Source organism: Streptomyces sp. NBC_01431, from assembly GCF_036231355.1.
Taxonomy (GTDB): Bacteria; Actinomycetota; Actinomycetes; order Streptomycetales; family Streptomycetaceae; genus Streptomyces.
The window spans coordinates 1603185-1718527 of record NZ_CP109496.1; the positions used below are offsets into that span (position 1 = coordinate 1603185).

Annotated in this window: 98 protein-coding genes, 1 tRNA gene and 11 pseudogenes (2 of these 110 cut by a window edge); 45 read left to right on the top strand and 65 right to left on the bottom strand. The window is 69.1% G+C overall.

Translation table 11 applies throughout. From position 1 onward, the window contains the following. Positions 1 to 201: the 3' end of a VOC family protein gene (locus OG522_RS07505; RefSeq protein WP_329462160.1), read on the top strand. Its footprint begins 624 nt before the window's first position; 201 of the gene's 825 nt are visible here — the last part of the coding sequence; its start codon lies off the left edge, out of view; the stop codon is at positions 199 to 201. A gap of 42 nt (positions 202 to 243) precedes the next feature. On the opposite strand, the gene OG522_RS07510 is transcribed toward OG522_RS07505, so the two are convergent. From OG522_RS07510 to OG522_RS07525, 4 genes are all read right to left on the bottom strand, one after another. Further along, positions 244 to 978: a class I SAM-dependent methyltransferase gene (locus tag OG522_RS07510; protein WP_329462161.1), complete on the bottom strand. Its 735-nt coding sequence runs from the start codon at positions 976 to 978 to the stop codon at positions 244 to 246. A gap of 141 nt (positions 979 to 1119) precedes the next feature. Further along, positions 1120 to 3546 carry a SpoIIE family protein phosphatase gene (locus OG522_RS07515; protein ID WP_329462162.1) on the bottom strand — a complete coding sequence of 809 codons (2427 nt, stop codon included), beginning with the start codon at positions 3544 to 3546 and terminating at the stop codon, positions 1120 to 1122. A gap of 134 nt (positions 3547 to 3680) precedes the next feature. Continuing rightward, entirely contained in the window at positions 3681 to 6065 is a 2385-nt protein-coding gene (locus OG522_RS07520) for an MFS transporter (protein ID WP_443074670.1), read from the bottom strand. Between the two features lie 186 nt (positions 6066 to 6251). Continuing rightward, positions 6252 to 6695, bottom strand: a complete 444-nt coding sequence (locus tag OG522_RS07525; RefSeq protein WP_329462163.1) for an SRPBCC family protein — start codon at positions 6693 to 6695, stop codon at positions 6252 to 6254. A 162-nt stretch (positions 6696 to 6857) separates the two neighbouring features. On the opposite strand from OG522_RS07525, the pseudogene OG522_RS07530 reads away from it, so the two are divergent. The 3 genes and pseudogenes from OG522_RS07530 to OG522_RS07540 all read left to right on the top strand — a co-directional run. Continuing rightward, a pseudogene (locus tag OG522_RS07530) lies at positions 6858 to 7091 on the top strand (Rv2578c family radical SAM protein); the annotation flags it as partial. 317 nt (positions 7092 to 7408) lie between these two features. Beyond that, positions 7409 to 7987 (top strand): annotated as a pseudogene (locus OG522_RS07535) (transposase family protein); the annotation flags it as partial. Positions 7988 to 8221: 234 nt separating this feature from the next. Further along, positions 8222 to 8548: a hypothetical protein gene (locus tag OG522_RS07540; RefSeq protein WP_329462164.1), complete on the top strand. Its 327-nt coding sequence runs from the start codon at positions 8222 to 8224 to the stop codon at positions 8546 to 8548. A 51-nt stretch (positions 8549 to 8599) separates the two neighbouring features. Here OG522_RS07540 and OG522_RS07545 read toward each other — a convergent pair whose 3' ends face one another. From OG522_RS07545 to kdpF (OG522_RS07590), 10 genes are all read right to left on the bottom strand, one after another. Continuing rightward, positions 8600 to 9547 carry a sporulation-delaying protein SdpB family protein gene (locus OG522_RS07545; RefSeq protein WP_329462165.1) on the bottom strand — a complete coding sequence of 316 codons (948 nt, stop codon included), beginning with the start codon at positions 9545 to 9547 and terminating at the stop codon, positions 8600 to 8602. A gap of 29 nt (positions 9548 to 9576) precedes the next feature. Continuing rightward, positions 9577 to 10122, bottom strand: a complete 546-nt coding sequence (locus tag OG522_RS07550) for an SdpA family antimicrobial peptide system protein (protein ID WP_329462166.1) — start codon at positions 10120 to 10122, stop codon at positions 9577 to 9579. 159 nt (positions 10123 to 10281) lie between these two features. Then, the gene (locus OG522_RS07555) at positions 10282 to 10941 is read right to left on the bottom strand and encodes a sporulation delaying protein family toxin (RefSeq protein ID WP_329462167.1); all 660 of its coding nucleotides are present in this window, start codon (positions 10939 to 10941) and stop codon (positions 10282 to 10284) included. A 207-nt stretch (positions 10942 to 11148) separates the two neighbouring features. Further along, positions 11149 to 11529 (bottom strand): SdpI family protein, encoded by a 381-nt coding sequence (locus tag OG522_RS07560; RefSeq protein ID WP_329462168.1) that lies wholly within the window; start codon positions 11527 to 11529, stop codon positions 11149 to 11151. Between the two features lie 322 nt (positions 11530 to 11851). Next, positions 11852 to 14395 (bottom strand): sensor histidine kinase KdpD, encoded by a 2544-nt coding sequence (locus tag OG522_RS07565; protein ID WP_329462169.1) that lies wholly within the window; start codon positions 14393 to 14395, stop codon positions 11852 to 11854. 70 nt (positions 14396 to 14465) lie between these two features. Continuing rightward, the gene (locus tag OG522_RS07570) at positions 14466 to 15149 is read right to left on the bottom strand and encodes a response regulator transcription factor (protein ID WP_329462170.1); all 684 of its coding nucleotides are present in this window, start codon (positions 15147 to 15149) and stop codon (positions 14466 to 14468) included. Between the two features lie 130 nt (positions 15150 to 15279). After that, a complete protein-coding gene (locus OG522_RS07575) occupies positions 15280 to 15963 on the bottom strand; it encodes a potassium-transporting ATPase subunit C (RefSeq protein WP_329462171.1) in 684 nt (227 codons plus the stop codon). A 6-nt stretch (positions 15964 to 15969) separates the two neighbouring features. Beyond that, positions 15970 to 18102, bottom strand: a complete 2133-nt coding sequence (kdpB, locus tag OG522_RS07580; RefSeq protein ID WP_329462172.1) for a potassium-transporting ATPase subunit KdpB — start codon at positions 18100 to 18102, stop codon at positions 15970 to 15972. Beyond that, complete coding sequence (gene kdpA / locus OG522_RS07585) at positions 18099 to 19763, bottom strand: potassium-transporting ATPase subunit KdpA (RefSeq protein WP_329462173.1); 1665 nt, start codon at positions 19761 to 19763, stop codon at positions 18099 to 18101. The genes kdpB (OG522_RS07580) and kdpA overlap by 4 nt, the downstream gene beginning before the upstream one ends. A gap of 8 nt (positions 19764 to 19771) precedes the next feature. Further along, positions 19772 to 19861: a K(+)-transporting ATPase subunit F gene (gene kdpF, locus OG522_RS07590; protein WP_242330691.1), complete on the bottom strand. Its 90-nt coding sequence runs from the start codon at positions 19859 to 19861 to the stop codon at positions 19772 to 19774. A gap of 731 nt (positions 19862 to 20592) precedes the next feature. On the opposite strand from kdpF (OG522_RS07590), the gene kdpB (OG522_RS07595) reads away from it, so the two are divergent. The 4 genes from kdpB (OG522_RS07595) (at position 20593) to OG522_RS07610 (ending at position 24867) form a co-directional block, all read left to right on the top strand. Further along, positions 20593 to 22758: a potassium-transporting ATPase subunit KdpB gene (gene kdpB / locus OG522_RS07595; protein ID WP_329462174.1), complete on the top strand. Its 2166-nt coding sequence runs from the start codon at positions 20593 to 20595 to the stop codon at positions 22756 to 22758. A 304-nt stretch (positions 22759 to 23062) separates the two neighbouring features. After that, positions 23063 to 23875, top strand: a complete 813-nt coding sequence (locus tag OG522_RS07600; RefSeq protein WP_329462175.1) for an SDR family NAD(P)-dependent oxidoreductase — start codon at positions 23063 to 23065, stop codon at positions 23873 to 23875. Between the two features lie 40 nt (positions 23876 to 23915). Beyond that, the gene (locus OG522_RS41210) at positions 23916 to 23990 is read left to right on the top strand and encodes a 50S ribosomal protein bL37 (RefSeq protein WP_382802556.1); all 75 of its coding nucleotides are present in this window, start codon (positions 23916 to 23918) and stop codon (positions 23988 to 23990) included. A gap of 85 nt (positions 23991 to 24075) precedes the next feature. Beyond that, complete coding sequence (locus OG522_RS07610; RefSeq protein WP_329462177.1) at positions 24076 to 24867, top strand: GNAT family N-acetyltransferase; 792 nt, start codon at positions 24076 to 24078, stop codon at positions 24865 to 24867. 668 nt (positions 24868 to 25535) lie between these two features. Here OG522_RS07610 and OG522_RS07615 read toward each other — a convergent pair. Both OG522_RS07615 and OG522_RS07620 read right to left on the bottom strand, forming a co-directional pair. Beyond that, positions 25536 to 26885: a hypothetical protein gene (locus tag OG522_RS07615; RefSeq protein WP_329462178.1), complete on the bottom strand. Its 1350-nt coding sequence runs from the start codon at positions 26883 to 26885 to the stop codon at positions 25536 to 25538. A gap of 400 nt (positions 26886 to 27285) precedes the next feature. After that, positions 27286 to 27441: a hypothetical protein gene (locus tag OG522_RS07620; RefSeq protein ID WP_329467887.1), complete on the bottom strand. Its 156-nt coding sequence runs from the start codon at positions 27439 to 27441 to the stop codon at positions 27286 to 27288. A gap of 18 nt (positions 27442 to 27459) precedes the next feature. On the opposite strand from OG522_RS07620, the pseudogene OG522_RS07625 reads away from it, so the two are divergent. Then, positions 27460 to 27818: pseudogene (locus OG522_RS07625) on the top strand (transposase); the annotation flags it as partial. A gap of 110 nt (positions 27819 to 27928) precedes the next feature. Further along, positions 27929 to 28201, top strand: a complete 273-nt coding sequence (locus OG522_RS07630; protein ID WP_329462179.1) for a hypothetical protein — start codon at positions 27929 to 27931, stop codon at positions 28199 to 28201. Positions 28202 to 28350: 149 nt separating this feature from the next. Here OG522_RS07630 and OG522_RS07635 read toward each other — a convergent pair whose 3' ends face one another. Then, positions 28351 to 28638, bottom strand: a complete 288-nt coding sequence (locus OG522_RS07635; protein WP_329462180.1) for a hypothetical protein — start codon at positions 28636 to 28638, stop codon at positions 28351 to 28353. Between the two features lie 54 nt (positions 28639 to 28692). Between OG522_RS07635 and OG522_RS07640 the strand changes: the two genes are divergently transcribed. Continuing rightward, entirely contained in the window at positions 28693 to 29424 is a 732-nt protein-coding gene (locus tag OG522_RS07640) for a MerR family transcriptional regulator (protein ID WP_329462181.1), read from the top strand. A gap of 78 nt (positions 29425 to 29502) precedes the next feature. On the opposite strand, the gene OG522_RS07645 is transcribed toward OG522_RS07640, so the two are convergent. Together OG522_RS07645 and kdpF (OG522_RS07650) are read right to left on the bottom strand one after the other, a co-directional pair. After that, positions 29503 to 32004: an ATP-binding protein gene (locus tag OG522_RS07645; protein WP_443074818.1), complete on the bottom strand. Its 2502-nt coding sequence runs from the start codon at positions 32002 to 32004 to the stop codon at positions 29503 to 29505. Between the two features lie 235 nt (positions 32005 to 32239). Further along, positions 32240 to 32329, bottom strand: a complete 90-nt coding sequence (gene kdpF, locus OG522_RS07650) for a K(+)-transporting ATPase subunit F (protein WP_329462184.1) — start codon at positions 32327 to 32329, stop codon at positions 32240 to 32242. Between the two features lie 274 nt (positions 32330 to 32603). Here kdpF (OG522_RS07650) and OG522_RS07655 point away from each other — a divergent pair, with 274 nt between their 5' ends. The 4 genes and pseudogenes from OG522_RS07655 to OG522_RS07670 form a co-directional block, all read left to right on the top strand. After that, on the top strand, positions 32604 to 34169 hold the full coding sequence (locus OG522_RS07655) for a Na+/H+ antiporter (RefSeq protein WP_329462185.1): 1566 nt from the start codon (positions 32604 to 32606) through the stop codon (positions 34167 to 34169). Positions 34170 to 34257: 88 nt separating this feature from the next. After that, positions 34258 to 34809 carry a hypothetical protein gene (locus OG522_RS07660; RefSeq protein ID WP_329462186.1) on the top strand — a complete coding sequence of 184 codons (552 nt, stop codon included), beginning with the start codon at positions 34258 to 34260 and terminating at the stop codon, positions 34807 to 34809. A gap of 135 nt (positions 34810 to 34944) precedes the next feature. After that, positions 34945 to 36933 carry an APC family permease gene (locus OG522_RS07665; protein WP_443074819.1) on the top strand — a complete coding sequence of 663 codons (1989 nt, stop codon included), beginning with the start codon at positions 34945 to 34947 and terminating at the stop codon, positions 36931 to 36933. 22 nt (positions 36934 to 36955) lie between these two features. Beyond that, positions 36956 to 37549, top strand: a pseudogene (locus OG522_RS07670) (Rv2578c family radical SAM protein); the annotation flags it as partial. A gap of 28 nt (positions 37550 to 37577) precedes the next feature. On the opposite strand, the gene OG522_RS07675 reads toward OG522_RS07670, so the two are convergent. Then, entirely contained in the window at positions 37578 to 38162 is a 585-nt protein-coding gene (locus OG522_RS07675; RefSeq protein WP_329462188.1) for an adenylosuccinate lyase, read from the bottom strand. A 490-nt stretch (positions 38163 to 38652) separates the two neighbouring features. On the opposite strand from OG522_RS07675, the gene OG522_RS07680 reads away from it, so the two are divergent. From OG522_RS07680 to pssA, 9 genes are all read left to right on the top strand, one after another. Next, positions 38653 to 40434 (top strand): 3-hydroxyacyl-CoA dehydrogenase family protein, encoded by a 1782-nt coding sequence (locus OG522_RS07680; RefSeq protein WP_329462189.1) that lies wholly within the window; start codon positions 38653 to 38655, stop codon positions 40432 to 40434. A 91-nt stretch (positions 40435 to 40525) separates the two neighbouring features. Next, on the top strand, positions 40526 to 41332 hold the full coding sequence (locus OG522_RS07685) for a TetR family transcriptional regulator (RefSeq protein WP_329462190.1): 807 nt from the start codon (positions 40526 to 40528) through the stop codon (positions 41330 to 41332). A gap of 390 nt (positions 41333 to 41722) precedes the next feature. Then, positions 41723 to 43060 (top strand): crotonyl-CoA carboxylase/reductase, encoded by a 1338-nt coding sequence (gene ccrA, locus OG522_RS07690; RefSeq protein WP_329462191.1) that lies wholly within the window; start codon positions 41723 to 41725, stop codon positions 43058 to 43060. Positions 43061 to 43074: 14 nt separating this feature from the next. Continuing rightward, complete coding sequence (locus OG522_RS07695) at positions 43075 to 45102, top strand: protein meaA (RefSeq protein WP_329462192.1); 2028 nt, start codon at positions 43075 to 43077, stop codon at positions 45100 to 45102. Then, a complete protein-coding gene (locus tag OG522_RS07700) occupies positions 45099 to 46073 on the top strand; it encodes an HpcH/HpaI aldolase/citrate lyase family protein (protein ID WP_329462193.1) in 975 nt (324 codons plus the stop codon). Before OG522_RS07695 ends, OG522_RS07700 begins: the two co-directional genes overlap by 4 nt. Positions 46074 to 46078: 5 nt before the next feature. Beyond that, complete coding sequence (locus tag OG522_RS07705) at positions 46079 to 46603, top strand: MaoC family dehydratase (RefSeq protein WP_329467514.1); 525 nt, start codon at positions 46079 to 46081, stop codon at positions 46601 to 46603. Between the two features lie 2 nt (positions 46604 to 46605). Then, a complete protein-coding gene (locus OG522_RS07710) occupies positions 46606 to 47811 on the top strand; it encodes an acyl-CoA dehydrogenase family protein (protein WP_329462194.1) in 1206 nt (401 codons plus the stop codon). A 173-nt stretch (positions 47812 to 47984) separates the two neighbouring features. Further along, positions 47985 to 48641 (top strand): phosphatidylserine decarboxylase, encoded by a 657-nt coding sequence (locus OG522_RS07715; RefSeq protein ID WP_329462195.1) that lies wholly within the window; start codon positions 47985 to 47987, stop codon positions 48639 to 48641. After that, a complete protein-coding gene (gene pssA / locus OG522_RS07720) occupies positions 48628 to 49482 on the top strand; it encodes a CDP-diacylglycerol--serine O-phosphatidyltransferase (protein WP_329462196.1) in 855 nt (284 codons plus the stop codon). The genes OG522_RS07715 and pssA overlap by 14 nt, the downstream gene beginning before the upstream one ends. Positions 49483 to 49600: 118 nt before the next feature. On the opposite strand, the gene OG522_RS07725 is transcribed toward pssA, so the two are convergent. Continuing rightward, positions 49601 to 51121 (bottom strand): MFS transporter, encoded by a 1521-nt coding sequence (locus tag OG522_RS07725; RefSeq protein ID WP_329462197.1) that lies wholly within the window; start codon positions 51119 to 51121, stop codon positions 49601 to 49603. 192 nt (positions 51122 to 51313) lie between these two features. After that, positions 51314 to 52468 (bottom strand): glycerate kinase, encoded by a 1155-nt coding sequence (locus OG522_RS07730; protein ID WP_329462198.1) that lies wholly within the window; start codon positions 52466 to 52468, stop codon positions 51314 to 51316. Positions 52469 to 53038: 570 nt separating this feature from the next. On the opposite strand from OG522_RS07730, the gene OG522_RS07735 reads away from it, so the two are divergent. Then, positions 53039 to 53533, top strand: a complete 495-nt coding sequence (locus tag OG522_RS07735; RefSeq protein WP_329462199.1) for an NUDIX hydrolase — start codon at positions 53039 to 53041, stop codon at positions 53531 to 53533. Positions 53534 to 53611: 78 nt separating this feature from the next. Continuing rightward, a complete protein-coding gene (locus tag OG522_RS07740; RefSeq protein WP_329462200.1) occupies positions 53612 to 54334 on the top strand; it encodes an SIR2 family NAD-dependent protein deacylase in 723 nt (240 codons plus the stop codon). Between the two features lie 92 nt (positions 54335 to 54426). On the opposite strand, the gene OG522_RS07745 is transcribed toward OG522_RS07740, so the two are convergent. The 5 genes from OG522_RS07745 to OG522_RS07765 all read right to left on the bottom strand — a co-directional run bounded on the left by OG522_RS07745 (position 54427) and on the right by OG522_RS07765 (position 59444). Beyond that, complete coding sequence (locus OG522_RS07745) at positions 54427 to 54927, bottom strand: methylated-DNA--[protein]-cysteine S-methyltransferase (protein ID WP_329462201.1); 501 nt, start codon at positions 54925 to 54927, stop codon at positions 54427 to 54429. Positions 54928 to 54939: 12 nt separating this feature from the next. Beyond that, positions 54940 to 56409 (bottom strand): AlkA N-terminal domain-containing protein, encoded by a 1470-nt coding sequence (locus OG522_RS07750; RefSeq protein WP_329467515.1) that lies wholly within the window; start codon positions 56407 to 56409, stop codon positions 54940 to 54942. A 138-nt stretch (positions 56410 to 56547) separates the two neighbouring features. Beyond that, a complete protein-coding gene (locus OG522_RS07755; RefSeq protein WP_329462202.1) occupies positions 56548 to 57075 on the bottom strand; it encodes an O-acetyl-ADP-ribose deacetylase in 528 nt (175 codons plus the stop codon). Further along, positions 57072 to 58496 (bottom strand): phytoene desaturase family protein, encoded by a 1425-nt coding sequence (locus tag OG522_RS07760; protein WP_329462203.1) that lies wholly within the window; start codon positions 58494 to 58496, stop codon positions 57072 to 57074. The genes OG522_RS07755 and OG522_RS07760 overlap by 4 nt, the downstream gene beginning before the upstream one ends. A gap of 120 nt (positions 58497 to 58616) precedes the next feature. Then, positions 58617 to 59444 (bottom strand): inositol monophosphatase family protein, encoded by an 828-nt coding sequence (locus OG522_RS07765; protein ID WP_329462204.1) that lies wholly within the window; start codon positions 59442 to 59444, stop codon positions 58617 to 58619. Positions 59445 to 59635: 191 nt separating this feature from the next. On the opposite strand from OG522_RS07765, the gene OG522_RS07770 reads away from it, so the two are divergent. After that, positions 59636 to 60691 carry a lipoate--protein ligase family protein gene (locus tag OG522_RS07770; RefSeq protein ID WP_329462205.1) on the top strand — a complete coding sequence of 352 codons (1056 nt, stop codon included), beginning with the start codon at positions 59636 to 59638 and terminating at the stop codon, positions 60689 to 60691. A gap of 40 nt (positions 60692 to 60731) precedes the next feature. On the opposite strand, the gene OG522_RS07775 is transcribed toward OG522_RS07770, so the two are convergent. The 8 genes from OG522_RS07775 to OG522_RS07810 form a co-directional block, all read right to left on the bottom strand. After that, positions 60732 to 62258, bottom strand: a complete 1527-nt coding sequence (locus tag OG522_RS07775) for an NCS1 family nucleobase:cation symporter-1 (protein WP_329462206.1) — start codon at positions 62256 to 62258, stop codon at positions 60732 to 60734. A 71-nt stretch (positions 62259 to 62329) separates the two neighbouring features. Beyond that, positions 62330 to 63328, bottom strand: coding sequence for a TIGR03842 family LLM class F420-dependent oxidoreductase (locus OG522_RS07780; RefSeq protein ID WP_329462207.1), 999 nt, complete (start codon positions 63326 to 63328; stop codon positions 62330 to 62332). 12 nt (positions 63329 to 63340) lie between these two features. Next, on the bottom strand, positions 63341 to 64744 hold the full coding sequence (gene hydA, locus OG522_RS07785) for a dihydropyrimidinase (protein ID WP_329462208.1): 1404 nt from the start codon (positions 64742 to 64744) through the stop codon (positions 63341 to 63343). 65 nt (positions 64745 to 64809) lie between these two features. Then, complete coding sequence (locus OG522_RS07790; protein ID WP_329462209.1) at positions 64810 to 66093, bottom strand: aspartate aminotransferase family protein; 1284 nt, start codon at positions 66091 to 66093, stop codon at positions 64810 to 64812. Continuing rightward, positions 66090 to 66932, bottom strand: coding sequence for a nitrilase-related carbon-nitrogen hydrolase (locus OG522_RS07795; RefSeq protein WP_329462210.1), 843 nt, complete (start codon positions 66930 to 66932; stop codon positions 66090 to 66092). Before OG522_RS07795 ends, OG522_RS07790 begins: the two co-directional genes overlap by 4 nt. A 222-nt stretch (positions 66933 to 67154) precedes the next feature. Then, a complete protein-coding gene (locus tag OG522_RS07800; protein ID WP_329462211.1) occupies positions 67155 to 67652 on the bottom strand; it encodes an HAD family hydrolase in 498 nt (165 codons plus the stop codon). Between the two features lie 181 nt (positions 67653 to 67833). Beyond that, entirely contained in the window at positions 67834 to 68094 is a 261-nt protein-coding gene (locus tag OG522_RS07805) for a helix-turn-helix domain-containing protein (RefSeq protein WP_329462212.1), read from the bottom strand. A gap of 148 nt (positions 68095 to 68242) precedes the next feature. Then, on the bottom strand, positions 68243 to 68734 hold the full coding sequence (locus OG522_RS07810) for a winged helix-turn-helix transcriptional regulator (RefSeq protein ID WP_329462213.1): 492 nt from the start codon (positions 68732 to 68734) through the stop codon (positions 68243 to 68245). Between OG522_RS07810 and OG522_RS07815 the strand changes: the two are divergent. Beyond that, positions 68703 to 69140 (top strand): annotated as a pseudogene (locus OG522_RS07815) (steroid 3-ketoacyl-CoA thiolase); the annotation flags it as partial. The gene OG522_RS07810 and the pseudogene OG522_RS07815 sit on opposite strands and share 32 nt — an antisense overlap. Before the next feature lie 66 nt (positions 69141 to 69206). Here OG522_RS07815 and OG522_RS07820 read toward each other — a convergent pair. Both OG522_RS07820 and ggt read right to left on the bottom strand, forming a co-directional pair. Further along, positions 69207 to 69911 (bottom strand): glycoside hydrolase family 75 protein, encoded by a 705-nt coding sequence (locus OG522_RS07820; RefSeq protein ID WP_329462214.1) that lies wholly within the window; start codon positions 69909 to 69911, stop codon positions 69207 to 69209. 153 nt (positions 69912 to 70064) lie between these two features. Continuing rightward, positions 70065 to 71879, bottom strand: coding sequence for a gamma-glutamyltransferase (gene ggt, locus OG522_RS07825; RefSeq protein ID WP_329462215.1), 1815 nt, complete (start codon positions 71877 to 71879; stop codon positions 70065 to 70067). Positions 71880 to 71984: 105 nt separating this feature from the next. Here ggt and OG522_RS07830 point away from each other — a divergent pair, with 105 nt between their 5' ends. Continuing rightward, positions 71985 to 72728, top strand: a complete 744-nt coding sequence (locus OG522_RS07830; RefSeq protein WP_329462216.1) for a hypothetical protein — start codon at positions 71985 to 71987, stop codon at positions 72726 to 72728. Here OG522_RS07830 and OG522_RS07835 read toward each other — a convergent pair. The 8 genes from OG522_RS07835 to OG522_RS07870 form a co-directional block, all read right to left on the bottom strand. Next, complete coding sequence (locus tag OG522_RS07835; protein WP_329462217.1) at positions 72725 to 74011, bottom strand: cytochrome P450; 1287 nt, start codon at positions 74009 to 74011, stop codon at positions 72725 to 72727. The genes OG522_RS07830 and OG522_RS07835 overlap by 4 nt on opposite strands. Positions 74012 to 74049: 38 nt before the next feature. After that, positions 74050 to 74823, bottom strand: coding sequence for an alpha/beta fold hydrolase (locus OG522_RS07840; protein WP_329462218.1), 774 nt, complete (start codon positions 74821 to 74823; stop codon positions 74050 to 74052). A gap of 121 nt (positions 74824 to 74944) precedes the next feature. Then, a complete protein-coding gene (locus OG522_RS07845; RefSeq protein ID WP_329462219.1) occupies positions 74945 to 75547 on the bottom strand; it encodes a hypothetical protein in 603 nt (200 codons plus the stop codon). Positions 75548 to 75779: 232 nt separating this feature from the next. Further along, a complete protein-coding gene (locus OG522_RS07850; protein WP_329462220.1) occupies positions 75780 to 76271 on the bottom strand; it encodes a hypothetical protein in 492 nt (163 codons plus the stop codon). Next, complete coding sequence (locus tag OG522_RS07855) at positions 76268 to 77734, bottom strand: HAMP domain-containing sensor histidine kinase (protein ID WP_329462221.1); 1467 nt, start codon at positions 77732 to 77734, stop codon at positions 76268 to 76270. Before OG522_RS07855 ends, OG522_RS07850 begins: the two co-directional genes overlap by 4 nt. Further along, entirely contained in the window at positions 77731 to 78420 is a 690-nt protein-coding gene (locus OG522_RS07860) for a response regulator transcription factor (protein WP_329462222.1), read from the bottom strand. The genes OG522_RS07855 and OG522_RS07860 overlap by 4 nt, the downstream gene beginning before the upstream one ends. 22 nt (positions 78421 to 78442) lie before the next feature. Continuing rightward, the gene (murJ, locus tag OG522_RS07865) at positions 78443 to 80107 is read right to left on the bottom strand and encodes a murein biosynthesis integral membrane protein MurJ (protein ID WP_329462223.1); all 1665 of its coding nucleotides are present in this window, start codon (positions 80105 to 80107) and stop codon (positions 78443 to 78445) included. Then, the gene (locus OG522_RS07870; protein ID WP_329462224.1) at positions 80104 to 81261 is read right to left on the bottom strand and encodes a lipid II:glycine glycyltransferase FemX; all 1158 of its coding nucleotides are present in this window, start codon (positions 81259 to 81261) and stop codon (positions 80104 to 80106) included. The genes murJ and OG522_RS07870 overlap by 4 nt, the downstream gene beginning before the upstream one ends. Before the next feature lie 224 nt (positions 81262 to 81485). Here OG522_RS07870 and OG522_RS07875 point away from each other — a divergent pair, with 224 nt between their 5' ends. After that, positions 81486 to 82709: a L,D-transpeptidase gene (locus OG522_RS07875; RefSeq protein WP_329462225.1), complete on the top strand. Its 1224-nt coding sequence runs from the start codon at positions 81486 to 81488 to the stop codon at positions 82707 to 82709. 14 nt (positions 82710 to 82723) lie between these two features. After that, entirely contained in the window at positions 82724 to 82909 is a 186-nt protein-coding gene (locus OG522_RS07880; RefSeq protein WP_329467888.1) for a hypothetical protein, read from the top strand. A 57-nt stretch (positions 82910 to 82966) separates the two neighbouring features. Here the strand turns inward: OG522_RS07880 and OG522_RS07885 are convergent, their stop codons facing one another. From OG522_RS07885 to OG522_RS07925, 9 genes are all read right to left on the bottom strand, one after another. Continuing rightward, entirely contained in the window at positions 82967 to 83851 is an 885-nt protein-coding gene (locus tag OG522_RS07885; RefSeq protein ID WP_329462226.1) for an amino acid ABC transporter permease, read from the bottom strand. Continuing rightward, positions 83848 to 84492 carry an amino acid ABC transporter permease gene (locus tag OG522_RS07890; protein WP_329462227.1) on the bottom strand — a complete coding sequence of 215 codons (645 nt, stop codon included), beginning with the start codon at positions 84490 to 84492 and terminating at the stop codon, positions 83848 to 83850. Before OG522_RS07890 ends, OG522_RS07885 begins: the two co-directional genes overlap by 4 nt. An 11-nt stretch (positions 84493 to 84503) precedes the next feature. Continuing rightward, positions 84504 to 85409: a glutamate ABC transporter substrate-binding protein gene (locus tag OG522_RS07895; protein ID WP_329462228.1), complete on the bottom strand. Its 906-nt coding sequence runs from the start codon at positions 85407 to 85409 to the stop codon at positions 84504 to 84506. A gap of 19 nt (positions 85410 to 85428) precedes the next feature. Next, positions 85429 to 86172, bottom strand: a complete 744-nt coding sequence (locus OG522_RS07900; protein ID WP_329462229.1) for an amino acid ABC transporter ATP-binding protein — start codon at positions 86170 to 86172, stop codon at positions 85429 to 85431. Positions 86173 to 86309: 137 nt separating this feature from the next. Next, on the bottom strand, positions 86310 to 86744 hold the full coding sequence (locus tag OG522_RS07905; RefSeq protein WP_329462230.1) for a DUF6278 family protein: 435 nt from the start codon (positions 86742 to 86744) through the stop codon (positions 86310 to 86312). A 78-nt stretch (positions 86745 to 86822) separates the two neighbouring features. Beyond that, positions 86823 to 87602 (bottom strand): exodeoxyribonuclease III, encoded by a 780-nt coding sequence (locus OG522_RS07910; RefSeq protein ID WP_329462231.1) that lies wholly within the window; start codon positions 87600 to 87602, stop codon positions 86823 to 86825. Positions 87603 to 87632: 30 nt separating this feature from the next. Continuing rightward, positions 87633 to 88280 carry an MBL fold metallo-hydrolase gene (locus OG522_RS07915; RefSeq protein WP_329462232.1) on the bottom strand — a complete coding sequence of 216 codons (648 nt, stop codon included), beginning with the start codon at positions 88278 to 88280 and terminating at the stop codon, positions 87633 to 87635. 36 nt (positions 88281 to 88316) lie between these two features. Then, positions 88317 to 89609 (bottom strand): bifunctional 3-oxoadipate enol-lactonase/4-carboxymuconolactone decarboxylase PcaDC, encoded by a 1293-nt coding sequence (pcaDC, locus tag OG522_RS07920; protein ID WP_329462233.1) that lies wholly within the window; start codon positions 89607 to 89609, stop codon positions 88317 to 88319. Between the two features lie 219 nt (positions 89610 to 89828). Beyond that, positions 89829 to 90521, bottom strand: a complete 693-nt coding sequence (locus OG522_RS07925) for a site-specific integrase (protein WP_329462234.1) — start codon at positions 90519 to 90521, stop codon at positions 89829 to 89831. A 147-nt stretch (positions 90522 to 90668) separates the two neighbouring features. On the opposite strand from OG522_RS07925, the gene OG522_RS41215 reads away from it, so the two are divergent. Both OG522_RS41215 and OG522_RS07930 read left to right on the top strand, forming a co-directional pair. After that, positions 90669 to 90869, top strand: a complete 201-nt coding sequence (locus OG522_RS41215; RefSeq protein ID WP_443074820.1) for a helix-turn-helix domain-containing protein — start codon at positions 90669 to 90671, stop codon at positions 90867 to 90869. After that, positions 90787 to 91626 carry an IS630 family transposase gene (locus tag OG522_RS07930; RefSeq protein WP_443074671.1) on the top strand — a complete coding sequence of 280 codons (840 nt, stop codon included), beginning with the start codon at positions 90787 to 90789 and terminating at the stop codon, positions 91624 to 91626. Before OG522_RS41215 ends, OG522_RS07930 begins: the two co-directional genes overlap by 83 nt. Here the strand turns inward: OG522_RS07930 and OG522_RS07935 are convergent. Together OG522_RS07935 and OG522_RS07940 are read right to left on the bottom strand one after the other, a co-directional pair. Continuing rightward, complete coding sequence (locus OG522_RS07935; RefSeq protein WP_329467889.1) at positions 91611 to 92006, bottom strand: hypothetical protein; 396 nt, start codon at positions 92004 to 92006, stop codon at positions 91611 to 91613. The two genes, OG522_RS07930 and OG522_RS07935, sit on opposite strands and share 16 nt — an antisense overlap. Positions 92007 to 92474: 468 nt before the next feature. Beyond that, positions 92475 to 92738: a MarR family transcriptional regulator gene (locus OG522_RS07940; protein WP_329462235.1), complete on the bottom strand. Its 264-nt coding sequence runs from the start codon at positions 92736 to 92738 to the stop codon at positions 92475 to 92477. A gap of 676 nt (positions 92739 to 93414) precedes the next feature. Here OG522_RS07940 and OG522_RS07945 point away from each other — a divergent pair. Beyond that, complete coding sequence (locus tag OG522_RS07945) at positions 93415 to 95985, top strand: GIY-YIG nuclease family protein (RefSeq protein WP_329462236.1); 2571 nt, start codon at positions 93415 to 93417, stop codon at positions 95983 to 95985. Between the two features lie 158 nt (positions 95986 to 96143). Here OG522_RS07945 and OG522_RS07950 read toward each other — a convergent pair. Beyond that, positions 96144 to 97308: pseudogene (locus OG522_RS07950) on the bottom strand (IS3 family transposase). A 310-nt stretch (positions 97309 to 97618) separates the two neighbouring features. Here OG522_RS07950 and OG522_RS07955 point away from each other — a divergent pair. The 3 genes from OG522_RS07955 to OG522_RS07965 all read left to right on the top strand — a co-directional run bounded on the left by OG522_RS07955 (position 97619) and on the right by OG522_RS07965 (position 101255). Next, positions 97619 to 98227, top strand: coding sequence for a serine/threonine protein kinase (locus OG522_RS07955; RefSeq protein WP_329462237.1), 609 nt, complete (start codon positions 97619 to 97621; stop codon positions 98225 to 98227). A 615-nt stretch (positions 98228 to 98842) separates the two neighbouring features. After that, positions 98843 to 100051 (top strand): outer membrane protein assembly factor BamB family protein, encoded by a 1209-nt coding sequence (locus OG522_RS07960; protein WP_329462238.1) that lies wholly within the window; start codon positions 98843 to 98845, stop codon positions 100049 to 100051. A gap of 202 nt (positions 100052 to 100253) precedes the next feature. Then, on the top strand, positions 100254 to 101255 hold the full coding sequence (locus OG522_RS07965) for a hypothetical protein (RefSeq protein WP_329462239.1): 1002 nt from the start codon (positions 100254 to 100256) through the stop codon (positions 101253 to 101255). A gap of 85 nt (positions 101256 to 101340) precedes the next feature. On the opposite strand, the pseudogene OG522_RS07970 reads toward OG522_RS07965, so the two are convergent. Both OG522_RS07970 and OG522_RS07975 read right to left on the bottom strand, forming a co-directional pair. Beyond that, a pseudogene (locus OG522_RS07970) lies at positions 101341 to 102511 on the bottom strand (serine hydrolase domain-containing protein). 71 nt (positions 102512 to 102582) lie between these two features. Further along, a pseudogene (locus OG522_RS07975) lies at positions 102583 to 103926 on the bottom strand (transcriptional regulator). Between the two features lie 245 nt (positions 103927 to 104171). Between OG522_RS07975 and OG522_RS07980 the strand changes: the two are divergent. The 7 genes and pseudogenes from OG522_RS07980 to OG522_RS08010 all read left to right on the top strand — a co-directional run bounded on the left by OG522_RS07980 (position 104172) and on the right by OG522_RS08010 (position 108577). After that, a complete protein-coding gene (locus OG522_RS07980) occupies positions 104172 to 104663 on the top strand; it encodes an ATP-binding protein (protein ID WP_329462240.1) in 492 nt (163 codons plus the stop codon). 206 nt (positions 104664 to 104869) lie between these two features. Then, the gene (locus OG522_RS07985; protein ID WP_329462241.1) at positions 104870 to 105037 is read left to right on the top strand and encodes a hypothetical protein; all 168 of its coding nucleotides are present in this window, start codon (positions 104870 to 104872) and stop codon (positions 105035 to 105037) included. Positions 105038 to 105123: 86 nt separating this feature from the next. Further along, positions 105124 to 105408 (top strand): annotated as a pseudogene (locus OG522_RS07990) (JmjC domain-containing protein); the annotation flags it as partial. Between the two features lie 7 nt (positions 105409 to 105415). Beyond that, positions 105416 to 105736, top strand: a complete 321-nt coding sequence (locus OG522_RS07995) for a DUF2399 domain-containing protein (protein ID WP_329462242.1) — start codon at positions 105416 to 105418, stop codon at positions 105734 to 105736. Between the two features lie 18 nt (positions 105737 to 105754). Further along, positions 105755 to 106594, top strand: a pseudogene (locus tag OG522_RS08000) (hypothetical protein); the annotation flags it as partial. Between the two features lie 302 nt (positions 106595 to 106896). Then, positions 106897 to 108240, top strand: coding sequence for an endonuclease domain-containing protein (locus tag OG522_RS08005; protein WP_329462243.1), 1344 nt, complete (start codon positions 106897 to 106899; stop codon positions 108238 to 108240). Between the two features lie 260 nt (positions 108241 to 108500). Then, positions 108501 to 108577 (top strand) — tRNA-Pro (locus OG522_RS08010). A 189-nt stretch (positions 108578 to 108766) separates the two neighbouring features. Here OG522_RS08010 and OG522_RS08015 read toward each other — a convergent pair. The 4 genes and pseudogenes from OG522_RS08015 to OG522_RS41220 all read right to left on the bottom strand — a co-directional run bounded on the left by OG522_RS08015 (position 108767) and on the right by OG522_RS41220 (position 111645). Further along, positions 108767 to 109060: a transposase gene (locus OG522_RS08015; protein ID WP_329462244.1), complete on the bottom strand. Its 294-nt coding sequence runs from the start codon at positions 109058 to 109060 to the stop codon at positions 108767 to 108769. 26 nt (positions 109061 to 109086) lie between these two features. Then, positions 109087 to 109818, bottom strand: coding sequence for an IS110 family transposase (locus OG522_RS08020; RefSeq protein WP_329462245.1), 732 nt, complete (start codon positions 109816 to 109818; stop codon positions 109087 to 109089). Positions 109819 to 110620: 802 nt separating this feature from the next. Beyond that, positions 110621 to 111322 (bottom strand): annotated as a pseudogene (locus OG522_RS08025) (IS3 family transposase); the annotation flags it as partial. Continuing rightward, positions 111307 to 111645 (bottom strand): transposase, encoded by a 339-nt coding sequence (locus OG522_RS41220; protein ID WP_443074821.1) that lies wholly within the window; start codon positions 111643 to 111645, stop codon positions 111307 to 111309. The gene OG522_RS41220 and the pseudogene OG522_RS08025, both read right to left, overlap by 16 nt. A gap of 410 nt (positions 111646 to 112055) precedes the next feature. Here OG522_RS41220 and OG522_RS08030 point away from each other — a divergent pair, with 410 nt between their 5' ends. Continuing rightward, positions 112056 to 112721, top strand: a complete 666-nt coding sequence (locus OG522_RS08030; protein WP_329462246.1) for a DUF2306 domain-containing protein — start codon at positions 112056 to 112058, stop codon at positions 112719 to 112721. An 802-nt stretch (positions 112722 to 113523) separates the two neighbouring features. Here the strand turns inward: OG522_RS08030 and OG522_RS08035 are convergent. Together OG522_RS08035 and OG522_RS08040 are read right to left on the bottom strand one after the other, a co-directional pair. Further along, the gene (locus OG522_RS08035) at positions 113524 to 114861 is read right to left on the bottom strand and encodes a carotenoid oxygenase family protein (RefSeq protein ID WP_329462247.1); all 1338 of its coding nucleotides are present in this window, start codon (positions 114859 to 114861) and stop codon (positions 113524 to 113526) included. Between the two features lies 1 nt (position 114862). Next, on the bottom strand, positions 114863 to 115343 hold the 3' portion of the coding sequence (locus tag OG522_RS08040; protein ID WP_329462248.1) for a hypothetical protein. The gene runs 86 nt beyond the window's last position; only the last 481 of its 567 coding nucleotides appear in the window; the start codon falls outside the window, past its right edge; it ends in the stop codon at positions 114863 to 114865.

Genomic DNA, 115343 nt, shown 5'->3' on the forward strand with positions numbered 1-115343 from the left:
GCGGTCGAGGCCGCCCCCGATCCGTCCCTGCGACCGCACTGGCACACCCACTTCGCCGTCAAGGACCCCGAGGACCAGGCCGACCGGGCCCAGGCGTACGGCGCGACGATCCTGGCCTCCGGCGCCTCCCCCACGGGTTCCTGGGTCCGCCTGAGCGACCCCGACGGCGCGACGTTCACCCTGAACGACCACGCGGCCTGACTCAACGGGCCGTCTGTTGAGGGTAGTTGGGCCGCAGTCGGCTCAGCCGGATTGCGCCCGGCCCACCACCAGCCATCGGGACGGCAGCTCGATACGCCGGCCGGTGCCGGTGAACTCCGTTGTGATCAACGGGAGTTCACCTTCGGCGAAGATGGCGAGCCCGGCGCTTTTGAACATGGCCACCACTGCGTCGTCTGTGACCTCGCCGGGCACGATGCCGTGCGCGAAGACCGGGCGGAGTTTCGGCGGCGGGCCCGCCGGGCCCGCGGCGAGCCCCATGAGGACCGGCTTCGCGGCTTCGGCGAGCTCCACCACGAACGCCCGGCCCTCGGCGCCGGTCAACACCGCGATGGCGTCCGCCACGGACCGGCGGTCGGCGGCTTCGCACTGGTGCAGGACACCGCGTACGTACACGTTGGCGTCGCCGAGCCGGGTGTGCAGTTCCTCGACGGCCCGGAGATCGGTGGCGTCGAGCTCGGCGAACTCGGCCTGACACTCGGGGTCCTGGTGGCGGGCGTAGGCGACGGCGGTGGGCGACAGGTCGAGGCCGGTGGTCATCTTCGGATAGCGCTCGGCGAGGTAACGGGTCTGGGTGCCGTTGCCGCAGCCGAGGTCGACCATGGGCAGCTCGGGACGGTCGATTCGGGGCGCGAAATGGGCCAGGTGGCGGGCGGCGGTCAGGGCCGGTTCCGAGTCCCAGAAGACCGCGCCCGGCTCGTTCGGCGCCTCGCGCCAGAAGCCCTCCCAGGCCTCCCTGTACCTATTCGTCACGCTCATGACCGACTCCCCGGAACAGCCTGCACAGTGTCAAGATCGGTCTACCGCGCCGGGGCGCACACGGACAAGCACCGGGCGCATTCCTTCACCACCCGTTCGAGGAGGGGGAGTTGAGGAGCGCTCCGCGAGGGGCGACGCAGGTCAGCGGGGCCTGCGCGTCGTACGGGGAAGCGCCACGTCGAACCACACGGTCTTGCCGTCGCCGGTGCGGCTGGCACCCCACTCCCCGGCCAGCGCGCTGACCACCCGCAGCCCGCGGCCCGCCTCGTCGCGCGGGCCCGCGCTCAGCAGTGTCGGCAGCGTGTGGCCCTCGTCGGCCACTTCGCACAAGAGCGCCTCGGCGCGGACCAGACGGAGCTCCACCCGGCGGCCGTTGGCATGCCGGATGCCATTGGTGACGACCTCGCTGACCAGCAGCTCGACCGTCTCGGTGAGTTCCGACAGGCCCCACAGGGCGAGCTGTCGGCGGACCAGGCGGCGGGCCCGGCCCACCTCTCGCGGATCGGTGGCGAGCCGCCACTCGGCGACGTCGTCGCGGCTGATGCCGTTGAGCCGGGCCATGAGCAGCGCCACGTCGTCCTTGCGGCCGCCGCGGGTGTTGAGGGCGCGGATGATCGCGTCGCAGGCGTCGTCCATGGAGGCGGCGGGGTGCGCCGCGTACTCGCAGAGCGTGGCGAGGCCCACGCCTATGTCCTCGCCGCGCACTTCGACCAGACCGTCCGTGCACATGACGAGCCGGTCGCCGGGCGCGACCTGGATGCGGGCCGTCTCGAAGGGCACCCCGCCGACGCCGATCGGGGCGCCGGTGGGCAGTTCGAGGAGCTCGCTGCGGCCGTCGGCGGACCGCACGATCACCGGCGGCACGTGGCCGGCGTTGGCCATGAGCAGCTCGCCCCTGATGGGGTCGTACACGGCGTACAGGCAGGTCGCGAGGTAGTGCTCGCCCAGGCGCTGCGCCAAGTCGTCAAGGTTGCGCAGGAGTTGGTCGGGCGGCAGGTCGAGCGCAGCCATGGTCTGCACGGCGGTACGCAACTGGCCCATCATCGCGGCCGAGTTGAGGCCGTGGCCCATGACGTCGCCGACCACCAGGGCGGTGCGCGAGCCGGGCAGCTTGATGGAGTCGAACCAGTCGCCGCCGACCCGGCCGAGCAGGGTGCCCGGCAGATAGCGGGTCGCGGTGTCGCAGCCCGTCATGCGCGGGGTGACCTGCGGCAGCATCGAGTCCTGGAGCGTCTCCGCGACGCTCTCCTGGTAGGTGTACATGCGGGCGTTGTCGAGGACGAGCCCGGCGCGCGCGGCGAGTTCGGCGCCGGTCACCCGGTCCATGTCGTTGAACTCGGCCCGTTCGGCATGCCGCAGCAGGATCATGAAGCCGAGGACGACGTTGCGCGCCTTGAGCGGGACGACCAGCATCGAACGGCCGTTGATGAGCGGGCGGATGTCGCGCTTTTCGAACTGCGAGGCGATGGCGGTGCCCATCTGCTCGCTGATCCGGGGCACCAGGACGGGCTCGCCGGAGGTCATGCACTGGAAGAACGGAGTGTGGGCGGGGAACGGCATGGACTCGCCGACCGGTACCACGTCGTCCCAGCGGCCCGGCTCCTCGACGTGTTCGAGCGCGACGCGATGCCACAGGGTCCGCTCGTCGGGCGGTCCGTCGGGGAAGCCCTCGCCCGCGATGACCTGCTCGCGCAGATACGTGCCGGCGACATCGGTGAAGCGCGGCACGACGGCGGCGCTGACTTCCTGGATCGTGCGGGACAGGTCGAGCGAGGAGCCGATGCGTCCGCTGACCTCGTTGAGGAATTCAAGGCGCTCGCGCACCGCCGCGTATTCGAGGTCCGCGGCGAATTCCGGCGACGGCGGCAGCGCTCGCGACACCGGTTGCAGGGGGTGCAGCCGCCGCGACTGGCGCTGTTCGGCGCGCCGGGGCACTCCCCAGTCCGGCGTCACGGGCACCCGGTCGTGCTGGCTGAACTCCAGGACGGGATAGCCCAGTTCGAGGACCTGGGCGACGATGCGGGAGCCCTCGCCGACGCTCATGCTGGGCAGGATCTCCGGCAGCCGCCGGGCCAGTTCGTCGGCTCCTGGGAAGTCGGTGTGCAGGGCGAAGCCGGGCGCTATGCGCTCCACGGGGCCGCCGTCGAGTCCGGTCTCGTCGTGGAGTTGCGCGGCGTCTGCGGCGAGCACCAGGAGGCGCTCGGGCCCGGGGCCGATCAGCGGGTACGCCCACCACAGCACGTCGGCGCGGTCTCGACCGGGCTCGGACAGCGCCGCGCGGCCCGCACTCGGGTAGGCGGTGCGGCCGGTGAGGGGACCGTCGAGGCCGGGGCCGAACTCCTCGAACACCTCGTAGTCGTCGAACCTCTGCTCCAGCGCCCCGGAGACCGGGAGCAGATCGATGGCGGGCCTGCCGACAGCCTCTTCTTTGGCGGGGCCGAACAGCTTGCGCGCACCGGATGACCAGTGCGACACCAGGCCGTCGCCGTCCACGACGATCACGGCAAGCGGAATCCGCCCGGACACGGCGAACGGCTGCGGCGGTGTCGGCGGAGTGCCACTGTCCATGGGTGGAAGGCTCCTTCCCCGCCGCAGGAATGCACGGCGGCAGGACCACCGTAGAGCCATCGGGCCCGCGCGCGCGGGGTAACCCGACAATAGGCGCACGCCCGCGCGGACCGGCGGCCGCGATTGGCGAAAGGTCAGTCCTCGTGGCTCAGTTGGAGGTCCCGCTCGGTGCGTCCGCCGCCCGCGACCTGGAGGACGGTGGCCACCGGCGGATAGCCCGCCGCGATCACCGTGTACTCGCCGGAGGACAGGTCGACGAACCGGAAGGTGCCGTCGGGGCCCGTGGTGAGGGTGTCCACGACATTGCCCGCGGCATCGAGCAGGGTCACCCGAGCGTCCTGAACGGGCCGCCCGCCGCCGGCCCGCACGGTGCCGCGCAGCACGGCGCCGCCGGCCAGTTCGATGTCCTGCCGGGTCTCGCGCGACGCCTGCACGCTCACCGGCAGCGCCGCGGGCCGAAAGGCGGGCGCGCCGGCGGCCAGGGTGTACTCCCCCGCCACCAACTCCGAGATCACATAGCCGCCTTCGCGCCCGCTGCGGGTGGAGGCGACCACTTCTCCGCGTACGTCGGTGAGGGTGACGGCGGCGTCCCGCACGGGGCTGCCGTCGGCGGTGACGACGGTGCCGGCGAGCCGCCCCGCGCCGCCAAGCACCACGTCGAGCTCGACCGGCCGTTCGCCGACGGTCACGGCGACGGCCTGCGGCTGGTGTCCGCCGGCCGCGGCGATCAGGACGTACGAACCGGCGCCGGGCACGCTCAGCGCGTACCGCCCGTCCGCGCCGCTGGCCCCGCGCCCGACCTGCTGACCCCGTACGTCGACGAGGGTGAGGGCGGCGCGCGGCACGATGGAGCCGTCGTGGTGCTGGACGCTGCCGCACACCGGAACGCCGCTGCGGTAGCCGGAGTTGGCGGTGCGTGCGTGGGGCAGGGGTGCGGTCTCGGCCACGGGGGCGTTCTGGGACACCAGCGGTTTCTCCTTGAGGAAGAAGGCGAGGACGAAGCCGAGCACGAGCACCGGCACGAGGTAGAGGAAGATGCGCGGCATGGCCTCGGCGTACGCCCGGATGTAGCCGTCGCGCAGGGCGGGCGGCATGGCGTGGACCAGTTGCGGGGTGATCGACTCCGGGTCGGGCAGCCGGGCCCCGTAGGGGAGTTGCTGCGTGAGGGCGTGGCTGAGTCGGTTGGTGAAGAGGGTGCCGAAGACGGCGGCGCCGACGCTGCCGCCGATCTGCCGGAAGTAGTTGTTGGCGCTGGTGGCGGTGCCGAGGTCGGCGGGGTCGACGGCGTTCTGCACGGCCAGGACGAGCACCGGCATGACGAGGCCGATACCGGCGCCGAGCACGGCCATCCAGATGCTGTAGTGCAGCCGCGGGGTGTCCGTGCCGAGCCGGGAGAGCAGCCACATGCCCACGGCCGAGACCGCGCCGCCGAGGATCGGGTAGGCCTTGTAGTGGCCGGTGCGGCTGATGAGTTGACCGGAGATGATCGAGGCGCCGACGATGCCGCCCATCATGGGCAGCACGAGGAGGCCGGATTCGGTGGCGCTGGCGCCGTCGACCATCTGCAAGAACGTCGGCAGATAGCTGGCGGCGCCGAAGAGAGCGACACCGATGACCGCCCCGACGAGTCCCGAGACGTTGAAGATCGAGTCGCGGAACAGCCTTGGCGGGATGACCGGTTCGGCCGCGTAGTTCTCGACGACCAGGAAGAGCAGGGTCGTTCCGGCCGCCCCGGCGGCGAGGCCGAGGATCGTGCGCGATCCCCAGGCGTACTCGGTGCCGCCCCAACTGGTGAGCAGCACCAGGCAGGTTGACGCGGTGGCGAGCAGCAGCATGCCGAGCACGTCGAGGCGGGGGCGCGCGTCGGGCTTCGGCAGTTTCAGTACGACGGTGATGACGGCCAGGGTGACCAGGCCGAACGGGACGTTGATGTAGAAACACCAGCGCCAGGAGGCGTGGTCGGTGAAGAAGCCGCCGAGCAGCGGCCCCGCCACCGAGGCGAGCCCGAAGACGGCGCCGATCAGGCCCATGAACCGGCCGCGCCGCCGGGGCGGCACGATGTCCGCGATGATCGCCTGCACGCCGATCATGAGTCCGCCGCCGCCGACGCCCTGGACGGCCCGGAAGGCGATGAGCTGGTCCATCGTGCGCGACCAGCCGGCCAGCGCGGAGCCGGCGACAAACACCAGGATCGCGAACTGGAAGACGGGTTTGCGGCCGAAGAGGTCGCCGAGTTTGCCGTAGATCGGCAGGCCGATGGTGGAGGCGAGGAGATAGGCGGTGACGGCCCAGGACACCTTGTCGAGGCCGCGCAGATCACCGACGATCTTCGGCAGCGCAGTCGCGACGATCATCTGGTCGAGCGCGGCGAGCAGCAGGGTGAGCATCAGGCCGAAGAAGATCGTGCGCACCCTGCGCGGGGTCAACGGCTGCTGTGGCGGCGGGAGTTGACACACCACCGGCTGATCCGCCGGGGCCGCGGCGGCCCGCTCGTCCTTCACCAGAGTGATCCCGCCCACGTAACTCTCCCCTCGTCGCGCTTGCGCCGACCATTTCTCGCATTGGGCGACAACCGGGGCAAGCGAGACGGGTGGGGCGGGAGGCGTGCGCCGGGGGCTTAAGCCCTGGCGGGAACCCCTACGGCGCACAACGGGCCGGTACGGAAAACCACCCGAACCGGTGACCGGGCGGGTGGCTCCCGCAGGCTACTTCGCCACCTCGGCGGCCAGCTTGTCGAGCATGGCGTCGTAGATGCGGCCAAGTCCCTTGGGGGCAAAGGCCCTTTCGAAGAATCCGCCGATGCCGCCGGCGCCGTTCCACACGGAGGAGACGACGACCTTGGAGCGGCCCTCGCCCGCCGGCGTGACCGTCCAGGTGGTGACCATGGAGGAATTGCGGTCCTTTTCGACCAGCTGCCCGTCGGTCGGCTCGGTGACCTCCAGGAGGCAGTCGCGCACGCGCTTGCTGGTGGCCTGGAGCTTCCAGTGGACCAGGGTGCCCTCGCCGTCGCCGCCCTCGCGCACCTGGTACTCGCTGAAGTGCTCCGGCAGGAGCTTCGGGCGGCCGTCCTTGTAGTCGGCGAGCGTGTCGAACACGGTCTCCGGATCCGCCGCGATGATCCGCTCCGTCGTGGCCTCGACCTGCGCCATGGCACTTCCTCCAGCACTTGTGTTTCCGGGGTTTTCGGGGTGCGCCAAGCCAACCACCTCGGGGTCTGCCGTCACAATCCGGGTTGCGATCAAGAAGGGAACGTGTGTTCTATTTAGAGGTGGGAGTGACCGAATGGCCCCGAGGAACCGGAGGAGGCGTTCATGCGCTGGGAGAATCTCGCCGATGACGACACCCCGGCCGACCGGGCCGGCGCGGCCGCCCTGTTCGCTGCGGACGCGGTGACCACCCGCACGTTCGACACCCCCGAGTTCCGCGGGATCACCTTCCACGAGATCCGGGCGCGTTCGATCGTCAACCGGGTGCCGGGCGCCTCCCGCATGCCGTTCGAGTGGACCGTCAACCCGTACCGTGGGTGCTCGCACGCATGCGTGTACTTCGCGTGACCCTCTTGAGCCCGGGAGGGCCGATGCTCAGCACTCCGAACGCGGACAAGGCCTGGAAAGGCATGACGAGGTCATTCCCGACCCCGGAAGCGCCAGACCGGTATGCCGCCCCGAGCAAGGCGGAGAGGACGGCTTACGCCGTGCTGCTGCGTGGACCGGCTGCGCGCTCAGGCGGCGCCGACGCGAGTCAGTGAGGTCTTTCAGCGGGGCCACTGAACGGGTGACGGAGTCGATGCCCGCAACGCACGAGGCTCCCGTGCCGTTGGGGGAGGTGTTCGAAGTCTCAACCCACAGGCACAGCAGCCACGTTGGTTCCGTACTCTGCCGCACTCGATCTGCCTCACGGCCTGGTCGAGTGGGTAACCATGCTCATCGTCACCCGCGAGGGTGACCGCCGCTGCAAGCTCCCGCCGCATCAGCGTGCGCTGGTCGGTCTGGTGCACCTGCGGCAGCACGACATCTCGCCCAGCGTGCTGCCGGGTTCGGCATCTCCGTGGGCACCGCTCATGCCTGCACGACAGCCATCATCGCCCTGCTCACGGACCGCGCACCCGGGCTCCTGCGGACGCTCGTGAAGCCGACCCCGACTACGTCCTGGTGGACGGCACCCTCGCGGAGTGCGACCGAGTCGGCGACAGCTGGGCTGACTTTCCCCACAAACACCGCCGACACGGGGTAAACGTTCAGGTGGTGACCAACCCGGCCGGACAGTTGCTGTGGATGTCGCCTGCCGTGCCTGGCCGCGCGCACGACCTCACCGCGGCCCGCACCGGATCATCCGGAGCTGCGAGCGCCAAGGCGTTCCCGGCCTCGCCCACCGCGCGTACATGGGGGCCGGCCCCTGGGTGACTTTGCAACAGTCCTGCCCTACTGGACGGCCGCTTTCTTCGGAAGGGGCCCTCTGGCGTATGTCCGTGTGTCATGGCTGACTAAAACTGGTGTGTGCAGTCACGGAGGAGGAACTGGCCGCGGTCCGGCGGGATATCTGCGACCGGGCCTTACTACGGGCCGTGGCACCGGGCAGACGGCTTCCTCTTGAAGGTGGCTCTTGCCGAGGAAATATACGGAACTCCTATCCCTGCCCACGCATGAGTTGCTCGGCTGATTGCTAGGATCAACTCATGCATGATCAAGGGGTAGTTGTCTCGGTCAATGTCACACCGTCGCTCGTCGCCGCATGGTTCCACCGGCTGTTCACTCATCCCGTAATCGAGATCGACGGGCAGGAACAAGCCACGCGATGGGGCACTACGGAAGTAACGGTCGCGCCGGGTGAGCACCTGATAAGCGTGTTCTTCCGATATCGCTGGCAGCAACATACGCGCCTCGCCGAGAGCACCCAGGAATTCTCCACGGAGACGGGCGTACGGCGCGTGGACATCACCGCGAGGCTCGGCCCTCGCAATGGAAGCAGGTTCCGCATCGGTACACCGTCGGTGCACCGGTAAAGGCGAAAACGCCCGTCCCAACCGACGGGCGTTTTCACGTACCTACCGCCATCACGGGACGGCGGCGACCGTGGGCAGGGCACCGCATTCCGCGCAGTGCCGCACCTTCGGCTCGGCCGGTGGTGCGTCCGACGCCCGCTCCGGCCGACCCCGTTCCGGCGTCGCGCAGACGATCGCGGAGCCGATCATCACCACCGCGAAGCTCCACAGGCCCATCGTGAGGATGATCGAACCGTGCAAGACGATGTCCATCACCATCCCGGCCTTGCGCCAGCGGTCGGATGCCAGCACACACACGCCGATGGCGATCTCGATGACCAGCGCACCCCAGGTCAGGGCGGTAACGGCCGTAGCGCTCCTGGACATCCACAGAAACAGCGAGTCCCACGGCTGTCCCACGCCGAACATGTTGTCGCGCAGGAAGTAGTACTCGGCGGTGCCGTTGGCCCAGTCAGCCACGCCGAACTTGCTGACGGCGCTGTCGAGATACAGGTAGGCGATCTGCACCCGTATCGCCAGAAACGCAACGAAGGACACCGTCCGCCATGAAGGCGTCTGCTTCCGGACCGGCCGCTGCCAGTGCCACGTACGGCCGTCGGCCAGCGCGATGGGAATCATCAGCAGGCTCATGATCATGCCTATCGACTCGCCGCCGTCGGGCACCGCGATGCTGACCGCGACCGAGTACGAGGCCCACGCATGGGGAACGGCCGTCCAGCGAGGGCGGTAGCCACTGGCGACCACCACCAAGATGGCGATCAACAGCCACCGTCTCGGCTCCATGCCCAGCGCGTCACCGCCGAGGCACAGTGCCGACGCACCGCGGACGGAATCGCAGCGCGGGTATTCCCCCATGGCGACGACCGGCACGAGCAGTGCCTTGACCGGAGTCAGCAACAGCACGCTCAACTGGGCCAGCGCGATGACGGTGCGCCCCACACCGAACCAGCGGGACCGCAGATCGTGCCGCGCGGTGCGCCTGGCCAACCGGTCGGCCATTTCCTGTACGGAATTCCTTACGACGGGCATCACTTGCATCGGACGTCCAGGTGCACGATCCGCAGCACGCGTTTTTCGTAGGAAACCTGGTTGCGGAAGCTCCACGGCACCGTCTTCTCCTGGGTGAGGTACGAATCACCGCACACGGTCGGCACCGGACTGGTGTTGTCCACCTTCACCGCCGGTTTCCTGGACGCCTCCTTCATGCAGTCGTCCAGATAGCCCCCGCAGTCGGACCAGTGCCCGGTCGCCGCCGCGTTGAAGAAACCCAGCTCGGGCCCTTGTGCGCGCTGCGTACGCGACAGCCCGAACATGTTCGAGGGATTGCCCTGCGGCGTGTGCAACAGGTTCCGGGGAGAGCCGTCGGCGCCCAGCGCGTAGGCGCCGGTCTGCTCGGACTGGGGATTCCGGGTGAAGAACGCCCAGTTCTCCGGAGTCAGGATGTTCAGGGCCGACCGGGCGCCCTTGGAGTGCCGGCTGCTCAGCGCATTGCTCGGCAGTGTGTAGAAGAGCGCGGCGGCCAGGTAGCCGAAGACCACCAGGCAGGCGACGGAGAACAGGGCAAGTTGGCGCATCGATCCGGTCCGGGGCTCCCCCGGTCTCGAATGCGTGTCGGTGGACGTGCTGGCCATATGGGCGCGATCCCTATGCGGTGCGGAAAGGTGTCGGATGCGTCACCGGAGGCTCTGCCGCGCCGCTCCGGTAGCGAATACGGCGCGGCAGAGCGGTCGTTGTCAGAGGGCCGCCGCCACGGCGGAGACCATGTTGTCGGCGTCCAGGCTGTTGGGCTGGCTCATGTCGAAGCCGTAGCTCACGGCGGCCGGGACCACCACGAGCGTGACGACGGCCTCGGTCGCCCCGGCCACGTTCGCGTAACCGATGGCGTTGATGGCGCCCACGGCGTTGATCTCGATCGCGATGTAGGCGTCGTGCCAGAACCAGCCGTTGGCGCGGTTCGGGCTCTTCATGGCCGGCGACTTGTGCTGGGTCATGAAGGTCTTGAGGTCATCGTTGAGCCGCTCCATGCCGGCCTTGGCCTGGAACGGGTCGTTGATCTGGACCGCGACTGTCACCTTGTCGTGGAAGTCCTTGTCGACCGCCTTGAGGTCCTTGGTGAACACCGCGATCTGCTCAAGCGTCACCTGGCTGGTCTGGGGGGACCGGCGCGACCGGATCTGCTTGGCCAGGTCCGGGTGCTCGTCCGCCGCCTTGCCCTTGGCGAAGACGAGGAGACCGACGATGTCCTCGTCGGAGTACTTGACGTGGTGCGCGGCCGGCTTGACCGCGGTGCGGATGGCCACCGGGGCGGCGGACGCGGACGCGGAACCGTAGGCGACGCCGACGGTCAGCACCGCTGCCACGCAGGCGAGCGCACCGGTCTTCTTCAGATTCATGTGGGGTACCTTCGAATAGTCGTTGTGTGCGTGCTCTGCCGTTTCCGGGCAGGCGACATCCACGCTCCGGTCACGGGCAGTGCGAGGGAGCGACGATCGGCTTCGGTGAATGGCGCCGGGCCACGGGCACCGAACGGGCCACCCGATCAACGGTGTTGGAGCCCGGTGGCGGAGATCCCCTCCGCCACCGGAGCGGGTGGGGCGGGCTCAGACCGGCCGGTGACGCTCGCGGCGGGCCGCGGAATTGGCCGCGGCGGCGGACGAGGTGGCGATCGCCAAGTCAAGGGCGCCACTCACCGCCACAATCACCGCGAACCCCCAGAACGGGCCTTCGGCAAGGGCATTGATCAGCGAAGCGATCGCGGCCCCGGCCAGCACCGGTACGAGGCGCACATAGCGCCGTCGGGCCTCGCGCTGACCGGCTTTCCAGGCGGCGTCGTCGCCGAGCGTTTCCCTCGTCCGTACACCCACGAGCGGATTCCTGGCGAGCGTGCCGTTGCGGCTCTTGCGGGCGATGGTCAATACGCCCACGGATACCGCCACATAGATGACGGCGAGAACGGTCCCCACCACGAGATGGGTATTCATAGCGTTGAACTCATTTCCCCCGGCTGAGCCCACTGATGCTGTTACTTGAGCATCCTTGCACCCCAGTTCGAGACGGACAACGCCGAGTTGATCGATTTAACGGCTCCCTAACCGCACCCCTTTCCGCCCTGAACGGCGCGGCCAGCAATCGCCGACAAGGTTGTCGGCGAGCTGGTTCCCCTTGGTCGCGCCGACAACCAGGACGATTTCGCTGACCCGGTGCGGGCGGCCGGTTCTCGTGAAACAAAGCCACCCCCTGGACAAGCTCGTCGCGGTCACCGGCGCCATGGTTGAGCGGCCGCGTCGGCTCTGGGGTACGCAGTTACGAGGTCGCCGTCTCCGACGGATCGGCCGGCACCGGCGGGCGGTCGTTCGCCTTCTGGAGGGTGAGGACCATCGTCATGCCGCCGCCGGGGGTGTCCTCGGCTGCCAGCGTGCCGCCCATCGCTTCGGCGAAGCCGCGGGCGACGGCGAGGCCGAGTCCGACTCCGGCGCCGCGCGGGGCGTCCCCGTAGCGCTGGAACGGGGCGAAGATGCGGGACTTTGCCTCGTCGGGGACGCCGGGGCCTTGGTCGGCGACCCGTACTTCCACCCGGTCGGCGATCGCGCTGGCCGCCACCAGGACCCGTTCACCCTCGGGGCTGTATTTCACGGCGTTCTCGACGACGTTGGCCACGGCCCGCTCCAGCAGGCCCGGGTCCACCGCGACCATCGGAAGGTCCTCGGGGATGTCGAGTACGACGCTGTCCTCGGGGACGCCGCCCAGTGCCATCGGGATGACCTCGTCGAGGTCTATCTCTCTGATGATCGGGGTGACTGTGCCGGTCTGGAGGCGGGACATGTCCAGGAGGTTGCCGACCAGGTGGTCGAGGCGGTCCGCCCCCAGCTCGATGCCCTCCAGGAGCTCCGCCTCGTCTGCCTCGGACCACTCCACGTCGTCCGAGCGCAGTGAGGTGACCGATGCCTTGATGGAGGCGAGTGGGGTGCGCAGGTCGTGGCTGACGGCGGCGAGCAGGGCGGTGCGGATGCGGTCGCCCTCCGCGTAAAGCCTCGCCTGGTCGGCCTCTTCCTGGAGCCTGCGGCGGTCGAGCACGACGGCGGCCTGGGCGGCGAAGGCGCCGAGTACGCGTCGGTCCTCGGCGGGCAGCACCCGGCCGGTGAGTGCGAGAGCCATGTGGTCGCCGACCGGCATGTCCACGTCGGCGTCCTCGGGGCGGGGCACGGGTGAGGGGCCGACGCTGCCCGCGCAGCTCCACGGTTCGGTGTCGGCTGCTCGCTCCAGGAGGGCGACGGACTCCATGGCGAAGGTCTCGCGGACGCGTTCCAGCAGGGCGTCGAGGCTGGTTTCGCCACGCAGCACGCTGCCCGCGAGGAAGGAGAGGATCTCCGATTCGGCGCGCAGCCGGGCGGCCTGCTGGGTGCGGCGGGCCGCGAGGTCGACCACGGAGGCCACCGACACCGCAACCAGCACGAAGATGACGATGGCGACGATGTTCTTGGGGTCGTAGATCGTCAGCTCGTGGACGGGCGGGCTGAAGTACCAGTTGATGAGCAGCGACCCGACCAGGGCCGAGGCCACGGCGGGCAGGAATCCGCCGAGCAGCGCGGCCGCCACGGTCAACGACAGGTAGAGCAGCATGTCGTTGGCGATGCCGAGGTCGGTGGTGAGGTTGGTCAGCAGCAGGGTCAGCAGGAGTGGACCGACGACACCGGCCAGCCAGCCCCACACGGTTCTGGTGCGGCCGAGCCGGGCGCCGCGTCCCGTCGGGAGGCCCCGGCCCTTGGCTGCCTCTTCGTGGGTGACGATGTGGACGTCGAGGTCGGGCCCGGAGTCGCGGGCCACGGTGGCGCCGACGCCGGGGCCGAACATGTACTGCCATGTCTTGCGGCGGCTGGTGCCCAGGACGATCTGGGTGGCGTTGACGCCGCGCGAGAAGTCGAGCAGGGACTGCGGGACGTCGTCGCCCACGACGTGGTGGAAGCTTCCGCCGACGTCCTCGACCAGGGTGCGCTGGACGGCCAGTTCCTTCGGCGAGGCGGATGTCAGGCCGTCGCTCCGCGACACGTACACGGCCAACACCTCGCCGCCGGCGCCCTTTTCGGCGAGCCGGGCGGCGCGGCGGATGAGCGTACGTCCTTCCCGGCCCCCGGTGAGGCCGACGACGATGCGTTCGCGCGAGCCCCAGATCGTGGAGACGCTGTGCTCGCTACGGTATTCCTGGAGGTATTCGTCGACCCGGTCGGCGACCCAGAGCAGTGCCAACTCGCGCAGGGCGGTGAGGTTTCCGGGCCGGAAGTAGTTGGCGAGGGCGGCGTCCAGCTTGTCGGGCTTGTAGATGTTGCCGTGTGCCATGCGGCGGCGCAGCGCCTGGGGTGACATGTCGACGAGCTCGACCTGGTCGGCCCGGCGCACCACTTCGTCGGGCACCGTCTCCTGCTGCCGGATGCCCGTTATCGACTCGACGACGTCACCGAGGGATTCCAGGTGCTGGATGTTCACGGCCGAGACGACACTGATGCCCGCGGCGAGGAGTTCCTCGACGTCCTGCCAGCGCTTGGTGTTGCGCGAGCCGGGGATATTGGTGTGGGCCAGTTCGTCGACCAGGACCACCGACGGACGGCGCTCCAGGACGGCGTCCACGTCCATCTCCTGGAAGACGGTGCCGCGGTATTCGACCTCACGGCGCTCGACCTGTTCCAGGCCGTGCAGCATCACTTCCGTGCGCGGTCTGCTGTGGTGTTCGACGAAGCCGATCACGCAGTCGGTGCCGCGTTCGACGCGCCGGTGTGCCTCGGAGAGCATCGAGTAGGTCTTGCCGACGCCGGGCGCCGCGCCGAGATAGATGCGGAGCTTGCCGCGTGCCATGGCCACGATTCTCTGTGTCGGGGAAGGGGAGGTCGAGGGTCGAGGGGCTTCCTGATGGGGATGCCGCGGCTCAGTTCTCGAACCGGTATCCCATGCCGGGAGCGGTGATCAGATGCTTGGGGTGGGACGGGTCCGCTTCGAGTTTGCGCCTCAACTGGGCCATGTAGACGCGGAGATAGTTGCTCTGCGTACGGTAGCCGGGTCCCCAGACCTCCTCAAGGAGTTGCCTTTGGGTGACGAGACGGCCCCGGTTACGGATCAGGACTTCGACCAGATGCCATTCGGTCGGAGTGAGCCGGATGTCCTTGCCGGCCCGCTTCGCCTTCTTCGCGGGCAGGTCGATCGTGAAGCCCTTGGTCGTGACGATGCCCGTTTCCCCGGACTCTGCCACGGGTTCGATCCTGCGGGTCGCGACCCGCAGGCGGGCCAGGAGTTCGTCCATGCTGAACGGCTTGGTGATGTAGTCGTCCGCCCCCGAGTCGAGGGCCTCGACCTTCTCGTCGGAGGTGTTGCGTGCGGAGACCACCAGGATCGGCGCCCGGCACCAGCTCCGCAGCCGGCGCATCACCTCGATGCCGTCGATGTCGGGCAGCCCGAGGTCGAGCAGCACCGCGTCCGGCGGGTTCGCGGAGGCGAGCTTCAGGGCGGTCTCACCGTCGGGTGCGGAGTCCACTTCGTATTTCCGTGCCCTGAGGTTGATTTCAAGAGCCCGTACGAGCTGTGGTTCGTCCTCGACCACCAGCACCCGGGTCATCGGCGTGCCGCCTTTCTTTCGTGCTGTGCGTCGTGCCGGAGCCGGCAAGGGAGTGCGGTCTCACAAGGGGGCGGGAGCCGGTGGCGGGAAGAACCCCGTCCACTGGCTCCCGCCCGCCGTCGTAAGTGGCTCACTTCGAAGTGATTTCCTTGAGTGCGATGTTCAGCTTGAGGACGTTGACGCCGGGCTCGCCCATGAAGCCGAGGATCCGGCCGCTGGTGTTGTCGGTGACGAGCTTCTCGACCTGCTTGACGTCGAGGTGGTTCTGCTCGGCCACCCGGTGGACCTGGAGCTTGGCGTACTCGGGGGAGATCTGCGGGTCGAGGCCCGAGCCGGAGGAGGTGACCGCGTCGGCGGGCACATCGGCCGGGTTCACCTTGTAGTCGGCCGTGGAGTTGTCCTTGACGACCGCGTCCTTGGCGTCCTTGACCTGCTTGATCAGCTTGTCGTTGTCGCCGGACAGGTTGGTCGCGCCGGACACCAGCAGGTTGTACTGCGTGTTGATGCCGTTGGTGACGTTGGAGCCGAGTCCGTTGGAGGGGCGGGGCTGGAACCACTTCAGGTCCGGCTGCGCGGCCTCGTCGGCGTTGTTCGGATCCTTCTTCGGGAGGTTGTAGGTCTGCCCGATGAGCTCGGAGCCGACCACCTTGCCGCCGGACTTGATCTCGGAACCGTTGGCCTTGTTACTGAAGGCCACCTGGGCGATGCCGGTCACCACGAGCGGGTAGATCACGCCGCAGATCACGGTGAGAACCAGGAGTGCGCGCAGGCCCGCACCGATCAACCGGGCTGTGTTTCCAAGGGAGTTGTTCATGGCAGGTCAGCCGATTCCGGGGATGAGGGAGATGAGCAGGTCGATGATCTTGATGCCGATGAACGGGGCGATCAGACCGCCCAGGCCGTAGATGCCGAGGTTGCGGCGCAGCATCTTGTCCGCGCTGGTCGGCTTGTACTGCACGCCCTTCAGGGCCAGCGGTACGAGGGCGATGATGATGAGCGCGTTGAAGATGACCGCGGACAGGATCGCCGACTCGGGGCTGTGCAGGCTCATGATGTTGAGCTTGTCCAGGCCGGGGTAGACGACCGCGAACATCGCCGGGATGATCGCGAAGTACTTCGCGACGTCGTTGGCGATCGAGAAGGTGGTCAACGCGCCCCGGGTGATGAGGAGTTGCTTGCCAATCTCGACGATCTCGATGAGCTTGGTCGGGTTCGAGTCGAGGTCGACCATGTTGCCGGCCTCCTTCGCGGCCGACGTACCCGTGTTCATCGCCACGCCTACGTCCGCCTGCGCCAGGGCCGGGGCGTCGTTGGTGCCGTCACCGGTCATCGCGACCAGCTTGCCGCCCGCCTGCTCCCGCTTGATCAGCGCCATCTTGTCCTCGGGAGTGGCCTCCGCGAGGAAGTCGTCCACGCCCGCCTCTTCGGCGATCGCCTTGGCGGTCAGCGGGTTGTCACCCGTGATCATGACCGTCTTGATGCCCATCCGGCGCAGCTCGTCGAACCGCTCCCTCATGCCCTCCTTGACGACATCCTTCAGGTGGATGACACCCAGAATCCGGGGGCCCTGCTCGTCCTCGACTGCGACCAGGAGCGGTGTACCGCCCGCTTCGGAGATCTTGTTGGCCAGCGTGTCGGCGTCGGGCGCGACCTGCCCGCCCTGCTCCTTGACCCAGTTGATGACCGAACCGGCCGCGCCCTTGCGGACCTTGCGTCCGTCCACGTCCACGCCCGACATACGGGTCTGGGCGGTGAACGCGATCCACTCGGCCCCCACGAGCTCACCCTGGTGACGCTCGCGCAGGCCGTACTTCTCCTTCGCGAGGACCACGATCGAGCGGCCCTCGGGCGTCTCGTCCGACAGCGAGGAGAGCTGCGCGGCGTCCGCGACCTCGGCCTCCGTGGTACCGCCGACCGGCACGAACTCGGACGCCTGACGGTTGCCGAGGGTGATGGTGCCGGTCTTGTCGAGGAGCAGCGTGGAGACGTCACCGGCGGCCTCGACCGCGCGGCCCGACATGGCCAGGACGTTGCGTTGCACCAGGCGGTCCATGCCCGCGATACCGATCGCCGAGAGCAGCGCCCCGATCGTGGTCGGGATCAGGCAGACCAGGAGCGCGGCCAGCACGATCATGGACTGCTCGGCCTTCGCGTACATCGCGAAGGGCTGGAGGGTGACGACGGCCAGCAGGAAGACGATCGTGAGGGACGCCAGCAAGATGTTGAGGGCGATCTCGTTCGGGGTCTTCTGCCTCGCCGCGCCCTCGACCAGGTTGATCATCCGGTCGATGAACGTCTCGCCCGGCTTCGTCGTGATCTTGATGACCACCCGGTCGGACAGCACCTTCGTACCGCCGGTCACCGCGCTGCGGTCGCCGCCGGACTCCCGGATGACCGGGGCGGACTCACCGGTGATCGCCGACTCGTCGACGGATGCGACACCCTCGACCACGTCACCGTCGCCGGGAATGATGTCGCCCGCCTCGCAGACGACCAGGTCGCCGATCCTCAGCTCGGTGCCGGGAACCTGCTCCTCGGACTTCCCGTCGGCCGTCAGGCGGCGGGCGACGGTGTCGGTCTTGGCCTTGCGCAGAGTGTCCGCCTGGGCCTTGCCTCGGCCCTCGGCGACGGCCTCCGCCAGGTTGGCGAAAATGGTGGTCAGCCACAACCACGCCGTGATCGCCCAGCCGAACCAGTCCCCCGGGCTCTTGATCGCCAGGACCGTGGTCAGGACCGACCCGATCTCCACCACGAACATCACCGGAGACTTGATCATCGTCTTCGGGTTGAGCTTCCTGACCGCGTCCGGGAAGGACTTGACCAGCGCCTTGGGGTCGAACATGCCGCCCCCGACCTTGCCCTGGTCCTTGTGCCCGCTGGGCACATCGCTGTGCGGCGCCCGGGTGGGAGTGGCAGTGGACATCTCGTCCTCGTGCTTCAGATTGGTGGTCATGACGCCAGCCCTTCCGCCAGCGGGCCGAGAGCCAGGGCCGGGAAGTAGGTCAGACCCGCGACGATCATCACGGTGCCGACCAGCAGGCCGGTGAACAGCGGCTTGTTGGTGCGCAGGGTGCCCGCCGTCTCCGGGATCGGCTTCTGCTCGGCGAGCGAACCAGCCAGGGCCAGGACGAACACCATCGGGACGAACCGGCCCAGCAGCATGGCGAGCCCGATGCTCGTGTTGAACCACGGCGTATTCGCGTTCAGACCCGCGAACGCGGAGCCGTTGTTGTTCGCGCCGGAGGAGTACGCGTACAGGACCTCGGAGAAGCCGTGCGCGCCCGAGTTCGTCATCGAGGTCAGCGTCGACGGCATCGCCATCGCGATGGCCGTGAAGATCAGGACGAGCGCCGGGGTGACCAGGATGTAGCAGGCCGCGAACTTGATCTCGCGGGTGCCGATCTTCTTGCCCAGGTACTCGGGCGTGCGCCCCACCATCAGGCCCGCGATGAACACCGCGATGATCGCCATGATCAGCATGCCGTACAGGCCGGATCCGGTACCGCCCGGCGCGATCTCGCCGAGCTGCATGCCCAGGAGCTGGATGCCGCCGCCGAAGCCTGTGAAGGAGGAGTGGAAGGAGTTGACCGCGCCGGTCGAGGTGAGCGTGGTCGCCACCGAGAAGATCGAGGACGCGCCAATACCGAAGCGGGTCTCCTTGCCCTCCATCGCGCCGCCCGCGATGTCGAACGCCGGTCCGTGGTGGGCGAACTCGGTCCACATCATCAGGGCGGTGAACCCGACCCAGATGGTGACCATGGTGGCGAGGATCGCGTAACCCTGCTTGACCGATCCCACCATCTTGCCGAAGGTGCGGGTCAGCGCGAACGGGATCACCAGGATCAGGAAGATCTCGAACAGGCTGGAGAAGCCGTTGGGGTTCTCGAAGGGGTGGGCCGAGTTGGCGTTGAAGTAACCGCCGCCGTTCGTGCCCAGCTCCTTGATCGCCTCCTGCGAGGCCACCGCACCGCCGTTCCACTGCTGCGAGCCGCCCATGAACTGGCCGACCTCGTGGATACCGGAGAAGTTCTGGATCGCACCGCACGCCACCAGCACGACCGCGCCGAGCGCGGCGATCGGCAGCAGGATGCGGACCACGCCGCGCACCAGGTCGGCCCAGAAGTTGCCCAGCTCACCGGTGCGCGAGCGGGCGAAGCCCCGTACCAGCGCGACGGCGACGGCGATACCGACGGCGGCGGAGACGAAGTTCTGCACCGCCAGGCCACCGGTCTGCACGACGTGGCCCATGGACTGCTCGCCCGAGTACGACTGCCAGTTCGTGTTGGACACGAAGGAGGCGGCCGTATTGAACGCCTGGTCGGCCGGGATCGAGACGAACCCGAGCGAGCCGGGCAACGAACCCTGCAGGCGCTGCATCAGGTAGAGGAAGAGCACGCTCACCGCAGAGAAGACCAGGACACCGCGCAGATAGGCGGGCCAGCGCATCTCGGTGGACGGATTGGCGCCGATGGCCTTGTAGATCCACTTCTCGACGCGCAAGTGCTTGTCGGAGGAGTAGACCCGGGCCATGTAGTCACCGAGGGGGCGATAGGCCAGCCCCAGCGCCACGAAGAGGGCCAGGAACTGGAGTACGCCGGCGAAGACAGGAGACATGTCGGTGCTCAGAACCTCTCCGGCTTGACGAGCGCGAGGACGAGGTAACCCAGCAGAGCGACGGCCACGATCAGACCGACAATGTTCTCGGCAGTCACAGCTTCGCCACCCCCCTGGCGATGAGCGCCACCAGCGCGAAGACCGCGACCGTGGTGACGACGAAGGCCACGTCGGCCATCGTGAACTCCTGAAAGAGGTTCGAAAGAAACGGACACCACGAGGAAACCCCCTCCGGAACCGTTCACGCGCCCCGTTGACGGGTCCCTTACGGCCATTGGCGCGACTTTGACGAGACCCATACGCAGGCGGCGTCATATGCCCGCCGAGCAGTGGAAATGCCGGTTCCCACTACTCCGTCCGGGGCGCCGGAGCACAGCCGTTGCCGCTCTTATCAGCCAGGTTCGGCCAGAGCTCGCCAAGCCCGGTGCCACGGCGGTTCACCGTGCCCACTTCCTCCATCCGTGCCGCGCCGGTGAACCGCCGCATCGCCTTGCCGAGAATTCATGACGTGCCTCCTGCTACGCCCGTTCTCAAGCACCATCAGAGAGGCGTAAATACTCCGTGTAACGGCCCCAACACGGGTCAATCGTGACCTAGATTCCTGTGCTACCGCTCAAACCGTCGCGAACGCCCCTGGCCGGCGGTCCCCGACCAGGGTGCGTAGGCATGCGGCGCCATCACTTCGCGTCGCGCCCGCCCGACTACTGTCGGTGACGGGCCCCGGGACCGAAACGGGGCCCGCTCCCCAGTCTCATCGAGCCCAAGCCGGGTCGGTCGTCTTGTCCGCATAGAGGCGGGGCCGGCACCCCCACCAGAAGGTCATTCCACGATGTCTCCCGCCGCTCAGCAGCAGACCCACACCATCCCCGCCCCCGCCGGTCCACCGCCGAGGAATCCCCAGCCGCCCCGGGCCCGTCACAACCGCCGGACGGCCGGCTTTTTCGAGCCCGTCCAGCTGGTGAAGTCGTTCCCGGACGCCGTACGCAAGTTGCACCCTCGCGCCCTGATCCGTACGCCCGTCCTGTTCGTGGTGTCGGCGGGCGCGGTGCTCACCACGCTCTCGGCGCTGATCCATCCGTCCGTCTTCACGTGGGTGATCAGTGTCTGGCTGTGGCTGACGGTGATCTTCGCCAATCTCGCCGAGGCGGTGGCCGAGGGCCGGGGCAAGGCACAGGCCGAGTCTTTGCGCAGGGCCCGTACGGACACGGTGGCGCTCAGGCTGCGCGACAACTGGCGGGTGGGCACCGATGTGCGGCACTCCCGGACCGAGGCGGTCGCGGCCACCGATCTCAAGCCGTTCGACTTCGTGCTGGTGGAGGCCGGAGAGCTGATCCCGGCGGACGGTGATGTGGTGGACGGGGTCGCGGCCGTGGACGAGTCAGCGGTGACCGGCGAGTCCGCGCCGGTCATCCGGGAGTCGGGCGGTGACCGTTCGGGGGTGACCGGCGGCACGACAGTGCTGTCAGACCGGATCGTGATGCGGGTGACCTCACGGCCGGGGCATTCCTTCCTGGACCGGATGATCGCGCTGGTGGAGGGCGCGGCCCGGCAGAAGACGCCGAACGAGATCGCCCTGAACATCCTGCTGTCGGCGCTCACCATCGTGTTCGTCCTGGTGGTGGTCACGCTTCAGCCGATGGCCGAGTACGCGACCGCCGCCCAGTCCACCACCGTGCTCGTGGCGCTGCTGGTGACGCTGATCCCTACCACTATCGGCGCGCTGCTCTCGGCGATCGGGATCGCGGGCATGGACCGGCTGGTGCAGCGCAATGTGCTGGCGATGTCGGGACGGGCGGTGGAGGCGGCCGGGGACGTTAACACGCTGCTGCTCGACAAGACCGGCACCATCACCCTCGGCAATCGTGAAGCGACCGCGTTCATCGCCATGCCCGGGATCCGCGAGCCGCATCTCGCGGACGCGGCGCAGCTGGCCTCGCTGGCCGACGAGACCCCCGAGGGCCGCTCGGTCGTGGTCCTCGCCAAGGAACGGTACGGGCTGCGCGAGCCGAACGAGGGCGATCTGCACGGTTCACGGTTCGTGGAGTTCAGCGCGCAGACCCGGATGAGCGGCGTGGACCTGCGCTGGGAGAACGGCGCCGTCTCCCACATCCGCAAGGGCGCGGCCGCCCAGGTCATCGAGTGGGTCCAGATGTACGGCGGCCAAGTGCAGCCCGAGGCAGCGCAGTTCACGGATGCTGTCTCGGCATCCGGCGGCACGCCGCTCCTGGTTGCCGTGCACGACTGGAACGGGCCTCGGATCCTCGGCGTCATCCACCTCAAGGATGTGGTCAAGGACGGCATCGCCGAGCGGTTCGCCGAGCTGCGCCGGATGGGCATCCGCACCGTCATGATCACGGGGGACAATCCGCTGACCGCTCGGGCCATCGCCCAGGAGGCGGGCGTGGACGACTATTTGGCGGAGGCGACCCCCGAGGACAAGCTCGCCCTCATCAAGCAGGAACAGGCGGGCGGCAAGCTTGTCGCGATGACTGGTGACGGCACCAACGACGCTCCCGCCCTCGCGCAGGCCGACGTCGGGGTGGCGATGAACACCGGTACCTCGGCCGCCAAGGAGGCCGGGAACATGGTCGACCTCGACTCGAACCCGACCAAGCTCATCGACATCGTCGAGATCGGCAAACAACTCCTCATCACCCGGGGCGCGTTGACCACCTTCTCCATCACCAACGACGTCGCCAAGTATTTCGCGATCATCCCCGCCATGTTCGCCGGCACCTACCCCGGCCTCGAAGCGCTCAACGTCATGGGCCTGCACAGTCCGACGTCCGCCATCACATCGGCCATCATCTTCAACGCCCTGATCATCGTGGCGCTGATCCCGCTCGCGTTGCGGGGCGTCCGCTATACCCCGGCCTCCGCCCACGACCTGCTCCGCCGCAACCTCGGCGTCTACGGTCTCGGTGGGCTCGTCCTGCCCTTCGTCGGCATCAAGCTCATCGACCTCTTCGTCTCGACGATCCCCGGCCTGGGCTGACGAACGCGACGGAATCGGTCGGTATCAGAGGGCCGTCAAGGACCGGCCGATTCCCTTGAGGCCCTGAGCGTGCGGGCGTTGTATGGATGCTGTGAACAGCAGTCCGCGCTATGAAGACCGGCCACCGAATCCGGTGGCTCCGGCTACGCGTGCTGTTCCCGCGCCGACTCCCTGAGTCGCGCCCTTCCACGCCGTACGCCGCCCTCGCCCCCATGCCGGGCGGCGTACGCGCGCCTTCGTTCCCGCATGTCCTACCGCCCCGATCAGGGACGGCCTCGGCATGCCCGCATCCAGGAAAGCCACCATGACATCCGCATCGCTTGCCAGCAGCACCGTATTGATTACCGGAGCGACCGCCGGTATCGGCTTCGAAGCCGCGCGCCGACTCGCCCAGCACGGCGCCACCATCCTCGTCCACGGCCGCACCATCGAGGAGGCGCGGGCCGCGGCCGACGCGCTGGTCGCCACGACCGCCGGCGTCGAAGGGACCCAGCTCTGCCCGATCGCCGCGGACTTCACCCGTCTCGACGAGGTCGAAGCCATGGCCCGCCGGGTCATCGAGACGCACCCCCATCTGGACGTCCTCGTCAACAACGCGGGCATCGCCGCGCCCGAGCGGCACACCATCACGGCCGACGGCAACGAGATCGCGTTCCAGGTCAACTTCCTCGCCCACTACCTGCTGACCTGCCTCCTGGAACCGGCACTCACCAGCGACCCGGGCGGCCGCGTCGTCAACGTGTCCTCCTCGCTGCACCGCACGGGCAACATCCAGTGGAGCGACCCCAACCGCACCAAGCGCTACTCCCAGCTCGCCGCATACGCACAGTCCCAGCTCGCCCTGACCGTCTTCGCCGCCGACCCGCGTGTGACCGCCGTCTCCGTCCACCCCGGCGTCTGCGACACCGCCCTCCTCCCGCTGTACGCACACGAAGGTGTGAGCGCCGCCGAGGGTGCCGCCCACGTCGCACGCCTCTGTGACCCGGCCGTCGAGATCGTCAACGGCGCCTACTACGACCGCGACCGGCGCGTCGACCCGGCGCCCGCCGCCACCGAGGACCGCAGCGTCAAGCGCCTCAACAAACTCGCCGCCCTGCTCGTCGGCCATGACGCCTGAAGAAATCCCCCGCCAGCAGCCCTTGAAGGAGGACGGAACCATGTCCAAGCGAGCGCGCAAGAAGAAGGACCGCCGCAAGAAGAAGGCCAACCACGGCAGCAAGGCCGCGACCTAGCCCTACTCCCGGTGAGGGGCGGACCGGCCCCGCGGGCAGTCCGCCCCTCACCCATTGCCCCGCTCCCCGAATCAGGTGAACTACCGTGATCGAGCTACCACTAGACCAACTGGCCACCCACATCGACTGGTTCCCCCGCGCCACATCGGGTCCGACCTCACTCGCCGAACATGTCCTGGCCACCCGGGCCGGCCGCTTGTGGGCCGACCGTGCCGTCCGGCCCCGTACCGTGGCCGTCGCCGGCGCGGGACACGTGCTGCTGTGCGGCGATCCCGGTGCCCTCGACCCGGCCGCCCTCGCTCCGCTCGCCAACCGCTACGTCCTCGCCCCCGCGCGTTTCCTGCCGGTGCTCGGTGCCGCCTTCGACCGGGTCGTGCCGTGGGAGCGGATGGTGTACGTACACCGTGAAGCGCCCGCCGAACCACGCGCGCCGCGCGGGGTGACCGTGCGCCGGATCACCACCGCGGACGCTCCCGCGCTGGCCACCATCGAGCCGGAATCCCGCTGGATCCACACCAGTTGGGGCGGCCCCGCCGGGCTCGCGAAGTCCGGGCACGCCTGGGGCGCCTTCCACCGGGGGCGCCTGCTCGTGGTCGCCTGCACGTACTTCCTGGGCAGCCGCTACGAGGACATCGCGGTGGTCACCGTGCCCGACCAGCGCCGCCGACAGCTCGCGCTGAGCTGCGTAGTGGCGCTGTGCGCCGATGTCGAGGACCGGGGCCGGAGCGCCACCTGGACCTGCTCCCGCTACAACCGTCCCAGTCGCCTGCTCGCGTGGACGGCGGGCTTCCGCCTGGAACGCGAATACGTCCATTACGCGACCGGCACCGCTCGCTCGCAAGCGATCAGCGGCAGGCAGCTGTCCGCGCACCGCTGACCCTGTCAGGGCGGACATGGGCGATCGGCATGGGAGGGACTGCGGTGCGAGTGCGGGCCGAGGCACTGGCCGTGCGCGCGGCCGACTGTTATGTGATCGGGGGCCTGGTCATCGGAGCCTCCTTCATGCCCGGACAGGGAACCAGCCGAGGGGTGGGGTCTTGCCTACTCACTCGGCACGCCCGTTGCCGTCGACCTGTTTGGCTCCTGCGACATCCGCAGCGTCCGCACGAGCAGCAAGGTGGGCAAAGCCGTCGCCAAGTGCCAAGGCGCCCGGTGGACTCTGGACGGCGCGCCCCGTTCGGGACCCTCTACAGCTACGGCAGCGACATCAGCGGGAACCTCGGGGCGGCACCCGTCTTCACGGTGAGGCGCGGGCATTCCGGGGCCGGGCGTATGGCAGGCCCGGAGACCTGGACTTCGTCATGGGCTTCGCCGTTGCCGTTGTCGCCGTGGCCCTGCCTGATTGGATGCGTCGCCTTCGCGGTGGCCGCGCATCGGGCGCGGCAGGCTTGACCCGGCCGCCCTGGCCCGTACCTCGGACGGGACGCCCGCGCGATGCCGCGCAAGGGCCTCGAAGCCGCCGAGCGCCCTGCGCCCGAAGCACCCGGCGATGCGCTGCCCAAGGTGCGGGGGCTGGCTCCTCGGCCCCCGCACCCTCACCGCGACTCAGACGAATTCGGCAAGCCTCGCACGCAGTCCCAGCACGAGAAGCAGGCCCGCCAGGAGCAGGGCGCCACCGGCGATCGGCGTCTTGATGCCGATGGCGTCCCGGCCGGTGGCGATGGCCTGGTCGTGGTGGGCACTGTTGATGGCGGTCACCTGATCCAGAGCCTTCATCCACTGTCCGAAGTGGGCGTTGGAGGTGTCGGAGGCCCAGCCGATGCAGAAGACCGTGGCCTCCTGCACCTTCCCCTCGGCGATCAGCTGCCGGAAGGTGCGGTCGTCCTTCTGGTAGACGGCGTACGCCGCGACCGTCTTCTCTGCCGCCTCCCGCTCGCCGGGGAAGGTGATGTTGTCGAGCTCGCGCCGGTATTCGCCGGTGAACTGCCGGTCGGTGTGGTCGCGTTGATAGGCGTCCCAGGTCGTGGCGAGCCTGTCGTCGTATGTGGCGAGGGTGGCGTCCTTCAGCCCGTACAGCTGCTGCGACTTGTCGAGGAAGGACTTCTCCAAGGCGTCCCGGCGCGTCGCATCCAGCAGGAACCGGCTCTCGTCGGCGTTGGCGTCGTAGCCGATGGCCTTGGAGCGGGACAGAGCCACCACCGAGTCGAACGAATCATGGCGGGCAATCGTCAATTGGTCGGCGGAGGTGGACAGGAGCTGTCCGCCGCACACGAGGGCGACCAGCGCGCACAGCGTCGCCGCGAACAGCGCCGGGTTGAAGATCCGCCGGAAGCTGCGGGCGAGGTGAACCTGCAGCACGACGAGCGCGGCGAGCAACAGCGTCCCGAGCACGGCCTCCGCGGTGATCTGGATGATCAGGTCGGAGTGCGCCGCGTCGTACTCGCCCTCGTACACCGCGTCGTTGGCGTCGACCAGTTGCCGCGCCTGCGGCAGCAGCCGTTGCGCGAGCAGGTCGGTGGCGCGGCGGTAGTCGGCGCGGGCCGGGTCCTTGCCGCCGGGGTGCTCGTCGTTCTCCAACGCGCGGCCGACCAGCTCCTGGTACTGCGCGAAGTCGTCGGTGAGCGCGACGACGGTGTCCTCGGTGACCTTGTCCCCTTCGGAGGCGGCACCCAGGGTGCGCAGGGAGCTGCTGATGGTCTCCTGCGCCTGCTTGTAGATGCGGTTGGCGTTGGTGTGCGACTCGCCGAGCCGCCCCTTGCCCGTGCCCGAATCCCCGCTGGAGAGAAGGATGTTGGCGGCCTGCGCGTCCATGTCGTTCAGCGCCAGGTTCAGCTGGGTGGCGGCTACCGTGCGGGGCGCGTCGCGATGCTGGATCGCATCCCATGTTCCGGAGAGTCCGGTGGCGGTGACCGTCAGCAGGGCCAGGAGTCCGGCACCGAGCAGCAGACACGCCATGCGGGCAAGACGCAGCCGACCCGGGGTGGTCTCCCGATAGCGATGTCGCAGGGTGCGGACGAGCCGGGCGACGGCGATGGGAGACCGTCGCCTCGGCCGTCCTTGCCCCGGGCCCCCTCTGGCCCGCGGCGACGGGATCCCCCCGTGACGAACGGCCGGCGCGGGGTCTGGTTCAGCAGTCGTTGTCGGGGCCCCCGCTCCCTGACGCTGCCCGGCACCGGCGGTGATCGCCACTCGCCCTCCAACCTCGCGCCACGAGCCGCTCGTACGAACCCGTGCGGAGATCAGCATGGCGGCCAGGAGTTCGACTGATCGATCACGTTGACGCTCCCCTGACGGTCAAGGCCCCCGGATTGACGCGGCCTTGACGCCGGTGCCTTTCAGCCACGACGCAATGGCTTCAGCTCTCCGGGTCCGGGCCCGCCCTCGCATCGGCCAACGCCGCGCCCACCTGGTCGGCGAGGGTTACAGCCACCAGACGGGTCTGCAGCGGTACGACGTCGGCACGCCCCGGCCGCAGCATGAACCGGCCGTAGTAGTGCCCGTTGCCGAACACTCGCAGCTCTGTCTCCCCCGGCGGTTCCTGGAGTTCTCCGAGAAGTGGGACACGAAGTATCCGGCCGTGATCAAACTGGGGCCCGACGCCCGGGCCGAGATGGTGCCCTCCTCTCCTTCGACGTCGAGATCCGCAAGGTGATCTGTTCGACGTACGCGATTGAGAGCGTGAACGCCCGCATCCGCAAGGCCGTTCGCGACTGCGCCCACTTCCCCTCGGAGGCCGCCGCGTTGAAGTGCGTCTGCATGGCACTGATGAGTCTGGGCCCGACCGGCAAGGGACGGCGCTGGTGGACGATGCGTTGGAAAGCCCCGCTGAACGCCTTCCAGATCGCCTTCGAAGGCCGCCTCACTCCCTCCATTGAGATGCCCAGGTGAGTGGTCCTTGGACTGGCCACTGTCATGCGAGCGGGGGCTGCCTGCAGGGCGGCGTACGAGTGTCGGGGCCACTGAGTAGGCTCGCGGAATCGGCGGTGGCAGGGGGATGCATGACAGTGGCACGGGCGGGGGCCCGGCGCCTGATGGCGCGGTACTGGGGAGAGTTCTGCCGGCAGTTGGAGGGCTCACGCACGCTGTTGTTCTTCTGCATGCTCACCGGCGGCGGCCTCGGCATCGGGGGCAGCGGCTTGCTGCACTGGTGGCGGATCACGATGAGCCTGGTCGCGCTCGCTGTCGGGATCTTCGGACTCCTGGGCGTCGTCGGCTGGTTCGTACGGCTCGGGGAAATCGAACGGGAGCGCGCGGCACAGCGGCGTCGCTAAACCGGCTGCCGGGAGCGGGCAGCCGTTGGCCCCAACAACGCGAAGGACGCCGTGCCACTGGTGCATGTCACAGCAGCGATCACTGTCGCCGCCGTGCCCTCGGCGGGCAGCACCACCTGAGCCCGCCGCCGGACGACCGCCCGATCTCCTCAGTCCTGACGCCCCTCTACGGGTGCCTTCAACAGTCGCTCCAGCTCGTTCCTGGCCTCGTCGTACCCGGCGTCGGCGATCCGTTGCAGCTCGCGCAGATCGCCGGTCGCGGCCGCGCGTCGAGTGAGCAGGAACCCCGCGTGCAGGGACCCTTCGTCCAGCAGCTCACTCAGTTCCCCGAGGTCCCCGGCCGCGTCGGCCAGATCGGCCAGCCGGTCCAGGGCGGTCTCGTTGCCCTCGTCGGCCAGCTCGCGCAGGGTGTCCCGATCGATGTTCGTGTTCGTCATGACGCCATGCTGCAACCCTGCCCCTGGGGAAGGGTCAAGTGGCACGATGGCCGGGTGATCACCATCGGGCAGCTGGCCGGATACATCGGTGTATCGATCAAGACCATCCGGGTCTACCACGACAAAGGGCTGCTCCCCGAGCCCGACCGTGATGCGTCCGGCTACCGGCGGTACGGCGCGAACGACGCCATCGCCCTGGTCAAGATCCGCACTCTCGCCGAAGCAGGCGTTCCCCTGGCCCGTATCCGGGACCTGCGATCGGCGACCGCCGAGGAGTTCCAGCAGGCCCTGCGCGAGATCGACGACGAACTAACCGACCGCATTCGGAGGCTGCGGGCAACGCAGGGGCGCCTGCGCCAACTCGCCACCGGGCAGTTGGCAGCACTGCCCACCGAGGTCGGCGCCCATCTGAAGCACCTGGCCCGCTGGGGATTCACCCCTCGCTGGTTGGACCTGCAACGCGACCTGTGGATCCTCGTGTTCGCCACCCACCCGGACCACGCGATCGCCCTGTTCCACGACCAGGCCGAGACCCTGGCCGACCCTGCACTGCGCCAGCTCTTCCTCGACTACGACCACGCGCACGACCTCGCTGCCGACGATCCCCGCATCGACGACCTCGCCCGCCGGATCGTCAAGGCGACCCGACAACGCTACGGCCCCGCCGCACCACCTGAGCTGGAAGCAACCTCCGAGATCCCAGCCCTCATCCAGGGCACGGTCAACGCATCCTCCCCAGCATGGCGGCGCCTCGATACCCTCATCCGCGCACAACTGGACGCGTGACCCGACGCATCCGGGCACGGGCCCGGTTGCCTGCCGAAATCAGTCCGCCTGCGCCACAAGATCCTCCCCGGGGTACGCCTAGTCCCCCAGGCCGGCCGCAGGCAGGGACAGCACCATCGTCAGGCCGCCGCCCGGGGTGTCCTCGGGGGTGAGCGTGCCGGACATCGCTTCCGTGAGTCCGCGAGCGAGCGCGAGGCCGAGGCCCACGCCCGTGGTGTTGTCCAAGTCACCGAGCCGCTGGAACGGCACGAACGCGCGCTCGCGGTCTTCGGCGGGCAGCCCTGGGCCGCGGTCGATGACCCGTACCTCGACCCGGTCGTCAAGGCTGCTCGCGGTGAGCAGGACGGTCTCGCCCCGCGGGGTGTGGCGGGCCGCGTTGCTCAGGAGGTTGGCGACGACCCGTTCGAGGAGGGGTGGGTCGGCCAGTACGGCAGGGACGGTGTCCAGGCACTGGATGTCTGTCGCGGGTGACTCGGGCGGGAGTGAGTCCAGGGCCAGCGGCAGCACCTCCTCCAGGGCGGTGGCTCGCAGGCTCAGGTTCAGCGCCCCGGCTTGCAGGCGGCTCATGTCGAGGAGGTTGTCGATGAGTCGGGCCAGGCGAGCCATCGACTCGTCGGCGGTGGCGAGGAGTTCGTCCCGGTCCTCGTCGCTGAAGTCGACGTCGCGGCTGCGCAGGGAGGCGATGGCGGCCCATCCGGCGGCGAGCGGGGTGCGCAGGTCGTGGCCGACGGCGGCGAGCAAGGCGGTACGCATGCGGTCGGCGGCCCTGACCGGTTCGATCTCGGCGGCGGCCTCGGCCAGTTGGGCCCGCTCGACGGCGACGGTGACGTGCGCGGCGAACGCGGTCAGGACCTTGCGTTCGGAGGAGGGCAGGGGGCGGCCGCGCAGCACGAGGTGCGCCCGCTCGCCGACCGGGACCTGGACGACCGAGCCGTCGTCCGGCACGGGTTCGTCGCAGAGTTCGGCGGCGTCCATGCCGAAGGTCTCCCTGGTCCGCTCCAGCAGGGCCGGGATCGCCTGGTCGCCCCGGACGATCGACCCGGCGAGCGAGGAGAGGGTCTCGGCCTCGGCGGTGGCGCGGGCCGAGCGGCGCGAGAGCCGCAGCGAGCGGTCCACGACGGCCGCGACCGTTCCCGCGACCACCGCGAACACCACCGTGGCGAGCACGCTGTTGAGGCTGGTCAGGGTGAACTGGCCGACCGGCGGGATGAACCAGTAGTTCAGGAGCAGCGAGGCGGTGACGGAGGCGACTACGGCGGACACCACGCCACCCACGCAGGCCACCGCGACGACGGCGAGCAGGAAGAGCAGGGCTTCGCTGGTGAGGTTGAGGGCGCCTCGGGTGTGGTCGAGCAGGAAGGTGAGGGCCACCGGCAGGATCAGGCCGACGACCGGCCCCGCGATGAGCCGGCGCGTCGACAGGGTGCGTCTGCGGGAGGGCAACAGCCTTCCCCTGCCCGCCCGTTCGTGGGTGACCATGTGCACGTCGATGTCCCCGGACAGCGCGACGATCGTCTCTCCTATACCGCGCCCGGTCACGAACCGTTCCAGGCGGCCGCGGCTGCTGGTGCCCAGGACGAGCTGGGTGGCGTTCTCGGCGCGGGCGAATTCGAGGAGCGCGGTGGGGATGTCGTCGCCGACAACGGAGTGGTAGCTGCCGCCCAGGTTCTCGACCAGGGTCCGCTGCCGGGCGAGGGCAGCCGGTGAGGCCCCGCCGGCCAGGCCGTCGCTGCGCACTATGTGCACGGCGAGCAGGTCGCCGCCCACCGACCGGTCGGCGATCCGGGCCGCCCGCCGGATCAGGGTCTCACCCTCCGGGCCGCCGGTCAGGGCGACGACCACCCGCTCCCGGGTCTCCCACACCCGGTCGATGCCATGCTCGAAGCGGTACTTCTGCAACGCATCGTCCACACTGTCCGCCACCCACAGCAACGCCAGCTCCCGCAGTGCGGTGAGGTTTCCGACCCGGAAGTAGTTGGCGAGGGCGGCGTCCACCTTCTCGGGGGAGTAGATGTTGCCGTGAGCCATGCGGCGGCGCAGCGCCGGGGCGGGCATGTCCACCAGCTCGATCTCGTGGGCGCGCCGCACCACCTCGTCGGGGACGTTCTCCTGCTGCGGCACCCTGGTGATCTTCTCGACCACGTCCTTCAGGGACTCCAGGTGCTGGATGTTCACGGCGGTCACGACGTCGATCCCGGCAGCGAGCAACTCTTCGATGTCCTGCCACCGCTTGGCGTTGCGCCCGCCCGGCACATTCGAGTGCGCGAACTCGTCGACGAGCGCCACCTGGGGCCGGCGCTCCAGCACCGCGTCGAGGTCCATTTCCTCGAACTCACCGCCCCGGTAGGTGCGTTGGGTGCGGGGCAGCACCTCCAGACCAGCGAGTTTGGCCAGGGTGTGCGGGCGCTTGTGGCACTCGACGTACGCCACCACAACATCGGTGCCGCGGTCCGTGCGCCGCCGGGCCTCGTCCAGCATCCGGTAGGTCTTGCCCACCCCGGGGGCGGCCCCGAGAAAGACTTTCAGCCGACCCGGCCTGCCGGATTCCTGCCCTCCGGGAGGAATCTCGGGCTCCACCACCACAGCACACGCCTCCTCACGCCATACGCGCGCCCCGGCCTCCCGGGGAGACCGGGGGCGCCGGGGCGCGATGTGTGCTTCCGATCATCGCCGGAAATGGTTCGGCAAGGGCGGCGGACCTGCGGACATTGATGCATCTCTGACCCAAGTGCCGTCACATGAACGGGTGTTGGCCGACCGTGCGCGCCGGACGGACACGACCCGGACCCCATCGAGACGACCGCCCCCGGGCCCCTCAGAACCGATCCGGAAAGATCAACGCCGCGATCAGATAGCCCAGCAGACACACGGCGATGCACAGTCCGACGACATTCTCGACGCTCACAAGCGTTCAGCTCCCTGGCCAGGCGGTGCATGCGGTCCGTGAAGTCACATGGGGCGACTGCGACGGAAGCCGCCGGACCCGCCCCACTCAACGAAACTCCCCCTCTCCCCCTTCGGGACATGAGCCTTGACGCTTCTCTGTCGAGGAAGGGCATTTCGTTGACGAGGTCTTGATGACTCACCTGTCGGTAGGGTGAAGGCGGTGTGCCGGGAAGTCTGGTCGGCGTTCGGGCCCGACGGGCCCGAGTCATTGGGTACGGGTTCCCGGGGGCGGCATGCGCAGCGTCGGTACGGTCTTGTTTCTCGTGGTGCTCGCCAGCCTGGTGGCCACCGGCGCCCGGCGCTGGCGCATTCCCGCGCCGTCGCTCCTGGTCGTCGCGGGCCTCACGGTGGCCCTGCTGCCGGGCGCCCCGGAAATCCACGTCACACCCGAGATCATCGGCCTCGTGGTGCTCCCGCCGCTCCTGTACGCGAGCGCCGAGGAGATCTCCTGGCGTGAACTGCGCGTGGTGTGGAAGCCGGTCGGCATCCTCGCCATCGGCCTCGTCCTGGCCTCGGCGGCGATCGTCGGCTTCGTCGCCTCGGTCGTCACCCCGCTGTCCTGGCAGATGGCCCTGGTGCTCGGCGCGGTCCTGGCCAGCACCGACCCGGTGGCAGTGACCGCGCTCGGCCGACGCCTCGCGCTGCCGCCCAAGGTCCAGGTCCTCGTCCAGGCCGAGAGCCTGTTCAACGACGCCACCTCGCTCGTCCTGTTCAAGGTCGCGGTCGGCGTCGCCGTGGCCGCCTCCGCCGTCTCCTGGGGTGGTGCGGGCGGCGAGTTCGCGCTCCTCGCCGGCGGCGGCACTCTGATCGGCGCGGCCGTCGCCGGGGTGGTGGCGCTGATCCGCCGCAGAACCGAGGATCCGGTCCTGGAGACGGTCATCGCCCTGGTCACACCGTACGCGGCGTACGTGCTCGCCGAAGGCGCCCACACCTCCGGCGTGACCTCGGTCGTCGTGGCGGGCGTACTCCTCGGCGGCCGCTCCGACCGCCTGACCAGCGCCCGCATCCGCCTCCAGCTCGACGCCGTGTACGGCACGGTCGTCTTCCTGCTCGAAAGCGTGGTCTTCAGCCTCATCGGCCTCTCACTGCCCGGCCTCATACGCGAACTCGGCGACGGCGCCCGGCTGTGGCCGCTGTACGCCCTCGCCCTGGCCGCAACGCTGATCGCGGTCCGCATGCTGTGGGTCTTTCCCATGTCCGCGCTGCTCCAGCGACAGGCAGGCCGCCGCAGGACCAACTGGCGGATCCCGGCGGTCCTCTCCTGGGCCGGCACCCGGGGTGTCATGCCCCTGGCCGCCGCACTGTCCATCCCCGTCGCCACGGCGAGCGGCGCCGCGCTCCCCGGCCGCCCCCTAGTCCTCGTCCTCACCAGCTCCGTGGTGGTCGTGACCCTGGTCGTCCAGGGCTTCACACTGGCCACGGTCGTACGCCGCTCCGGCATCGCCCTCGAACCCGACCACACCGAACGCGAAGAAGCCCACGCACGTCTCAGCCTCGCCGACGCCGGAATGCGCCGCCTGGAGGAGATATCCGAACTCGAAGCCGTCCCCGACGTCGTCACCGACCGACTGCGCCGCGCCCTGCACGCCCGCCAGGAACACGCCCGCGAACGCCTCGATGACAGCGACGGCCGAACCGAGTCCGCCGATCACGTCTACCGCCAGCTGCGCCGCGACCTCATCCTCGTGGAATCCGCCGAGCTCCAGCGGCTCTACGACGACCATCGCATAAGCGACACCACCCGGCGCCGCCTCCAGCGCTCCCTCGACCTGGAAGAGGCCCGGCTCGCAGATGCCTGACCCGATCCGCGTCAGAGAGTCGTCAGGCCCGCATCAAGACTGGCCGCGGCGTGATGCGGCTCCGTCCCCGCGGGCTTACGGTCCGGCCATGGGACGAAGGACGACCAGTGACACGGCGAGGAACCGGGCGATGCCGCCCCAGCCGGTCGCGTACGACATCACCTGGGCGGGCGAGGCCCGCTCGGCCGTGGGCTACGGCACGCTGCTCTTCGCCCTGCTGGCAGCTGTCGACGAGGTGGCGGGCACGCTCACCGATGTGCGCGTCGCACTGTGGCTGGTCCTGGGCGCCCTGCTGTTCGCGGTGCTCTGGCCGGCCCGGGTATCGGCCGCCCCCGGCCTCCTCGTCTCGCGGGGCCTGTGGCGCCAGTCGGGGGTCCGCACCGACCGGCTGGTCTCGGTGCGCTGGTCCAACGGTGTCGCGCAGCGCTTGGTGCTGCGGGACGCCGACGGCAACCGGGCCGAGATCGACCCACGGGTACTGATCGCCAATCCCCCGCTGTGGGCCGTGGTCGACACCGACGCCCGCACCAGCATCGAGCGCGGCACCCTGCGCTGCGGCGAGACCGCCCTGCGGCAGATGGCGGCCCGGGTGGACCGGGAATCCGCCCGCATTGTGTTCAAGCTCTCCGGCTTGAAGTAGGCATTTCATGCTGTTTTGTGATAATTTCCTGAAACCTTGACGGGCTCTTAACGGCCAACCCGCTGTCCCGTTTCCTACGCTCACGCCGTGTTCAACGTGACCGGCGTCCTCAAGCGCCTCGTGATCGGCCGTGCCATGCGCAGCGAGGAGCTGGGTGAGACGCTGCTCTCCAAGCGGCTCGCGCTGCCGATCTTCGCCTCCGACCCGCTGTCCTCCGTGGCCTACGCGACGCAGGAGATCCTGCTCGTCCTGACCCTCGGCGGGCTGGCCTACCTCCATTTCACGCCGTGGATCGCGGCCGGGGTGGTCGCGCTGATGGCGGTGGTGGTGCTCTCCTACCGGCAGGTCGTGCACGCCTATCCGAGCGGTGGCGGCTCCTACGAGGTGGTGTCCACCAACCTCGGCCCCTCAGCTGGACTGGTGGTTGCGGCATCGCTGCTGGTCGACTACGTCATGACGGTCGCAGTGTCGGTCGCCTCCGGGGTCGACAACATCATCTCGGCCATCCCCTCGCTGGCCGAGCACCGCGTGCTCCTGGCGCTCGCTTTCGTCGCAATCCTCACGGCGATGAACCTGCGCGGCGTCCGCGAGTCGGGCCGCACCTTCGCCGCCCCGACCTACCTCTTCATCGGCGGCGTGATCATCATGGTCGCCACCGGCCTCATCCGGTACGTGCTCGGGGACGCGCCGGTCGCAGAGTCGGCCGCGTACGGCATCCAACCGGAGGCGTCCAGCGCCCATCTGACCGGGCTCGCCCTGCTGATGCTGGTGCTGCGCGCCTTCTCCAGCGGCTGTACGGCACTGACGGGCGTGGAAGCGATCTCCAACGGAGTGCCCGCCTTCCGCAAACCGAAGTCGAAGAACGCGGCGTCCACCATGGCGGCGATGGGCATCATCGCTGTGGTGATGTTCGTAGGTGTCACCACCCTCGCCATCGTCGCCAAGGTCCACATCACCCAAAACTCCTGCCAGTTGACCGGCATCGGCGGCAACTGCGAGACCTTCACGCAGAAGACAGTGATCGCCCAGCTCGCCTCTGCGGTCTTCGGCGGCGACAACTCCATCGGCTTCTTCTTCATCCAGGCCGCCACCGCCCTGGTCCTGATCCTGGCCGCGAACACCGCCTTCAACGGCTTCCCGCTGCTCTCCTCGATCCTGGCCCAGCACCGCTACCTGCCCCGCCAGCTGCACAACCGGGGCGACCGGCTCGCCTTCTCCAACGGCATCCTGGCCCTCGCCGTCGTCGCGGGCGCCCTGCTGTGGGCGTACAAGGCGGACGTCACCAGCCTCATCCACCTCTACATCCTCGGCGTGTTCACCTCCTTCACGCTCTCGCAGCTCGGCATGGTGCGGCACTGGAACCGCGCCCTGCGCACCGAACCCGACCCGGCCGCACGGCGCCGCCACCAGTCGGCGCGGGTGATCAACTCGCTGGGTGCCGTGGTCACCGCCCTGGTGCTGGTGATCGTGCTGATCACGAAGTTCACCCAGGGCGCCTGGCTCGCCGTGGTCGCCGCAGTGATCCTGTGGGTGATGATGCGGGGCATCCGGCGCCACTACGACCGCACCGCCACCGAGCTGGCCGTGGCCGACCCCCGTGACGAACTCGTCCCCCCGTCAAGGGTGTTGGGGGTCGTCCTCGTCTCGACCATCCACAAGCCGACCCTGCGAGCCCTCGCCTACGCCCGCGCCTTCAAGCCGTACCGGCTCGAAGCGCTGACGGTCGCCGTGGACAGGACCGAGACCGGCGACCTGCAGCAGCGCTGGGCCGAACTCGACATCGACATCCCCCTGAAGGTCCTGGCTTCCCCCTACCGGGAAATCACCAAGCCGGTCGTCGAATACGTCCGCACCATGCGCCGCGAGAGCCCCCGCGACGTGGTCGCCGTCTTCATCCCCGAATACGTCGTCGGCCACTGGTGGGAGAACCTCCTGCACAACCAGTCCGCCCTCTGGCTCAAGAGCCGCCTGCTCTTCACCCCGGGCGTCATGGTCACCAGCGTCCCCTGGCAGCTCACCTCCGCCGCCCACGCCGACCACCCCGCCGCCCGCGCCCCCGGCTCCGTCCGCCGCGGCGAACCAACCGCCCCCCACCACGGGAACCCGCCCGCCCGCCGCAACTGATCCCGCCCAACTGCCGTGCCTGCTGTGCGATCACGCGAACCCGTTCCCCATCCTGACCAAGGGCACGCTGGTCCTGCGCGATCTGGAGCTGTTCAAGGAAGCGGCCGCGGTGACCGATGTCGGCATCTCGGTCTCGGTCGGCTTCGTCGACCGGGAGCTGTGGCGCACGGTCGAGCCGGGCACGCCCGCCCCCGAGCGCCGTCTGGACGTCGTGCGCACCCTCACCGAGCACGGCCTGGGCTGCGGGGTCCTGATGGCCCCCGTGATCCCGTTCCTCGGCGATCATCCGGACCAGCTGCGCGCCACCGTCCGCGCGATCGCCGCCGCGGGCGCGAGCTCCGTGACCCCGCTCGTCCTCCACCTGCGGCCCAGCGCCCCCGAGTGGTTCATGGCCTGGCTCGGCCGGCACCATCCGCATCTGGTGCGCAGGTACGAACGGCTGTACGCGCAGGGCGCCTACGCACCGAAGTGGTACCAGCGCCGGATCACCGGGCAAGTCCACGAACTGGCCACGGAGTTCGGCATCGGACCGGCCCGGCGCGGCGCCTCCCGCCGCATCCCGCCTCCCCCGGCCGAGGCCGCCCTGCCGGAGCCGACGCAGCTCACGCTGCTCTGACCCGGGCGGGGGCGTCGGCCGGGCGGAGCTAGGAGCGGCCCCGGCTCGCCTCGATGCGACGCAGCGCCCAGGCCGCCGACCGGGCGAGGCGAGGCTGGGCCAGGGCCTCGGTCAGGACGTCCACCGCCCTCTTGTCACCGAGTTCGCCGAGCCCCTCGATGCAGGCGAGGGCCACCCGCCCGTAGGGAGTGTGCGGCGAGAGCAGCGGCCGCAGGGTCTTGACGAGGGCCGGTACGGACTCGGGGGCGCGCAGTGCGGTGAGCAGACGGACCGGGTGCAGGGCGTAGGCGGTGCGCAGTTCATTGGTCGCCAGGGCCGCCGCCGCGCGCGCCGTGCGCGGGTCGCCGAGCCGGGCGAGCGCGTGCGCGGCGCTCACGCACCGTTCCGGATCGCGGTGGTTGAGCAGCAGTACCAGCGATTCGAAGGCCCTGCGGTCGCCCGCGACGCCGAGCCGGAACGCGGCTATCTCCCGTGCCCAGAGCGGGCGTTGGGGCTCGGTGAGCACCGCCGCGAGCTCGCCGTGGTCGACGGTGGCGATCAGCCGCTCGAACGCCGTGGACCCGCCGCTCTCGCTCCGCACCCGGTCCACGAGCGACCGAAACTCCTCATCCATGTCCAAAACCCTATTGACCTCCGCCTCCCCGCACTGGGGCACAGGGGATTCTCTGTCCGCCGGTGAACCTGTCGCGTTGCGGCCACCCGCTCCGGGTGGCTCTCCTGTTTTCCTCCCCACCGGGGTGGGGGTCGTACGCGCGCTGCCCGGCACGGGTCCTGCCGGACGGGAACGGCACCCGCTAGCCGCACGGCTGGGGCGAGCCAGATCACATCGACTCCGGGCGTCGGGGGGCTGGCGCGCTCGTTACTCGCCAGTTAACCTCAAGTGAGCGGGTAACCCCCGCAGACTCCGGTGGCCTGGTGACGCAGCCACCGCGAGTGTTCGTCGGTTCGGCAGTTCTGTACGACGCGCCCCGGGACAGGGTCGTCGGCCCCTTGCACCACGACACAACTCCCGCACGCCGTGCGCCCGTTGGCGTATTCGAGCGCCCCCTGATGCCGGTCGCGTGCGCCCTCTCTCAGTCGTCACTCATCCCTGGAGTCCCGTGATGGACATCCCCCTGAACACTGTCGCCGTCGTCGGCCTCGGCACCATGGGCACCGGCATCGCCGAGGTCCTGGCCCGTGCGGGCCGCGAGGTCATCGGCATCGACATCAGCGAGCGCGCCGCCCGCCAGGCCGTCGTCTCGCTGGAGGCTTCCACGGCCCGTGCGGTGGCCCGCGAGCGGATCACCGAGCGGGAGCGCGGCGACATCCTCGCCCGGTTCCGCACCTTCACCGACCTCCAGGCCGCCGCCGAGGCCGAACTCGTCATCGAGGTCGTGCCCGAGTCGTACGAACTGAAGCAGCAGGTCTTCCACGCGCTCGACACCATCATCGCGCCCACCGCGATCCTGGCGACCGGCACCAACGCGCTCTCGGTTACCCGGCTCGCCGCCGACTCCGCACACCCCGAGCGCGTCCTCGGCCTGCACTTCTTCAACCCGGCACCCGCGATGAAGCTCGTCGAGATCGTCTCGTCCGTGCTCACCGCTCCCCCGGCCGTCGACGCGGTCACCGCGCTCGCCCTCGACCTCGGCAAGGAGCCCGTCGCGGTCGGCGACCGCCCCGGCTTCGTCGCCGACGGGCTGCTCTTCGGCTACCTCAACCAGGCCGCCGCGATGTACGAGTCCAAGTACGCCTCGCGCGAGGACATCGACGCCGCGATGAAGCTGGGCTGCGGGCTGCCGATGGGCCCGCTCGAACTGCTCGACCTGATCGGCATCGACACCGCCCGCACCGTCCTGGAGGCGATGTACTCCGCCTCGCACGACCGGCTGCACGCGCCCGCGCCGATCCTCGGCCAGCTCACCGAGGCCGGGCTCACCGGCCGCAAGAGGGGCCGCGGCTTCTACACGTACGAGGCCGAGGGCAGCTCGGTCGTGGTGGCGGACGCCCAGACTCCCGCGGGCATCGCGGGCGCGGGCGGCGGCCGCACCATCCGCTCGGTCGGCGTGGCCGGCTCGGGGACGATGGCGTCCGGTATCGCGGAGGTCTTCGCCAAGGCCGGGTACGACGTGGTGCTCGCCGCGCGCAGCCTGGAGAAGGCGGAGACCGCCAAGTCCCGTATCGCCAAGTCGCTTTCGCGCTCCGTCGAGAAGGGCCGGCTCACCGAGGAAGCCCGTGAGGAGACCCTGAACCGGATCTCGGCCGCCGGCGCCCTGGAGTCGTTCGCCGAGGTCGACCTCGCGGTCGAGGCGGTGGCCGAGGACCTGGAGGTCAAGCAGCAGCTCTTCGCCACCCTCGACAAGATCTGCAAGCCGGGCGCGGTGCTCGCCACCACCACCTCCTCGCTGCCCGTCGTCGCCTGCGCCCGCGCCACCTCGCGCCCGCAGGACGTCATAGGGATGCACTTCTTCAACCCGGCACCCGCGATGAAGCTGGTCGAGGTGGTCCGTACGGTGCTCACCTCCGACGAGGTCCACGCCACCGTCCGCGAGGTCACCGCGAAGATCAAGAAGCACCCGGTGGACTGCGGCGACCGCGCCGGGTTCATCGTCAACGCGCTGCTCTTCCCGTACCTCAACAACGCGATCAAGATGGTGCAGGAGCACTACGCGACGCTGGACGACATCGACGCCGCGATGAGGCTGGGCGGCGGTTACCCGATGGGCCCGTTCGAGCTTCTGGACGTGGTCGGTCTCGATGTCTCGCTGGCCATCGAGAAGGTGCTGCACGCCGAGTTCCGCGACCCGGGCCTGGCGCCCGCGCCGCTGCTCGAACACCTCGTCGCGGCGGGCTGCCTGGGCCGCAAGACGGGCCGCGGATTCCGCGAGTATGCCCGGCGCTGATCCCGACGCGGGCTGGGGCGGGCTGCTGCAACCTCCGGGCAGCCCGCCCCCTGGGACGCGACTTCCTGCACATATGCAGTACGTTCGGTCCATGCCCCAGCCAGCCAGGTCCTCCCGTACACATGCTGTGCCCGACGCCCCGGAAAGTGCCGCGGGCAGCCGGGCGGCCGCCCAGCGCCTCAAAATGCGCCGGGAGCTGGCGGCCGCGGCGATGGAGCTGTTCTCCGCGAAGGGCTACGAAGCCACCACCGTCGACGAGATCGCGGCCCGCGCCGGGGTGGCCCGGCGCACCTTCTTCCGCCACTTCCGCTCCAAGGAAGAGGCGATCTTCCCGGACCACGACGACACCCTGGTGCGGGCCGAGGCGGTGCTCAACGCCGCGCCGCCGCACGAGCATCCGCTGGACACCGTGTGCCGGGGCATCAAGGAAGTCATGCGGATGTACGCGGCCTCCCCCGCGGTCTCGGTGGCGCGCTACAAGCTGACCCGCGAGGTGCCGACCCTGCGCGAGGCCGAGATCGCCTCGGTCGCCCGCTACGAGCGCCTCTTCACCCGCTATCTGCTCGGCCACTTCGACGAGCACGACCACCAGCCGGGGAACGACGACCCGCTGCTCGCCGAGGTCGCCGCGTCCGCCGTCGTCACCGCGCACAACCACGTACTGCGCCGCTGGCTGCGGGCCGGCGGCCAGGGCGATGTGGAGACCCAGCTCGACCACGCCTTCGCCATCGTCCGCGACACCTTCGGGTCGGGGATAGGAGCGGGCCGCACGGCCGAGCCGAAGCCCGCCGCGGCCACCGTGTCGACCAGTGACGAGGTGCTGGTCGCGGTGGCCCGCACGGACGCTCCGCTGGAGGAGATCATGCAGAGCATCAAGCAGGCCCTGAAAAACCGGTAGCCGGCGTTCCGCCCCGATGGCCGCATCCCTCACCGAGGGATGCGGCCATCGGCGTATCCGCTGACCTGCAACGATCGATCATCGCTCATCTGCGCAGGTCATTACGCAACTGAGAGAAATTGTTGGCACGCAGTGCCTTGTCAGTTGGCACGGGGTGTCATACGTTGATGTTGTCCGGGCGGCCGGCGTGCAGAGATCTCTCGTACGTCGGCTGTCCCCACAAGCCATCACAGGCGCGTGCGCCCGGACGCCTGCGTCACAGGCAACCCTCCCGCGCCCACCCGGCGCTGCCGTACTTGCACCACACCGCCGAACCGACGGCACACCTCCACAGCACCACCCCCGAAGACCCTCAACGCCCCCTACGGGCGCTTCGACGGAGGCAACACCGTGAAGGAAATCCTGGACGCGATCCAGTCGCCGGAGTCCACCTCCGCCGACTTCGCCGCTCTGCCGCTCCCCGAGTCGTACCGCGCGATCACCGTGCACAAGGACGAGACGGAGATGTTCGCCGGGCTCAGCACCCGCGACAAGGACCCCCGCAAGTCCCTGCACCTGGACGAGGTGCCGATCCCCGAACTCGGGCCGGGCGAGGCCCTGGTGGCCGTCATGGCCTCCTCGGTCAACTACAACTCGGTCTGGACGTCGATCTTCGAGCCGGTGTCCACCTTCAGTTTCCTGGAGCGCTACGGCAAGCTCAGCGAGCTCACCAAGCGCCATGACCTGCCGCACCACATCATCGGCTCCGACCTCGCGGGCGTCGTGCTGCGCACCGGCCCCGGCGTCAACGCCTGGCAGCCGGGCGACGAGGTCGTGGCGCACTGCCTGTCGGTCGAGCTGGAGTCCTCCGACGGCCACAACGACACGATGCTCGACCCCGAGCAGCGCATCTGGGGCTTCGAGACCAACTTCGGCGGCCTCGCCGAGATCGCCCTCGTCAAGTCCAACCAGCTCATGCCCAAGCCGCGGCACTTGAGCTGGGAGGAGGCGGCGGCTCCCGGTCTGGTCAACTCGACCGCGTACCGCCAACTGGTCTCCCGCAACGGCGCCGGCATGAAGCAGGGCGACAACGTCCTGATCTGGGGCGCCAGCGGCGGACTCGGCTCCTACGCCACGCAGTTCGCGCTCGCGGGCGGCGCCAACCCGATCTGTGTGGTGTCCTCGCCGCAGAAGGCGGACATCTGCCGCTCCATGGGCGCCGAGGCGATCATCGACCGCAACGCCGAGGGCTATAAGTTCTGGAAGGACGAGCGGACCCAGGACCCGAAGGAGTGGAAGCGCTTCGGTAAGCGCATCCGCGAATTCACCGGCGGCGAGGACATCGACATCGTCTTCGAGCACCCCGGCCGCGAGACCTTCGGCGCGAGCGTCTACGTCACGCGCAAGGGCGGCACCATCACCACCTGCGCCTCCACCTCGGGCTACATGCACGAGTACGACAACCGCTACCTGTGGATGTCCCTGAAGCGCATCATCGGCTCGCACTTCGCCAACTACCGCGAGGCCTGGGAGGCCAACCGCCTGGTGGCCAAGGGCAAGATCCACCCGACCCTCTCCAAGGTGTACTCCCTGGAGGACACCGGGCAGGCCGCCTACGACGTGCACCGCAACCTGCACCAGGGCAAGGTCGGCGTGCTCGCGCTCGCCCCCCGCGAGGGCCTCGGCGTCAGCGACCCCGAACTGCGCGCGCAGCACATCGACGCCATCAACCGCTTCCGCAACATCTGAGGCGGGGAAGTCTCATGACAGAGCGTCAGAAGGATCGGCCGTGGCTCATGCGGACGTACGCGGGTCACTCGACCGCCGAGGCGTCCAACGAGCTCTACCGCCGCAACCTCGCCAAGGGTCAGACGGGTCTGTCGGTCGCGTTCGACCTTCCGACGCAGACCGGATACGACCCCGACCACATCCTCGCCCGCGGCGAGGTCGGCCGGGTCGGGGTCCCGGTGTCCCATCTCGGTGACATGCGGCGGCTGTTCCAGGACATCCCGCTGGAGCAGATGAACACCTCCATGACGATCAACGCCACCGCGATGTGGCTGCTCGCCATGTACCAGGTGGTCGCCGAGGAGCAGGGCGCGGACATCACCAAGCTCCAGGGCACCACCCAGAACGACATCGTGAAGGAGTACCTCTCGCGCGGGACGCACGTCTTCCCGCCGGGGCCTTCGCTGCGCCTGACGACGGACATGATCTGCTACACCGTCAACAACATCCCCAAGTGGAACCCCATCAACATCTGCAGCTACCACCTGCAGGAGGCGGGAGCCACCCCGGTCCAGGAGATCGCGTACGCGATGTCCACCGCGATCGCCGTGCTCGACTCGGTGTTCGCCTCCGGGCAGATCCCCGAGGACCGCAAGGGCGATGTGGTCGCCCGCATCTCCTTCTTCGTGAACGCGGGCGTCCGCTTCGTCGAGGAGATGTGCAAGATGCGCGCCTTCGGCCGCATCTGGGACAAGATCACGCGGGAGCGGTACGGCATCGAGGACGCCAAGCAGCGCCGCTTCCGCTATGGCGTGCAGGTCAACTCGCTCGGCCTGACCGAGGCGCAGCCGGAGAACAACGTCCAGCGGATCGTGCTCGAAATGCTGGCCGTGACCCTCTCGAAGGACGCCCGCGCCCGCGCCGTCCAACTCCCCGCCTGGAACGAGGCGTTGGGCCTGCCGCGCCCCTGGGACCAGCAGTGGTCGCTGCGCATCCAGCAGGTCCTGGCCCACGAGAGCGACCTGCTGGAGTACGAGGACATCTTCGAGGGCTCGCACGTCATCGAGGCCAAGGTGAGCGCCCTGGTCGAGGAGTGCCTCGCCGAGATCGGCCGGATCCAGGAGATGGGCGGGGCGCTCGCCGCCGTCGAGTCGGGCTACCTCAAGTCGCAGCTCGTCTCCTCGCACGCCGAACGCCGGGCCCGCATCGAGTCGGGCGAGGAGAAGATCGTCGGCGTCAACTGCTACGAGTCGACCGAACCCAACCCGCTCACCGCCGACCTGGACGCCGCGATCATGACGGTCGACCCGGCGGTCGAGGCCCGTGTCGTCGCCGCGCTCCAGGACTGGCGCGAGACCCGCTACCAGCCGCCCTTCAACCACCCGCGCCCCTGCAAGGCGCTGGAGAAGCTGAAGGAGGCGGCCCAGGGCACCGGCAACCTCATGGAGGCGACCTTGGAGTGCGTGCGCTCGGGGGTCACCACCGGCGAGTGGTCCGAGGCGCTGCGGGAGGTGTTCGGCGAGTTCCGGGCGCCGACCGGCGTCTCCTCCGCCCCGGTGGCGGTCACCGCCGAGGCAGGCACGCCGCTCGCCGTGGTCCGCGAGAAGGTGGCGCGGACCGCCTCGGAGCTCGGCTCGGGGCGGCTGCGCCTGCTGGTCGGCAAGCCGGGCCTGGACGGGCACTCCAACGGCGCCGAGCAGATCGCGGTGCGCGCGCGGGACGCCGGCTTCGAGGTGGTCTACCAGGGCATCCGGCTGACCCCCGAGCAGATCGTGAGCGCCGCCCTCGCCGAGGACGTGCACTGCGTCGGTCTGTCCATCCTGTCCGGCTCGCACGCCGCGCTGGTCCCGGACGTCCTGGTACGTCTGCGGGACGCGGGCGCGGCCGACATCCCGGTGATCGCGGGCGGGATCATTCCGCCGGCGGACGCGGAAGACCTGCGCGCGGCGGGCGTCGCCGCCGTCTTCACCCCCAAGGACTTCGGAATCACGGAGATCATCGGCCGTATCGTCGACGAGATCCGGAAAGCGAACAAGCTCGACCCGTTGGAGGTCCCCGCATGAGCACCCCTGTCACCCCCGTCAACCGGCTCCGCCCTCGCCGCTCCTGCCTCGCGGTCCCCGGGTCGAACCCGCGCTTCCTGGAGAAGGCCCAGGGTCTGCCGGCCGACCAGGTCTTCCTCGACCTGGAGGACGCGTGCGCCCCGCTCGCCAAGCCGGAGGCGCGGCACACCATCGTCAAGTTCCTCAACGAGGGCGACTGGACGGGCAAGACTCGTGTGGTGCGCGTCAACGACTGGACGACCGAGTGGACGTACCGCGATGTCGTCACGGTGGTGGAGGGCGCCGGGCAGAACCTGGACTGCATCATGCTGCCGAAGGTCCAGGACGCCCAGCAGGTCGTGGCCCTGGACCTGTTGCTGACCCAGATCGAGAAGACGATGGGCTTCGAGGTCGGCAAGATCGGCATCGAGGCGCAGATCGAGAACGCCAAGGGCCTGAACAACGTCAACGCGATCGCCGAGGCCTCGCCGCGTACCGAGACGATCATCTTCGGGCCGGCCGACTTCATGGCGTCCATCAACATGAAGACGCTGGTCGTGGGCGAGCAGCCGCCCGGGTACGGCGCGGACGCCTACCACTACATCCTGATGAAGATCCTGATGGCCGCGCGCGCCAACGACCTCCAGGCGATCGACGGCCCCTACCTCCAGATCCGCAACGTGGACGGCTACCGCGAGGTCGCCAAGCGTGCCGCGGCGCTCGGCTTCGACGGCAAGTGGGTGCTGCACCCGGGCCAGGTCGAGGCGTCGAACGAGATCTTCTCGCCCTCGCAGGAGGACTTCGACCACGCCGAGCTCATCCTGGACGCGTACGAGTACTGCACGTCCGAGGCGGGCGGCAAGAAGGGCTCGGCGATGCTGGGCGACGAGATGATCGACGAGGCCAGCCGCAAGATGGCCCTGGTCATCTCCGGCAAGGGGCGGGCTGCGGGCATGCGGCGCACGTCGAAGTTCGAGATCCCGGAGGCGTGAGCACCATGCAGTTTGGCCGCACCTATGAAGAGTTCGAAGTCGGCGCCGTCTACAAGCACTGGCCCGGAAAGACGGTCACCGAGTACGACGACCACCTCTTCTGTCTGCTCACCATGAACCACCACCCGCTCCACATGGACTCCAACTATGCGGAGAAGACGACCGACTTCAAGAAGAACGTCGTCGTGGGCAACTACATCTACTCGCTGCTGCTCGGCATGAGCGTGCCGGACGTGTCCGGCAAGGCGATCGCCAACCTGGAGGTCGAGTCGCTCAAGCACGTGGCGCCCACCTTCCACGGCGACACGATCTACGGCGAGACGACGGTGCTCGACAAAACCCCGTCCAAGTCCAAGAGCGACCGCGGGATCGTCTATGTCGAGACCAAGGGCTACAAGCAGGACGGCACTTTGGTCTGCGTCTTCCGGCGCAAGGTGATGGTGCCGACCGAGACGTACATCAAGGAGCGCGGCGGCGAGCAGCCCGGCCGCCCCGAGCTCATTGAGCCCGCCAAGAAGACGGAGAAGTAGCCATGGCCCGTCTCGCGCAGACCGCCGGTCTGACCGACGTCCAGCAGGAAATCCTGGCCACCGTACGGGACTTCGTCGACAAGGAGATCATTCCGGTCGCGACCCAGCTGGAGCACAAGGACGAGTACCCGACGCAGATCGTCGAGGGGCTCAAGGAGTTGGGCCTGTTCGGCCTGATGATCCCCGAGGAGTACGGGGGCCTGGGTGAGTCGCTGCTCACCTACGCACTGTGCGTCGAGGAGATCGCGCGTGGCTGGATGTCGGTGTCCGGCATCATCAACACGCACTTCATCGTGGCGTACATGCTCAAGCAGCACGGCACCCAGGAGCAGAAGGACACCTTCCTGCCGCGGATGGCGCTCGGCGAGGTGCGCGGCGCGTTCTCGATGTCCGAGCCGGCGCTCGGCTCGGACGTGTCGGCGATCACGTCCAAGGGTGTCAAGGACGGCGAGGAGTACGTCCTCAACGGCCAGAAGATGTGGCTGACCAACGGCGGAACGTCGTCCTTGGTGGCCGTTCTGTGCCGGAGTGACGAAGGACACCCCGAGGGGACCGCGCCCCACAAGTCGATGACGACCTTCCTCGTGGAGAAGGAGCCGGGTTTCGGAGAGGTCCGCCCCGGTCTGACCATTCCCGGCAAGATCGACAAAATGGGATACAAGGGCGTCGACACCACCGAGCTGATCATGGACGGCCTGCGGGTTCCGGCCAATCGCGTGCTCGGCGGGGTCACCGGCCGAGGGTTTTACCAAATGATGGACGGCGTCGAAGTCGGCCGCGTCAACGTCGCGGCACGTGGTTGCGGAGTCGCTCAGCGTGCATTTGAGCTCGGTGTCTCCTATGCCCAGCAACGTCACACTTTCGGCAAGCCGATCGCCCAGCACCAGGCCATTCAGTTCAAGCTCGCCGAGATGGCTACCAAGGTCGAAGCCGCCCATGCAATGATGGTCAACGCAGCACGCAAAAAGGACTCCGGGGAGCGAAACGACCTCGAAGCAGGGATGGCGAAGTACCTCGCCTCCGAGTACTGCAAGGAGGTGGTGGAAGACGCCTTCCGTATCCACGGCGGCTACGGCTTCTCCAAGGAGTACGAGATCGAGCGCCTGTACCGCGAGGCGCCGATGTTGCTCATCGGTGAGGGTACCGCCGAGATCCAGAAAATGATCATCGGTCGCCGGCTTCTCGAGGAGTACCGGTTCCAGGGTTGATTGCCGCTTTTAGGTCGGTTTGGCCGCGAAGAAGATCACACCCTGTCATCGCCTTCCGGCCGCCGACTCGGCTTCTGGCTTGCCCAGTTGCGGCTCGCAACCGATACCATCGCCGGTAAACCAGCCGCCGTCCCCCGTTGCCAGCGCGGCATCATCCGCTACGAAGGTCATCCATGCCCCACAGCCAAACCTCTGCACCACGCGACGGCTTCCTCAAGGGACGCCTTGCTCGCGGAGCCTCGCCGTGGCTTCTGCCGACCGTCGCCACCGCTGCCATCAGCCTGGCCCGATCCCGCCGCTCCAAGGGCGCCGCGATCGTCGCCGTGCCCACCACCGTCCTCGCGGCGGGCATGCTGTGGTTCTTCCGCGACCCCGAGCGTGAGATCACGCAGGGGCGGGTCATCTCTCCCGCCGACGGTGTGGTGCAGAGCATCATGCCGTGGAAGGACGGACGCACCCGCGTCGCGATCTTCATGAGCCCGCTGAACGTCCACGTCAACCGCGCGCCCCTCGCGGGCACGGTGACGTCCGTGGAGCACATCCCCGGTGGCTTCGTTCCGGCGTTCAACAAGGAGAGCGAGAACAACGAGCGCGTTGTCTGGCACTTCGACACCGAGCTCGGCGACATCGAGATGGTGCAGATCGCCGGTGCGGTCGCGCGCCGCATCGTGCCGTACATCCCCCAGGGCACCAAGGTGGAGCAGGGCGAGCGCATCGGCCTCATCCGCTTCGGCTCGCGGGTCGACATCTACCTCCCCGAGGGTGTCGAGGTCGCGGTCGAGGTCGGTCAGGCGACCACGGCGGGGGTGACTCGAATTGACCGTGATTGATCCCGAGACACAGGCCGGCTGGGTCCCCGAGGCGGAGTCCGAGGACGACGTCGAGGAGATGCCCCTGTCGCTGCGGCTGTCGATAGCGGACACCCTCACACTGGGCAACGCCACGTGCGGATTCATGGCGGTGTACTTCACCACCACGGGCATCCTCATCCCGCACCTGTCCGGCAGCCAGGAGACGGGCATGGCGCGGCACTCCGCCGCGACCGCCGTGATCCTGATGCTGCTCGCGGCGATCTTCGATCTCTGCGACGGTCTCGTCGCCCGCAAGCTGCGCAGCTCCCCGATGGGTGCCGAGCTGGACAACCTCTCCGACCTGATCAGCTTCGGGCTCGCCCCGGCCTACTTCGTGCTCGTTTACGGAATGGTCGCGGACGACGCCCACCAGCGGGTCGCCGCGGTCGCCGCGATCACGGTGCTGCTCGCCGTGGTGCTCAGACTCGCGCGCTTCTCGTGCGTGACGATGAAGGACGGCATGTTCCAGGGCATGCCGAGCCCGTTCGGCGCGCTCACGGTCGTCTCGATCGTCCTGCTTGAGCTGCCGTTCGTCCCGACGCTGCTCGCCGTGATCGGCGTCGCCTGGCTGATGGTGAGCCGGGTCGAGTACCCCAAGCCGCGGGGCGTCCTCGCGGTGGCGATGCTCAGCTGGATCATCGGTGCGATGGGGCTGCTCGCGGCGTGGGCGTTCGACGCCCCCGGCGGTCAGATGCTGCTCCAGACCGGCTGTGCGCTCCAGATCGTCCTGGCCGCCACCATCCCCCTCTTCGCGACGGCCCGGCGGGTGAACAGCTTCCGCGACAACCGCCGTGAGGCGCGGGCGGCGCAGCTGCCGTAGGCGCTCACACTGCTCGGCAAAGGGGCCCAGGGTTCTTCGACCCGGGGCCCCTTTCGTGTGCCCGCTTCGGTGGGCACAGCCGTGTTCGGCCCTCGAACGCCGGGCGGGCTTGATCCGGTCAGTGGGCGTGTTCCGTGGGGCGGAGGTCCCTCGGGATCTTCGCCCAGGCCAGTACGGCGGCGGCCAGCGGAAGCACCGCGGCGAGCAGGAACGTCGGCGTCATGCCCGCTGTGAAGGCCTCGGCGACCTTGCCGAGGAGCGCCGAACCCGCGGGGCCGCCGATCCCGGAGGCCACGTGCGCGGCCTCCCCGACGGAGTCGCGCACGGCCTGGTCGGCCGGGCCGTCGATGCCCAGGTCGGGCAGGTGCGCCCGGTACAGGGCCGTCGCCACGCTGCCGAGTACGGCCACGCCCATGGCCGCGCCCAGCTCGTAGCAGGTCTCCTCGACGGCGGCCGCGCCGCTGACGTCCTTCGCGGGCGCGGAGGCCATCAGCGTGACCGAGGCGGCCGTGGTGGCGATACCGACGCCGCAGCCGATCACGGCGAGGGCGAGGGCCATCGCCGGGTATCCGAGGGCTCCGGACCGGCCCAGGAACCAGGGCAGCGCGAGCCCGGCGGTCATGAGCAGCAAGCCGCCGCCGAGCACGTACCGGATGGAGAACCGGTGCATCAGCGCCGGGGTCGTCATCGAGGTGGCCATCAGACCGAGCGGCGCCGGCAGCAGCCGCACGCCCGCTTCCAGCGGGGTGTACCCCTGCCCGTACTGGAACCACTGCGTGACCAGGAACAGCGCGGAGCCCAGCGCGATCATGCCGAGGAAGATCGAGACCGCGGCGATGGTGAACGAGCGGTTGGCGAACAGCCTTACCTGGAGCAGCGGTTGGGGCAGTTTCAGCTGACGTCGGACGAATATCGTCAGCGTCACAGCGGCCAGCACCAGCAGCGCCCAGGCGAGCGGGTCGGCCGGGCCGCCCTTGCCGAGCTGTTTGATGCCGCCCGCCAGCGCGAGCATGCCGACGACCGACTGGGCCACACCCCACCAGTCCCAGCGCCCGGCACGGGGCTGGCGGGACTCGGGGATCAGCCGCGCGCCCAGCGCGATGACGACCAGGGCCACCGGGATGTTGATCAGGAACGCGGAGTGCCAGCCCTGCTGCTCGACGAGCAGTCCCCCGACGACCGGGCCCAGTGCCATGCCGCCGCCCAACACCGCGGCCCACACCGCGTAGGCGAAGGCCCGCTCACGGGCGTCGGTGAAGACATGGCGCAGGATCGACAGGGTGGCGGGCATGATCGCGGCACCGCCGACGCCGAGCAGCGCCCGCGCGGCGATGACGTGCCAGGCGTCCGTGGCGAAGACGGCCATCAGCGAGGCGGCCGCGAAGATGCCGAACCCCATGAGCAGCAGGCGCTTGCGGCCCCAGCGATCGCCGAGCGCACCGGCCGTGACCAGCAGGCCGGAGAGCGCGAGGGCGTAGATGTCGATGATCCAAAGCTGCTGTACGGAGCTGGGACGCAGGTCGCCGACCAGGGAGGGGAAGGCGACGTTGAGGATCGTGGTGTCCATGGCGATGAGCAGCAGGCTGCCCGACAGAATTGCGAGGACGGCCCAGCGCCGGGGGTCGAGGTGCGCAGTCATGGAACACTCCCGTATCGAATGAGACATTAGTGTCTCATAGCTTGGCAGAGGGGTGCTCCTGCTATGTCCGGTGCGGGCGCGGAGGCGGCGGGGTGTGCGGGCAGGGAGACGAACGGCCCCCTACGCGATCGCTCGCGTAGGGGGCCGTTTCTCGTGCCGAGGTACCAGCGGTACGGGCAGTCCCGGTGGGGACTACCGCAGGAAGTCCTCCGCGATGGTCTGAGCGACGCGCTCCAGGAGCGGGCCCGCGTTGGCCATGCACTTCGCGGGGTCCGGCTCAAGGGCGGTCAGTGCGTAGGCGCGACGGATGCCCGCGTCGCCGAGCTGCTTGGGCTGGAGAGCGAGGCGGCCGCAGACCGCGACGACCTCGATTCCGGCGGCGCGCGCAGCGGCGGCCACACCGGCCGGCGCCTTGCCGTGCAGGGTCTGCTCGTCGAGGGAGCCCTCGCCGGTGATCACCAGGGTGGCGCCGGCCAGCGCCGGCGCGAAGCCGAGCACATCCAGCATGACCTCGATGCCGGGCCGGAACGTGGCGTCGAGCGCAACCAGTGCGCCGTAGCCGATGCCGCCGGCCGCACCGGCGCCCGGGGCGAGCGCCGCCTCGGCGGCCTTCGCACCGAGGGTGGCTTCGAGGACCTTGGCGTAGTGGGCCAGGGCCGCGTCCAGGATCGCCACGTCCTCGGGCGAGGCGCCCTTCTGCGGACCGTAGACCGCGGGGGCTCCCTTCGGACCGGTCAGCGGATTGTCGACATCGCTGGCGAGGACGAGTTCCACGCCCTCGAAGCGGGCGTCCAGGCCCGAGAAGTCCGCCGACGCGAGCTGCGCGAGGGCGCCACCGCCGGGACCGACCGGCTCACCCGAGGCGTCCAGGAAAACAGCGCCGAGCGCGGCCAGCATGCCCGCGCCGCCGTCGGTCGTCGCACTGCCGCCCACGCCGAACACGATGGTCCGCGCGCCCGCGTCGAGCGCTGCGAGCAGCAGCTCACCGGAGCCGTATGTGGTGGCGGTGAGCGCCGCGAAGACGCCCGCGGGAAGATGCTGGAGCCCGGAGGCCTCCGCCATCTCGACCACGGCCACACCGTCGCGGACGGCGTACGCGGCGGTCACCGGAGTACCGAGCGGCCCGGTTACCCGCACCTCGCGCCGCTCGAATCCGGCCGCCACCGCGGCCGCCACCGTGCCGTCGCCGCCGTCGGCGACCGGCAGGGTCTCCACCCGCAGATCCGGGACGACCCGCCGCAGCCCGGCCGTCACCCGCTCCGCGACCTGTACGGCCGTGAGCGAGCCCTTGAACTTGTCCGCCGCCACGAGTACGCGGGCGGTCTCCAAAACTGCGCCGTCCGTCACCTTGCTATCCCTTGCTTTCGAACAGGCAGTCGCGCCGCTTCAGACCCTATCCGCCCGGTGCGCGCCTGCCCATAGCTGGCAGCCTCCACGAACGCCATGGCACCCCACAAAATCAGAACATTCCACACCATAGTGGGGCGCCATGAGCAGGGATTCGATCGATCATTTCGCCTGGAGGCACCCCGCCCGGACGGCCCAACCCCGCCGACCGAACCGCCCCGACTCCACATCACCGCGAACGTCGGCGACTCGCAGACCACGCGCACGCAGCTCGTCATCATCGGCTGGCTCTCGGCGGCTTTCGTACTCCGCCCTCTCGGGACTCGAATCCACCGGGAGCGGCCGGCCTCGCGGGCGCGGTGCACCGGAGCGGCCGCACCGCATGGGCGTCGCGCTACGGGCGATCGTCGGCGACGCCATCACCGCGCGAGCCTCGGCCCTGAACCACCGGTTGCGCCGGACCACCAAGTCCCGTATGGGTGAAGACAGTTCGGGCCCTGGTCAGCCCTGACAAGGGCGGGCCCGCCATACCGCCCGGCCTCCCCTGCCAGGCGCCCTACCCTGCTCACCATGACCGACAACGACTACGTCACTTACATCGCGGGCCTGCCCCGCGTCCTCGCCGGGGCCGCCGCGCTGTTCCGGGATGCCGGGGGCCGGGTGCTGCTCGTCGAGCCCAACTACCGGGAGGGCTGGGGGCTGCCCGGCGGGACCATCGAGTCCGACACCGACGAGACCCCGCGCGGGGCGGCCCGCCGTGAGACGTTCGAGGAGATCGGCCTCGACGTGGAGCTGGGCAGGCTGCTCGCGGTGGATTGGGCGCACGGCCCCGCGCGGCCGCCGATCGTCGCCTACATCTTCGACGGCGGGGTGCTCGACGACGAGCGCCTGAAGACGATCCGCCTCCAGGAGGAGGAACTGCTCTCCTGGCGCCTGGTCCCCCGCGAGGACCTGCCCGACCACCTGCCGGCCACCCTGTGCCACCGCGTAGTGGCCGCGCTCGACGCCGTGACGAAGAACCACGGCGCCGTCGAGCTGGAGAACGGGCGCCCGGCGGTGAGGTGAGGGGCCTGCGTGCGCCCGCGGTACGGCCTCGCCCAGAAACCGTTCGCCGTCCGCCGCGGTGCCGCCTACGCTCCCCGCATGGGCAAGCCACTCGTCGCGATTCTCTCCGGGGCCGGGATCTCCACGGACTCCGGGATCCCCGACTACCGCGGGCCGAACGGCCTGTGGCGGCGCGATCCGGAGGCCGAGAAGCTGGTCACGTACGCCTCCTACATGGCCGATCCGGAGATCCGGCGCCGGTCGTGGCTGATGCGCCGCGACAGCCCCGCCCTCAAGGCCGAGCCCAACGCGGCCCACCGGGCCGTCGCCGAGTTCGAGAGGTCCGGGGCGCCGGTGCGGGTGATCACCCAGAACGTCGACGGGCTGCAACAGCGCGCGGGCTTCCCCGACCGCAAGATCCTCGAACTCCACGGCACCGCACGGGCGGTGACCTGCACCCGCTGCCATGCGCGGTCCTCGATGGCCGAGGCGCTGGCGCGGGTCACGGCGGGCGAGGCCGACCCGCCGTGCACGGTCTGCGGGGGCATCCTCAAGTCGGCGACGGTCATGTTCGGTGAACGCCTCGCCCCGGAGGTGCTCGCCCAGGCGATGGCCATCGCCAAGGCCTGCGAGGTGTTCATCGCGGTCGGTACGACTCTTCAGGTGCAGCCGGCCGCCTCACTCGCCGGGATCGCGGCGGACGGCGGTGCCCGGCTGGTCATCGTGAACGCCGATCCGACCCCGTACGACGCGCTCGCGGACGAGATCGTGAGGGAGCCGATCGGCACGGCGCTGCCCCAGCTCCTGGGCGAGCTCCGGTAGGGCGGCCGATGGAGCCCGAGAAGAACGGCTGACGGCTGAGGCTCGGGGCCCGCACCGCGCGGGACCCGGCCACGCCGCGCGGGACCCGGATTTCAGAAGAGCGCGTCCTCCGTTTCTCCCCGCTCGAACGCCAGCAGCCGCTGCTTGCGGTCCAGGCCACCGCCGTAGCCGGTGAGGCTGCCGTTGGCGCCGATGACGCGGTGGCAGGGCACGATGATGCCGACCGGGTTCTTGCCGTTGGCCAGGCCCACCGCGCGGGAGGCGTTCGGGTTGCCGAGGGCCTCGGCGAGCTCGCTGTAGGAGCGGGTCTCGCCGTACGGGATCTGCTGGAGCCGCTCCCAGACGCGCTGCTGGAACGGGGTGCCCCGGAGGTCCAAGTCCAGTGTGAATTCCGTGAGTTCACCGGCGAAGTACGCCCGAAGCTGTCGGACGACTTCCGGGAAGGGACCTTCGGTATCGGGTTCGCCGAAGGTCTCGTCGGACGGACGGTGGCGCTGGCCGACCATGTGGAGACGGCTGAGGACGCCGTCGCTGGCGACGAGGGTGAGCGGACCGTACGGGCTGTCGACGACCGTGTGGGTGATGCTGGTCATGACTGAACTCCCTTATGCAGGAAGGCGGTTGATGGCATGGTCCTCGGTCGCCCAGAGGTACTGGACTGCGTAGGCGCGCCAGGGTCGCCAAGCGGCGGCGCGCGCGGTGAGCGCTGCGGGGGTGGAGGGCAGTCCGAGGTTCCCGGCCGCCCGGCGCATGCCGAGGTCGGAGGGCAGGAAGGCGTCCGGGTCGCCGAGCGCCCGCATCGCGATCACCTCGACGGTCCAGGGGCCGAAGCCGGGCATGTCCATGAGCTGGGCCCGCGCCAGGTTCCAGTCGCTGTCGAGGCCGAGCTTCAGCGTGCCGTCGGCGAGGGCCGCGATCAGCGTGGTGAGCGTGGTGCGGCGGCTGCGCGGCAGCGCGAGCCGCGCCGGGTCGATCTCGGCGAGCTGGGCGGGGGCGGGGAAGAGGTGGGTGAGCCCGCCCGCCGGGTCATCGACCGCCTGGCCGTGCGCGACGACCAGCCGGGCGGCGTGGGTGCGGGCGGCGGCCGTCGAGACCTGCTGGCCGAGCACCGCCCGCACCGCGAACTCGGCGGCGTCCACCGTGCGCGGCACCCGGCGGCCCGGTGCCTTGTCGACCAGCGGCGCGAACAGCGGATCGGCGCGCAGCCGGTCGTCCACGGCCACCGGGTCGGCGTCGAGGTCGAGCATCCAGCGGCAGCGGCTGATGGCGATGGTGAGGTCACGCAGATCGGTGAGGCGCAGTACGCATCCGATGTGCTCGGGCTGCGGGGTGAGTTCGGCGATGCCGTGGCCGTGGGGCAGGGAGAGGGTCCGGCGAAACGAGCCGTCGCGCCACTCCTCGACACCGGGAACACCGGTAGCGGCGAGGTGGCCGAAGAGGTTGTCGGGGGTGAGCGGGGCCCGGAAGGGCAGCCGCAGGGTGATGGCGCCCGGCGTCTGGTGGGCGATGCCCCGGGCGGCACGGGCGCGCAGCTCGGTCGGGGCGAGCGCGAAAACTTCGCGGACGGTGTCGTTGAAGGTGCGGATCGAGGAGAACCCGGCGGCGAAGGCGACCTCGGCCATGGGCAGCGGGGTGGTCTCGATGAGCAGCCGGGCGGTCTGCGCGCGCTGCGCCCTGGCCAGGGCGAGGGGTCCGGCGCCGAGCTCGGCGAGCAGCTGGCGTTCGATCTGGCGGGCGCTGTAGCCGAGGCGGGAGGCGAGGCCGGGCACACCGTCGCGGTCGACGACTCCGTCCCGGATGAGGCGCATGGCGCGGGCGACCGTGTCGGCGCGGGCGTTCCACTCGGGCGAGCCGGGCGTGGTGTCGGGGCGGCAGCGCTTGCAGGCCCGGAATCCGGCCTGCTGGCAGGCGGCCGCGCTCGGGTAGAAGGTCATGTTCTCGACCTTCGGCGGCACGACCGGGCAGCTGGGGCGGCAGTAGATGCGGGTGGTCAGGACGGCCGTGAAGAACCAGCCGTCGAAACGCGCGTCCTTGGACTGGACCGCGCGTACGCAACGCTCGGTGTCGGTGTGCATCGGGGCGGCAGCGGCGGGGTGCATGCGTCAAGCATCGGGCACGGACGCCCGCCTCGGCTGGCGAGAATCCGACATCGACCTTGCGGGGCCAGGGGTTCCTCGGGGCCAGGGGTTCCTCGGTCTTGCCCGGCCCGGGACTCAGTCGTCCAGGGCCCGCGCGAAGGCCTGGTATGCCGTTTCGTCGAACAGGACGAAGCGGATTTCCGTGAGCGGCGGGCCGCCGTGCTCGCGGGCGGCTTGGATCGCGATCCGCGCCCCGCTGTCGATGGGCCACCCGAAGATGCCGGTCGAGATCGCGGGGAAGGCGATGGTCGTCGCACCCAGCTCCCGCGCGAGCGTGAGGGACTCCCGGTAGCAGGAGGCGAGCAGCACGGTGCGGTCCTCGTCCTTCGACCAGACCGGGCCGACGGTGTGGATCACATGGCGGGCGTCGAGCAGCCCGGCCGTGGTGGCGACCGCCCGGCCGGTCGGCAGTCCCTTGCCGTACCGCGAGGCGCGCAGCCTGCGGCAGTCGTCGAGGATGGCGGGGCCGCCGCGCCGGTGGATCGCGCCGTCGACCCCGCCGCCGCCCAGCAGCGACGAATTGGCGGCGTTGACGATGACGTCCACGGACTGCTCGGTGATGTCGCCGCGCACCAGCACGATGTCCGCGTGGGGGGAACTCATCGCTGATCGGCCTTCCGCAGGCCGCGCCACACGGCCTTCGCCGCGTTGTGGCCGGACATTCCGTGCACGCCGGGGCCCGGCCACGCGGCCGATGAGCACAGGAACACCGACGGGTGCCGTGTCGTGTACGGGAACAGGGAGATCTTCGGGCGGAGCAGCAGCTGGAGGCCGCGGGCCGCGCCGCAGGCGATGTCGCCGCCGACGTAGTTGGCGTTGCGCGCGGCGAGCTGGGGCGGACCGGCGGTCGCGCGGGCCAGGACGCGGTCGCGGAAGCCGGGTGCGAACCGCTCGATCTGCCGCTCCATGGCGTCTGTGAGGTCGCCCTCCCATCCGTTGGGGACGTGCCCGTAGGCCCAGAACACGTGCTTGCCCTCGGGCGCGCGGGACGGGTCGACCAGGCTGGGCTGGGCGGTGATCAGGAAGGGCGTCTGGGGGGCCGTGCCGCCGGAGGCCTGGTTCAGAGCGGTGCCGATGTCGCGGCTGGAGGGACCGATCTGGACGGTACCGGCGAGCCGGGCTTCCTTCGCCGTCCACGGAACGGGTCCGTCCAGGGCGTAATCGATCTTGAAGACGGCGGCGCCGTACTTGTAGTGCTCGTACGCCCTGCCCAGGCCCGCGATCCGGGCGAGCGCGGTGGGCGAGGTGTCGAAGACGTAGGCGCGGGCTGGCGGCAGGTCATCGAGGCGCTTGACCTCGAAGCCGGTGTTGATCACGCCGCCCAGGTCGCGCAGATACGCGGCGAGGGCGTCGGAGATCGACTGGGAGCCGCCGCGCGGCAGCGGCCAGCCGTTCTCGTGCGCGGCCAGCGCGAAGAGCATGCCGACGCCGCCGGTGGCCAGACCGCCCAGCGGGGCGATGACATGGGCGACGAGTCCGGCCATCAGGGCGCGCGCCCGGTCGTCCTTGAAGCGCCGCATCAGCCAGCTGTACGGCGGCAGCCCGACGGTCCCGAACCGGGCGAGCCCAACGGGGTCACGCGGCAGCGCGGTCAGCGGCAGCGACATGAAGTCCCGCGCCAGGACGTCCCACTTGCCGAGGAAGGGTGCGAGCAGCCGGCGGTAGGTACCGGCGTCGCGCGGTCCGAAGGACGCGGCGGTCTCGGAGACCGAGCGGGACAGCACGGCGGCCGTACCGTCGTCGAAGGGGTGCGCCATCGGCAGCTCCGGGTGCAGCCATTCAAGGCCGTACCGGTCGAGCGGCATGTTCCGGAAGGCGGGCGAGCCGATGCCCAGGGGGTGGACGGCGGAGCACGGATCGTGGCGGAAGCCGGGCAGGGTGAGCTCTTCGGTTCTCGCCCCGCCGCCCACGGTGTCCTTGGCCTCGAAGACCTCAACGCGCAGGCCCCTCCTGGCCAGTTCGACCGCGGCGGTCAGTCCATTGGGCCCCGCCCCCACGACGACGGCATCGATCATCGACGGCACCTCGGACTCCTCACGCCACACCGGCCAGGACCCCCAGGATATTCCGGCGCACCGACAATCCGGCCCGGGGTGCCGTCCGGCCGGTGAACTCGCCGAAAGTCCAGCCCCGAGGTACCCCGCTCACTCCCCCGCGAGCAGCCCGCGCACCAGCTCCGCGGTCGCCGCGTCGCGGGCCGCGGTGAACGGGAGCGCGTTGCCCCCGGTGATCCGGAACGGCTCGCCGGTGATCGTGGTCTGGGCGCCGCCCGCCTCAATCACCAGGAGCAGGCCCGCCGCGTGGTCCCAGGCGTACTCCCAGGAGAACGCGAGGGCGTCCAGCTCGCCGCGGGCTATCGCGAGGTATTCGAGACCGGCCGAGCCGCACGGGCGGGGCTGAACGCCGTCGGTGCGCAGGCCGAGCAGGGCCCGCTTCTGCTCGGGGGTCGTGTAGTCCGGGTGGGAGGTGGCGACCTCGATGACCGCGCCGGGCGCGGGCGAACCCGCGTGCAGCGGCTCGCCGTTGACGGTGGCGCCGCGACCCCGGACGGCGACGGCCATCTCGTCAAGCGCCGGCGCGTACGTCCAGGAGGCCAGCAGTTCGCCTTGGTGGGCGAGCGCGACCAGGGTGCAGAATCCGGCTTCGCCGTGGACGAACTGGCGGGTGCCGTCCACCGGGTCGACGATCCACACCGGCGCGTCGCCCAGCAGCGCCTCGTACACCGCCGGGTCGGCGTGCACGGCCTCCTCGCCGACCACCACCGAGCCGGGAAGTATCGCCGTGAGCGCGGCGGTCAGATGCTCTTCCGCGAGCCGGTCGGCGACCGTCACGAGGTCGTGCGGGCCGTTCTTCTCAAGCACCTCGTGCGAAGCGAGCTGCCGGAAGCGCGGCATGATCTCGACGGCGGCCGCCTTGCGGACCGCCTCTTCGACCGCTGCCGTACCACCGGTGAGAAAGCCTTCGTCGATCATGTGTCCAGCAAAGCACGCGGCACTGACAATCGGCGAGCCCCATCCGACGAACCGGCCAACACCACAGGACTTCGAGGTGAACGGGCCGCGCAGACCGCCGGTGCGTCCGGGCCCGTGCTCCGGCGCCCGGGGCCGGAATACGACGCGCCCCATTACCGTTGAGCCCGCTCGGAACAGATGGAGGCAAACCGGTGCACGGCGAATACAAGGTCCCCGGCGGCAAGCTCGTCGTGGTCGATCTGGACACCCGCGACGGAGTCCTGCGGGACGTGGCGGTCGCGGGCGACTTCTTCCTTGAGCCCGACGAGGCGATCCTGGCGATCAACCGGTCCCTGGAGGGCGCACCGGCCGACACCGACGCGGCGGCCCTCGCGGCCCGCATCGATGCCGCTCTGCCACCGGGCACCACCATGTACGGCCTGACGTCGGAGGGCGTCGCGGTCGCCGTACGCCGGGCCCTCGCCCACGCCACCGACTGGAACGACTACGACTGGCAGCTCATCCACGAGGCCCCGCAATCCCCCGCGCTCCACATGGCACTTGACGAGGTCATCACCGCCGAGGTCGCATCGGGCCGCCGCCCGCCCACCCTGCGCGTGTGGGAGTGGGGCGCCCCCGCCGTTGTCATCGGCAGCTTCCAGTCGCTGCGCAACGAGGTCGACCCGGCGGGCGCCGAACGCCACGGCATCACGGTGGTGCGGCGGATCAGCGGCGGCGGCGCCATGTTCATCGAGCCGGGCAACACGATCACGTACTCGCTGTCCGTGCCCGACGCCCTGGTTCAGGGCCTGTCCTTCGCGGACAGCTACGCCTATCTGGACGACTGGGTGCTCGGCGCGCTCGGTGACATGGGCGTCAAGGCCTGGTACCAGCCCCTCAACGACATCGCGACCGAGGCCGGGAAGATCGCGGGCGCCGCGCAGAAGCGCGTGGTGGCCGACGACGGCGCGGTGCTGCACCACGTGACGATGGCGTACGACATCGACGCGGACAAGATGCTCGACGTGCTGCGCATCGGCCGGGAGAAGCTGTCCGACAAGGGCACGAAGAGCGCGAAGAAGCGGGTCGACCCGCTGCGGCGGCAGACCGGTCTGCCGCGCGAGGCCGTCATCGAGCGGATGGTCGCGTCCTTCCGCTCCCGGTACGGTCTGACCGAAGGCCGGGTCACGGACCAGGAGTTGGCCCGCGCCCAGGAGTTGGCGGCAACGAAGTTCGCCACCGAGGAGTGGACGGCGCGCGTGCCGTGATCCGGGCGGCGAGGGCCAGGGGGACGCGGGCGGTCGACGCCTACGCGCCGGGCTGGGAGGCGGGGCTCACGGATTGACGGTGCCGGTCGGGAGTCCCGGCGGACAGCAGGGCGTACAGCACCAGCGCCGAACCGAGGCCCACCGCCCAGCCGTAGTCCGCGAGGGGTTTCAGCAAGGGGATCAGGCCGTCCGTCGGGAACGGGCCCAGCTTGGCTCCCTTGGCGTCCACGGTGGAGTACGAGCCGCCCACCGCCAGCACACCGCCCACCAGGAACGCGGCCACCGCCCGCCAGTTCCAGCCCGCCGTGTACCAGTAGCGGCCGCCCGGCCGGTAGAGGTCGGCGACGTCGAGGACGGTGCGCCGGACGATCCAGTAGTCGGCGATCAGGATCCCGGCGACCGTGCCGAGCAGGCCGCCCACGACGCCGAGCCAGGTGAAGATGTACAGCTCGGGAGTGGAGGTCAGTTTCCACGGGAGGATCACGACCCCGATCACGCCCGTGAGGAGCGCTCCCCTGCGGAAGTTGATGGTTTTGGGGGCGAGGTTCGCGAGGTCGTACGCGGGCGAGACCACGTTCGCCGCCACGTTCACGGAGACCGTGGCGACCAGCACGGTGACCAGCGCGAAGAGCAGGCCGAAGACGTTGTCGGTCTTGGCCACCAGGTCGACCGGGTTCCAGATCGGCGTCCCGTACACGGCCTGGGAACCGGACGTGACCAGGACCGACAGGAGCGCGAACGCCGTCATGGTCGTGGGCAGTCCGAGCGTCTGCCCCCAGACCTGGGCGCGCTGGCCCTTGCCGAAGCGGGTGAAGTCCGGGATGTTCAGCGACAGCGTGGCCCAGAAGCCGATCATGCCCATGAGGGACGGGAAGAAGACCGGCCAGAAGTCCGGGCCCCAGCCGTGCCGGGAGGGCTGGTCCAGGAGCGGGCCGAAGCCGCCCGCCTTGTGCGCGATCCAGACCAGCAGCACCAGCGCCCCGACCAGGACGAAGGGTGCCGCCCAGTTCTCGAAGCGGCGCAGGGTGTCCATTCCCCGGTAGATCAGGGCCAGTTCGAGCGCCCAGAAGGCCAGGAAGCAGAGCCACAGCGTCCACGGCTGGCCGCCGATGTGCGCCACCTCGCTCCAGCCGCCGAAGATCTTGCCGAGCAGGACGAAGACGCCCTGTCCGCCGATCCAGGTCTGGATGCCGAACCAGCAACAGGCGACGGCGGCGCGGATCAGCGCGGGCAGGTTGGCGCCGCGCAGCCCGAAGGAGGCGCGGGCCAGCACGGGGAACGGGATGCCGTATTTGGGGCCCGCGTGCCCGGTCAGGAGCATCGGGACCAGGACGATCAGGTTGGCGAGCGCGATGGTGAAGACCGCCTGCTTCCAGTCCATGCCGAGGGCGACCAGACCGGAAGCGAGCGTCCAGGAGGGGATGTTGTGCGCCATGCCGACCCACAGGGCGGCGAAGTTGTACGTCGTCCACCGGCGCTCCCCGGGCGGTACCGGTCGCAGGTCCGCATTGGCGAACCGGCCGTCCGGGGCGTCGGCGGCGGTGGGTATGGCGGTGGTGTCGGTCATGGGCAGGCCATTCGTTCGGGGAAACGCCGTTGGAGGCGAACGGGCCGTGCGGGTGCGGCAGTTGGCGGAACTCAGCGCAGGGCGGGGATGATGCTCCGGCCGTACGCGTCGATGACGGCCTCGCGGGCGTCGTGCATCGCGTACACCGCGAACTGGTCGACGCCCAGATCGCGCAGCGCCTTCAGTTTCTCGATGTGCGCCTCGGCCGGGCCGAGCAGGCAGAAGCGGTCGACGATCTCGTCGGGCACGAAGGCGGTGTCCGGGTTCCCGGTGCGGCCGTGGTGGCTGTAGTCGTAGCCCTGACGGGACTTGATGTACTCGGTGAGTGCGTCGGGGACCAGTCCGGAGTGCTCGCCGTAGCGGGCCACCAGGTCGGCCACGTGGTTGCCGACCATGCCGCCGAACCAGCGGCACTGTTCGCGGGCGTGGGCCAGGTCGTCGCCGACGTAGGCGGGTGCGGCGACGCAGATCGTGATCGACTCGGGGTCTCGGCCGGCGTCGGCGGCCGCCTTGCGCACCGCCTTCACCATCCATTCGGTCAGGAACGGGTCGGCGAGCTGGAGGATGAAGCCGTCGGCCTTCTCGCCCGCCAGGGCGAGCGCCTTCGGGCCGTACGCCGCCATCCAGACGGGCAGCCTGCCGTCCTTGACCCAGGGCAGACGCAGCCGCTGGCCGTCGACCTCGGCCTCGCGGCCCTCGGCGAGGTCGCGGATGACGCCGATGGCCTCGCCGAGCCGGGCCAGGGTGTTGGGTTTGCGTCCGGCCACCCGCATCGCGGAGTCGCCGCGCCCAATGCCGCAGACGGTCCGGTTGCCGTACATGTCGTTGAGGGTGGCGAAGGTGGAGGCGGTGACCTCCCAGGTACGGGTGCCCGGGTTGGTCACCATGGGGCCGATGGTGAGGCGCTGGGTGTTCGCCAGGATCTGGCTGTAGATGACGAAGGGTTCCTGCCACAGCACGGCCGAGTCGAAGGTCCAGCCGTAGTGGAAGCCGTTGCGCTCGGCCCGCTTCATCAGGCTGACGACCTGGGCGGCGGGCGGATCGGTCTGCAGGACGAGTCCGAAGTCCATGGTGTGGTGCTCCTAGCCGAGGTACTGACAGGTGGCGCGCGGAACATAGCTGCCGTGTCCGGCCCGTCCGGTGAACTGCCGCTCGTGGACAACGAGTTCGCCCCGCGACAGCACCGTCTCGACCCGGCCGGTGATCCGCCTGCCCTCGTACGCCGAGTAGTCCACGTTCATGTGGTGGGTCTCGGCGGAGATGGTCTGCTCCGCGTGCGGGTCGTAGATGACGACGTCGGCGTCGGCGCCCGGGGCGATCGTGCCCTTCTTCGGGTAGAGCCCGAACATCCGGGCCGGGCTCGCGCAGGCGATCTCGATCCAGCGGCGGCGCGTGATGTGCCCGTCGAGGACGGCCTGGTGGAGGAGGTCCATGCGGTTCTCGACGCCGGGCAGCCCGTTGGGGATCTTGGAGAAGTCGCCGCGGCCCAGTTCCTTCTGCCCGGTGAAACAGAACGGACAGTGGTCGGTGGACACCACCTGGAGGTCGTTGGTGCGCAGCCCGCGCCAGAGCGCCGCCTGATGTTCCCTGGGACGCAGGGGAGTTGAGCAGACGTACTTGGCGCCCTCGAAGTCCGGCTCCGCGAGGTTGTCGGTGGACAGGAACAGGTACTGCGGGCAGGTCTCGCCGAAGACCGGGAGTCCCTTGTCCCGGGCGGAGGCGAGTTCGGCCAGGGCCTCTTCGGCCGATACGTGCACGACGTACAGCGGGGCTCCGGCGACCCGGGCGAGCTGGATCGCCCGGTGGGTGGCCTCGGCCTCCAGGAGAGCCTTGCGCACCTCGCCGTGGTATCGGGGATCGGTGTCGCCGCGGGCCAGCGCCTGCTCGACCAGGACGTCGATGGCGATGCCGTTCTCGGCGTGCATCATGATCAGCCCGCCGTTGTCGGCGGAGCGCTGCATCGCGCGCAGGATCTGTCCGTCGTCGCTGTAGAAGACGCCGGGGTACGCCATGAAGAGCTTGAAGGAGGTGATGCCCTCCTCGACCAGCAGGTCCATCTCCTTCAGGGAGGACTCGTTGACGTCGGAGAGGATCATGTGGAAGGCGTAGTCGATGGCACAGTTGCCGTCGGCCTTGGCGTACCAGGCGTCGAGCCCGGCCCGCAGGGACTGGCCCTGTGACTGGACGGCGAAGTCGACGATGGTGGTGGTGCCGCCCCAGGCCGCGGCCCGGGTGCCGGTCTCGAAGGTGTCGGAGGCGGAGGTGCCGCCGAAGGGCAGTTCCATGTGGGTGTGGGCGTCGACGCCGCCCGGGATGACGTACTTGTCGGTGGCGTCTATGACACGGTCCGCGGTCCAGCTCTCCGAGACGGCCGAGGCGTGCGCCGCCAGGGCCGCGATCCGGCCGTCCTCGATCAGTACATCGGCATGCATCTCGTCGGTGGCGGTGATGACGAGTCCGCCGCGGACGAGGGTGCGGGTACTCATGGGTGGAGCTCCCTTTCATACACGTACACGTACACGTACTTGAAATGCTCGAAGCGCTACGTGAACTACACGGCGTGCAGGGCGCGTTCGAGGATCGCCGCGCCTTCCTCGGCCTCCGCGACGGTGAGGGTGAGCGGCGGGGCGATGCGCAGCACGCTGGTGTCGTGGCCGCCGCCCTTGCCGATGAGGAGGCCGCCTTCACGAGCCGCTTCGAGCACCGCGGCCGCCGCTTCCGGATTGGCCTTGTCGGTGCCGGGCTCGACCAGTTCGATGCCGGCCATCAGACCCCGGCCGCGTACTTCGCGGACGACCGGGAGCTGGGCGGCGATGGCGCGCAGCCGCTCGATGAGCAGTCCGCCGACGCGGCGGGCGTTGCCCTGGAGGTCGTGTTCGAGGAGGTAGGTGAGGTTGGCGAGGCCTGCGGCCATGGTGACCGGGGAGCCGCCGAAGGTCGAAATGGAGTTGGAGTCAAGGCAGTTCATGACCTCGGCGCGGGCCACGACACCACCGATGGACATGCCGTTGCCGATGCCCTTGGCGAAGGTGAGGAGGTCCGGCGGGCCGCTCTGGGCGTGCGCCTGCCAGCCCCAGAAGTGGTCGCCGGTGCGGCCCCAGCCGGTCTGCACCTCGTCGCTGATCCACAGGATGCCGTGCCGGTCCAGGACCTCGCGGAACGCGGCGTACAGGCCGTCGGGCGGCGAGGTGAACCCGCCGACGCCCTGGATGGGTTCGGCGATCAGCGCGGCCGCGCCGCGGGTCTGGCCGAGGAGGTCTTCGAGGTCGGCGACGCAGGCCTTGATGAACTGGCTGTCGCTGAGGTGGGCGTAGGGGCCGCGGGCGCGGACGCCGCCGTGCACGTACAGCGTCTGGAGGGGCGAGAGGCTGGTGGGCGACCAGCCGTGGTTGCCGGTGATGCCCACGGCGCTGAAGGAGCGGCCGTGGTAGCTGTTGCGCATCGCGAGGATCTGGTTGGAACGCCGGTACGCGGTGGCGAGCAGCAGAGCGGTGTCGTTGGCCTCGGTGCCGGAGGTGGTGAAGAAGACCCGGGCGTCGGGGATGCCGGACAACTGGGCCACCCGCTCGGCCAGTTCGATCATCGGGCGGTCGAGGTAGAGCGTCGAGGAATGGATGATCCGGCCGGCCTGCTCGGCGACGGCCTTGGTGACCTCGGGCAGGGCGTGGGCGGTCATCGTGGTGAGGATGCCGCCGAAGAAGTCGAGGTACTTGTTGCCGTCGGCGTCCCAGACGTGGCGGCCCTCGCCGTGGGTGATCTCGATGGGCTGCCTGTAGTAGAGCGCGAGCCAGTCGGGCAGGACGGCCTTGTGGCGGTCGTGGAGGTGGCGGGTCACGGCTTCACCAGGCCTTCGTAGGCGTCGGGACGGCGGTCGCGGTAGAAGGCCCACTGCTGGCGCACTTCCTCGATGAGGCCGAAGTCGAGGTCCCTGACGAGGAGTTCCTCCTCCTTGTCGCTGGCGGTCTCGCCGACGAACTGGCCGCGCGGGTCCACGAAGTAGCTGGTTCCGTAGAAGTCGTTGTCGCCGTACTCCTCGCGGCCGACGCGGTTGATGGCCGCGATGAAGTACTCGTTGGCGACGGCGGATGCGGGTTGTTCCAACTGCCAGAGGTATCCGGAGAGGCCGCGCGAGGTGGCCGACGGGTTGTAGACCAACTGGGCTCCGTTGAGGCCGAGTTGGCGCCACCCCTCGGGGAAGTGGCGGTCGTAGCAGATGTAGACGCCGACCTTGCCGACGGCCGTGTCGAAGACGGGCCAGCCGAGGTTGCCCGGCTTGAAGTAGTACTTCTCCCAGAAGCCCTTGACCTGGGGGATGTGGTGCTTGCGGTATTTGCCGAGGTAGCTGCCGTCGGCGTCGATGACGGCCGCGGTGTTGTAGTAGAAGCCCTCCCCCTCGATCTCGAAGACGGGGACCACGATGACCATGCCGGTCTCGCGGGCGAGTTCCTGCATCCGGGTGACGGTGGGGCCGTCCGGGACGGGTTCGGCCCAGCGGTAGTGCTCGGCCTCCTGCACCTGGCAGAAGTAGGGGGCGTTGAAGACCTCCTGGAAGCCGATGATCTTCGCCCCCTGCCGGGCGGCTTCCCGGGCGTGCTCCTCATGCTTGGCGATCATGGATTCGGTGTCGCCGGTCCAGGTCGCCTGAACCAGTGCGGCGCGCACGACATTGGCCATGAGCTGCTCCTTCGACGGGTCGTCAGCCAGCCAAATCCACACGCGTAGATCCGCGTGTGGATGAGACCGTAAGGCGCGTCACGCACCGTGGCAAGACCATCGCGGTTTCGGCGAGGCTAATTCCCCCCGCCACAGGTCAGCCGGGCGCGGTGGGCTCGACGGCGGATCGGCGCGCCCGGCTTCAGGCGGCGTTCGTACGCGCCCGGGGCAGCTGGAGCCTCGTCACCGGCGCGGGGCGGGGGCCGGGAGGTGGTTCCAGTTGCCCCGGCGGGCGTGGCGGAGCAGCACCGGGTCGTCGCCGACCACCACGGGGTGTCCGACCTCGGCGAGCAGCGGCAGGTCCGCCGCCTCGTCCGCGTAGGCGTAGGAGCGCGCGGCCAGGATGCCGTGCGAGCGCAGCAGGTCGCGGGCCGCGTAGGCCTTGCCCTGGCCGCGCATGGGGGCCCGCGGCCGGGAGCAGAGCACGGCGTCGGGGCCGAGGTGGCGGGCGACCGGTTCGAGTTCGGCGGCGCTCGCGCCGGAGACCAGCACGACGAGGTGCCCACGGGCGGCGTGCTCGTGGAGCGCCGCGAGGACAGGCGGGTGCCACAGGAGGCCGAGCGGCTCGGCGACGGCGGCGAGGTCGCTCGCGGCGAGCAGCGTCCCCTCGACGTCGAAGAAGGCAGCGGCGGACGGCCGCTGGGCGCGGGCCCCGGGCTGGTTGCGGGTGTTCATGTCCATTGATACGGACCATGCCCAACCGCCCGCTCAGCCCAACCCAAAGTATTCAACGTTCTGTTGAACGTCCGGAAACATGTGGTGCGCGCCGTAGGTCCCGATGAACCGGGCGCGCGGCACGGCTCAGGGGTTCTGGGTGTACGTCAGCGTCTGCCGGGCGAGGAAGAGGAAGTCCGGCCGCGGCTCACGCGGCGACCGCGGGCGGCGGCTCGCAGGCGGCCGCGATCGCGTCCATCGACAGGCCGAGGACGGCGGCCAGCGCCGACACCGTGAAGAACGCGGGGGTCGGGGCGCGGCCCGTCTCGATCTTGCGGAGGGTCTCGGCGGACAGGCCCGCCGCCAGAGCGATCTGCGTCATGCTGCGGTCGCCTCGCGCCGAGCGGAGCAACCGGCCGAGCCGCTCGCCGCGTTCACGCTCTTCGGGGGTGAGGGGGGTGCGGACCATGGGGGCGATTCTAGACCCGGCGTCCAGTGGCTCCCTGATCACCAAGGGACGCCGGGCATACATGAGGTCCACCAGTCGCGAGCCGTCCGTGGCTGGTCGCGCAGTTCCCCGCGCCCGCGCAGGGTCGCGGCTCAGCGGGCTTCCGAACTCACTCGGGCCCGTGCTCCGACCACCCCGCCACCTCGAACCGTACGGTCACGTCCCTGCGGTGGACCTCCTCGCCGCAGTCGCGGCACGTCACCGCCGGGTCGAGGTCGGCGCCGCACTTGTGGCGCCACACCGTCGGCGGCACCTCGGCCAGGTGACGGTCGCCCCAGTTCATCGACATCAGCAGGACCGGACGCAGCTCCCGGCCGGCCGGGGTCGCGCGGTACTCGTAGCGGGGCGGGCGTTCGCTGTAGAGGGTGCGCTCCAGGACGCCCGCGTCGACCAGGCCGCGCAGTCGGGTGGTCAGGATGTCGCGCGGGGCGCCGGTGTTGCGGGCGATCGCGTCGAAGCGGTGGACACCGAAGAAGACCTCGCGCAGGACGAGCAGGGAGTACTTCTCGCCGACCACCGAGAGGGCGTCGGCGATCGAGCACGGGCGCGGGTTCTTGCCCCGAGGGCCCCCGAGGCGCGACGGCGCCTCCGCGGTCCTCATCACCTCCAGCGAGACGGCGGCCCGCCTCGGACTGCGCCCGCTCGCCCGGCTGCACAGCTTCGCGGTGACCGGTTCCGGCCCGGTCCTGATGCTGACCGGGGTCATCCCGGCGACCGAGCGGGTGCTGCGCAGAGCGGGACTGAGCCTCGGCGACATCGACCTCTTCGAGGTCAACGAGGCGTTCGCGAGCGTGGTCCTCGCCTGGCAGCAGGAGACCGGCGCCGACCCGGCGAAGGTGAACGTGCACGGCGGCGCGATCGCGCTCGGCCATCCCCTCGGCGCGAGCGGCACGCGGCTGATGACGACCCTGGTCCACGCCATGCGCGTACGCGGGGCCCGCTATGCGCTCCAGACGATGTGCGAGGCGGGCGGGCTCGCCAACGCCACGATCCTGGAGGCCGTTTGACGACACACCGGTTCCGGCCGCCTCGCGCGGAGCGGCGGCCGGGCACGGTCACCACCCGCCCGATTGCTAGTTGTTCGCCACGAACCGCCGGGCCAGTCGGTTGCCCAGCCTCACCGCCGCGCCATGGCTCTCGATCGGATGGACCTCGGAGCCCTTGAACAGGATGTACGTCACGCCGGAATCGGCTCCGCCCGTCTTCGGGTCGGGATCCATGCCAAGTGCCTTGGCGGTGGCATACGAGGCCTCTCCTGTGATCCCGCTCGGCCCGGTGTCGCCGACGACCGCGTACACGACCTTGTTGCGGTAGATGACGGCGGCCACCGAGCCGCCCTTGATGCCGGACGAAGCGTAGTTCCAGATGGGGCCGGGGCTCGGCACCACCACGAAGGGCAACTTCTCCGCGCTCAGCGGTTGGTCGTCGGACTGGTGGAAGCTGGTGTCGGGCTGGAACCAGGGGTCCGTCTTCCTGTTGCAGGCCCGGCTGGTCCGGCCGTCGCAGACGATGTCCAGATCCGCCTTCCAGAAGACGGCGCCGTTCTTGCCGCAGACCGGAACGGTCGCCGCGGCCTGGGCGTCCGTGCGGTACTTGCCCTGTGAGATCTGAGAACAGCCTTCCACCTTGCCCAGGAGGTCGGCCGCACTGACCGGGCCCTCCGCTGACAGAGCGGGCGCCACCGAACGACGGGCGTCCCGCGCGGTGGCGGGGAGCGCCGCCACGGCGAGCAGGGCGGCACCGGAGGCGGCGGCGAAGGCGAACGTTCTTGTACGCAACGGGAGCCTTTCTGTCGGGAAATGTTCCTTACCCGTTGCGTGACATTCCGCTGCCTCGTCATGCCCGCGACAATCCGCGCCCGTGCCAAGAGGCCCGTGGCTCCCGTCCGTTCAGGACGGGGCCACGGGCCTCACCGGCAACGTCGGCCGGGGCTACTGCTTTCCACTCGGATGGACCACCATCGCCGAGCCGCCGCCGCGCCGCACCTTCTCGGCCGCGGCCAGCCAGCGTCCGTCGGGCAGGCGCTGCACCCCGGTCGCCGCGCCGATCTCCGGGTTCAGCGAGAACGAGTGCCCCAGCGCCTCCAACTGGGCGCGCAGCGGACTGCCGTAGAGGGCGGGTTCGAGTTCGGTCTTCGCCGCGTTGCGCTGGCTGGCACGCGGCGCGGCGATCGCGTCGACCAGCGGCATGCCCCGGTCGAGGTGGTTGATGAGCGTTTGCAGGACGGTGGTGATGATGGTCGCGCCGCCCGGCGAGCCGAGCGCGAGCACCGGCCTGCCGTGCTGGTCGAGGACGATCGTCGGCGAGATGGAGGAGCGCGGCCGCTTCCCCGGGCCCGGCAGGTTCGGGTCGTGGACGGCGGGGCTCGCGGGGGCGAAGGAGAAGTCGGTCAGCTCGTTGTTGAGCAGGAAGCCCCGGCCTGGCACGGTGATGCCGCTACCGCCGGTCTGTTCGATGGTGAGCGTGTACGCGACGATGTTGCCCCACTTGTCGGCGACCGTCAGGTGCGTGGTGTTCTCACCCTCGTACGTGGTCGGGGCCGCGGCGCCCGACGTTCCGCACGCCGTGGGATGGCGGGGGTCGCCGGGCGCGAGCGGACTGGTGAGGACCGCGTTGTCCTTGATCAGGCAGGCCCGCGAGTCGGCGAACCGCTGGGACAGCAGTTCCTTGGTGGGCACGTTCTCGAAGGACGGGTCGCCCACCCAGCGGCCCCGGTCCGCGAACGCGATCCGGCTCGCCTCGATGTAGTGGTGGAGGTACTGGACGTCCGAGGCCTTGGAGAGGTCGGTGTGCTCCAGGATGTTGAGCGCCTCACCGACCGAGGTGCCGCCCGACGACGACGGCGCCATGCCGTAGACGTCCAGGCCCCGGTAGTCGACCTTGCTGGGGGCCCGGAACTTCGCCGCGTAGCCGCGCAGGTCCTTCTCGGTCAGGTCGCCGCTGCGTACCTTGCGGTTCGCCTTGGGATCGACCGGCGGTTTGCGGACGGTCCGCACGATGTCCTCGCCGAGGTCGCCCCGGTAGACCGCGTCGACGCCCTTGCGGCCCAACTCCTCGTAGGTGCGCGCCAGATCGGGGTTCTTGAAGGTGGATCCGACCGCCGGGAGCTGCCCGTTCGGCAGGAACAGCCGGGCCGTGTCGGGGAAGTCGGCGAACCGGGCCTGGTTGGCCGCGGTCTGCTGGCGGAAGGTGGCGTCGACGGTGAAGCCGTCGCGCGCGATCCGCTCCGCGGGCTTCAGGAGCGTGCGCAGCGACTTGCTGCCCCAGCTGTCGAGCGCCTTGTCCCAGGTGGCGGGGGTGCCGGGAGTGCCGACGCTCAGCCCGCTGGTCACCGCGTCCGCGAACGGCAGCGGCTGCCCGTTCTCCAGGAAGAGCGACGACGTCGCGGAAGCGGGGGCGGTTTCCCGGCCGTCGACGGTGTGCACGGAGCGGCTCGCCGCGTCGTAGTAGACGAAGTAGCCGCCACCACCGATGCCCGAGGAGTACGGCTCGGTGACGCCGAGCGCCGCGGCGGTGGCGACGGCCGCGTCCACCGCGTTGCCGCCGTTCTTCAGGACCTCAAGGCCGGCCGCAGACGCGTCGGCGTCGACACTCGACACCACTCCCCCGTAGCCGACCGCCTCGGGCACCTTCGCCGGGGTCCGGGCGGGCGGCGCGGCCGTCGTGGGCGGAGCGGCGGCCACCGAGGCGGCCACGGCGGCGGCGACGGCGAGCAGGGACAGACTCCGAGCAGCGGGGCGACGCATACATACCTCCCGAAGGCGAACGTCCGCGCAGCGTAACGCCGCCGCAGGGGCCACGTCAGGACCGCGCTCGAACAGGGGGACGAACTCCCGCTAGCATGCCCGCCCATGAACGACGACGTACGCAACATCGTCCTTGGGGTAGTGGCGGCGGGCATCAGCGCCGCGCTCGGCTGGCTGACCCGCACCTACCTCTGGAAGCGGAAGCTCCGCCGCAGGCAAGCCTTCTTCGGGCTGCCCGACAACTCCGAGTGCCTGCTGGTCGTCAACCGCGACGCGGGGCACGACGGCGCGGTGCACCGCTTCGACGTGTTCGCCCTCCTCGAACTCGCCTCCCTCATCAAGGACTGCGGGGCGCACGCCCAGATCATTCAGGGCGACCTGGCGCAGCAGGGCTTCGGGGAGCGCACCGAGTTCTGCCTCGGGGGCCCGTATTCGAATCGCCGGACCGGGGCGCACCTCGGCTCCCTGCTGCCCGGCGTGAAGATCAACGTGGACGCCGATCCGGGGCCCGACCGCCAGTCGTTCCAGATCGGCTCGGAGCGCTACCGCATGGAGCAAGGCGTCACCGAGTACGTGATCCTGGCCCGGATCACGGCCGGCCAGGACGCCCGGCCGGTGTTCCTCTTCTGCGGCCAGCGCGCCATCACCAACCAGGCCGCCACCCGCTATCTCGCCCGCAATGCCGACAAGCTCGCCCGCAAGCACGGCCACCGTTCGTTCTGCCTGCTCCTGAAGGTCGTCAACTCCCATGCGTACGGGCCCGATGTGGTGGAGCTCGTCGCCGATGTGACCCGGGCCGCCCAGGAACCGGCTCCGGCGATCCGCACCTCGCACCGGGCGACCGGCTAACTCATGCTCAGCGGCAGGGACTTGACGCCGTTGATGAAGTTGGAGACGAGCCGGCGGGGCGGTGCGGCCAGTTCGGTTCGGGGCAGGATGCGCAGCGCCTCCTCGTGCAGCACCCTCAGTTGCAGCCGCGCGAAGTGCGCGCCGAGGCAGACGTGCGGACCGTCACCGAAGGAGACGTGCGGGTTCGGCGCGCGGCCGAGGTCCAGGCGGTCAGGGTCGGCGAAGACCCGCTCGTCGCGGTTGGCCGAGGCGTGGAAAACGACGACCTTGTCCCCGGCGGCGACGGCCTGTCCGGCGATGGCGGTGTCGCACGCCGCGGTGCGCCGGAAGCTCAGCACGGGCGGATGCCAGCGCAGTAGCTCCTCAACGGCGGTGTCCACCACTACCTGACGATTCATCAATACCGCTTGCTGATCAGGGTGTTCGGCGAGAGCGAGGAATCCTCCCGGCGCCGCGCTGCGCACCGTGTCGTTGCCCGCGACCGTCAGCAGGAAGAAGAACATCTCCAGCTCGGCGTCGGCGAGCTCCGAGTGGGCGAGCGAGGTCATGACGTCGTCACCGGGCCGCTCGCGCTTGTACGCCGCGAGCTGCTGAGCGTACGCGAACATCTCCGCCAGCATCGCGGGCGAGCGCGGGTTGACCGGTCGCCCGTCCGGGCCGAGCACGGGCGACTCGTCCGGGTCCTGGTAGGCGATGACCCGCTCGGTCCACTCAAGGAGCAGCCCCCGGTCGCCCGGCGGCACCCCGAGCAGATCGGTGAGGTTGAGCAGCGCGTAGTCGTCGGTGACGTCGGCCACCAGGTCGAACACGCCGTCCTCGGCGCCGTCGCGGGCCCCGCTCAGCAGCGCGCGGGCCCGCTCGCGCACCAGCGCCTCGAAACGCTCGATGCGGCCCGGCGTGAAAGCGCGGCTCACCAGGCGGCGCAGCGTGCCGTGGTCATGGGGGGCTCCTCCCCCGCCCGAACGGCGCCGGGAGCCCGGACCGGGGTCCTGGTTGAGCATCATGCGGCGGATGAACGGCAGGTCGGCCGGGGCGGGGTCGCGGATCTGGGTGGCGCCGAGCGCCGAGGAGAAGGTGCCGCTCTCCTTCAGGACCCGTACGACGTCCGCGTGCCGGGTGACCGCCCAGAAGCCGGGCCCGGCCGGCCAGCCCAGCACCTCGGGCTCGGCCTGGCGGGCGACCGGGTGGTGATCGCGCAGCTCGCGGTAGGCGGCGTACGGCGGTCCGGCCGCGTAGCGGCGGGGATCGAAGACGTCGGGGACACCGTCGCCCGGGTCAGCCATGGGACCCCCGCCGCTCGGCTCGGCCACGGGGAGCGCGCTCAGACACTGTCCGCCCGCAGGAAGTCCTCGACGGTGCGGATCAGGTCGAGCGGGGCCTCGTCCATGGCGTAGTGGCCGGCGAGGGGCAGTTCGACCAGTTGCCCCGCCGGGTACCAGCGCAGCCAACTGTCGTGCAGAAAGCGGGCGTTGATCGCCGGATCGAGCGCTCCGCACACCGCGAGGGCGGGTATCGGCGAGCCCTCGGTCTCCTCGTGGAAGTCCTCGCCGGCCCAGGAGTCGAGCCAGGCGCGGAAGGCTTTGGGGTCGCTACGCTCGACGGAGCGCCGGGTCATCCGGTCGAGCCAGGCGTCGGGCCGGTTGCCGCCGGTGGTGAAGTCGATGATGGCCCGCCGTTTGGCGCGGTCCTCGGCGGCGGCCGTGAACAGCTCGCGGGTCGCCTCGTCCATCGGCATGCCACTCGCCGGGACCGGCGATATGCCGACCATGCGCCGCACCCGGTTGGGGGCGGCGGCCAGCACGCGCTGGACGACGGAGCCGCCCATCGAGTGCCCGATCAGCGAGAAGCGGTGCCAGTCGAGCCGGTCGGTGAGCGCGAGGAGGTCGGCCGCGCCCTCGCTGGTGGTGAACGCCCCGTGGGCGTCCCTGGCCTCGCCGTAGCCGCGCAGGTCGACGAAGGCGTAGGTGAAGGCGGCCGGGTCGAGGTCGGGCAGCACGGGCGCGTAGGCGCCGCGGTCGGCCAGCCAACCGTGTACGGCGACGACCCGGTGCGGGCCGTCGCCGTGGAGGGTGTGGGGCAGGGTGAATCCGGCCATGGTGCACTCCGATTCCGGGCAGCGGTCGTCATACGGGCACGGCCTCGCGAAGTGGAGCTGTCGGCGCGCGAGACGTACGCGTACACGGTGGCGGTCGCCCCGGCGCGAGGCAAGAAGCCGGTCAGAACTCCCAGGGGCTCTCGGCCGGTTGCACCGTGCGATTCTCGACGGTGACCTCACCGGGCGCGAACCGCCGTACGGGATCGAGCACGCCGGCCGCGTCGAAATCGAAGATCTGCTCCTCGAAGCACAGCCCGTGCGCCCCGGTCGCGCGGCCGAGGACCGGCGCCAGCCGGCGGTACATCGACCTCGGGCGGCTGATGTAGGGAAGCGAGGGAGAGCGCAGGTCCACGACGAGGAAGCGGCGCACCGTGGCGCCGGTGCGCACGGCGACCGCGGACACCGCGACGACCTCGTCCCAGTCGATGCGGCCGGCCAGCCAGGTCGGCAGCCGCACGGTCAGCGCGTCGGCGTCCACCTCCAGGCGCAGCGGGCGCACCAGGTAGCCCGCGAAGGTGGCCGCGGCGGCCAGGACGGCCGCGCCTGACACGGCCATCACGGGGCCCGCGAAGCCGCCGTTCGGGCCGTCGAAGACGGAGGCGGCGGCGATGCACCAGATCACGGCCACGGCGATGGCGGCGAGCGGGACCCAGATCAGGGTGCGCCGCAGCCGCAGGACGACCGGGGCGGCCCCGGGCTGCGTTGCGCTGGCTGAATTCTCCACACGCAGAGCTTGGTCCGTCGGCGGCCCGGACGCCAGAGTGTTACCCATGGGTTTACTGAATTGAAGTCAATAGCCCGGGGATCATTTCGGCACTTTCCGGGCGTTCCACCTTCTCGAATCCGCCGCCCTCCCGGATCGGGCGCGTTCTCGAATCGGGCGCGTTCTCGAATCCGCCGCCCTCTCGAATCCGCCACCTTCTCGGATCGGGCGCCCTCTCGGATCCGGCGCCCTCTCAGGTCTCGCAGCCGAGCGGGCTGAGGGAGCTCGGGGCTCCGGTGCCGAGGATCGTGACCCGCACGGTCCCGCCCCGCGCCACCGCCTGCACGACGGTGCAGGCGATCTGCCGCTGGGCGAGCGGAGTGAGCCCCGAGACGTCCTGGCCGAGCCCGACCGTCACCATGCCATCGGCCAGGCTCATCTTCAACCCGCCCTGGACCGGGGGCAGTTCGGTGCGCATCCCGGCCGCCTTCTCGTTCTTGTCCGGGCCCGCGAAGAGCAGCGGAAGGGACGGCCGGACGCCGGGCCGGACCACCGGCATCAGCCCGTCGGGGCCCACGAAGTAGAGCACGGTGGAGTCCACGCGGGGTGGCAGCGCCTGCGCGCTCGCGGGCCCGCCCACCGCGATGACGTCGGTGGACTGGATGCCGCAGCCACCCGCGAGGAGTCCGGCCGGAAGCAGGGCGAGCGCGGCCAGCGCACGGGGCCGGATGGTCCTGGGCCTCATCGCGCCGCCGCCACGGGTGCGGCCGTAAGAAGTCCGGTGGGCAGCTCGACCCTGAAGACGGCGCCGCCGTCCGGCCCGTTCGCCGCGCTCACCGTGCCGCCGTGCAGCCGTACGTTCTCCAGGGTGATCGCGAGGCCGAGGCCGCTGCCCGCCGAGCGGGTACGGGCCGCGTCCGCCTTGAAGAAGCGGTCGAAGATGTGCGGCAGCACGGCCGGGTCGATGCCGGGCCCGCGGTCGGCGACCTCCACCACCAGCGGACCGTCGCCCGAGCCGGGACGCAGCCGTACGGTCACCGGGTCCGCGCCGTGCCGCAGCGCGTTGCCGACGAGGTTCGCCACCACGATGTCGAAGCGCCGGGGATCGATCATCGCCCGTACTCCGTCCGGGAGTTCGGTGGCGACGCGGTCCTGCCAGTGCCGGTGCTGGAGGGTCTTGCGGATCGTCTCGGCGATGTCGACCTCGTCGGCGTTGAGCTCGGCGGCCTTCGCGTCGAAGCGGGAGATCTCCATCAAGTCCTCGACGAGCGTGGCGAGTTTGCCGGTCTCGGCGGAGATGAGGCGGACGGCGCGCGCTGTGTCGGGGTCGAGCCCGTCGGCGTCCTCGTCGAGCACTTCGGTCACGGCGAGCATGCCCGCCAGCGGGGTGCGCAGCTCGTGCGAGACGTCGGAGGCGAAGCGCCTGGCCCGCGCCTCGGCCTTCTGAAGCTCCTCGACCGAGCGCTCCAGTTCCTCCGCGGACTCGTTGAACGTCCAGGCCAGATCGGCGAGTTCGTCGGAGCCCTTCACCTCGATACGGGTGTCGAGCCTGCCCTTGCCCATACTGCTGGCGGCCCGGCGCAGATCACGCACCGGACGCAGCACGCTGCGCGCGGCGAGCAGCGCGGGCACCACGGCGACGGCGAGGGCGGGCAGCGCGCCGTTCTTGGCCGCCGAGACCATGGCCTGGATGGTGATGCTCTCCGTCTTGAGGTCCATCACGGCGTACAGGTAGAGCCCGCTGCGCTGCTGACCGCCGCTGCGGTCGAACATCACCGGCATGCCGATGGTCAGGTACGGGGTGCCGTCCTGGACGACACGCTGGAACGAGCCGTGCGCGTTCGCGTGGGTCTGCCTGCGCAGCTCGTCGGTGATCACGGTGGAGACGGGCCGGGAGGTGGAGGACGCGCGCAGGCTGCCGTACTCGGCGAACACGATCCAGGGGCGCGGTTTGCCCGCCCCGGCCAGTTCCTGGCAGATGGTCTTCATCGCCGTGGTGGAGGGTGGCAACGCGAAGAACTGGTTGGCTATCTGCTCGCGGAACTGGTCGACGGCCTGGTCCTGGGCCTGCTTGAGGATGGCCGAGCGGGCCGACTGGTAGGTGAGGGCGGCGGTGGTGAGCGCGCTGATCGCGGCCACCAGAAGGAAGGCGGCGATCAGCCGGCCGCGCAGTCCCAGGCGCAGGTTGCGGCGCGCCGGGAACCTCACAGCGGCCCGAAGCGGTAGCCGAAGCCGCGCACGGTCTGGATGTAGCGGGGGGCGCCGTCGGGGCCATCGGTGTCGCCGAGCTTCTGGCGCAGCCGCCGGACGCAGGCGTCGACCAGTCGGGCATCACCGTGGTAGCTGTGCTCCCACACCGATTCCAGGAGCTGCTGGCGGCTGAAGACCTGCTCGGGCGAGGCGGCGAGGTGGAGCAGGAGTTTCAGTTCGGAGGGGGCCAGCGGCAGCCGCTCGCCGTTGCGGGCGGCGGTGAGCCCGGCCCGGTCCAGGGCGAGTTCGCCGTGGAACTCCGGGCCGGGGCGGGCGCCGGGGTCGGCGAGACGGCGCAGCACGGCCCGGATCCGCGCCTCGATGACCTCGGTGCGGGCGGGCTTGACTATGTAGTCGTCGGCGCCGGCTTCGAGGCCCACCACCACGTCGAAGTCGTCGCCGCGGGCGGTGAGCATGATGATCGGCAGCTGGCTGGTCTCGCGTATACGGCGGCAGACCTGGACGCCGTTCATGCCGGGCAGCATCAGGTCGAGCAGCACCAGTTCGGGCTGGAAGGCCTTGAGCGAGGCGAGCCCCGCCTCACCGCTCTCGGCCGCCCGCACCTCGTGGCCGCGCCGGCGCAGCCCGAGTTCGACCCCTTCGCGCACGGAGGGGTCGTCTTCTATGAGGAGCACGCGTGGCATAGGTGTCAGTATCCCCAGGGTCTCAGTGGTCCCGGTGGCGGCCCCGGCGCCGGGAGCCGCGCGCCTTGTCGAGCACGGCGGTGATGTCGCTGAGGCCGAGCGGCCGGGCGAGCAGGGCGAGGACGGCGACGAGGACGGCCGCGCCCGCTGCGGCCGCCGCGACGTTGCCGAGGGGGTCGGCCGCGCGGGCCGCCGCGCGGGCGAGCGCCGCCGCGGGCACGCCCGCGAGCACCAGCCGCAGCTGAGCGAGCAGCGCCGGGGAACGAAGGAGCGGGCCCCCGCCGAGCCTGCGGTTGAGGGTGTACGCGGTGGCCGTGAGCCCGGCGAAGAGCGCCACCGAGTAGGCTCCGGCGATCCCGGTCACCGCCCAGCGGGCGGGCAGCACGAGGTAGGCGACGGCGGTGAGCGCGGCGTTCGCCCCGGCGATGACGAGGTTGAGCAGGAACGGGGTGCGGGTGTCGCCGAGCGCGTAGAAGCCGCGCGACAGGACGTACTGCCCGGACAGCGCGATCAGGCCGGGTGCGAAGGCCATCAGCATCCCTGCCATCACCGTGATGTCGGCGGCGCCCGTCCTTCCGTACTCGAAGACCGACCCCAGGATCCAGGGCGCGAGCGCCAACAGCGCGCAGGCCGCGGGGACGATCACCGCGGCGCAGGTCCGCAGCGCGTAGGAGAGGTCACGCCGGACCGCCGCGAGGTCGCCGTCCGCCGACGCCCGGCTCATCCGCGGCATCAGCGCGGTGACCAGGGACACGGTGACGATGCCATGTGGAACCATCCAGAGCACGTACGCATTGGTGTACGGGGTGTATCCCGCGCCCCCGACAACGCCGTCGCGCACGGCCTCGGTGCCGGCAGTGGTGGAGAGCCGGGTCACCACCCAGTACGCGAGTTGGTTGGAGACGACCAGCAGCACCGCCCAGCCCGCCGATCTCAGCGGCCGGCCGAGACCGCTGCCGCGCCAGTCGAACCGGGGCCGCCAGCGGAACCCGGCCGAGCGCAGCGAGGGGACCAGGGCCAGGGCCTGGACGACGATGCCCGCGGTGGTGCCGTAGCCGAGCAACCGGGTGTCGGTGGCGTCCAGCGTGCCGCCGCTGCCCGAGGCCAGCGCCAAGTAGAGCCCGAACACCCCGATGACGACGAGGTTGTTGAGCACCGGGGTCCACATCATGGCGCCGAACCGGCCGCGCGCGTTGAGGACCTGGCCGAACAGGGTGAACAGGCCGTAGAAGAAGATCTGCGGCAGGCAGTAGCGGGCCAGCGCGATCGTGAGGTCGGCCTGGGCGCCGGTGTAGTCGGTGTAGGCGCCGACGATCAAGGGCGCGGCGAACACGGCGACGGCGGTGACCACGACCAGCGCGGTGGCGCAGGCGGTCATCAGCCGGTCGGTGTAGGCGGCGCCCCCGTCGGCGTGCTCCTTGGCGGCGCGCACCAGCTCGGGCACGAACACCGCGTTGAGGGTGCCGCCGATGAGGAGCATGTAGAGGATATTGGGCACGTTGTTGGCGACCGCGTAGCCGTCGCCGAGCAGGCCCACACCGAGGGCCGCCGCGATCACCGCGGAGCGTACGAAGCCGGTCGCGCGCGAGACGACGGAGCCCGCCGCCATCAGCGCGCTGCTGCGCAGCAGCCCCGAGCTCCGGCCGCCGGCGCGCTCCGCCTCGGCGGCGGTCACCGTCGCCGTCACCGGCGGGCCAAGTAGGCCTGGAAGGCGCGGTACAGCGTGTTGTTGGCGGTGCCGCCCATGGATGTCTCCCACTCCCCCAGCGTCTCGACGACCTGGCCGCCGGTGCCGAGCTTCCAGCGCAGCAGTCCGAAGGGCCGGTCCCGCGGATCAAGTGTGGAGGGTACCCCGCGCATGTCGTACACCTCGGCGCCCAGCGCATGGGCGTCCTGGATCATCTGCCACTGGAGCGCGTTGCTGGGGCGGACCTCGCGGCGGTGGTCGGCGGAGGCTCCGGTCTGGTACCAGACCCGCTTCCCCGCCGTGATCATGGTGTGCGCGGCCAGCAGCTCGCCCTGGTGGACGGCGAGGTAGAGCCGCATCCGGCCGGGCTGTTCGGCGTTGAGGGCTTCGTACTGGCGCCGGTAGTACGCGAGGGAGCGGCCGAGCCGGAATCCGTCGCGCTTCTCGGTTATTCCGAGCAGCCGGTAGAACTCGGGGAGGTCCTCGGGGCCACCGGCCAGGACCCGCACCCCGGCCTTGCGGGCGGTGCGGACGTTGCGCCGCCACTCCTGGTTGAGCCCGCGCCACAGCTCGTCCGTGGTGCGGCCGCCCAGCGGCAGCCGGAAGACGTAGCGGGGCTGGGCGTCCGCGTCGCCTTCGTCGCCGCCGCAGCGCTTCCAGCCGCGCGCTCGCAGCCGTTCGGCGACGGCCGAGCCGAGCGGGTCGACCTCGGTGGCCAGTACGTCGCCGATCCTGCGGCCCGCTCCCGTGGCCGCCTTCAGCCGGGCGGCGTCCCAGCGCCGGTAGGCGGGGCCGGGTCCGATCCGTACGGCGAAGGCGCCCGCCCGTCTGAGATGACGCAGCAACGGGCCGAGCCAGCGGTCGATTCCCGGGTCGGCCCAGTCGGCCACCGGGCCTTCCGGAAGATAGGCGAAGTATTTCCGGGTGCCCGGGAATTGCCGGTAGAGCACCTGGGCGACACCAGCCAATTCATCGTTGTCAAGGGACCATCCGACCCTTTCCGCGAACCATTGGTCCTTCACGTCGGCCCACGCCGGGTATTGCAGGAAACTCGCGTCGCCGCGGCGCGCGAGAAAGGAGCGGTACTCGGGGATGCCGAGGGAGCGTACTCCGGCATCCTGGTCGCGGTCACCGGTCACCAGCAGTGCGGACACGTCCGTGGCCTCCCAACTGCGCCCCGCCGTCGGCTCGTCGGGGGATGCACAGGATGATCACAGCGGCCCGTGACGGGTCCGGGCGCCGTATGTGACGGGACGGTGACCGTTCCTCTGCGGTCCTTGTCACAGAGCGAATTCCTGGTTTTCGGGCGTGTTCCGCAACCTAAAGTCCAGCTGGTGACTCTCACCTACGGAAGAGCATGTGCAACGGAGGATTCCAGATGAGCCGCATATACCGCACCACGTCGCCCCGCCGCCCGGTCCGTCTCGCCGCGATAGCGGCGACGGCCGTCCTCGCCGCCGCTCTGTCCGCCTGCGGAGGCGGAGATTCTTCTTCCGACGGCTCGAAATCCGATCTCAAGGCCGACAAGAAGACCGAGATATCGGTGAACCTGACGGGCAAGCAGGCGAAGGCCGGTGAGCCGGTGAAGGTGACGCTGGCCGACGGCAGACTCCAGACGGTCACGGTCACCGACACCAAGGGCGGCAGACTCGACGGGAAGGTGTCCGCCGACGGCAAGACCTGGACCTCGGACCGCTCGGCCGCGCCCGGCACCTCGTACAGCGTCGAGGCGAAGGACGACAAGGGCGGCAGCGCGAAGGCCGACTTCGCGACGGCGGCGCCCGACAAGGTCAACAAGGTGAGCATGGTGCCGGGCAAGGACACGACGGTCGGCGTCGGGCAGCCGGTCTCGATCGTGTTCGACCACCCGGTGAAGAACCGGGCCGAGGTCGAGAAGCACCTGAAGGTGACGACGTCCGACAACACCGAGGGCTCCTGGGGCTGGATGGAGGACTACTCGGGCAAGGACCGGGTGGACTGGCGGCCCAAGGACTACTGGAAGCCGGGCACCAAGGTGACCTTGGAGGCCGACCTCAACGGCGTGGACTCCGGTACCGCGGGCGGCTGGTTCGTGAAGGACTACAAGACGAACTTCACGATCGGCAGGAACCAGCTCGCCAAGGCCGACCTCGAAAGCCACCGTCTGAAGCTGTACCGCGACGGCCAGCTGGTGAAGGACATCCCGATGTCGGCCGGTACTCCCGGCGGCGACAAGGCGTCCTGGAAGGGCAAGACCGTACTGATGGCCAAGGAGGGGACGATCAACATGAACTCGGAGACCGTCGGCCTCGGCAGCTCGTACAACAAGATGGTCGACTACTCGATGCGGCTCACCTGGTCGGGCATGTACGCGCACGCGGCGCCCTGGAACAACGCCTACTTCGGCTCCGCCAACAAGAGTTCGGGCTGCATCGGCATGAGCGACGCCGACGCCAAGTTCGTCTACGACTGGGTGCAGGTCGGCGACCCGTTCGAGATCACCGGCGACGACGCCAAGGGCACCCAGGCCCTCAACAACGGCTACGGCGAATGGAACCTGACCTACGACGCCTGGAAGGCCAAGAGCGCGCTCGCGGGCAACAACGGCACCCCCAGTAACTGACGCGCCGTCGAATAGTGCACCGCATCGGCCGCGGCGGCCACCGCCGCCCTCACGCCACCAAGGAGAGCGGCACCCCCGTCGCACACCTCCACGACGTGGGCCCGCTCTACATCGAGCACAACCCGCTCGGCGCGCAGCTGACCTTCTCCTCGCCCGCGTCGGATCCGTCATGTCTGACGGTGCCGCTCCGCGAGAAGTGATCACCGGCTGCCGCCGGGCGGGCCATTGCCCCTGAGCTACTGCACTCCCCCCGGGCCTCAAGGGCCCGGGAGGGGCCCTCTCGGCAGCAGCGTCCCTGGTTCGGCCGGTGCGACGTCCACGGCCTCCGTCTTGGGATTGCGCTTCTGTCTCCTGGCCATCCAGGTGGCGAACCAGGAGAGCAGCATGCACATCCCGATGTAGATCGGCGAGATCACCATCACCACGGGGATGAACGGCAAATCGTAGTCGAGATTCGACGCGATGAGCTTCCCCGCGTGCAGGAGCTCTTCATAGGTGATCAGGTAGCCGAGCGAGGTGTCCTTCAGGGCGACCACCAGCTGGCTGATGATGGTCGGCAGCATCGCCCGGATCCCCTGCGGGGCCAGCACGTACGTCATGACCTGCGTCTTGCGCATGCCGAGTGAGAATGCCGCCTCCTTCTGGCCGCGTTCCACGGAGTTGACGCCGGTTCTGAAGACCTCGGCGAGCACCGAGCCGTTGTAGAGCGTGAGACCGGCCACCAGGGCGGGCAGCGGCTGCACCTTCAGCGCCACGAAGATGAAGAAGATCATCACGAGCACGGGCATCGCGCGGAAGAACTCGACGAGCAGCGTCGCGATCCAGCGCAGCGGCCGGTGTTCGGAGAGCCGGCCGGTGGCGAGTACCGAGCCGAGCACCAGCGAGAACACCGACGCGAAGGCGAAGGCCTTGAGGGTGTTGCCGAGCCCGGTGAGCAGCAGCTCCTGGATGCCCTTGTACTCGAAGGGCGTCCACTTGGTGGCGGTGAACTGGTTCGTGTCGAAGAGGAGATAGACGATCCAGCCGAACAGGGCGAGGATCAGCGCCGTGGAGATGACCCCGTAGACGAGGTGGCGCTGCTGGGTCTTGGGCCCGGGGACGTCGTAGAGGGCGCTGGACTGGGTGGACAGCGGCGCGGTCATCGGGCGACTCCCCAGCGCTTTTCGAGGATGTTGAAGACGGCGCTGATGAAGAGGGTGATGATCAGGTAGCCGACGGCGATCCAGACGAAGGTCCAGATGATGTCGTATCCGAGCTCGCTCAACGTCTTGTACGTGCCGAGGAGTTCGGTGACGCCGAACGCTCCGGCGATCGCGGAGTTCTTCGCGAGCGCGATGAGCGTGGAGCCGACCGGCGGGATCACGGACCGGAACGCCTGCGGCAGCACGACCCCGGAGAGGGTCTGGCCGAACGTCATGCCGAGACTGCGGGCCGCCTCGCCCTGGCCCTTGGGCACGGTGTTGATGCCGGAGCGCAGCGCCTCGCAGATGAAGGACGAGGTGTAGCAGCCGAGCGCGATCACCGCGAAGAGCTGGACGGGCAGCACCAGGCCGAAGCGCGGCAGGCCCAGCAGCACGGCGAAGAACAGCAGGGTCAGCGGGGTGTTGCGCAGCACGGTCACCCACACCGTGCCGAGCACCCGGAAGGAGCCCACCGGCGACACCCGGCAGGACGCCATGACGAAGCCGAGCACCAGCGCGACGGCGGAGCCGTAGACGGTCAGTTCGACGGTGCCGAGGAATCCCTCGCCGTACACCGACAAGTTCTTGGTGAGTACGTCCATGGTGCGGGGCCTCAGCTCGCCGGGTAGCGGTCGATGGGAGGGGCGGGCGCGGCGGGACGTCCGGACAGGCCGAGCGTGGCGGCGTACGCCTTCTTCCAGTCGCCGTTCTTCTCGTGGACCTCGATGGCGTCGTCGAGCGCGAACCGCAGCGTGTTGTCGCTGCGGGGCACGCCGATGCCGTACGGCTCCTTGGAGAACGGCTTGCCGACGACCTTGAGTTGATCGGGCACCTTGGCCGCGTAGCCGCTCAGGATGGTGTCGTCGGTGGTGACGGCCGCGACCTGGAAGGTGAGCAGGTTGTCCACGCAGACCGAGTACGTGTCGTAGGCGACCATGTCGACCTTCGGGTAGTCCTTCTCCATCCGCTGGTACGGGGTCGATCCGGCGGCCGAGCAGACCCGCTTGCCGTCGAAGTCCTGGGGCCCGCTCACGTTCTTCTCGTCCGTGCGCACCAGCAGGCCCTGGCCGGCCTGGTAGTACGGGCCCGCGAAGCCGACCAGCTTCTTGCGGTTGTCGTTGATGGTGTAGGTGCCGACGTAGTAGTCGATCTGGCCGTTCTGCAGGGCGGTTTCGCGGTTCGCCGACGCGATGGTCTTGAAGACGATGGTCTTGGGGTCGAAGCCGAGGGAGGCCGACATCATTTTGGCGATCTCGATGTCGAAGCCGGTGTAGACGCCGGTGGCCGGGTCCTTCTCGCCCAGGTAGGGCTGGTCCTCCTTGGCGCCGACGACCAGGTGGCCGCGGTTCTTCGCCCGCCGCCACACCGGGGAGCCGGGGAGGCTGAAGCCCTGGGCGACCGTGTAGTGCGGCAGCAGTTCGACCTTCGGGCCCTTCACCGGTGGGCTGCCCGGCTTGCCGCAGCCGGCCAGGGCCAGCGCGAGCAGCAGCACGGCGAGCGCGCGTCGTTTGGCCGTCATCGTTGCGTACACCCCCCGTTCAGTGCTTGAGGATCTTGGAGAGGAAGTCCTTTGCCCGGTCGCTGTGTGGGTTGGTGAAGAAGTCGTCGGGGGCGCGGTCCTCGATGATGCGGCCGTCGGCCATGAACACGACGCGGTTGGCGGCGGAGCGGGCGAAGCCCATCTCGTGGGTGACGACGACCATCGTCATGCCGTCCCGGGCGAGCTGCTGCATGACTTCGAGGACTTCGTTGATCATCTCCGGGTCGAGCGCGGAGGTGGGCTCGTCGAAGAGCATGACCTTGGGGTCCATGGCCAGGGCGCGGGCGATCGCCACGCGCTGCTGCTGGCCGCCGGAGAGCTGGGCGGGGAGCTTCTCCGCCTGGGTGGCGAGGCCCACCCGGTCGAGGAGTTCGCGGGAACGCCGGTCGGCCTCTTCCTTCTTTCGGCCCCGGACCTTGATCTGGGCCAGCGACACATTGGCGAGAACGGTCTTGTGCGCGAAGAGGTTGAACGACTGGAAGACCATGCCCACTTCGGCCCGGAGCGCCGCGAGGCTCTTGCCCTCTGCCGGAAGCGGTCTGCCGTCGATCGCGATCGAGCCCGATTCGATCGTCTCCAGGCGGTTCATCGTCCGGCAGAGCGTCGACTTGCCCGAGCCGGACGGGCCGATGACCACCACCACCTCGCCGCGGTCGACGGTGAGGTTGATGCCCTGGAGGACGTGCAGGTTCCCGTAGTACTTGTTGACGTCACGCAGCTCGATCAACGGATCGACGGCCATACACTGTCCTGCCCACTCATCGCTGTGTCGAGGTCAGCGCAAACTATCCAGCCCGGTAAGGCACTTCACTTCGACACGCACGAATAGGGCATAAACCGTATTTTGACCCCAGGGGCCGCTGGCGGCAGGCCGGACGCTCAGGCCTCCGAGGCCTCGGCGTACACCTGGAACAGTTCGGGGGCGCCGGTCGCCGCCCAGGTGAGGCCCGCGTCCACCACGTCGATCTCGCGTCCGGAGGCGAGCCGCACCACGGGCTGGCCGCCGGGCCACACGTCCCAGCTCGCGCCCGCGACGGTGCGGACGATCACGGTGCCCAGGTAGAGACCGGCGTCGTTGCCGAGCCAGGGCAGTTCCTCCGGGTCCTCGCGCCAGCGCGGGGTCAACTGGTCGAGGGCGTCCAACGAGGCAGGGCTGTCGTCGAGTTCGAGACGGCTCTGCCAGGCTCGGGTGCGCAGCAGCTCACACTCGGCGAACAGCTTCGCGACGCCCTCCGGGTCTTCCCTGACGGCGTCGTAGACCGCCACTCCGCGGGCCGGTGCGTGCCGCTTTCGCCAGTTCTGGAGGAAGTTCATACGATCCAGACTCCCACTCGAACGCCAGGTTGCACTACAGGCACGCGGAATGCCGCACCGCCCCGGCCGCGCCCCGGGTCAGACCTCCAGGTCCACGACGACCGGGGCGTGGTCGGAGGCACCCTTGCCCTTGCGCTCCTCGCGGTCGACGTAGCTGTCCTTGACGGCCTTGGCGAACGGCTCGTTGCCATAGACCAGGTCGATGCGCATGCCCCGGTTCTTCGGGAACGCCAGCTGGCGGTAGTCCCAGTAGGTGTACGGACGGTCGTACTTGAGCGGGCGGGGCACCACGTCCGACAGGCCCGCCTCGCGCAGCGCGGCGAGCGCGGCCCGCTCCGCGGGGGTGACGTGGGTCAGGCCCTCGAAGACCTTCGGGTCGAAGACGTCCTCGTCGGTGGGGGCCACGTTGAAGTCGCCGAGCACCGCGAAGGGCCGCGCTCCCGCGGCGTCCTCGGCAACGGCCGCCTTCAGGGCCTCGAACCAGCTCAGCTTGTACGTGTAGTGGTCGTGCTCGACTTCGCGGCCGTTGGGCACATAGACCGACCAGAGGCGGACCCCGCCGCAGGTCGCCGAAATCGCGCGCGGCTCCTGCACGCCCTCGTAGTCCGGGCCGCCGGGCAGCCCGAGCACGACGTCGTCGAGGCCGACGCGGGAGACCAGGGCCACTCCGTTCCACCGGCCGGTGGCGTTGACCGCGCTCTCGTAGCCGAGCTCGCGCAGCTCGGCGGCGGGGAAGCCCTCGGCGGTGGTCTTGGTCTCCTGGACGCACAGCACGTCCGTGCCGGTGGCCTCCAGCCAGGCCAGCAGTCGGGGCAGCCGGGCGGTGATCGAGTTGACGTTCCAGGTGGCGATGCGCATGGATCCCAACCTACCGCCCGGCTCCGACAGTCACAGTTCGGTCGAGTCCCCGGGCGTCAGACGAGCGTGCTCGGCACCGCCGAGGGAGCCGATCTGGGAGTCGTAGATCGGCCGGGCGAGGTCGGTGAGCAGGGCGTCGTGGATGTCGATGGCCCGGCGCGGCTTGACCTCGCGTACGTAGTCGATGACCTCGGAGATCTTGTTCCAGGGAGCCATCACCGGAAGCATCAGGGTGTCGACGGCGTGGTCGGGGACGGTCAGCGCGTCGCCCGGGTGGAAGACCGAACCGTCCACCAGGAAGCCGACGTTGGTGATGCGCGGGATGTCGGGGTGGATCACGGCGTGCAGCTCGCCGTGCACCTGGATGTCGAACCCGGCCGCACTGAAGGCGTCGCCGTGGCCGACCGTGTGGACGCGGCCGGGGAAGGCCGCCGAGATCTTCTCCGCGACGCTGCGCAGGGTCCAGATCTCGGCGGCCGGGTTGGCTTCGAGGCCGGTCCGCAGCCGCTCCTCGTTGAAGTGGTCGAGGTGCTCGTGGGTGACCAGGACCGCGTCGGCGCCGAGCGCCGCGTCCTGTTCGCTGAACGTGCCGGGGTCGATGACGAGGGTCCGGCCGTCCTTCTCCAGCTGGACGCAGGCGTGGGTCTTCTTGGTCAGCTTCAGGCTCATGACCCCCATCCTGCCCCCGTCGGCGCCGCCGGGCACAAGATCAAGTCAGCCCCGGGGCGTCGTCTCCTCCCGCACGACGGCGCCCGCCACCCGGAACGCGGCACTGGCCTGCGGGACACCGCAGTACACGCCGGTCTGGATCAGTACTTCCCCGATCTCGTCCGGGGTGAGCCCGGAGCGCAGCGCGGCCCGGGTGTGCGCCGCGAGCTCGTCCAGGTGGCCGCCGGTCGCGAGCGCGGCCAGCGCCACCGCGGCCCGGGTCCGCCGGTCGAGCCCCTCCCGGGACCACACCTCGCCCCAGGCGTAGCGGGTGGCGAGCTCCTGGAAGTCGGTGCCGAACACGTCGGCTCCGGCCGTCTCGGCGTCCACATGGGCATCGCCGAGGACCTCGCGCCGGATCTTCATGCCGAGCTCGTACGGTTCAGGGCTCGCGGCGGACTCGATCGCGGCCGGGGGCGCGGCCTCCGCCGGTATCACGGGCGCGGCGGGTGCTGCCTGGAGCGCCACGACGTGGGCCGCGGGCATCGCGATGTGCCCCGTACCGGAATCGGGCACAGCCTGCCAGGCCGTCGAGAAGTGGCGTACCAGAAGGTCGGTGACGGCGGCGGGCTGCTCGACCGGGGCGAGGTGGGAGGCGCCGGGCACCACGGCGAGGCCGGCGCCGGGGATGCCCGCGACCAGAGTGCGCGCGTCTCCGGGCCCGGTCACCCGGTCCTCGGCGCCGACCAGGGCGAGCGTGGGGGCGGTGATCCGGCCGAGATCGGCGCGGATGTCGAAGGCGGCGAGCGCCTCGCAGGCCGCGATGTAGCAGCCGGGGTCGGTGGTGCGGACCATCTGCACGGCCCACTCCACGATCGCGGGCTGGGCGGCCGCGTAGGTGGCGGTGAACCAGCGCTCGGGCGCGGAGCGCGCCATCGGGTCCATGCCGTTGGTGCGGACGATCACGCCGCGCTGGCGGAACTCGTCGGCGGTGCCGAACCGCGGCGAGGCGGCCACCAGGGCCAGCGAGGCGACCCGGTGCGGGTGGCGCAGGGCCAGGTCGGCGCCGATCGCGCCGCCGATGGAGCAGCCGGCGTAACCGAAGCGCTGGATGCCGAGTCCGTCAAGGGTGGCGATCAGGCGGTCGCCGAGCTCGGCGACGGAGTCGGCAGGCTGGGCGGGGGCCCCGCCGTGGCCCGGCAGATCGAACCGGACGACCCGCCACTGTCCCGCCAGCTCGGGTATCTGGCGGTCCCACATGTGCCAGGTGGTACCCAGTGAGGGACCCAGGACCAGGACCGGGGCGTCTTCTGGCCCGTCAGAGCGGAATTGCAGGGTGTTCATCGGTGTCTCACTCACCCGCCCGACCCTCTCATCAGTCACCAAAAGTCACATCTCCGGGGTCGACATACAGGTCTCGGCTCTCTCGTGACCGCGGGTCCGGCACCGCCGGAACACCCGAGACGTGTTGCGGCGATGCTCGGCGGGACCACCTCGAGACCTTCCGAAATCTCGCCCACCAACAGCTTGACCACCCCACGGTGGACAAGATCCGTCTTCCCCCGATGGAAGACTTGGTCAGGGCCGGATGGATCCCCCGGTTTCTGCTACCGATCCACAGTCGGCAGCCGGGCTCCGCATCCACCTCAATCCCACTGACCACGGGGCGGAGAACATCGCTCGGCTGTGGACCACGAGGATCATGCTTGCTCCCCCGCCGCCACCCCGTGCAGGCCCGTGCAGGCCCTCCCATGCGGTGGCGGCTCCGCGAAGATCCTCCACGTCCGGCTTGACGTACCACCGCTTGGTCGTCTTGACATTCTTATGCCCGGCCCATCGCGCGAGGATGTGGTCGTGTACACCGCGGTTGGCCAGATAGGTGAAGCACGCCGCGCGTGCGAGGTAGAGCCTGACGCGACGGAGCCCGAGGAGCTCCATGAGCCGGTACGCGCGCCGACGGATCTGCTTGATCGTGAAGGCGACTCCCGTCTCGTGCACCAGCACGTAGCCGGATACCACGTACGCCTCCCCCAGAGCGAGCCTCTCCTCGGCCTGGAGGGCCCGGAACGCCTTGAGGGCATCTAGTACCGGAGTCGGCAGGGGCAGAGCCCGCTCACCCGCAAGAGACTTGGTGTCCTTCTCCACCACGTAACCGTTGCCTATCATCGTGCGCGTGTTGGCAATGTCGATCGTGGCGTTCTCCAGATCGACGTCTTCCCACCGGAGGCCGCAGACTTCAGCCGGGCGGAGCCCCATCAATGATAGGAGCAACGCAGCGTAGAGACGCTCCCCTCTATTGATCCGAAACGGTAGGTGTTCTGGGTCGTTGATCCCTGCGTGAGTGAACTGGTGGGGGACGCACGGCAGTTGTCGCCGTCGGCGCAGGAGGCCCTTCGGCTGCGGGCGGTGGCCGCGTTGGTGGCGGGCCGGACTCGCGAGGATGTCGCGGCGGTGTTCCAGGTCTCGCTCAAGGCCGTGGACAACTGGTGGGCGAAGTGGCTGGCCGGCGGACGTGAGGCGCTCGTGGCCCAGCCGCGTGGGCGCCGGGTCGGGGAACATTCTCGACGCGGTCGAGCAGCAGGCGGTGCGGCAGGCCGTGCTGGATCACCGTCCCTGTGACCTGGGGCTGGCCGGGCAGCTGTGGACGCGTGCCGGTGTGGGGGATCTGATCGCGAAGCTGTATCGGGTGCGGCTGACGGAGCAGGGGGTGGGCAAGTACCTGCGCCGGTGGGGTCTGTCGTTCCAGCGCCCGGACAAGCGGGCCGTCGAGCAGAACCCGGAGGCGGTGCGCGTCTGGCGGGAGGAGACCTGGCCGGCGATCCGCGCGAAGGCGAAGGCCGAGGGCGGAGAGGTGCTCTTCGCCGACCAGGTCGGCATCCGCTCCGACCAGGTCACCGGCCGCACCTGGGGCGCCAAGGGGTGCACCCCCATCGTGCGCCGCTCGGGCAACCGGTTCTCGGTGAACGCGATGTCCGCGATCAGCACGAAGGGCCGGATGCACTTCATGGTGTTCACCGAGACCTTCGACGCCGACGTGATGTGCCGCTTCCTCGACCGGCTCGCAGGCCACTTCGACCACAAGGTCCACCTCATCGTGGACGGCCACTGTGCGCACCGCTCCCGCAAGGTCCGCACCTGGCTCGCCGATCACCCCGACCGGATCGAGCTGCACTTCCTGCCGTCGTACTCGCCGGAGCTGAACCCCGACGAGCTGGTCAACGCCGACCTCAAACGGAGCCTGCCGATGCACAGCCGGGCCCGCGACCAGGCCCAACTCGCAGCCGAAACCCGCCGGTTCTTCCACCGACGCCAACGCCAGCCACACATCGTCCGCGGCTACTTCGGCGGCCCGCACCTCCGCTACATCCTCGAATAGAACCCTTTGAGTTTCGGATCAATAATGCTATGAATAAACTTCTGAACCTCCTCAACGTTCCAGGGCGGCACCTCCTCTTTAGTCTTGCGCTCTTCTTTTCGCGCCCTCCGGGGAATGGTCACATTTTCAGCGACATTGATGTACACCAATCGCCGGGTAACGGCTCTCCCCAGAGCTTCCTTCAGTCGAGCAAGGCTCATATCCACGCTTGTGACACTGAGTGGCGTCCCTGCCCTTTTTCCGCGCACCCGACCATGCGCCAGCGCCCAGTCCCTCCATTCCTCCACGTGCTCTTCGGTAAGATCTTGGAGGCGGATCTTGCCGAGTCCCCCACGAACTCGATCCAGGATAGTTGTAGATGGTGGTTTCTTCAAGATCATCAGATTTCATGGCCAGCCATCGGTCAAGCCACTCGTTAACGGTGATCTTGTTGGGCGGCACCATTGAACCCTGGTTTCGCCGGTTAGATATGTTCGCGTACTCAGCCTTCGCCTCCTTCAGCGAATCGAAGGTGCGCCGCATCTGCTTACGCTTCCCTGTTTCGGGGTCGATCCCCACGTCAACAATAAACTGATATCTGACCTTCCCCTTCGAGTTCAGCGGAAGTTTCTTGATGGGATCGGACAGAATGCTCACTCTCCTCGAATGCGCGGAAATGTCTACACCAGGCCGTCACTGCGGGCTAGTCAAATGGGCTACACCGTCCGCTCCGACTCCACCGCCAAGCACAGCCGAAGACGAACAGCCCCAATGGTCCGGACGATCCCCGGTTTCGGTAACCGGGGATCACCTGCTATGTATCGCCCAGCAGGACGCGCTCCGGGCCTTCGAAGACGATTTGGCGCCCGTCAGGAAGCCAGCCGGTAGGACCGCAGTGCGGGAGTCGCGCCGCCAGTGACGAGCACAAGCAGCCCCTCGTCGGTGAGGCGGTCGAGGTTTCGGGCGACGACGCGCTTGGGGGCTCCGACGGCTCGAGCCACATGGCGAGTCGCCACTCCGGTGTGTGCCGCGACGTGCGCGAGGACCGCGCGATCACGGCGATAGCCGCGTTGCAGCAGGTCCTCACCGAAAAGCCCGGCCGCGCAGAGGCACAGGCACAGGGCCGTGGACAAGGAGCCGTAGTCCTCATTTTGTTGGGCCGTCCACACAATCATGGCACCAAGCACCAAGAGGGCGGGGGCGGTGAAGCGGGCAGATCGGTTCGCGGCGTACGACAGGTGGGACTCCGTGAGGTCGGGGCGCTCGACGGCGCGGCTGAGGGACGAGGGTGGTGGGCTCTCGCGGGGCTGACTGGCGCGCCGACCGGCGGGAACCACACACCTTCGCTGACCTGGTGTTTTCCGGGACGTTGTACGTTGACATGGTCCCGGCGGAGGTTCCAGTCCCTTGGGGCTCTTTCTCGTCTGCCGTGGGCGAATGTCCTTGGACAGTGCAGCCAGTCGCCCTGTCATCCAATCGAGGCGCTTGACAGCGAACTCAGTCGTGCGGGCTTCCCACACCGCCACGCCCGAGGAGGTCGGCGGGAACGTCGCGATGCGGGTCTCTTGTCAGTGGCACCTCATACACTCCGCAGATGCGACAGGCCAGGATGATGAGCTGCCTGGCCGTGGCCCTCCAGGGCTCATGGGCATGGCGTCTGCCAGGCGCCTGCATGTCCTGCAGGTCGCCGACACCACGCGTCAGCAGAGCTTTCACGAGGCGTGACGGTCTCCGGTGCGGATGTCGGAGAGAGTTCCATTGCCGTCCTTGTCCAACAGGGGGATTAGAGCTGTGCCTTCCGCTACTGGCTTGACCGACCTGCGCGAGCAGTGGATCCAGAAGATCTGCGCGGGTATTGCCACCTCCGTCGGTAGCCACCACCCGTTGCTGGATACGGCGCGGATCGTCGGTAACCCGAGCGATCTGGATCTATTGCGTGCCCTCCTGATCCTGCGGATCGCCGTCTTGGACGCGCGTGGCCTGTCCGCCGCGCACATCACCGGACTGCTGGCAAAGCACCCGATCTTCGCCGATCCCAAGCCTGACATCGATCAACTGACCAGCCTGGTCGAGCATGTCCGCCGGCACATGGAGCGCGACGGCCTTGTCGGTTCCGTCCTGCTGTTCGGCGTCGGACTGCGTGCTGAGAATCCAGAGAGCACGTATGCCCTGCTCCTGGACCACTGGTCCCGTCGGTTGGCCCGCGCGGCCACCGCCGCCCAGGTGGCCAGGGAACTGGCACGGCACTGGGGCGTAGAGGCTCCCGCCGAAGAGGCTTTGATGCCTCTCTCAGCCGTATCTCTTGATGCGTACTCCGACACCATCTGGTCCAGACTGGAAGCGGAACGCGACGCTCGTGTCCGGCATGCCATCTCTGTTGCCTTGCTCAAGAACGGCAGCGAGGCTCATCGTCTGTGGCTGCAGCAGTTCCCCGCCCACGAGGCCATGCATCTATGGAAGTTGGGCGCAGATGTGGCCTGCTACACCGCGGCCGAGGGGCGCCTTCGAGAAGAAAGCCGACAGATCCGGAAGAGTCATGCTCTGCGGCCAGTGATCGCCCGAGCCTTGGAGCTGGTCAACGAGCAGCTAGAGACACTCGGCGAGGCGATCGGGTGTCTGAGCGACACAGAGCGCGACATGCTGCAGGCGCGCACACATCAGGAGCGCTTCCAGGACGCCTGCATTTTGACCTTCCTGAACCAGTCCCTTGACGTCCGGCAGTCGTACCCCGGCAGTTCCTGTGTTCCTGATGCCGAGGCGGTACACGGCACTTTCGGCCCTCTGCCCTGGTGGAACATCATCGTCCGAACCGAAGCAGAGGCGGAGGCTGCCCTCGCCGCATTCACAGAGGGGGTGCTACCCCTCGGTTTCGAGCGGGATCCCGAACATCGGAATCGCCTTCTACTCATCTGCCGTAAGCCCAGGACGGAGTCCCCGGGCATACAGGCCCACTTCGCCTTCGACCTGGACAACCCAGGCCACGCCTGCGAGCTGCTCCTCATCGCGAAGCGTTCCGGCGTCCCCATCGACCTCTACGCCCAAGCACACAACGAGTACGACGAAATCGAGTCCACCCACCTGGGCACTGTCTACGCACACATCGGCCCGGAGCTCGCCAGTCTGATCACGGAAGCCGCCTCCGATGCACTGGCCCGGTCCCTGCCTGACTTCCGCGACGGCGACCACGACGAAGTTGAGGGGATCGAACCGCTCGAAGCAGCGTTGCGCTGTCTGTCCCGCGCTCAGGTGGAGCACTTCTCCTCGGGACGCCGCATCACCGCCTCGTCCCATCACAGCCTCGAAGGTGGGGTCGAAGTGCTGTCGGCCGACCCGCCAGTCACGCTCTCCGGATTCTCCAGGGGCATCAAGAGGCGCCAGAAATCCGGCAGCTCCCGGAAGGCGGGCACCGGGACTCCTCTGCCCCCTCCTCGGACGACTGGGTTCGTGTACGTCCAGCGGAACCCTGCCTTCCCGAACATGCTCAAGATCGGCTACACAGACCTGCTCGCGGAGGACCGAGCCAAGGACCTGTCAGGGACATCGGTCCCCTTCCCTTTCGACGTGCTCTTCAGGGCCCACACTTCCCGGCCCAAAGACGTCGAACAGGCTGTCCACCGCCTCCTCACCGCCCAACGGGTCAGTGCAGGCAAGGAGTTTTTCCGTGTCTCCCTGGAGACGGCCATCGAGGCGATCCACCGATGCCAGAGGGAGGTAACCGGTATCACCAGCTGGGAGCCGATCCCTGCAATTCATCGCCTGCGGGCGAATGACCGAGTCGTCCTGCCCCTGAGGGCGGGGCAGTTGTTCGCACTCACCGCCTACCCCCATCTGCTCAGCTCATCCGCTGAGGTTCTCGACATCTGGATGGCCCACGCGGACGGCGACCTCCTGGAGATCCACTCCACGCATGCCCCCGGGCACGTGGCAGGAATCAGCGACAACGATCCCGGCGCATACGAAGACCCCGTTCCCTTCCTCGACAGAGACGGAACCGTGCGGAACAGCATGCTCCATGGCAGGGAGCGCCTGGTAGCCGGCGACCGGCTGGTCTGGTTCTCGGACGAGGAGGGGCCGACCGACGCCCGCGGCGTCGCCTTTGAAGCGAACGCATTCTGCCAGGTCACCTACCGAACATCTGTCCCCCGACGGGGCCCGCTGGGTATACCTCTCCTGCTGAACGACCTTGACCGTGACCTTCCTGATGCCATGGGGGCCCTCGTCATGGATGTCCTCGCACAGGGCCCACCGCGCACCTGGGCTCCCCGGAACCCTCAAGAAGAAGACGGCTGGGCGGTAGCAGCCACAGATCCCCAGCCGCCCAAGCACTGGCTCCCTCAACTCGAACGACGTCGCAAGGACGTGCGCCGGGACCGACCCTGAGCACCGTGCGGTACAGGGGCCATCTCGACGAGTTCATGTCCAGCGCCAGGACTGAAGCCCCAGTCAGATCACAAGCCAGCCCGGAGATTCTTCGTCAACCGACCCCAGTCGGTGCGGGCCAGGCACGGGTCTGGTGCAAGTTTGGGTGACAGGTTCGGTCACGCGGCCGGGAGGGCCGGTGTGGTCATGACGGTCTCGAATTCGATGGGGGTCAGCCGGCCGAGGGAGGCTTGTCTGCGGCGTCGGTGGTAGAGGTCCGCTCGATCCAGGTCACGATCGCGATCCGCAGTTCCTGGCGGGTGGCCCACTTCCGTCGGTCGAGGACATTCTTCTGCAGCAGGCTGAAGAAGGACTCCATGGCTGCGTTGTCGCCTGCCGCCCCGACCCGCCCTATCGAGCCGACGATCCTGTGCCGGCCGAGCGCCCGGACGAACTTCCCCGACCGAAACTGCGACCCGCGATCGCTGTGCAGAACGCAACCGGCGACGTTCTCGCGTCGGGCAACAGCATTGTTCAGGGCTGCGACAGCCAGACGGGACTTCATCCGCGAGTCGATGGAATAGCCCACGATCCGCTTGCTGAAGACATCCTTGACCGCGCAGAGATACAACTTCCCTTCTCCCGTGGCGTGTTCGGTGATGTCGGTGAGCCACAGCCGGTTCGGTCCGTCGGCGCTGAAGTCCCGGCGGACGAGGTCGTCGTGCACCGGCGGGCCGGCCTTCTTCCCCCTGCCACGCTTCTTGCCGAACACGCTCCACCAGCGGTTGTCCCGGCAGATCCGCCAGGCGGTCCGGTCAGCCATGCAGACTCCCATGCTGCGGGCCTCGTCGGCCAGGAAGCGGTAACCGAACTCCGGGTCCTCGCGGTGGGCGTCGAACAACGCGTTCGCCCGAGCGGCCTGCTCGAGCTCGGCATCGGCCACCGGCCGTTCGAGCCAGCGGTAGTAGGGCTGGCGGGCGAGCTTGAGGACCCGGCACGTGACCGCGACGGGAATCCCGCCCGTGGCCAGCTCTTTCACGAGCGGGTAGATCCTTTTCCCGGCAGATGCGCCTGCGACAGGTAGGCCGCGGCCCGGCGCAGGACCTCGTTCTCCTGCTCCAGCAGCTTGATCTGCCGATGTGCTTCCCGTAGCTCCGCGCTCTCCTGGCTGGTCGTCCCGGGCTTTGCCCCGTCGTCGACGTCCGCCCGGCGCATCCACTTCCACAGTGTCATCGCGTGCACTCCGAAGTCAGCGGCCACCTGCTCCACCGTCACGCCCGGGCCGCGGTTCCTCGCGACCCGCACGACGTCCTCGCGGAACTCTTCCGGATAAGGCTTGGGCACAGCGACATCCTTCCCACCCGCCCCACAGGGCAAGCCAGTTCAGATGTCACCCGATCGTGCGGCAGACCCCCCATGCGTGCTGGCAGGATCGTGACTCATGTCGAAACATCCACTGCTGGACGTTGCCTCTGTCGAACGGCTGGAGCCGTACCTGGAAGGAGTAGGTCACATCTTCCGGGCATTCCGGGAGCAGGACTCCGGCTGCGTGTCGTATGGAGTCGCGGTCGGGGGCGAGCGGTGGTTCGTAAAGAGTGCAACTACAGCTGCGGGAGCAGCTTCGTTGGGGCGTGCTCTGGGTGTGCATGGTGCGATGCAGCATCCGGCGATCGTGCCCCTGCGTCACCATTTCAAGATCCAGGGTGGCCTGGCGCTGATCTATCCGTGGGTCGACGGAGAGGTCTTGTACCACCCCACCGTCTCCCGCCATGGTGGCCGGTCGGACCCGACGAGTCCGATGGCTCGGTTCCGGAAGCTCCCTGTCGCTGAGATTCTGCAGTCCCTGGACGCGATTCTCGACGCGCACCTGACCGTGGAGCGGGCCGGGTTCGTCGCGGTCGACCTGTACGACGGGTGCCTCCTCTACGACTTCGAGGCGCAGCGCATGACCCTGTGCGATTTGGACGAGTACAGGCCGGGGCCGTTCATCCTGGAGGATGAACGGCTGCCAGGCTCGCGGCGTTTCATGGCGCCGGAGGAGTTTTGCAAGGGCTCGACCATCGGTATCCGAACGACCGTGTTCGTGCTCGGCCGGGTTCTGCGTCTGTTGTTGGATGCGGGCGATGACGAGCGGAAGTGGCGCGGTTCGCCGTCACAGTTGAGGGTCATCGAGTGTGCCACTGCCAGCGATCCTGCTGACCGGTACGCCTCGGTTGAAGCTCTGGCACGAGCGTGGCGTGGCGCATGCGGTGGGCGCTGTTGATCTCTCTACTGTCGTGGGACCTGCAGCGCCTGCGCGAGAGATCTCGAACGCGATCAACGGTCACAGGAGGCAACGGACAACAGCTCGCCCTCACAGGTGCAGTCGATAGACCAACGGCCATCCATAGTCTGTGGATAGCTTCGGCGGACGCCCCGTACGCACATCGGGCCTTGCATACGACGCTCATCCGAGCGGTTGAACAAACGACATGCGTGACGCGCCCTGGATACCGATAGTGGCTGCATGGAGCGCAGGACGACCTCGCCGCTCCAGGTTTGGTGTTGGCGGAGGAGGCCGTGCCCCGTGAGGACCGTCTCGCACAGCGGAATGGTGGAGGCGGCGAACGACGGGGCCTCCGAGCGTTCGGCGGCGTGCTGGATTTCGGTGAGGCCGGCACGGAGCACCACGGTGTGTGGATGGTCAAGGGCGAGGTGGTGGATGGTGTTGATGCGCTGGGCGTACAGCAGAAGGAGCAGCCGCGCACAGGAGCTGGGTGCGGCGCGGCGGCCACGCGGTGGCCAACTTGACTATTTTCAGCGGCAGTTGATGCAGGAGGGACGGTTGTGAACGTTTATCGAAACCACTGTCGGACATGAGGTAGGTCCCTATCCTCGAATGGTGAATCGACCGGCAGACGTCTTCAGCCCGCACCTCACCCGCCGCAGGGCTCTGCGGTGGGGCCTTGGCGCCGCAGCCGGAGTCGGCCTTACCACTGCCGGATGCGATAGCGCCGACGATCACGTCGGCGACAGTCGCGGTGGCGGGCGCCCTAGCGGCGAGGTCGCCGCCCCACCCAGTCCATGGCGCCGGACCATCGGCACGTGGATTCAGTCGTCGCCCACGGTGGTCGAGGGAGTGCTCTTCATCGGCGGCGACGGACACGGCGAGAACGTGTACGCCCTGGACGCAGCCACCGGCGCCACGAAGTGGGCTTTCACAGCGGGCGATCGGGTCCATTCGTCGCCCGCCGTGGTTAACGGAGTGGTGTACGTCGGCAGCGACGACAAGAACGTGTACGCCCTGGACGCCGTCACTGGGGCCAAGAAGTGGGCCTTCAGCGCCGGCGCTTGGGTCAAGTCGTCGCCCGCGGTCGTCGGCGGGGTGGTGTATGTCGGCTGCTACAACGGAGTCGTATACGCCCTGGACGCGGTCACCGGAGCGAAGAAGTGGGGCGTCGCCACCGGCGGCTGGCTCAGTTCGTCGGCGACTGTGGCCGACGGTGTCGTGTACATCGGTGGCTTCACCCATAAGGTGTATGCCCTGGACGCGGCGACCGGCGCGAGGAAATGGGCCTATGCCACCGGCGGCGAGATCCTCAATTCAAGACCGGCGATCACCAACGGTCTGGTGTACGTCGGCAGCCATGACGGAAAAGTCTACGCACTGGACGCTGCCACGGGCTCCAAGAGATGGGCCTTCAACATGGGCGGCGTGGTGACCGCGTCGCCGACTGTGGCCGACGGGGTGGTCTACATCGGCTCCGGGAGGATCTACGCCCTGGACGCGGCGACCGGCGCCAGGAAGTGGTCCTTCGCCACGGGTGGCGAAATCCTCTTCTCGTCGGCGGCGGTGGCCAAAGGAGTGGTGTACGTCGGCAGCGACGACAAGAACGTGTACGCCCTGGACGCGGCAACCGGCGCGAAGAAGTGGGCCTTCACCACTGGCGCCGAGGTCCGGTCGTCACCCGCGCTGGCAGGCGGGATGTTGTACGTGGGCAGTAACGACGGAAGCGTGTACGCCCTGAACGCGACGACGGGGGCGGGCCCACAGATCCCGGCATCGCCCTCACCCCCCGGTGTAGCACCCACGGGCACGGCGACGTAACAGGCAGGCCATACGACCAGACCTCAATCATACCGACGACCGGGGGAATTCCATGGCTACAACTCCACCCACCCCTCCGCCGCCATCAAGCTCGGGCAGCCCATCTGACCCGGGCGAGGGCGCCCCAATCCCCGTGCCTCCGCCCGCCACCCCGGACCGGATCCACAACGGCGTCCCCGAACCTGATCCCTCGCCACGGCGTGTGGACTCGACCGCCTGGCGCGTCCTTGCCGACGAACGCCTGCCTGGTCTTCGCAGGCTTTCGCCGAGACACCGGGTGCTGTACCTGACAGTTGCGGCGGTACTGGTCGTGGGCGGTCTCCTCCTCGCCTACTTCACAAACTACGCGCTTGACCAGAGCACCGCCGTCGACCGAGCCCGCTCGGACAAGAACGCGCAGGAAAGCCTCGACGGCGAACAGCCTGCCTTCGTCTCCACCGTCACCCCACGCGACTACATGCAGGACATGCCTAGGTCCATCGCCGTGCTCCTCGACCGGCCACTGACCGCGAGCGAACAGGCGGGCCTCAAAGCGAAGAAGGGCAACGCGCAGGTCTGGGCGTTCCTAAAGCCTCTCGGCGGACGCGTCGTCGAGTACACGACGCCGCCCCTGAAGCCTTTGGAAGACGGTCGTCAGAACTCAATCGGCATGGCGCAGACGTTCAACCTGAACCTGAACAGCGACCGCAACGCCGGACTCACCATCAACAACATGACCGCAGTGAAGGACGCGTGCAGCGCGCCCACCACGCCGACCGTAGTCGATATTCCGCCGGCGGGATCCGAACCCCGCCAGGGACTCATGTGGGACCTGACCGGCAAGCAGACAGACAAGCCACACGGGCCGTACGTCCTGGACGAGGGCGAGTCCCAGGGGCAACTCTACTTCCGCCGCAACGCCGTCGACTTGGGGAACGGCCAGTCGAACATGGCCCTGCGCATCCAGCCCGAAGTGTCCACACAGACGTGCCACTGGCATATCGATGCCTCCTACACCGACACGTCCGGCTCCCACACGCAGCGCATCCCGCGCGGCACCGGCACCCTCACCACCGAGGCCATCCCGAAACAGCCCGCCCAGTACTTCGCCTGGATCCCGAGGACCGGCTGGGGCTGTGTCGGCGCGGCGAGCCAGGAGGGCTGCCCGGGCAGCGAGTCGCTCAGGACGGCGGAGCCCTGGCGGTTCGAAGGACAGCTTGACTGAGCAGTACCGATCGAAACTGATTGCCGTCAAGAAGGTAGAGCCGTGTGACGGTGACAGGCCGTGCCCCCGCATCAATTTCGATCAGTTACGTCAGTGACCTGCGCACTGCATCAACCAGCGATAGCGCACGCGCATCGTCGGGGCCGCTGATGATGTGGTTCATGACGTAGCCGAAGGCGATGCCGTGTTCGGGGTCGGCGAAGCCGAGTGAGCCGCCTCGGCCAGTGTGGCCGAAGGCGTTCGGGCCGGTCATGTGGTTGTCGTCGGTGGGCAGCATGTATCCGGAGCTGAACCGGCTCGGTGCTACCAGCACTTGGTCGGTGCCGGTGGCCTGCTCTTTGGTCGCCGATGCGAGGGTTTCCGGGGTGAGCAGGCGCACGCCGTCCACCTCGCCGATCAGCGCCGCGTACATGCACGCAAGTCCGCGTGCGGTGGCGATGCCGTTGGAGGCCGGGAGTTCCGCGGCCTGCACTTCTGGGGAGTTGAAGTCGATCTCGGCTGGATCGGTGACGGTGTATGCCCTGTTGCTGAAGGAGTTCGGGTCGCGCCAGGCGGCGACCTGTTCGCGGAGTTCCTCCGGGATCGACTCTGGGGGCAGGGTGGTGAAGTCGATGTCCGGCTTCCGATGCACCATGCGGCTGACCCGGTCACGTTCGATTGCTGGCAGCCCGATGAAGAAGTCCAGCCCCAGGGGGGCGGCGATTTCGTCGGCGAAGAAGCGCCCCGGTGTGCGGCCGGACACCCGGCGGATTACCTCGCCGGCCAGCCAGCCCCAGGTCCGGCCGTGATAGCCGTGTGCGGTACCTGGCGTCCACACGGGATGTTGAGCTGCCAGTGCGGCTGCCATCGGGTGCCAGGTCAACGCCTCAGCCAGCGCCACTGGTTGGTCCAGCGTGACCAGGCCGGCCTGGTGGGACAAGAGCCAGCGCACGGGGATGTCCGCCTTGCCGTTCGCGGCGAACTCCGGCCAGTATTTGGCCACCGGAGCGTCCAAGTCCAACTCACCACGCTGAACCAGCAGATGCGCTGCGCTCGCGGTCGCCCCCTTCGTCGCCGAGTAGACCAGTTGCAGCGTGTCGCGCTGCCACGGACGATTGACATTGGGGTCGGCGAGTGCCCCATAGGTCCACCACCGGTCGGCCGTCCTGGTACACGCACACCGCCGCGCCGATGTCCCCGTGCTGCGCGAAGTTCGCCGCGAACGCCTCGCGTACAGCCTCGAATCCGGCCGCGACCAATCCGTCGATCGTCGTCATGCCGCCATCGTGGCACCTGGGTTGCCCAGTCTGAGAAGCGGGCTCGCTCTCGCTGCATTCGACGTTCCTGGTCAGGCGGTGTCGGGCAGTGCGTGCAGGCGCTCGCGGAACTCGCGGGTGGCTGGTACTGACTTGTGTGGTTCGAGGCGTGCGGAGAATTCCTTGAGGCGGTCCAGGGCCCGCGCTGAGCTGACCTTGTCTTCGAGGAGGCCCGCGCCGTAGTTCGCGGCGTCGAGCGCCCCTTCCAGGTCACCACTGGCGAGCCGGGCCTCGGCCAGACGGCTGGACCGTACTGCCTTGTCCCGCGGGGCCGCCTGCTTGATGGAGACTTCCAGGGAGGTCGTAGCGCGCTCCACTTGGCCCGAGCGCAGCAGAACCTTCCCTTCGGTCGACTTCAGTTGTGCCTCACCGAACCAGTCGAGCCACTCCGGGTTTTCCTCCACCGTGTGGCGCTCCCAGAGGGAAACGGCGCGGTTCAATGCCGTGCCGGCTTTCTGGTGATCGCCGTCGCGGGAGAGGACTTCGGCCTTGTGCAGGTAGAGGAAGGACCGGGAGTCGGGCGTCAGCGTTCGAGGGGCGTTGTCGAGTGCGGTCGAGATGAGGTCGACTCGCTCGGCGGTCCGGCCGGCCTCGGAGACGTGCACTCCCATCTCTGCCAGGATGAAGGCGCCGAAGGCGTCGTCTCCGGCGGTACGGGCGCTGCGCAGAGCCCCGATGTAGTACCGCTGCCCGGCGGACCGCAGTCCCGCGTCGTAGGCCATCCAGCCGGACAGGTGCGACACTCGAGCCGCCAGTGCATACAGGCGGACGCGGATCCTGTCCGTGTACCAGCCCGCGCTGAGGCGACCAGCGATCAAGTCGAGGTCGCCGCGGGCCTGTTCCAGAAGCCGGGCGCCTCCGAGCTGGTCATCGAGTGTGCGGAGTGTGCTGATCCGCTGCTCGATCGTCGAGACCATCTTGTCGGTGACGCGATCCCCGTTGAGGGCTGAGGCGAACGCGGACGGCGCCTCGACCCAGCTCGCGGCCAGCCCCTGTCAGCGCGGCGACGGTGATGGTGAGAAATCCTCGACGATCCAACCGGCCACTGCCCACCAGATCGGCCAGTGCCTCGACGGTTCCGGCCTCGGTCCACGGGGCGGTAAGCCCTGTCACTTCCCATACGGGGAGCCATTGCGGCCATCGCTGCGCCTGGACCTGCACGTACGGGATGCGAAGAAGGTCGGCGAGCACATGCTGAGCATCGGCATCCGGTGCTTGCCCCTGCTCCCGCTTCCACACCGTCGTCCGGTTGGTTGCCAGAGGAATACCGAGCAACGCCCGTGTGTCTTCATGAGCCGGGCGAACTCGGCCTTCCCCCATCCGTGCGACTGGCGCACGAAGGTCAGTGGGTGCACTGCTAACGGCTCACCGGGCACGTCATCACTCCCCTCATCCCCCTCACGGCGTGGTTGGGAGGCTACTGCGCGCACAGGCCCGCGGAAGGACGTCCCCAAGAGAAACCCCCAAGAAACGTTCCGGGCCTGCGCACCACGGCAGTTGACTGTGACAGCTGCACCGGAGCTGCGAAAGGCGCCGCTCCCGTACGGCCACCCAACGGCGGCTCCATCACCGTCCCCCGTCGGAGATGGAGCCGCTCCCCACCCATCCGGAGGCGTCCGCCATGCCAACGCTCGTCACGCGCTTTGCCATCGCCGGAGTGGAAGAAGATGTATCTCCCGCTCGGCGCAAGGTCGTTGAGAGCGCACGGACATGGGGCGTCCCTGTGGATGACGAAACAGCTGACGCGATCCGGCTGGTCGCTTCCGAGCTCATCAGCAATTCGGTGATCCACGGAGCTGGGCCCGTCACCGTCGTGCTCTACCACCGCCCCGGCAAGCTGGTGATCGTCGTGTCTGACCGTGACCAGACGGCCCCGGTGGCACGTTGTGCGGGGGTTAGCGACGAGAACGGGCGTGGGCTCGCCTTGGTTGACCACTTCGCGGTGGACTCCGGCTGGGAGCTCCTCACGCACGGCAAGCGCGTGTGGGCGGAGATCGAACTTCCACAGCCACCGCCGGCCATGAGGGCGGCGGTTCTCCGCAGGTTCTTCGCGCTCCGCTCGCGCTGTGAGGCTGGCCCCACGATCCAGCCACTGGCTCTGGCGGCCGCCTGAACAGCGCCCTACCCACAACGTCCAGACCTGCCCAGCCCGGAGCGGAGCCGTCGGCGTCTGCCTGTTGCATGACGCGCCGCGCCTCAGCTTCTGGCTGCCCACTGACCGCCGCCCCCACGGGCACCCACATCTCCCACGGACGTGGGGGCGGTTCTTGAACCCTCGCCGGAGCCCTGGCGAGGGAACCAAAGAGGAAGGAGCACGAGGTGGCCGAGACCACAGCACCACCTCCTACCCGGAGCGGCCTCCTGGTAGCGGTGGAGGAGCTGACCGCCGTCCATGACCGGTACGACGGCCTCCGGTCCGACAACCAGGGCAGTTCCGGAGATGCCCCGTGGCCGGGCGGTGACGGCAACTTGACCGACGTCGCCTAGCACCAGGCGGCAGGGACGAGCGCGACGCTTTTGTGCTCGCCCCTGCCGCGCCTGCACCACATGGTCGAACTCATGAGGAGGCAGTAATGGAACATCAGTTGATCAACGCTATCGAGACGGCACTCGGGTGGGACGGCCCGGGCGAACTCGGCAAGGGATTCGCCCGAGGAAGCATGAGCGACCCCGCGCTCGCCGCCCGCATCCTCACCCCGAACCGCCTGCTCGACATCGCGATGCGCAGGAGCCTGAACCGCCCGCAGTTCCGGTGCTTCCAGAAGGGCGAGGAAGTCCACCCGGCCATCTACTACACCGACGTCGTCAGCCCCCGTGGCCAGAGCATCCCCACGGTCAACATGCGAAGTCTGGCCCGGCATCGAGATGACCAACCAGCTCATCGACCGCTACCAGGCCGAGCCGTGGCAGATGAGCGCCACCGACTACCTCGTCGGCTCCCGCACCGGCGCAGAGCAAACGCCACTCAACGGACGCCCCCAGACCACCGGCTGGGACCCCGAACTCGCCGCGGCCATGCAGCGGGAAGACCGCGTCGTCTATGAAGAGGCAGTCGCAGACAGCCTGCTGAAGTCCATGTCCGTCACCACGATCTGCCCCCAGGGACGAGCAGATCGCTCCGCGGACCAACGATCCGTCGCGGCGAGTACCCCGGTGATAAACCGCTCGCCCCGACAACTCTTCTGACGGCGCACCAACGCCCCCTCCGTCCCCACCGCCGATCTCCGCGAACAGCCAGTCGACGGCGTACTCGCATGCGTCGAGGGGCTGTTGGATACTCAGATCGACCGCTCCACAGTGGTACGCAAGCGTCGCACCGTGGGAGCCCGGACCGACCGGGACACATGGGTCCGCATCGAGCGGCGCGAGGCCGCGAAGATCCGCGCCCAGGGCTGGAACGGCAGCGAGTGCGCCGCCCAGCTGACCGGGATCGCCCAGCCGACCTGGCATGCCGGCGTCGTGTGGCGAGAAGCCAACGCGAGTGTGTTCTGGCGAGCAGACGAGACGGATCTCCTACCCGGCGTCCCCGTCGGATCCAGCGTCGTGGCCGAAGACCCGAAACTCCCCGATGCCTGGTGGCACAGCCTGAATGTGTCGCTCGACACACTCGCAGCACAGCACACCCGCCGCATCGCCACACGCAACACCGAGGCCATCACCCAAGACCTCGATACCACCATCGTCCGCGCCGCCTTCCCTGAAGTCCTCAACACCACAGTGAACCAATGGCGGCCCGCGCACGCGGACCTGAACTGGGCGAACGTAACCCTGCCGAAGTTCTCACTCTTCGGCTGGGAGGACTGGGGCATAGCGCCTCGGGGCCTGGACTCCGCGACGCTGTGGGCCAGTTCCCTCGCAGTCCCCACCTTGGCCGACCGCGTCCTGTCCGAGCGGCGACATGACTTCGAAACACGGGATGGCCAGCTCATGACCCTCTTCGTCTGCGCCAAGCTGCTCGGGCCGCATTCCCATCCCCATGACCCACGCCTCGGACCCGCGCACGCCACGGCGAGCAAAGTGATCAAGAGCCTCAGTTCTCCTTGATGCCTCCGCTTCGACCGCTGTGCCCGCCCGTAAGCCGACAACACGGGCGGTCACAGCTCTTCGTCGTGCCAGAGGCCCGAGAGGTACAGGGCCCTCCCGCTCACGAACTGGGGCCCCTGTGTCAACGGCCCTTGATCGTGGCCGCTGTCCGCTCACAATTCTTGACGTTCGGGTGGAGAGGCTGCGGGCACAAGAGGTGCTGACGAACCAGATGCCCAGGACTAGGGAGTTGCGGGCGGCGGCGCGGCTGACCGAGGCGCTTGGAGACCCGTTGCCGCGTTGCAGGCCGTTAGCCTGTCGGTATGTCAGAGCGTGTCATGCCCGGTCGCACGGACGGCCTGATCACCCTGGGTGCCGCGGACGCTCTGTGGGCCGATTTGACGGCCGACAGTGCTGTGCCGACGGGTGCTGGGGCATTCACCTGCCCTCCTGCCAGTACCCGGGCAGGGTACGTCCTGCTCGGCGGCTATGTGGTGGCGACGGTGCGGGCGAGCAGCGGTCAGTGGAGTGTCCGCGAGGTCGAGGTGCGCCAGGCGGCCGCGGAACTGAACGCGGTGGGGATGGATCGCCAAGACCTGGTCCGCGTCGGTCCGTCCCGCCGGGCGCCGAGGCAGGAGTGCCACGAGAACACGCCCCTGCGTTGGCGTCAACGCATCATTGGGGAACTGCAGGAGCTGGGCGGCCCCGAGCGGGCAGCACGACGTGAAGCCGGCCAGCCCTACCATCTGGCGGGGATCGACTGGCGACAGATACTCGTGGAGCAGACCCGCGACGGGACGCAGCGGACGTGGTGGCTGCCGCGCGCTGTGGTCAGGCTGCTGGATGCGGCCGAGCACACCGAAACGCAGTGGGTGCACGCCGCGCGGACCCTCCAGGCAAGCGCAGCCGTCACCAAGCCGCCCACCCACCCCCGCGAGGCCCGAGACGCCGACGGTCGGCAGACGACGAGCCCCCAGGGCCCCACCGCCTCACTGCGCCCGTACAACAGAGAGCTGGAAGGCCAGCTGTACTCGGTGCTCAGCAAGAAGCCCGGTACCTCCCGCAGGGTGGCCGGGTGGGCGTGCGCCGTCTGCCGCACCGCGCCTGCCACCGTCCTCGACCACTGCCATGAACACGGCTATGTCCGCGCCCCGGTCTGCCAGTCGTGCAACACCCAGGAACGCCCCGACCATCTGTACAGCAACGACATCCGCGTGGCCGGCCGCTACACACGTCTCTTCCACACCGCCGCCGAGGACTGGCTCCATCACTGGCACCGCTGCCCCGGCTGCCGCGCACGCACCACCCTCCCATTGCCGCACCTCGCCGCCTGGACCGCCCATGTGGCCTGCCACTCCCTGCGCCCCGCCCACCGCGCCGCCGGCGGGCGCAAGCCCTGCGGCATGCTGCGCGTGTCCTGGACAGGCAGTCACCACGCGCCTCGTTCCTGTCTCCTCACGGTCTCCGTCGACTTCTGTCCCTTGGGCGAGCACCGTGTCCTGGCACAAGTCCCCTACCGGGACGCCGCCGAGCAATTCCGCACCTGGCTGGCCGAGACGGCCCCTGCCGTGGCCGCCGAGGCCGGCCCCGACCGCCTGGACGGCCTCCCCGACCAGCCCCGGCCCGTCATCGCGGACACCAACGGCGAGGGCCTGGCACTGTTCTGAGTGAGCACCGGAAGACCGAACACCCCTACGCCACCCGGCAGTTCCTGGCCCCCGACACAGTCACTCCGTACACCCCAGCGACATGCGCAGCAGCGATACCCTGGATCATGCTGCGCAATTACAGGACGTAGCCGGCGCGCACGACGGGAGGTGCCCCTTGACACCCAGGCACCCGCTTTCGATCGGCTGAGGCCGCGCAGGCCCCCTGATATGGTTCTCAGGCGCGCATGGCCAGTGGAAACTCCAGGTCAGACGGGCATCGGGACGTGGCGCAGCTTGGTAGCGCACTTGACTGGGGGTCAAGGGGTCGCAGGTTCAAATCCTGTCGTCCCGACCAACGCTTCACGCGTGGTCGAAGGCCGTATCCGCAGAGGGGAGAAGACGACCTTCAGCATTCTCCTGGGCAGGATGCCCGCAACGTGATCATCCTCCATCCGCGTCCGTGATCCTCGACATCTCCGTCGAAGACGACCCACCCCACGCCCCGAGCGGAACTCCACCGACCGGCCAGGGGCAAGAGGGCCATTCACGAGCAAGCCGGGCCCTGCCGTTGCCCTTGGACGAGGCGGTAGACCTCCCGGGCCACATACCGTTTCAGGCAGCGGATGATCTCCCGGCGGGGCTTCCCTTCCGCCACACGCCGCTCGTAGTACGCCTGGGTCCGCGGGTCCCAGCGCAGCCGCGTCAGCACGATGCGATGCAAGGCAGCATTGGCCTGCCGGTTGCCGCCACGGTTGAGCCGGCGATGGCGTCTACTGCCCGAGGAGTACTCAACCGGGCTTGCCCCGTACAGCGCGGCGAACGATGCTTCGCCGCGCATTCGTTGAGCGTTGTCCCCGATGGTGATCAAGAGAACGGCGGCGCTTCCGGGCCTACCTCTATGGCGTCAAGCAGTTCGGGGTAGTGCCGCTCTATCAATGCGGAGAGGCGCTGCTGCAGCCCCTGGGCCTGCACGAGAATTTGCTCGATGCGCTGGGCCAAGGTACACAGCGTGAACCGCGTGGCCTGCAGCACCGGATCTGCTGCTCCGTCGTCCTCGCTGAGCCGGGCGCAGGCGCGAATGAGCGCACGACGCTTCAGACTCATCAGCTCTTCCCGCAGTGCCGGGTCGGCGGTGACCAAGATCGTCTTCAGCTGGTTCGTGGCCTGGGTAGAGGCTTTGACGGCAGAGTCCCGGGCCGTCTTGTACATCCGGGCGATCTCTATCGGGCCGTTACCCGCCTTGCGGCAGGAACGCGCACGGCCGCTGAGCACGGCACGGGCGTCGGCCTCTGCATCGCGGCGATCGGACTTGCCATGCCGGCGACGCGCCGCACGGCCAGGTCCAGGAGCCTCGTACACGAGGATGCCCCGCGACAGCAGATACCGGGTCAGGGCCGCCCCGTAGCTCCCCGCCCCCTCCACTCCGGCCCGGCGGACAACACCTAGCTCACCTACCCATTGGACGAGTTGCCGATATCCGGCCGCCGTGGCCGGGAAACTCCGCGCAGCAAGAACCTGGCCTGCCGTGGAGACAGCGGCGGCCACATGAGCATCTCGGTGCGTGTCAATGCCAAGAACCACTTCCTCCGGGTCCATCGGGAGATCCGGCTGGGCAGCAGGAGCGCCTGTATGACCGATCACCATCACCGCCTTCGCTGCGACGTATGCGCGGTCACTGGCCCGGAGGAGCGGTCATCGGTGACAGAGTGCATATTCCTCACGCAACACGATCCTCCGGACACACACTCCGGGGCAGTGCCCTTACACACCGCCCCGCCCCGAGGAACGACAGGGGGATCGAAGGACACATCCGTTCAGAGAAGTCAGGAGTCAAATCCCGCGGCAGGGCAGTCCTGATGCCATTCTCCCCGCCGGACCCCGCACGTAGTCAGCTGTCCCACCACAAGTGCGGGCCAACGGAAGTCACCCCGTACCCAGGCGCCCGGAGTGCTGCGCCGGTGCGCAACGGTGCGCACACCCCTCGCAGCAGCCCCACGCTACGAGGCGATATCCAACCGGGTGACGTCCGGCGTGCCGAACAGACCGTCGAAGTGGCGCCTGGAGGGTGATGACGGCTGCGGCGTGGACGTCCTTGTGGGTGTCGACGCCGAGCAGGACTTCCTCGGCGGCACCGGCCGGGACGTGACGTGGGGCGGTGGGCTGCGTGATGCTGGGCAAGGTCGCCTGCCTCCTGATCGCCTCGGGCGCTGGTGGCCGTCGCCGGGCCGGGGCGGTCAAAACTGTGACGGTGCCTGTCGCGAAGGCCCCTATCGGGACGCGTCCCCTGCCCGGCGGCAGTGAGTACCGCTCCCGGCAGTGGCCGACAGATCAACGCCAAGGCAACAACGCCAGTCGAAACACGGGTCAAGCCACCGCCCGAAGCGGCACCTGATCATCCTCACAGTCGAAGCATGAACCGGTTCGGCCGGTGCTTTGCCGGACGTCCAACTCGGCCAATGTGTCGCGGAATTGGCGAGAGGTGTTTGGACAAGTTCAACCGGTCGGTGTGGAAGATCGCGTTGCCGGCCGTGTGTCCGCCGGCATGGGCCATTCGGATGGCGTCATCGACCAGCTGGGTGCGCATATGGTCGGCCATGGACCAGCCGACGGCCTCGCGCGTGCGCAGGTCGATCACCGTGGCGAGGTAAAGCCATCCCTCGGCGGTGGGCAGGCAGGTGATGTCACCGACAAGTTTCAGGCCCGGCATCGGCGCGGTGAAGTCCCGCTGGACGAGGTCGGGTGCGGGCGGTGCCGTACGGTCAGCCTTTGTCAGGGACCGTGATTTCCGGCGGGTTATTCCGGCGATCTGACGTTCCCGCATGACCCGGGCGACGCGTTTGCGATTCACGACCTGCCCCTGCTGGCGCAAGGTACGAGTGATCCGCAGAGCGCCGTAGGCGCCCCGGGACTCGGTGTGGATGCACCGGATCCGGCGGACAAGTTCCTCTTCCTGATCCGCCCTTTGCTGCCGTGCCTCCTTGTTCTTGTGCCAGGTGTAATAGCCGGAGCGGTCCCAGCCCAGGACGTCGCACATCCGCTTCACGCCATGGGCGTTCCGGTGCTCGTCGACGAAACGGAAGCGGATCACCGTGTCGTCTCCCGTGCGAAATAGGCGGCGGCCTTCCGGAGGATCTCGTTGTCCTCCTCCAGCCGGGCGTTCTCCCGCCGCAGGCGCCTGAGTTCCTCTTGCTCGCCCGAGGTCATGTCGGCATCAGCCTCGTCGGCACTCGTGTGGGCGCGACAGGCGGCGTCCTCTCGGACCCACTTCCGCAACGTTTCCAGATGGATGCCAAGACCCCGGGCGATGTCGGTAAGGGGGCGGTCTTCGAGGACCGCACAAGGTCCACTGCGTCCCGTTTGAACTCGTCCGGGAAATTCCTCCGTTTTGCCACCATGGATCACTTCCCCTGGATGACGAAACATCCAGCGTCCAGATGTCGGAATCTCGGGGGTCACTCCACGCCGGCCTCGCACCGCCGACGGCGACACACCCTCGTACGTCACTGCGGGAGTCGTCCCTACCGGCCCGCCGGTGTGCCAGTCCGCCTGTGGGCGGCTCGTCAGCTGTGGCTCTGCGCCATTGGAACGACCGCGCAGGCCCGTGAAGACTGTCGGAGCAGTGCCGTGGATCAATCGCACACGGATATTCGGGGGCTTGCGCCTGCGGTCAGCAGGCGCGGAGTGCGTTCAGGTTCCGCCCGGACTCCGTCATGTGGTCCCGACCTGCACCCGTGACATTCGACATCCGAACGGAACCCTCAATGACCAACACCGTCTCCACGAGACCCGCTTCGCACAAAACCACGCGTCACAGGTGGAGCTGGACCTGGGTCATGCTGTCCTCACTGGCGATAGCCGGTTACTTCGTCGGCCAGTACGGCGAAGGTACGCTCGCCGAACTCGCCCACAGCAATGTCGGACTGGCCACCACGTATGCGGATCGGGGCTGGCCGGTCCAGGTGGCCTTCTACGTCCACATCGTCAGTTCCGGGCTCGCGCTGGCACTTGGGCCCTGGCAGTTCTCCAAGCGCCTGCGCACCCGGCGCCCGCGCGTACACCGGTGGATCGGGCGGACCTACATGATCACGCTCGGCCTCGGGTCGGTGGCAGCGTTCATCATGTCGATGTTCAACTCGGTTGGCATCAGTGGGTTCTTCGGCTTTGCGGCTCTGGCGGTGCTCTGGGGATGGACAGCCCTGCGGGGCTACAAGGCCGCGCGTGCCCGACGATTCCGTGAGCACGAGGCATGGATGATCCGCAACTTCGCTCTCACCTACGCCGCTGTGACACTCCGGCTGTGGCTGGGCGTGCTGATATTCGTGCAGTTGCCGTTCTCCGACGGCCGCGAATTCACGGACATCTTCAATCAGGCATACGGCCCGCTTCCCTACCTGTGCTGGATACCCAACATCGTGGTGGCCGAGTTCATGGTGCGGCGCCGGAACCTCCCCTCCCTGCACATGACCACCTCCACGCCCGACCCCCGGCTCACCCTATGACCCACCTATCGCCGCTGTGAGCCATCCCACCACCGTGGTTGCACACGCCCGGCGGTGGCCCGCCCGCTGGACAACCTGTCCACCGGGAATCCGGGTCGCCGCCGGGCACACTCATGCGGGGGGGCGGGGGCGGCCAAACCCCGCCGTCCCGGGCCCCTCCCTGTCCGGCCGACACCAAGCTGGAAGACCCATCGGCCACCGAACTCGCTGAGACCGCGCCACTATCCCGTTTCGCCACCGGCCCCACGGCACCGTAGGTTTCAGCGGATGACGCCGCGCGGATGACGCGTCCCCGGGGCCCCGCGGGTTCCATGGTGCCCCGCACACGCCGCGGCTGCCCTGTCCTCTGCGCGCCCAGGCCGTCCACCCGCCGATGAGCGGCACTTTGGGGTGCCTGGATCACCGGCTCTCCTTGGAGTCCCGCGCTGCTGACGACGTCACGCCCGATCATCAGCACACGTGGGAGCGGATCGTGTGCTCCCCGCGGCGACGCCGCTCGTTCAGGCCCGTTGTGCGTCCGGTGCCCCACCCTCCGGTTCCAAACGGATGAGCGGGGCGCACGGGCCGGCGCCGGAGCAACGGAGCGAGCCGTCTGGCGCGCGACCGGTTCAGGACGGCACAACCGACCAGGAGACGTACCTGTTGAGGGGCCGTTCGTACGGCGGGGCTTCGAGCACACGACTACGGCCGTCGCCGCGACACCGCTACAGGGATGTCGCCACGACGGCCGTGTTCGTCCGCCTCACCAGACGTCTCGGGATGGTTGCGGGCCCCGCCATCCGATACGGCGGGCCCCACACGGTCACTCGTCCGGCAGCCAGTTGCCGTGGAACCCGAACGGGACACGACGGGGCAGGTGAATCGTGGCCACCGGCGGTGCCACAACGTCCTGAGCGTCCAGGATCACCAGGTCACTCTTGTCGGTGCTCGCGTCGTACACGAAGCTCAGGAGCCATCCCGGGCCACCAGGTGTGCCATCGGCCGCAGCGAACGACGCCTCGTTGGCAATCCGGCCCGCGGGGAGCTCGTGGCGCATCGCGTTACCCGTCTGCAGGTCGTAGCGGATCAGGTAGGAGTGGGAGAGCCCGGTGCCGATGTTCGGGGTGTCCGACACCGTGACGTGTCCGAAACGGGAGTCCAGACCGGCGAGGCGATCGTCCACACGCGGGAACTCGCAGGGCGTGTCGTCAAGCTGGGTTTCGACGACCTTGCCCGAGTTGAGGTCGAGTTCCCAACGCCACAGAGTGGCATGGGTCTCGCTGTAGACGGGGTATCGGGCTACGTACATGATGATCCGACCGCTGTCCGGCCCCTCGTCGTACGCGTTCATCGGGTGGAACACGTAGCACGGTTCGATGGGCAGCCAACGGACCGCGCCGAACGGGTCGTTGCGCCGCAGCACACCGAGCCGGGCCCCGTAGGTCGGGCGCCACTTGTACGGAAGGGCATCCCCGCGGCGAGCCGTCTCCTGGTCGAAAACGACCGGCAGGTCCATGAAGACGACGTAGTTGGTGGTCAGATGGAAGTCGTGCATCATCGTGTGCGCCGGCACGTCGATGGGGCGGCTGACCGTGAGGGCACCTGAGGCGTCCGCACGGTGGTAGGTCAGGAAGGGGGGCTTGAAGCCGCCGTACCCGAAGAAGTGAAGCTCACCGGTGATCGGGCAGACCTTGGGATGGGCGGTCATGGCGGTGTTCAGACGCCCACCGAAGTCGTAGGGCCCGATCGTGTCGAATTCTCGGCCGGGACGGAGGTCGAGTTCATATGGGAGGGACGACTCCACCAGGGCGAATGTGCGCCCGGCGTGCCGAACCACGTGGGTGTTGGCGGAGCCGGCAGTCAGGTCTTCGGTCCCGTCGTCACCGTAGGTCGTCCTACCGTCCGTGAACTTGGTGGTGCGGACCCAGCGGTTGCGGTACGAGGTCGCTCGGCCGCCTTCCAGACGGACACCGTGCACCATGCCGTCACCGAAGAACCAGTGGGCGGAATCGACGTCCTGGGGATTGGGACCGTTCCGCACGTACCAGCCGGTGAGCTCCGGGGGGATCGCCCCGGTGACCTCCAGGTCCTGGACGCTCATCTCATCCATCACCGGCGCGTAGTTCTTGGCGAGGTGCGGGACGGGTGGGTTGTTCATCATGTCAAACTCCTTGATTCATGGGCGCGTTCATTCGTGCCTGAACACGCTTCGGGTATTGCACTGTGATGATGGCCGGAATGATGAGCCCCGCGGCCTGGAAGAAGACCCTGAATCCGACGTTCAGATGAGCGACGACGACCAGGCCCAGGGTGAATGTGCTGATCGAGAAGGCGATGGCCCAGACCCTGGTCAGGATCAGGTTGACCCGGTTGAAGCCGGGGTCATTCCACATCTCGCGCGGCACGTCCCGCTTCGCGATGCCGGTGGTGAACGGGTGACCGACGATGATCGACCCCCACGCCGTGGCGGCCAGCCAGGCCATGGACACCGGGCCGTCCATGTGTGAGGCCGGACTGCTCGTGTCAGCGAAGGCCAGCATGGTCCAGAGCGCGAAGAACATCGTGTTGCTGTATTCCAGAACGAGAGCTTCGGCCTTGAACCCCCCCTTCACTCCCATGAGCAGGATCCAAGCACTGACGACG

Bases quoted from the DNA above. Each gene is read 5' to 3' on its own strand.
- OG522_RS41220 (WP_443074821.1), bottom strand. From the start codon at position 111,645: ATGTTTCGTCATCCAGGGGAAGTGATCCATGGTGGCAAAACGGAGGAA.
- OG522_RS08035 (WP_329462247.1), bottom strand. From the start codon at position 114,861: ATGATGAACAACCCACCCGTCCCGCACCTCGCCAAGAACTACGCGCCG.
- OG522_RS07890 (WP_329462227.1), bottom strand. From the start codon at position 84,492: ATGGACGTACTCACCAAGAACTTGTCGGTGTACGGCGAGGGATTCCTC.
- OG522_RS07935 (WP_329467889.1), bottom strand. From the start codon at position 92,006: ATGATCTTGAAGAAACCACCATCTACAACTATCCTGGATCGAGTTCGT.
- OG522_RS07560 (WP_329462168.1), bottom strand. From the start codon at position 11,529: ATGAATACCCATCTCGTGGTGGGGACCGTTCTCGCCGTCATCTATGTG.
- OG522_RS07695 (WP_329462192.1), top strand. From the start codon at position 43,075: ATGACAGAGCGTCAGAAGGATCGGCCGTGGCTCATGCGGACGTACGCG.
- OG522_RS07835 (WP_329462217.1), bottom strand. From the start codon at position 74,011: ATGGCTGACCCGGGCGACGGTGTCCCCGACGTCTTCGATCCCCGCCGC.
- OG522_RS07630 (WP_329462179.1), top strand. From the start codon at position 27,929: ATGACAGTGGCACGGGCGGGGGCCCGGCGCCTGATGGCGCGGTACTGG.
- OG522_RS07545 (WP_329462165.1), bottom strand. From the start codon at position 9,547: ATGGCCGACCGGTTGGCCAGGCGCACCGCGCGGCACGATCTGCGGTCC.
- OG522_RS07570 (WP_329462170.1), bottom strand. From the start codon at position 15,149: ATGACCCGGGTGCTGGTGGTCGAGGACGAACCACAGCTCGTACGGGCT.
- OG522_RS08030 (WP_329462246.1), top strand. From the start codon at position 112,056: ATGCTGTCCTCACTGGCGATAGCCGGTTACTTCGTCGGCCAGTACGGC.
- OG522_RS07830 (WP_329462216.1), top strand. From the start codon at position 71,985: ATGAACGACGACGTACGCAACATCGTCCTTGGGGTAGTGGCGGCGGGC.
- OG522_RS07685 (WP_329462190.1), top strand. From the start codon at position 40,526: ATGCCCCAGCCAGCCAGGTCCTCCCGTACACATGCTGTGCCCGACGCC.
- OG522_RS07540 (WP_329462164.1), top strand. From the start codon at position 8,222: ATGCATGATCAAGGGGTAGTTGTCTCGGTCAATGTCACACCGTCGCTC.
- OG522_RS07515 (WP_329462162.1), bottom strand. From the start codon at position 3,546: ATGGACAGTGGCACTCCGCCGACACCGCCGCAGCCGTTCGCCGTGTCC.
- OG522_RS07660 (WP_329462186.1), top strand. From the start codon at position 34,258: ATGGGACGAAGGACGACCAGTGACACGGCGAGGAACCGGGCGATGCCG.
- OG522_RS07800 (WP_329462211.1), bottom strand. From the start codon at position 67,652: ATGGACATGAACACCCGCAACCAGCCCGGGGCCCGCGCCCAGCGGCCG.
- OG522_RS07805 (WP_329462212.1), bottom strand. From the start codon at position 68,094: ATGGTCCGCACCCCCCTCACCCCCGAAGAGCGTGAACGCGGCGAGCGG.
- OG522_RS07725 (WP_329462197.1), bottom strand. From the start codon at position 51,121: ATGACTGCGCACCTCGACCCCCGGCGCTGGGCCGTCCTCGCAATTCTG.
- OG522_RS07655 (WP_329462185.1), top strand. From the start codon at position 32,604: ATGCGCAGCGTCGGTACGGTCTTGTTTCTCGTGGTGCTCGCCAGCCTG.
- kdpA (WP_329462173.1), bottom strand. From the start codon at position 19,763: ATGTCTCCTGTCTTCGCCGGCGTACTCCAGTTCCTGGCCCTCTTCGTG.
- OG522_RS07600 (WP_329462175.1), top strand. From the start codon at position 23,063: ATGACATCCGCATCGCTTGCCAGCAGCACCGTATTGATTACCGGAGCG.
- OG522_RS07575 (WP_329462171.1), bottom strand. From the start codon at position 15,963: ATGAACAACTCCCTTGGAAACACAGCCCGGTTGATCGGTGCGGGCCTG.
- OG522_RS07555 (WP_329462167.1), bottom strand. From the start codon at position 10,941: ATGAATCTGAAGAAGACCGGTGCGCTCGCCTGCGTGGCAGCGGTGCTG.
- OG522_RS07705 (WP_329467514.1), top strand. From the start codon at position 46,079: ATGCAGTTTGGCCGCACCTATGAAGAGTTCGAAGTCGGCGCCGTCTAC.
- OG522_RS07675 (WP_329462188.1), bottom strand. From the start codon at position 38,162: ATGGATGAGGAGTTTCGGTCGCTCGTGGACCGGGTGCGGAGCGAGAGC.
- OG522_RS07875 (WP_329462225.1), top strand. From the start codon at position 81,486: ATGAGCCGCATATACCGCACCACGTCGCCCCGCCGCCCGGTCCGTCTC.
- OG522_RS08015 (WP_329462244.1), bottom strand. From the start codon at position 109,060: ATGCGCGGCGAAGCATCGTTCGCCGCGCTGTACGGGGCAAGCCCGGTT.
- OG522_RS07680 (WP_329462189.1), top strand. From the start codon at position 38,653: ATGGACATCCCCCTGAACACTGTCGCCGTCGTCGGCCTCGGCACCATG.
- OG522_RS07745 (WP_329462201.1), bottom strand. From the start codon at position 54,927: ATGACCAGCATCACCCACACGGTCGTCGACAGCCCGTACGGTCCGCTC.
- OG522_RS07810 (WP_329462213.1), bottom strand. From the start codon at position 68,734: ATGAGGACCGCGGAGGCGCCGTCGCGCCTCGGGGGCCCTCGGGGCAAG.
- OG522_RS07955 (WP_329462237.1), top strand. From the start codon at position 97,619: ATGCAGCATCCGGCGATCGTGCCCCTGCGTCACCATTTCAAGATCCAG.
- OG522_RS07755 (WP_329462202.1), bottom strand. From the start codon at position 57,075: ATGAGTTCCCCCCACGCGGACATCGTGCTGGTGCGCGGCGACATCACC.
- OG522_RS07635 (WP_329462180.1), bottom strand. From the start codon at position 28,638: ATGACGAACACGAACATCGATCGGGACACCCTGCGCGAGCTGGCCGAC.
- OG522_RS07565 (WP_329462169.1), bottom strand. From the start codon at position 14,395: ATGGCACGCGGCAAGCTCCGCATCTATCTCGGCGCGGCGCCCGGCGTC.
- OG522_RS07700 (WP_329462193.1), top strand. From the start codon at position 45,099: ATGAGCACCCCTGTCACCCCCGTCAACCGGCTCCGCCCTCGCCGCTCC.
- OG522_RS07795 (WP_329462210.1), bottom strand. From the start codon at position 66,932: ATGGCCAATGTCGTGCGCGCCGCACTGGTTCAGGCGACCTGGACCGGC.
- OG522_RS07735 (WP_329462199.1), top strand. From the start codon at position 53,039: ATGACCGACAACGACTACGTCACTTACATCGCGGGCCTGCCCCGCGTC.
- OG522_RS07850 (WP_329462220.1), bottom strand. From the start codon at position 76,271: ATGAGGCCCAGGACCATCCGGCCCCGTGCGCTGGCCGCGCTCGCCCTG.
- OG522_RS07980 (WP_329462240.1), top strand. From the start codon at position 104,172: ATGCCAACGCTCGTCACGCGCTTTGCCATCGCCGGAGTGGAAGAAGAT.
- OG522_RS07895 (WP_329462228.1), bottom strand. From the start codon at position 85,409: ATGACGGCCAAACGACGCGCGCTCGCCGTGCTGCTGCTCGCGCTGGCC.
- OG522_RS07910 (WP_329462231.1), bottom strand. From the start codon at position 87,602: ATGCGCATCGCCACCTGGAACGTCAACTCGATCACCGCCCGGCTGCCC.
- OG522_RS07960 (WP_329462238.1), top strand. From the start codon at position 98,843: ATGGTGAATCGACCGGCAGACGTCTTCAGCCCGCACCTCACCCGCCGC.
- OG522_RS07550 (WP_329462166.1), bottom strand. From the start codon at position 10,122: ATGCGCCAACTTGCCCTGTTCTCCGTCGCCTGCCTGGTGGTCTTCGGC.
- OG522_RS07885 (WP_329462226.1), bottom strand. From the start codon at position 83,851: ATGACCGCGCCGCTGTCCACCCAGTCCAGCGCCCTCTACGACGTCCCC.
- OG522_RS07615 (WP_329462178.1), bottom strand. From the start codon at position 26,885: ATGGCGTGTCTGCTGCTCGGTGCCGGACTCCTGGCCCTGCTGACGGTC.
- OG522_RS07915 (WP_329462232.1), bottom strand. From the start codon at position 88,280: ATGGGGGTCATGAGCCTGAAGCTGACCAAGAAGACCCACGCCTGCGTC.
- OG522_RS07900 (WP_329462229.1), bottom strand. From the start codon at position 86,172: ATGGCCGTCGATCCGTTGATCGAGCTGCGTGACGTCAACAAGTACTAC.
- kdpB (WP_329462174.1), top strand. From the start codon at position 20,593: ATGTCTCCCGCCGCTCAGCAGCAGACCCACACCATCCCCGCCCCCGCC.
- hydA (WP_329462208.1), bottom strand. From the start codon at position 64,744: ATGAGTACCCGCACCCTCGTCCGCGGCGGACTCGTCATCACCGCCACC.
- OG522_RS07715 (WP_329462195.1), top strand. From the start codon at position 47,985: ATGCCCCACAGCCAAACCTCTGCACCACGCGACGGCTTCCTCAAGGGA.
- ggt (WP_329462215.1), bottom strand. From the start codon at position 71,879: ATGCGTCGCCCCGCTGCTCGGAGTCTGTCCCTGCTCGCCGTCGCCGCC.
- OG522_RS07765 (WP_329462204.1), bottom strand. From the start codon at position 59,444: ATGATCGACGAAGGCTTTCTCACCGGTGGTACGGCAGCGGTCGAAGAG.
- OG522_RS07905 (WP_329462230.1), bottom strand. From the start codon at position 86,744: ATGAACTTCCTCCAGAACTGGCGAAAGCGGCACGCACCGGCCCGCGGA.
- OG522_RS07860 (WP_329462222.1), bottom strand. From the start codon at position 78,420: ATGCCACGCGTGCTCCTCATAGAAGACGACCCCTCCGTGCGCGAAGGG.
- OG522_RS07510 (WP_329462161.1), bottom strand. From the start codon at position 978: ATGAGCGTGACGAATAGGTACAGGGAGGCCTGGGAGGGCTTCTGGCGC.
- OG522_RS07780 (WP_329462207.1), bottom strand. From the start codon at position 63,328: ATGGACTTCGGACTCGTCCTGCAGACCGATCCGCCCGCCGCCCAGGTC.
- OG522_RS07840 (WP_329462218.1), bottom strand. From the start codon at position 74,823: ATGGCCGGATTCACCCTGCCCCACACCCTCCACGGCGACGGCCCGCAC.
- OG522_RS07665 (WP_443074819.1), top strand. From the start codon at position 34,945: ATGCGCAGCGAGGAGCTGGGTGAGACGCTGCTCTCCAAGCGGCTCGCG.
- OG522_RS07775 (WP_329462206.1), bottom strand. From the start codon at position 62,258: ATGACCGACACCACCGCCATACCCACCGCCGCCGACGCCCCGGACGGC.
- OG522_RS07525 (WP_329462163.1), bottom strand. From the start codon at position 6,695: ATGGCGCAGGTCGAGGCCACGACGGAGCGGATCATCGCGGCGGATCCG.
- OG522_RS07710 (WP_329462194.1), top strand. From the start codon at position 46,606: ATGGCCCGTCTCGCGCAGACCGCCGGTCTGACCGACGTCCAGCAGGAA.
- OG522_RS08020 (WP_329462245.1), bottom strand. From the start codon at position 109,818: ATGGACCCGGAGGAAGTGGTTCTTGGCATTGACACGCACCGAGATGCT.
- OG522_RS07995 (WP_329462242.1), top strand. From the start codon at position 105,416: ATGACCAACCAGCTCATCGACCGCTACCAGGCCGAGCCGTGGCAGATG.
- OG522_RS07750 (WP_329467515.1), bottom strand. From the start codon at position 56,409: ATGCACACCGACACCGAGCGTTGCGTACGCGCGGTCCAGTCCAAGGAC.
- OG522_RS07740 (WP_329462200.1), top strand. From the start codon at position 53,612: ATGGGCAAGCCACTCGTCGCGATTCTCTCCGGGGCCGGGATCTCCACG.
- OG522_RS08005 (WP_329462243.1), top strand. From the start codon at position 106,897: ATGTCAGAGCGTGTCATGCCCGGTCGCACGGACGGCCTGATCACCCTG.
- kdpB (WP_329462172.1), bottom strand. From the start codon at position 18,102: ATGACCACCAATCTGAAGCACGAGGACGAGATGTCCACTGCCACTCCC.